The sequence below is a fragment of the Streptomyces sp. genome (assembly GCF_035645055.1).
Classification (GTDB): Bacteria; Actinomycetota; Actinomycetes; order Streptomycetales; family Streptomycetaceae; genus Streptomyces.
In genome coordinates, this window is sequence record NZ_DASQNH010000019.1 from 1 (window position 1) to 96043 (window position 96043).

Annotated in this window: 84 protein-coding genes, 3 tRNA genes and 3 pseudogenes; 53 read left to right on the plus strand and 37 right to left on the minus strand. The window is 71.7% G+C overall.

The annotated features are described in order from the left end of the window. The 11 genes from dnaA to VE614_RS05745 form a co-directional block, all read left to right on the plus strand. A partial coding sequence (gene dnaA / locus VE614_RS05695) for a chromosomal replication initiator protein DnaA (protein WP_324933020.1) occupies positions 1-1446 on the plus strand: 1446 nt, incomplete at its 5' end. A 1065-nt stretch (positions 1447-2511) separates the two neighbouring features. Next, on the plus strand, positions 2512-3642 hold the full coding sequence (gene dnaN / locus VE614_RS05700) for a DNA polymerase III subunit beta (RefSeq protein ID WP_324933022.1): 1131 nt from the start codon (positions 2512-2514) through the stop codon (positions 3640-3642). Between the two features lie 190 nt (positions 3643-3832). Next, complete coding sequence (gene gnd / locus VE614_RS05705) at positions 3833-4708, plus strand: phosphogluconate dehydrogenase (NAD(+)-dependent, decarboxylating) (RefSeq protein WP_324933025.1); 876 nt, start codon at positions 3833-3835, stop codon at positions 4706-4708. Positions 4709-4794: 86 nt separating this feature from the next. After that, positions 4795-5916 (plus strand): DNA replication/repair protein RecF, encoded by a 1122-nt coding sequence (gene recF / locus VE614_RS05710; RefSeq protein ID WP_324933027.1) that lies wholly within the window; start codon positions 4795-4797, stop codon positions 5914-5916. After that, complete coding sequence (locus tag VE614_RS05715; protein ID WP_324933031.1) at positions 5913-6443, plus strand: DUF721 domain-containing protein; 531 nt, start codon at positions 5913-5915, stop codon at positions 6441-6443. Before recF ends, VE614_RS05715 begins: the two co-directional genes overlap by 4 nt. A gap of 447 nt (positions 6444-6890) precedes the next feature. Beyond that, a complete protein-coding gene (gene gyrB, locus VE614_RS05720) occupies positions 6891-8963 on the plus strand; it encodes a DNA topoisomerase (ATP-hydrolyzing) subunit B (RefSeq protein ID WP_324933249.1) in 2073 nt (690 codons plus the stop codon). 42 nt (positions 8964-9005) lie between these two features. Next, positions 9006-11600 carry a DNA gyrase subunit A gene (gene gyrA, locus VE614_RS05725; RefSeq protein ID WP_324933034.1) on the plus strand — a complete coding sequence of 865 codons (2595 nt, stop codon included), beginning with the start codon at positions 9006-9008 and terminating at the stop codon, positions 11598-11600. Positions 11601-11618: 18 nt separating this feature from the next. Then, a complete protein-coding gene (locus tag VE614_RS05730) occupies positions 11619-12371 on the plus strand; it encodes a DUF3566 domain-containing protein (protein WP_324933037.1) in 753 nt (250 codons plus the stop codon). A gap of 100 nt (positions 12372-12471) precedes the next feature. Then, positions 12472-12548: transfer RNA gene (locus tag VE614_RS05735), tRNA-Ile, on the plus strand. A 488-nt stretch (positions 12549-13036) separates the two neighbouring features. Continuing rightward, the gene (locus VE614_RS05740) at positions 13037-13300 is read left to right on the plus strand and encodes a lactococcin 972 family bacteriocin (RefSeq protein WP_324933040.1); all 264 of its coding nucleotides are present in this window, start codon (positions 13037-13039) and stop codon (positions 13298-13300) included. Positions 13301-13329: 29 nt separating this feature from the next. Next, positions 13330-14088, plus strand: coding sequence for a DUF6518 family protein (locus VE614_RS05745; protein ID WP_324933042.1), 759 nt, complete (start codon positions 13330-13332; stop codon positions 14086-14088). A 141-nt stretch (positions 14089-14229) separates the two neighbouring features. Here VE614_RS05745 and VE614_RS05750 read toward each other — a convergent pair whose 3' ends face one another. Beyond that, positions 14230-14625 carry a DUF6344 domain-containing protein gene (locus VE614_RS05750; RefSeq protein WP_324933045.1) on the minus strand — a complete coding sequence of 132 codons (396 nt, stop codon included), beginning with the start codon at positions 14623-14625 and terminating at the stop codon, positions 14230-14232. A 339-nt stretch (positions 14626-14964) separates the two neighbouring features. Between VE614_RS05750 and VE614_RS05755 the strand changes: the two genes are divergently transcribed. Beyond that, positions 14965-15093: a DLW-39 family protein gene (locus tag VE614_RS05755; RefSeq protein WP_003999697.1), complete on the plus strand. Its 129-nt coding sequence runs from the start codon at positions 14965-14967 to the stop codon at positions 15091-15093. Positions 15094-15278: 185 nt separating this feature from the next. Further along, positions 15279-16601 (plus strand): hypothetical protein, encoded by a 1323-nt coding sequence (locus VE614_RS05760; protein ID WP_324933048.1) that lies wholly within the window; start codon positions 15279-15281, stop codon positions 16599-16601. Here VE614_RS05760 and VE614_RS05765 read toward each other — a convergent pair. Together VE614_RS05765 and VE614_RS05770 are read right to left on the minus strand one after the other, a co-directional pair. Beyond that, the gene (locus tag VE614_RS05765; protein ID WP_324933051.1) at positions 16598-18067 is read right to left on the minus strand and encodes a serine/threonine-protein kinase; all 1470 of its coding nucleotides are present in this window, start codon (positions 18065-18067) and stop codon (positions 16598-16600) included. The genes VE614_RS05760 and VE614_RS05765 overlap by 4 nt on opposite strands. Positions 18068-18220: 153 nt before the next feature. After that, positions 18221-18769, minus strand: a complete 549-nt coding sequence (locus tag VE614_RS05770) for a DNA-binding protein (RefSeq protein ID WP_324933054.1) — start codon at positions 18767-18769, stop codon at positions 18221-18223. Between the two features lie 183 nt (positions 18770-18952). Here VE614_RS05770 and VE614_RS05775 point away from each other — a divergent pair. Continuing rightward, positions 18953-19025, plus strand: a tRNA-Ala gene (locus tag VE614_RS05775). 598 nt (positions 19026-19623) lie between these two features. On the opposite strand, the gene VE614_RS05780 is transcribed toward VE614_RS05775, so the two are convergent. Further along, positions 19624-20328: a DUF5324 family protein gene (locus VE614_RS05780; RefSeq protein WP_324933057.1), complete on the minus strand. Its 705-nt coding sequence runs from the start codon at positions 20326-20328 to the stop codon at positions 19624-19626. A gap of 295 nt (positions 20329-20623) precedes the next feature. Here VE614_RS05780 and VE614_RS05785 point away from each other — a divergent pair, with 295 nt between their 5' ends. Both VE614_RS05785 and VE614_RS05790 read left to right on the plus strand, forming a co-directional pair. After that, positions 20624-21157, plus strand: a complete 534-nt coding sequence (locus tag VE614_RS05785; RefSeq protein ID WP_324933060.1) for a peptidylprolyl isomerase — start codon at positions 20624-20626, stop codon at positions 21155-21157. A gap of 93 nt (positions 21158-21250) precedes the next feature. Next, positions 21251-22144: a rhomboid family intramembrane serine protease gene (locus tag VE614_RS05790; RefSeq protein WP_324933063.1), complete on the plus strand. Its 894-nt coding sequence runs from the start codon at positions 21251-21253 to the stop codon at positions 22142-22144. 277 nt (positions 22145-22421) lie between these two features. On the opposite strand, the gene crgA is transcribed toward VE614_RS05790, so the two are convergent. Beyond that, positions 22422-22676, minus strand: coding sequence for a cell division protein CrgA (crgA, locus tag VE614_RS05795; RefSeq protein ID WP_324933066.1), 255 nt, complete (start codon positions 22674-22676; stop codon positions 22422-22424). 141 nt (positions 22677-22817) lie between these two features. Between crgA and VE614_RS05800 the strand changes: the two genes are divergently transcribed. The 5 genes from VE614_RS05800 (at position 22818) to VE614_RS05820 (ending at position 26315) form a co-directional block, all read left to right on the plus strand. After that, positions 22818-23597 (plus strand): DUF881 domain-containing protein, encoded by a 780-nt coding sequence (locus VE614_RS05800; RefSeq protein WP_324933069.1) that lies wholly within the window; start codon positions 22818-22820, stop codon positions 23595-23597. Between the two features lie 70 nt (positions 23598-23667). Continuing rightward, positions 23668-23865 carry a hypothetical protein gene (locus VE614_RS05805; RefSeq protein ID WP_324933270.1) on the plus strand — a complete coding sequence of 66 codons (198 nt, stop codon included), beginning with the start codon at positions 23668-23670 and terminating at the stop codon, positions 23863-23865. After that, positions 23862-24500 carry an aminodeoxychorismate/anthranilate synthase component II gene (locus tag VE614_RS05810; RefSeq protein WP_043502438.1) on the plus strand — a complete coding sequence of 213 codons (639 nt, stop codon included), beginning with the start codon at positions 23862-23864 and terminating at the stop codon, positions 24498-24500. The genes VE614_RS05805 and VE614_RS05810 overlap by 4 nt, the downstream gene beginning before the upstream one ends. Next, a complete protein-coding gene (locus tag VE614_RS05815; RefSeq protein ID WP_324933074.1) occupies positions 24497-25552 on the plus strand; it encodes a class E sortase in 1056 nt (351 codons plus the stop codon). Before VE614_RS05810 ends, VE614_RS05815 begins: the two co-directional genes overlap by 4 nt. A 13-nt stretch (positions 25553-25565) precedes the next feature. Continuing rightward, positions 25566-26315 carry a class E sortase gene (locus tag VE614_RS05820; RefSeq protein ID WP_324933077.1) on the plus strand — a complete coding sequence of 250 codons (750 nt, stop codon included), beginning with the start codon at positions 25566-25568 and terminating at the stop codon, positions 26313-26315. Between the two features lie 102 nt (positions 26316-26417). Here the strand turns inward: VE614_RS05820 and pknB are convergent, their stop codons facing one another. The 6 genes from pknB to VE614_RS05850 form a co-directional block, all read right to left on the minus strand. Continuing rightward, complete coding sequence (gene pknB / locus VE614_RS05825; RefSeq protein ID WP_324933080.1) at positions 26418-28424, minus strand: Stk1 family PASTA domain-containing Ser/Thr kinase; 2007 nt, start codon at positions 28422-28424, stop codon at positions 26418-26420. 168 nt (positions 28425-28592) lie between these two features. Continuing rightward, positions 28593-30065, minus strand: a complete 1473-nt coding sequence (locus VE614_RS05830) for a penicillin-binding protein 2 (protein WP_324933083.1) — start codon at positions 30063-30065, stop codon at positions 28593-28595. After that, entirely contained in the window at positions 30062-31501 is a 1440-nt protein-coding gene (locus VE614_RS05835; RefSeq protein ID WP_324933086.1) for an FtsW/RodA/SpoVE family cell cycle protein, read from the minus strand. Before VE614_RS05835 ends, VE614_RS05830 begins: the two co-directional genes overlap by 4 nt. A gap of 27 nt (positions 31502-31528) precedes the next feature. Beyond that, positions 31529-33058, minus strand: coding sequence for a Stp1/IreP family PP2C-type Ser/Thr phosphatase (locus VE614_RS05840; protein WP_414719530.1), 1530 nt, complete (start codon positions 33056-33058; stop codon positions 31529-31531). Between the two features lie 140 nt (positions 33059-33198). Further along, positions 33199-33711 (minus strand): FHA domain-containing protein FhaB/FipA, encoded by a 513-nt coding sequence (locus tag VE614_RS05845; RefSeq protein ID WP_324933091.1) that lies wholly within the window; start codon positions 33709-33711, stop codon positions 33199-33201. Positions 33712-33721: 10 nt separating this feature from the next. Further along, positions 33722-34573 carry a DUF3662 and FHA domain-containing protein gene (locus VE614_RS05850; RefSeq protein ID WP_324933094.1) on the minus strand — a complete coding sequence of 284 codons (852 nt, stop codon included), beginning with the start codon at positions 34571-34573 and terminating at the stop codon, positions 33722-33724. Positions 34574-35044: 471 nt separating this feature from the next. Here VE614_RS05850 and VE614_RS05855 point away from each other — a divergent pair. Beyond that, positions 35045-35128 (plus strand) — tRNA-Leu (locus VE614_RS05855). A gap of 196 nt (positions 35129-35324) precedes the next feature. On the opposite strand, the gene VE614_RS05860 is transcribed toward VE614_RS05855, so the two are convergent. Further along, positions 35325-37748, minus strand: a complete 2424-nt coding sequence (locus tag VE614_RS05860) for an ABC transporter permease (protein ID WP_324933097.1) — start codon at positions 37746-37748, stop codon at positions 35325-35327. After that, positions 37742-38521: an ABC transporter ATP-binding protein gene (locus tag VE614_RS05865; protein ID WP_324933100.1), complete on the minus strand. Its 780-nt coding sequence runs from the start codon at positions 38519-38521 to the stop codon at positions 37742-37744. The genes VE614_RS05860 and VE614_RS05865 overlap by 7 nt, the downstream gene beginning before the upstream one ends. A 342-nt stretch (positions 38522-38863) precedes the next feature. On the opposite strand from VE614_RS05865, the gene VE614_RS05870 reads away from it, so the two are divergent. The 5 genes from VE614_RS05870 to VE614_RS05890 all read left to right on the plus strand — a co-directional run bounded on the left by VE614_RS05870 (position 38864) and on the right by VE614_RS05890 (position 43808). Then, positions 38864-40150 carry a sensor histidine kinase gene (locus tag VE614_RS05870; protein WP_324933252.1) on the plus strand — a complete coding sequence of 429 codons (1287 nt, stop codon included), beginning with the start codon at positions 38864-38866 and terminating at the stop codon, positions 40148-40150. Then, positions 40150-40782, plus strand: coding sequence for a response regulator transcription factor (locus VE614_RS05875; RefSeq protein WP_324933255.1), 633 nt, complete (start codon positions 40150-40152; stop codon positions 40780-40782). Before VE614_RS05870 ends, VE614_RS05875 begins: the two co-directional genes overlap by 1 nt. A gap of 227 nt (positions 40783-41009) precedes the next feature. Further along, a complete protein-coding gene (locus VE614_RS05880) occupies positions 41010-42482 on the plus strand; it encodes a DUF2252 domain-containing protein (protein WP_414719526.1) in 1473 nt (490 codons plus the stop codon). A 99-nt stretch (positions 42483-42581) separates the two neighbouring features. Beyond that, the gene (locus tag VE614_RS05885) at positions 42582-43415 is read left to right on the plus strand and encodes a hypothetical protein (RefSeq protein ID WP_324933106.1); all 834 of its coding nucleotides are present in this window, start codon (positions 42582-42584) and stop codon (positions 43413-43415) included. A 63-nt stretch (positions 43416-43478) separates the two neighbouring features. Continuing rightward, the gene (locus VE614_RS05890; protein ID WP_324933258.1) at positions 43479-43808 is read left to right on the plus strand and encodes a rhodanese-like domain-containing protein; all 330 of its coding nucleotides are present in this window, start codon (positions 43479-43481) and stop codon (positions 43806-43808) included. Positions 43809-43976: 168 nt separating this feature from the next. Here VE614_RS05890 and VE614_RS05895 read toward each other — a convergent pair whose 3' ends face one another. From VE614_RS05895 to paaA, 5 genes are read right to left on the minus strand one after another with little or no spacing between them, the layout of a single operon-like run. After that, positions 43977-45041: a 2Fe-2S iron-sulfur cluster-binding protein gene (locus VE614_RS05895; protein WP_324933110.1), complete on the minus strand. Its 1065-nt coding sequence runs from the start codon at positions 45039-45041 to the stop codon at positions 43977-43979. Continuing rightward, the gene (paaD, locus tag VE614_RS05900) at positions 45041-45598 is read right to left on the minus strand and encodes a 1,2-phenylacetyl-CoA epoxidase subunit PaaD (RefSeq protein ID WP_324933112.1); all 558 of its coding nucleotides are present in this window, start codon (positions 45596-45598) and stop codon (positions 45041-45043) included. The genes VE614_RS05895 and paaD overlap by 1 nt, the downstream gene beginning before the upstream one ends. Further along, positions 45592-46353: a 1,2-phenylacetyl-CoA epoxidase subunit PaaC gene (paaC, locus tag VE614_RS05905; protein ID WP_414719527.1), complete on the minus strand. Its 762-nt coding sequence runs from the start codon at positions 46351-46353 to the stop codon at positions 45592-45594. The genes paaD and paaC overlap by 7 nt, the downstream gene beginning before the upstream one ends. Further along, complete coding sequence (gene paaB, locus VE614_RS05910) at positions 46350-46637, minus strand: 1,2-phenylacetyl-CoA epoxidase subunit PaaB (RefSeq protein ID WP_324933115.1); 288 nt, start codon at positions 46635-46637, stop codon at positions 46350-46352. The genes paaC and paaB overlap by 4 nt, the downstream gene beginning before the upstream one ends. Beyond that, positions 46634-47644 carry a 1,2-phenylacetyl-CoA epoxidase subunit PaaA gene (gene paaA / locus VE614_RS05915; protein ID WP_324933118.1) on the minus strand — a complete coding sequence of 337 codons (1011 nt, stop codon included), beginning with the start codon at positions 47642-47644 and terminating at the stop codon, positions 46634-46636. The genes paaB and paaA overlap by 4 nt, the downstream gene beginning before the upstream one ends. Before the next feature lie 959 nt (positions 47645-48603). Between paaA and VE614_RS33675 the strand changes: the two genes are divergently transcribed. The 3 genes from VE614_RS33675 to VE614_RS05930 are packed head-to-tail and all read left to right on the plus strand — an operon-like array spanning position 48604 to position 51258. Next, complete coding sequence (locus VE614_RS33675; protein WP_414719528.1) at positions 48604-49158, plus strand: DUF5819 family protein; 555 nt, start codon at positions 48604-48606, stop codon at positions 49156-49158. Continuing rightward, positions 49155-50459 (plus strand): HTTM domain-containing protein, encoded by a 1305-nt coding sequence (locus VE614_RS05925; RefSeq protein ID WP_324933121.1) that lies wholly within the window; start codon positions 49155-49157, stop codon positions 50457-50459. The genes VE614_RS33675 and VE614_RS05925 overlap by 4 nt, the downstream gene beginning before the upstream one ends. Before the next feature lie 10 nt (positions 50460-50469). Continuing rightward, positions 50470-51258 carry a TrmH family RNA methyltransferase gene (locus tag VE614_RS05930; protein WP_324933124.1) on the plus strand — a complete coding sequence of 263 codons (789 nt, stop codon included), beginning with the start codon at positions 50470-50472 and terminating at the stop codon, positions 51256-51258. Here the strand turns inward: VE614_RS05930 and paaN are convergent. Then, on the minus strand, positions 51255-52946 hold the full coding sequence (gene paaN / locus VE614_RS05935) for a phenylacetic acid degradation protein PaaN (RefSeq protein ID WP_324933128.1): 1692 nt from the start codon (positions 52944-52946) through the stop codon (positions 51255-51257). The genes VE614_RS05930 and paaN overlap by 4 nt on opposite strands. Before the next feature lie 158 nt (positions 52947-53104). On the opposite strand from paaN, the gene VE614_RS05940 reads away from it, so the two are divergent. The 3 genes from VE614_RS05940 (at position 53105) to VE614_RS05950 (ending at position 55595) form a co-directional block, all read left to right on the plus strand. Beyond that, entirely contained in the window at positions 53105-54622 is a 1518-nt protein-coding gene (locus tag VE614_RS05940) for a 3-hydroxyacyl-CoA dehydrogenase (RefSeq protein WP_324933131.1), read from the plus strand. Then, positions 54619-55209 carry a TetR/AcrR family transcriptional regulator gene (locus tag VE614_RS05945; RefSeq protein WP_324933137.1) on the plus strand — a complete coding sequence of 197 codons (591 nt, stop codon included), beginning with the start codon at positions 54619-54621 and terminating at the stop codon, positions 55207-55209. Before VE614_RS05940 ends, VE614_RS05945 begins: the two co-directional genes overlap by 4 nt. Positions 55210-55295: 86 nt before the next feature. Next, positions 55296-55595, plus strand: a complete 300-nt coding sequence (locus tag VE614_RS05950; RefSeq protein ID WP_324933139.1) for a hypothetical protein — start codon at positions 55296-55298, stop codon at positions 55593-55595. Between the two features lie 17 nt (positions 55596-55612). Here VE614_RS05950 and VE614_RS05955 read toward each other — a convergent pair whose 3' ends face one another. Continuing rightward, a complete protein-coding gene (locus VE614_RS05955) occupies positions 55613-56113 on the minus strand; it encodes an Lrp/AsnC family transcriptional regulator (protein WP_414719529.1) in 501 nt (166 codons plus the stop codon). A gap of 190 nt (positions 56114-56303) precedes the next feature. Here VE614_RS05955 and pdhA (VE614_RS05960) point away from each other — a divergent pair, with 190 nt between their 5' ends. The 5 genes from pdhA (VE614_RS05960) to VE614_RS05980 all read left to right on the plus strand — a co-directional run bounded on the left by pdhA (VE614_RS05960) (position 56304) and on the right by VE614_RS05980 (position 62481). Continuing rightward, positions 56304-57440, plus strand: coding sequence for a pyruvate dehydrogenase (acetyl-transferring) E1 component subunit alpha (gene pdhA, locus VE614_RS05960; protein WP_324933142.1), 1137 nt, complete (start codon positions 56304-56306; stop codon positions 57438-57440). After that, a complete protein-coding gene (locus VE614_RS05965) occupies positions 57437-58441 on the plus strand; it encodes an alpha-ketoacid dehydrogenase subunit beta (RefSeq protein WP_324933145.1) in 1005 nt (334 codons plus the stop codon). The genes pdhA (VE614_RS05960) and VE614_RS05965 overlap by 4 nt, the downstream gene beginning before the upstream one ends. After that, positions 58441-59979 (plus strand): dihydrolipoamide acetyltransferase family protein, encoded by a 1539-nt coding sequence (locus VE614_RS05970; RefSeq protein ID WP_324933148.1) that lies wholly within the window; start codon positions 58441-58443, stop codon positions 59977-59979. Before VE614_RS05965 ends, VE614_RS05970 begins: the two co-directional genes overlap by 1 nt. A gap of 82 nt (positions 59980-60061) precedes the next feature. After that, on the plus strand, positions 60062-61030 hold the full coding sequence (locus VE614_RS05975; protein ID WP_324933155.1) for an NTP transferase domain-containing protein: 969 nt from the start codon (positions 60062-60064) through the stop codon (positions 61028-61030). After that, positions 61027-62481, plus strand: a complete 1455-nt coding sequence (locus tag VE614_RS05980; RefSeq protein ID WP_324933158.1) for a molybdopterin-binding protein — start codon at positions 61027-61029, stop codon at positions 62479-62481. The genes VE614_RS05975 and VE614_RS05980 overlap by 4 nt, the downstream gene beginning before the upstream one ends. Before the next feature lie 57 nt (positions 62482-62538). On the opposite strand, the gene VE614_RS05985 is transcribed toward VE614_RS05980, so the two are convergent. Beyond that, entirely contained in the window at positions 62539-63615 is a 1077-nt protein-coding gene (locus VE614_RS05985) for a potassium channel family protein (protein WP_324933161.1), read from the minus strand. Between the two features lie 119 nt (positions 63616-63734). Between VE614_RS05985 and VE614_RS05990 the strand changes: the two are divergent. After that, positions 63735-64424, plus strand: a pseudogene (locus VE614_RS05990) (potassium channel family protein); the annotation flags it as partial. Positions 64425-64494: 70 nt separating this feature from the next. Here VE614_RS05990 and VE614_RS05995 read toward each other — a convergent pair. Both VE614_RS05995 and VE614_RS06000 read right to left on the minus strand, forming a co-directional pair. Then, positions 64495-65343 (minus strand): ABC transporter permease, encoded by an 849-nt coding sequence (locus tag VE614_RS05995; protein ID WP_324933164.1) that lies wholly within the window; start codon positions 65341-65343, stop codon positions 64495-64497. Then, positions 65340-66365, minus strand: a complete 1026-nt coding sequence (locus VE614_RS06000; protein WP_324933167.1) for an ATP-binding cassette domain-containing protein — start codon at positions 66363-66365, stop codon at positions 65340-65342. Before VE614_RS06000 ends, VE614_RS05995 begins: the two co-directional genes overlap by 4 nt. A 147-nt stretch (positions 66366-66512) precedes the next feature. On the opposite strand from VE614_RS06000, the gene VE614_RS06005 reads away from it, so the two are divergent. Further along, positions 66513-67493: an NAD(P)H-quinone oxidoreductase gene (locus VE614_RS06005; protein ID WP_324933170.1), complete on the plus strand. Its 981-nt coding sequence runs from the start codon at positions 66513-66515 to the stop codon at positions 67491-67493. 24 nt (positions 67494-67517) lie between these two features. Here the strand turns inward: VE614_RS06005 and VE614_RS06010 are convergent, their stop codons facing one another. Further along, positions 67518-68075, minus strand: coding sequence for a hypothetical protein (locus VE614_RS06010; protein ID WP_324933173.1), 558 nt, complete (start codon positions 68073-68075; stop codon positions 67518-67520). A gap of 107 nt (positions 68076-68182) precedes the next feature. Here VE614_RS06010 and VE614_RS06015 point away from each other — a divergent pair, with 107 nt between their 5' ends. Further along, complete coding sequence (locus VE614_RS06015) at positions 68183-68728, plus strand: bacterial proteasome activator family protein (protein ID WP_324933176.1); 546 nt, start codon at positions 68183-68185, stop codon at positions 68726-68728. Positions 68729-68814: 86 nt separating this feature from the next. On the opposite strand, the gene VE614_RS06020 is transcribed toward VE614_RS06015, so the two are convergent. Further along, positions 68815-70452, minus strand: coding sequence for a protein kinase domain-containing protein (locus VE614_RS06020; protein WP_324933179.1), 1638 nt, complete (start codon positions 70450-70452; stop codon positions 68815-68817). A gap of 374 nt (positions 70453-70826) precedes the next feature. Here VE614_RS06020 and VE614_RS06025 point away from each other — a divergent pair, with 374 nt between their 5' ends. Beyond that, positions 70827-72461 carry a protein kinase domain-containing protein gene (locus tag VE614_RS06025; protein ID WP_324933182.1) on the plus strand — a complete coding sequence of 545 codons (1635 nt, stop codon included), beginning with the start codon at positions 70827-70829 and terminating at the stop codon, positions 72459-72461. Between the two features lie 49 nt (positions 72462-72510). Here the strand turns inward: VE614_RS06025 and VE614_RS06030 are convergent, their stop codons facing one another. Both VE614_RS06030 and VE614_RS06035 read right to left on the minus strand, forming a co-directional pair. After that, positions 72511-73554 (minus strand): phosphotransferase, encoded by a 1044-nt coding sequence (locus VE614_RS06030; protein WP_324933189.1) that lies wholly within the window; start codon positions 73552-73554, stop codon positions 72511-72513. Between the two features lie 131 nt (positions 73555-73685). Then, positions 73686-74110 (minus strand): annotated as a pseudogene (locus tag VE614_RS06035) (response regulator transcription factor). A 321-nt stretch (positions 74111-74431) separates the two neighbouring features. On the opposite strand from VE614_RS06035, the gene pdhA (VE614_RS06040) reads away from it, so the two are divergent. Genes pdhA (VE614_RS06040) through VE614_RS06050 form a run of 3 tightly spaced genes read left to right on the plus strand, consistent with a single transcriptional unit; the run spans position 74432 to position 78066 of the window. Next, complete coding sequence (gene pdhA, locus VE614_RS06040; protein WP_324933191.1) at positions 74432-75622, plus strand: pyruvate dehydrogenase (acetyl-transferring) E1 component subunit alpha; 1191 nt, start codon at positions 74432-74434, stop codon at positions 75620-75622. Between the two features lies 1 nt (position 75623). Then, positions 75624-76601 (plus strand): alpha-ketoacid dehydrogenase subunit beta, encoded by a 978-nt coding sequence (locus tag VE614_RS06045; protein ID WP_324933193.1) that lies wholly within the window; start codon positions 75624-75626, stop codon positions 76599-76601. A 10-nt stretch (positions 76602-76611) separates the two neighbouring features. Further along, entirely contained in the window at positions 76612-78066 is a 1455-nt protein-coding gene (locus VE614_RS06050; protein ID WP_324933196.1) for a dihydrolipoamide acetyltransferase family protein, read from the plus strand. 78 nt (positions 78067-78144) lie between these two features. On the opposite strand, the gene VE614_RS06055 is transcribed toward VE614_RS06050, so the two are convergent. After that, positions 78145-79044, minus strand: coding sequence for a D-alanyl-D-alanine carboxypeptidase family protein (locus VE614_RS06055; RefSeq protein ID WP_324933199.1), 900 nt, complete (start codon positions 79042-79044; stop codon positions 78145-78147). 184 nt (positions 79045-79228) lie between these two features. Here VE614_RS06055 and VE614_RS06060 point away from each other — a divergent pair, with 184 nt between their 5' ends. Both VE614_RS06060 and VE614_RS06065 read left to right on the plus strand, forming a co-directional pair. Continuing rightward, the gene (locus VE614_RS06060; RefSeq protein WP_324933201.1) at positions 79229-79882 is read left to right on the plus strand and encodes a GntR family transcriptional regulator; all 654 of its coding nucleotides are present in this window, start codon (positions 79229-79231) and stop codon (positions 79880-79882) included. Beyond that, positions 79879-81180 (plus strand): MFS transporter, encoded by a 1302-nt coding sequence (locus VE614_RS06065; RefSeq protein WP_324933204.1) that lies wholly within the window; start codon positions 79879-79881, stop codon positions 81178-81180. The genes VE614_RS06060 and VE614_RS06065 overlap by 4 nt, the downstream gene beginning before the upstream one ends. A 48-nt stretch (positions 81181-81228) precedes the next feature. Here VE614_RS06065 and VE614_RS06070 read toward each other — a convergent pair whose 3' ends face one another. Both VE614_RS06070 and VE614_RS06075 read right to left on the minus strand, forming a co-directional pair. Then, entirely contained in the window at positions 81229-82065 is an 837-nt protein-coding gene (locus VE614_RS06070) for a methyltransferase (protein WP_324933207.1), read from the minus strand. A gap of 98 nt (positions 82066-82163) precedes the next feature. Beyond that, positions 82164-82988 (minus strand): maleylpyruvate isomerase family mycothiol-dependent enzyme, encoded by an 825-nt coding sequence (locus VE614_RS06075; RefSeq protein ID WP_324933210.1) that lies wholly within the window; start codon positions 82986-82988, stop codon positions 82164-82166. Positions 82989-83205: 217 nt separating this feature from the next. On the opposite strand from VE614_RS06075, the gene VE614_RS06080 reads away from it, so the two are divergent. After that, positions 83206-84003, plus strand: coding sequence for a carbon-nitrogen family hydrolase (locus VE614_RS06080; RefSeq protein WP_324933216.1), 798 nt, complete (start codon positions 83206-83208; stop codon positions 84001-84003). 25 nt (positions 84004-84028) lie between these two features. On the opposite strand, the gene VE614_RS06085 is transcribed toward VE614_RS06080, so the two are convergent. Beyond that, positions 84029-84523, minus strand: a complete 495-nt coding sequence (locus VE614_RS06085; protein ID WP_324933218.1) for an LURP-one-related/scramblase family protein — start codon at positions 84521-84523, stop codon at positions 84029-84031. Further along, positions 84520-85521: a GlxA family transcriptional regulator gene (locus VE614_RS06090; protein ID WP_324933220.1), complete on the minus strand. Its 1002-nt coding sequence runs from the start codon at positions 85519-85521 to the stop codon at positions 84520-84522. The genes VE614_RS06085 and VE614_RS06090 overlap by 4 nt, the downstream gene beginning before the upstream one ends. Before the next feature lie 52 nt (positions 85522-85573). On the opposite strand from VE614_RS06090, the gene VE614_RS06095 reads away from it, so the two are divergent. After that, the gene (locus tag VE614_RS06095) at positions 85574-85960 is read left to right on the plus strand and encodes a cupin domain-containing protein (RefSeq protein WP_324933223.1); all 387 of its coding nucleotides are present in this window, start codon (positions 85574-85576) and stop codon (positions 85958-85960) included. Positions 85961-85978: 18 nt separating this feature from the next. Here the strand turns inward: VE614_RS06095 and VE614_RS06100 are convergent, their stop codons facing one another. The 3 genes from VE614_RS06100 to VE614_RS06110 all read right to left on the minus strand — a co-directional run bounded on the left by VE614_RS06100 (position 85979) and on the right by VE614_RS06110 (position 89573). Beyond that, positions 85979-86236: a DUF6458 family protein gene (locus tag VE614_RS06100; protein ID WP_324933226.1), complete on the minus strand. Its 258-nt coding sequence runs from the start codon at positions 86234-86236 to the stop codon at positions 85979-85981. A 105-nt stretch (positions 86237-86341) separates the two neighbouring features. Then, positions 86342-87646, minus strand: a complete 1305-nt coding sequence (locus tag VE614_RS06105) for a M18 family aminopeptidase (protein ID WP_324933229.1) — start codon at positions 87644-87646, stop codon at positions 86342-86344. 100 nt (positions 87647-87746) lie between these two features. Then, positions 87747-89573: an acyl-CoA dehydrogenase gene (locus VE614_RS06110; protein WP_324933232.1), complete on the minus strand. Its 1827-nt coding sequence runs from the start codon at positions 89571-89573 to the stop codon at positions 87747-87749. A gap of 165 nt (positions 89574-89738) precedes the next feature. On the opposite strand from VE614_RS06110, the gene VE614_RS06115 reads away from it, so the two are divergent. Together VE614_RS06115 and VE614_RS33680 are read left to right on the plus strand one after the other, a co-directional pair. After that, complete coding sequence (locus VE614_RS06115) at positions 89739-90212, plus strand: SseB family protein (protein ID WP_043502588.1); 474 nt, start codon at positions 89739-89741, stop codon at positions 90210-90212. A gap of 42 nt (positions 90213-90254) precedes the next feature. Next, positions 90255-90351: pseudogene (locus VE614_RS33680) on the plus strand (DNA-binding protein); the annotation flags it as partial. 530 nt (positions 90352-90881) lie between these two features. Here VE614_RS33680 and VE614_RS06120 read toward each other — a convergent pair. After that, positions 90882-91859: a pirin family protein gene (locus VE614_RS06120; protein WP_324933237.1), complete on the minus strand. Its 978-nt coding sequence runs from the start codon at positions 91857-91859 to the stop codon at positions 90882-90884. 145 nt (positions 91860-92004) lie between these two features. Here VE614_RS06120 and VE614_RS06125 point away from each other — a divergent pair, with 145 nt between their 5' ends. Next, positions 92005-93054 carry an AI-2E family transporter gene (locus VE614_RS06125; protein WP_324933240.1) on the plus strand — a complete coding sequence of 350 codons (1050 nt, stop codon included), beginning with the start codon at positions 92005-92007 and terminating at the stop codon, positions 93052-93054. On the opposite strand, the gene VE614_RS06130 is transcribed toward VE614_RS06125, so the two are convergent. Then, on the minus strand, positions 93021-95150 hold the full coding sequence (locus tag VE614_RS06130; protein WP_324933243.1) for a SpoIIE family protein phosphatase: 2130 nt from the start codon (positions 95148-95150) through the stop codon (positions 93021-93023). The two genes, VE614_RS06125 and VE614_RS06130, sit on opposite strands and share 34 nt — an antisense overlap. A 150-nt stretch (positions 95151-95300) precedes the next feature. Between VE614_RS06130 and VE614_RS06135 the strand changes: the two genes are divergently transcribed. Next, a partial coding sequence (locus tag VE614_RS06135) for an amino acid--tRNA ligase-related protein (protein ID WP_324933246.1) occupies positions 95301-96043 on the plus strand: 743 nt, incomplete at its 3' end.

The window sequence follows — 96043 nt, forward strand, 5'->3', positions numbered from 1 at the left end:
CGCCGTCCGTGGTCGGTGGTCGAGGCGCAGCGCGCCGAGGAGGACCGGGAGACCCGCGACCGCACGGACGACGGGCGCAGCGCGTTCGGCGTGCGCGCCGACGTGCGGCCCGCCTGGGAGGACGACGACGCCGACGCACCCGACCCCCGGCCCGCCGAGCGGGACGTCGAGGAGTGGGCGCCCACCGACTGGAGCCCGCCGGCCCGGCGCCCGGCCGGCCGCGGCACCCGTGCGGCCGACCGCGACTGGGGCGGCACCGACCTCGACGAGGACGGCGTGGCCGTGCTCCCCTTCAACCTGAGCACCGGCGAGGCCCCCGAGCCGCCCGCGCCGCCGTCCCGCGGCCGCCGCGGCGGCTCCCGTGGCGGCGGGGACGCCGTCCCCCTGTTCGGCGACCGCCGCGCTCCGGCCGGCGCGCAGGACCCGGGGCTGAACCCCAAGTACGTCTTCGACAGCTTCGTCATCGGCAACAGCAACCGGTTCGCCCACGCGGCGGCCGTCGCCGTGGCCGAGGCGCCCGCCCGCGCCTACAACCCGCTGTTCATCTACGGCGACTCCGGACTGGGCAAGACCCACCTGCTGCACGCCATCGGCCACTACGCGGCGCGGATGTTCCCCAACGTGCGGGTCCGCTACGTGAGCACCGAGGAGTTCACCAACGAGTTCATCAACCTGGTGCACTCCGGCCGGGCCGAGGAGTTCCGCCGCCGCTTCCGGGACATCGACTTCCTGCTCATCGACGACATCCAGTTCCTGGAGCGTGCCGAGCGGACGCAGGAGGAGTTCTTCCACACCTTCAACACGCTGCACAACGCCAGCAAGCAGATCGTCATCACCTCCGACCGGGCGCCGAAGAAGCTGACGACGCTCGAGGACCGGCTGCGCACCCGCTTCGAGTGGGGGCTGATCACCGACGTCCAGGCGCCGGACCTGGAGACCCGCATCGCGATCCTGCGCAAGAAGGCCTACGGCGAGCGGCTGCAGGTGCCCGACCCGGTGCTGGAGTTCATCGCCAGCAAGGTGCAGACCAACATCCGCGAGCTCGAGGGCGCGCTGATCCGGGTCACCGCGTTCGCCAGCCTCAACAAGCAGCAGGTGGACCTGCCGCTGGCCGAGCTGGTGCTCAAGGACCTGATCAGCGACGAGCAGGGCCCGCAGATCACCGCGGCCATCATCATGGCGGCCACCGCGGAGTACTTCTCCGTGACGATGGAGGAGCTGCAGGGCGCCAACCGCAGCCGCACGCTGGTCAACGCCCGCCAGATCGCCATGTACCTCTGCCGGGAGCTGACCGACCTGTCCCTGCCCAAGATCGGCCAGCAGTTCGGGGGCCGTGACCACACCACGGTGATGCACGCCGACCGCAAGATCCGCAATCTGATGGCCGAGCGGCGCTCCATCTACAACCAGGTGACCGAGCTGACGAACCGCATCAAGAACGGCTGACGGCGCCACCCCAAGGCTCTGAGGGCGCTCCCGGGAAGATCCGGGGGCGCCCTTCGTCATGCGGCGCGGTGCTGGCGGGGCGGAGAAAGGATCGGCGGCGCGGAGACAGGATCGGCGGCGCGGTGCCGGCGGGCGGAGACAGGAGAGCGGCGTCGCGCGGCGGGGCGGGGCGGGGGCGGGGGCGACGGCGTCAGGGGACGCCCGTCCCGCCTCCCCGCAAGCCCAGCCCGCCGTCCCGGGGCCGCCCGGTCACGCCCCTCACCGCTCCCGTCGACCACCCCGCTGTTCGATTACCTGCCGGGTTACGGCCACTCTCCACAGATCCGGTGACTTTCTTCCGTCCACACACTGGGGACTGCGAAGTTGTCCAGATCGCGTCCACAGGCAGCCCGGTCGAAAGACCATCAGACCAGGTCAGGCCCTTGTGGATTCGTGGACGAACGATCTCCACAGACTGTGGACAACGCGATGGTCCACAAGCTGTGCACGGAGTTGTCCACCGGCAACCCACAGGCTGGGGGCGGTTGTCCCCAGCGATCCCCAGCTTCTCCACATGCCTGTCCACTGTTCGGCAACGCGGCGCGCCTTCTCACCGCGTCGAGTGAAAGCCGTCACACAAAGGTGCCGGGTTGGGCTGTGGGAAAGAGGGGTAAAACTGGGGACGGCGCTGGGGAGAACTCGCCCTCGCCTGTGCATGGGATGTGCAGAACTTTCTGTTCTCCACAGAGGCCCCCGGTTGTCCACCGGTTCCACCCACAGGGCCCGTGGACAAAATCTCCGCGCTGAGCTGGGCAAACGTGGTTATCCACGGTATCCACAGGCCCTACTACTACCAACGACTAGAGAGAGCCCGGAAACCGTTTCGAAGCGGGCCCTGTGCACAACTCGCCCTTCGCTGCCCGACTGCCCCTCGGCGCGACTTGACCCCGAGAGGCACCTACTGTCAGTGCGGTGCGTCAGACTGGTCCCCGGTGTCCTTCCCCTCCACGGGGCCGGCGACACCGAGACAGACGACGAAGGCGAAGCAGGGCGAGAAGCGCCGGCAACAGCAGGAGGCGGCTTACGGTGAAGATCCGGGTGGAACGCGACGTACTCGCGGAGGCAGTGGCCTGGGCGGCGCGCAGCCTCCCGGCCCGTCCGCCGGCGCCTGTCCTCGCCGGCCTGCTGCTGAAGGCCGAGGACGGCCAGCTGAGCCTGTCCGGCTTCGACTACGAGGTCTCCGCGCGGGTGAGCGTCGAGGCCGAGGTCGAGGAGGACGGCACGGTCCTGGTCTCCGGCCGCCTGCTCGCCGACATCTCCCGGGCGCTCCCCAACCGTCCGGTGGAGATTTCCACAGACGGTGTACGGGCGACCGTGGTCTGCGGCTCCTCCCGCTTCACCCTCCACACCCTGCCGGTGGAGGAGTACCCGGCGCTGCCGCAGATGCCGAACGCGACCGGCACGGTCCCGGGCGAGGTCTTCGCCTCCGCCGTGCAGCAGGTGGCCATCGCCGCGGGCCGTGACGACACGCTGCCCGTCCTGACCGGTGTGCGCATCGAGATCGAGGGCGACACGGTCACGCTGGCCTCCACCGACCGCTACCGCTTCGCGGTCCGCGAGTTCCTGTGGAAGCCGGAGAACCCGGACGCCTCCGCGGTCGCCCTGGTGCCCGCCAAGACGCTCCTGGACACCGCGAAGTCCCTGGGCGCCGGTGACAGCGTCACCCTGGCGCTCTCCGGTTCGGGCGCGGGCGAGGGTTTGATCGGTTTCGAGGGCGCGGGCCGCCGGACGACCACCCGGCTGCTGGAGGGTGACCTCCCGAAGTACCGCACGCTGTTCCCGACGGAGTTCAACAGCGTCGCCGTGATCGAGACCGCCCCCTTCGTGGAGGCCGTCAAGCGCGTGGCCCTGGTCGCCGAGCGCAACACCCCGGTGCGGCTCAGCTTCGAGCAGGGCGTGCTCATCCTGGAGGCCGGCTCCAGCGACGACGCACAGGCTGTGGAAAGGGTCGACGCCCAGCTGGAGGGCGACGACATCTCGATCGCCTTCAACCCGACCTTCCTGCTGGACGGTCTGAGCGCGATCGACTCCCCGGTGGCCCAGCTGTCGTTCACCACGTCCACCAAGCCCGCGCTGCTCAGCGGCAAGCCGGCGCTGGACACGGAGGCGGACGAGGCCTACAAGTACCTGATCATGCCGGTCCGGCTCAGCGGCTGACGTTCTCCACAGCTGGGGAAAACCGCAGGTCAGGGCAGGCGTGCGGATGAGCGCGCAGGCCCACAGGTGTGCACGGGAGTCCGGGTTTAGGCTCGGACCCAGGGACGTCGCCGCCGGTGCGGGAAACCGCCCGGCGCGCCGTACCGAGCCGTACCGGCACGCCACCTCGGACACCTAAGGAACACAACTGATGGAGCTCGGTCTCATCGGCCTCGGCAAGATGGGCGGCAACATGCGCGAGCGGATCCGCCGCGCTGGCCACACCGTCGTCGGCTACGACCGCAACCCGGACCTCGCCGATGTCCACAGCCTGGAAGAGCTTGTGGGCAAGCTCAAGGGCCCGCGTGTGGTCTGGGTCATGGTCCCGGCCGGGGAGGCCACCCAGTCGACCGTCGACCAGCTCGCCGAGCTGCTGGAGCCCGGCGACGTCGTCGTGGACGGCGGCAACTCGCGCTGGACGGACGACGAGAAGCACGCCGCGGAACTGGCCGCCAAGGGCATCGGATTCGTCGACTGCGGCGTCTCCGGCGGTGTCTGGGGCCTGGAGAACGGCTACGCGCTGATGTACGGCGGCGACAAGGAGCACGTCGCCAAGGTGCAGCCGATCTTCGACGCGCTGAAGCCGGAGGGCGACTTCGGCTCGGTGCACGCCGGCAAGGTCGGCGCGGGCCACTTCGCGAAGATGGTTCACAACGGCATCGAGTACGCCATGATGCAGGCCTACGCAGAGGGCTGGGAGCTGCTGGAGAAGGTCGACTCCGTAGAGAACGTCCGCGAGGTCTTCCGCTCCTGGCAGGAGGGCACGGTCATCCGTTCCTGGCTGCTGGACCTCGCGGTCAACGCCCTCGACGAGGACGAGCACCTGGACGAGCTGCGCGGTTATGCACAGGACTCGGGCGAGGGCCGCTGGACGGTGGAAGCCGCCATCGACAACGCCGTGCCGCTGCCCGCGATCACGGCCTCGCTGTTCGCGCGGTTCGCCTCGCGGCAGGACGACTCGCCGCAGATGAAGATGATCGCCGCGCTGCGCAACCAGTTCGGCGGCCACGCGGTCGAGAAGAAGTAATCCACACCCTGGGGAAACCCGGGGGGACTGAGGGAAACCCCGGAGGCGACTTCCCGGGGGCACGCCGGAGGAGGTCGGCGACCGCCATGCACGTCACGCATCTGTCGCTGGCCGACTTCCGCTCCTACGCCCGGGCCGAGGTCCCGCTCGACCCGGGCGTCACCGCGTTCGTCGGCCCCAACGGCCAGGGCAAGACGAACCTCGTCGAGGCCGTCGGCTATCTCGCCACTCTCGGCAGCCACCGCGTCTCCTCGGACGCCCCCCTGGTCCGGATGGGCGCCGAGCGGGCCGTCATCCGCGCCCAGGTCCGGCAGGGCGAGCGGCAGCAGCTGATCGAGCTGGAGCTGAACCCCGGCAAGGCCAACCGCGCCCGCGTCAACCGTTCCTCGCAGGTCAAACCCCGTGACGTGCTGGGCATCCTGCGCACCGTGCTGTTCGCGCCGGAGGACCTGGCGCTGGTCAAGGGCGACCCGGGCGAGCGGCGCCGCTTCCTCGACGAGCTGATCACGGCCCGCTCCCCGCGCATGGCGGGCGTGCGCTCGGACTACGACCGGGTCCTCAAGCAGCGCAACACCCTGCTGAAGACGGCCGCGCTCGCCCGTCGCCATGGCGGCCGCTCGATGGACCTGTCCACCTTGGACGTGTGGGACCAGCACCTCGCGCGCGCGGGCGCCGAACTGCTCGCCCAGCGCCTGGACCTGATCAACGCGATCCAGCCGCTCGCCGACAAGGCGTACGAGCAGCTGGCCCCTGGCGGCGGCCCGGTCGCCCTGGAGTACAAGCCGTCCGCGCCGGGCGAGGCGCAGACGCGCGAGGCGCTGTTCGAGCAGCTGACGGCCGCGCTCGCCGAGGTCCGCAAACAGGAGATCGAGCGGGGCGTCACCCTGGTGGGACCCCACCGGGACGATCTGCTGCTCAAGCTCGGCGAACTGCCCGCCAAGGGGTACGCCTCGCACGGCGAGTCCTGGTCCTACGCGCTGGCGCTGCGCCTGGCCTCCTACGACCTGTTGCGCGCCGAGGGCAACGAGCCGGTGCTGATCCTGGACGACGTCTTCGCCGAGCTGGACACCCGCCGCCGGGAGCGGCTGGCCGAGCTGGTCGCGCCGGGCGAGCAGGTGCTGGTGACGGCCGCGGTCGACGACGACGTGCCGCACGTACTGGCCGGGGCGCGGTTCGCGGTGACCGGCGGGACGGTGGAGCGGGTATGAGCGACCGGGAACCGAAGCGCGCGCCCGAGCCGTCCGGCGTCGACCTCGCGCGCGTGGCGCTGCGGGCGGCGAAGGAGGCGGCACGCGCGCGTGGGGACGCGGCGCAGCAGAAGAAGCAGGCGCGGCGGGGCGGCGGTCTGCGCTCCGGGGCGCGCGCAGACGGCCGGGATCCGATGGCGCTCGGCGCGGCGATCAACCGGCTGCTCACCGAGCGCGGCTGGGAGGCGCCGGCCGCGGTGGGCGGGGTGATGGGCCGCTGGCCGGAGATCGTCGGCGAGGACCTGGCCAAGCACTGTGTGCCGGAGCGGTACGACGAGGACGAGCGGGTGCTGGTGGTGCGCTGCGACTCCACGGCCTGGGCGACGAACCTGCGGCTGCTCGCCCCGCAGCTGGTGGCCCGCCTCAACGAGGACCTGGGCCATGGCGCGGTCCGGATGATCAAGGTCCTGGGTCCCGGCGGCCCGGTCCGCCGCTACGGCCCGCTGCGCGCCCCGGGCAGCACGGGGCCCGGCGACACCTACGGCTGAGCCCGGGCGGTGGTCCAGTGATCCACTGCTCCCCGGCGAGCCCCTCGGACTCCCTCATCAGACTCACGTGACCGAATTCACTTCGCTCCGTCCCATGGGTCCCTTTTTTCCACAGAAGTCACTGTCTTGTCGTACAACCGCTCACGCATGCGATTTCGGACGTGACCGAGGGGTAGCTGAGGGTTGACACCGCAAAGCGCTGGGCGCCTCTGTGAGCCTCTTGGAGCCCCCATCCGTATATCGGGACCCGATCCAGGACGGTTCAGGGCGGCACATGAGGACTCAGGTACCGGCAAACCCCCATCACTGTCAGTGCTACCGGTAGACTGGAAGACAATCCCGCCCCGAACGTGGGGACCGCCCGGGAAACGCTGAGCAACGCTGATCAAGGCTTACCAACGCAACATGCCGCAGCCGCTCCGGCAACCCGCCGACGAGCCCGGCTCCGTGCTGTGCCAGAAAGGGCGCTTCGTGGCCGATTCCGGCAACCCCAACGAGAACATCCCGTCCACCGAGGCCATGGCCACAGGCGCCGAGGCCTCCGTCACTGCGTCCTACGACGCCAGTGCCATCACCGTCCTCGAGGGTCTGGACGCGGTCCGCAAGCGACCCGGTATGTACATCGGCTCCACCGGCGAGCGCGGCCTGCACCACCTCGTGTACGAGGTGGTCGACAACTCCGTCGACGAGGCGCTGGCCGGGCACGCGGACACGATCGACGTGACGATCCTCGCCGACGGCGGCGTCCGCGTCGTCGACAACGGCCGTGGCATCCCGGTGGGCATCGTCCCGTCCGAGGGCAAGCCGGCCGTCGAGGTCGTGCTGACCGTGCTCCACGCGGGCGGCAAGTTCGGCGGCGGTGGCTACGCGGTCTCCGGTGGTCTGCACGGCGTCGGCGTCTCGGTCGTGAACGCCCTCTCCAGCAAGGTCTCCGTCGAGGTGAAGACCGACGGCCACCGCTGGACGCAGGACTACAAGATGGGTGTTCCGACGGCCCCGCTCGCCAAGCACGAGGCCACGGACGAGACCGGTACCTCGGTCACCTTCTGGGCCGACGGCGACATCTTCGAGACCACCGAGTACTCGTTCGAGACGCTCTCGCGGCGCTTCCAGGAGATGGCGTTCCTGAACAAGGGACTGACCATCAAGCTCACCGACGAGCGCGAGTCGGCGAAGGCCACGTCCGGCGCGGACGAGGCGGGGGCGGACGAGAAGGACGAGCCCAAGACCGTCACGTACCACTACGAGGGCGGCATCGTCGACTTCGTGAAGTACCTGAACTCCCGCAAGGGAGACGTGGTGCACCCCACCGTGATCGACCTGGAGGCGGAGGACAAGGAGAGGAGCCTCTCCCTCGAAGTCGCGATGCAGTGGAACAGCGGCTACACCGAGGGTGTCTACTCCTTCGCCAACATCATCCACACCCACGAGGGCGGCACCCACGAAGAGGGCTTCCGCGCGGCGCTGACGAACCTGATCAACAAGTACGCGCGCGACAAGAAGCTGCTGCGGGAGAAGGACGACAACCTCACGGGTGACGACATCCGCGAGGGCCTGACCGCGATCATCTCGGTCAAGCTCAGCGAGCCGCAGTTCGAGGGCCAGACCAAGACCAAGCTGGGCAACACGGAGGCGAAGACCTTCGTCCAGAAGGCGGTCTACGAGCACCTCAACGACTGGCTGGACCGCAACCCGAACGAGGCCGCGGACATCGTCCGCAAGGGCATCCAGGCGGCCACCGCGCGCGTGGCGGCCCGCAAGGCCCGGGACCTGACCCGCCGCAAGGGTCTGCTGGAGTCGGCGTCCCTGCCGGGCAAGCTCTCCGACTGCCAGTCGAACGACCCCACCAAGTGCGAGATCTTCATCGTCGAGGGTGACTCCGCCGGCGGTTCTGCCAAGTCCGGCCGCAACCCGGAGTACCAGGCGATCCTCCCGATCCGGGGCAAGATCCTCAACGTCGAGAAGGCGCGGATCGACAAGATCCTCCAGAACCAGGAGATCCAGGCGCTGATCTCGGCCTTCGGTACCGGGGTCCACGAGGACTTCGACATCGAGAAGCTGCGCTATCACAAGATCATCCTGATGGCGGACGCCGACGTCGACGGCCAGCACATCAACACGCTGCTGCTGACCTTCCTGTTCCGCTTCATGCGGCCGCTGGTCGAGGCGGGCCACGTGTACCTGTCCCGTCCCCCGCTCTACAAGATCAAGTGGGGCCGGGAGGACGTCGAGTACGCCTACTCCGACCGTGAGCGCGACGCGCTGATCGAGATGGGCCGCCAGCGCGGCAAGCGCATCCGCGAGGACTCCATCCAGCGCTTCAAGGGCCTCGGCGAGATGAACGCCGAGGAGCTGCGTGTGACGACCATGGACCAGGAGCACCGCGTCCTCGGCCAGGTCACCCTCGACGACGCCGCCCAGGCCGACGAACTGTTCTCGGTCCTCATGGGCGAGGACGTCGAGGCCCGCCGCGCCTTCATCCAGCGCAACGCCAAGGACGTCCGCTTCCTCGACATCTGAGTCGGTCTCAGCTGACCGCACCAGGAAGGATCCTCACCAGCAATGACCGACGAGAACACTCCCGTCACCCCTGAGCAGGGCGGCGAGATCGCCATGCGCGTCGAGCCCGTCGGGCTCGAGACGGAGATGCAGCGCTCGTACCTCGACTACGCGATGTCCGTCATCGTCTCGCGTGCGCTGCCGGACGTCCGGGACGGCCTCAAGCCCGTCCACCGCCGCGTGCTCTACGCGATGTACGACGGCGGCTACCGACCCGAGCGCGGCTTCTACAAGTGCGCCCGTGTCGTCGGCGACGTCATGGGCAATTACCACCCGCACGGCGACAGCTCCATCTACGACGCCCTGGTCCGCCTCGCCCAGCCCTGGGCGATGCGCATGCCGCTCGTCGACTCCAACGGCAACTTCGGCTCCCCGGGCAACGACCCGGCCGCGGCCATGCGGTACACCGAGTGCAAGATGGCGCCGCTGTCGATGGAGATGGTCCGCGACATCGACGAGGAGACCGTCGACTTCACGGACAACTACGACGGCCGCTCCCAGGAGCCGACCGTCCTGCCGGCCCGCTTCCCGAACCTGCTGATCAACGGCTCCGCCGGTATCGCGGTCGGTATGGCGACCAACATCCCGCCGCACAACCTGCGTGAGGTCGCCTCCGGTGCCCAGTGGTACCTGGAGAACCCCGAGGCCTCCCACGAGGAGCTGCTGGACGCGCTCATCGAGCGCATCAAGGGCCCCGACTTCCCGACCGGTGCCCTCGTCGTCGGCCGCAAGGGCATCGAGGAGGCGTACCGCACCGGGCGCGGCTCGATCACCATGCGCGCGGTGGTCCAGGTCGAGGAGATCCAGAACCGCCAGTGCCTGGTGGTCACGGAGCTGCCGTACCAGGTCAACCCGGACAACCTCGCGCAGAAGATCGCCGACCTGGTGAAGGACGGCAAGATCGGCGGCATCGCGGACGTCCGCGACGAGACGTCGTCCCGTACGGGCCAGCGCCTGGTGATCGTCCTCAAGCGGGACGCGGTCGCCAAGGTCGTCCTGAACAACCTGTACAAGCACACCGATCTGCAGACCAACTTCGGCGCCAACATGCTGGCGCTGGTCGACGGCGTGCCGCGCACGCTGTCCCTGGACGCGTTCATCCGCCACTGGGTGACGCACCAGATCGAGGTCATCGTCCGCCGTACGAAGTTCCGGCTGCGCAAGGCCGAGGAGCGGGCGCACATCCTGCGCGGCCTGCTCAAGGCCCTGGACGCCATCGACGAGGTCATCGCGCTGATCCGGCGCAGCGAGACCGTCGACGTCGCGCGCGGCGGCCTGATGGACCTGCTGGAGATCGACGAGATCCAGGCCAACGCGATCCTGGAGATGCAGCTCCGCCGGCTGGCGGCCCTGGAGCGGCAGAAGATCGTCCAGGAGCACGACGAGCTCCAGGCGAAGATCACCGAGTACAACGGGATCCTCGCCTCGCCGGTCCGCCAGCGCGGCATCGTCAGCGAGGAGCTGGCCGCGATCGTCGAGAAGTACGGCGACGACCGCAAGACCCAGCTGGTGCCCTACGACGGTGACATGTCCATCGAGGACCTGATCGCAGAGGAGGACATCGTCGTCACCGTCACGCGCGGCGGCTACGTCAAGCGCACCAAGACGGACGACTACCGCGCCCAGAAGCGCGGCGGCAAGGGCGTACGCGGCGCGAAGCTGAAGGAAGACGACATCGTCGACCACTTCTTCGTCTCGACCACGCACCACTGGCTGCTGTTCTTCACCAACAAGGGCCGGGTCTACCGCGCGAAGGCGTACGAGCTGCCGGACGCCGGCCGCGACGCGCGCGGTCAGCACGTCGCCAACCTGCTGGCCTTCCAGCCGGACGAGGCGATCGCCGAGATCCTGGCGATCCGCGACTACGAGGCGGCGCCCTACCTGGTCCTGGCCACCAAGGCCGGCCTGGTGAAGAAGACCCCGCTGAAGGACTACGACTCCCCGCGTTCGGGTGGTGTCATCGCCATCAACCTCCGCGAGCGCGAGGACGGTTCGGACGACGAGCTGATCGGGGCCGAGCTGGTCTCGTCCGACGACGACCTGCTGCTGATCAGCAGGAAGGCGCAGTCGATCCGATTCACGGCAACGGACGAGTCGCTGCGCCCGATGGGCCGTGCGACCTCGGGTGTCAAGGGCATGAGTTTCCGTGAGGGCGACGAACTGCTCTCGATGAATGTGGTGCGACCCGGTACGTTCGTGTTCACTGCCACCGACGGCGGGTACGCGAAGCGGACCGCTGTCGACGAGTACCGCGTCCAGGGGCGCGGCGGCCTCGGCATCAAGGCCGCCAAGATCGTCGAGGACCGCGGCTCGCTCGTCGGTGCGCTGGTGGTCGAGGAGACCGACGAGATCCTCGCCATCACGCTGTCCGGCGGTGTGATTCGTACGCGAGTCAACGAGATCAGGGAGACGGGCCGTGACACCATGGGCGTCCAACTGATCAATCTGGGCAAGCGCGATGCCGTCGTGGGCATCGCTCGTAACGCCGAGGCGGGACGCGAGGCGGAGGAGGTCGACGGCGATGTGGCCGTCGACGAGACCGCCGAGGGTGTCGTGACCACCGGCACGGACGAGGGCGAGGCGCCCTCGGCCGAGTAGCACGAGGAGTGAGTCAGCGTGAGCGGAGCCACGGGCGCCGGATCGGCCGGTACCTCGACGGGTCCTACGACCGGTCAGGAAACGGACGGCGGCGGCCGTGGCTCCGCCGCGCAGGTGACGGATCCGCAGACGACCAATCTGCAAGCGATCAAGTCGCCCAAGAAGACGGAGAACTCTCCCTCGCCTGACACGCGTGGATCCCAGGGGGGAACTGTGACGGACACCCGAGGCCCGCAGACCCAGCAGCCGGGGGCCTCGCCGCTGCCGGGAGAACGGCAGCCGCAGCAGCCCGCCGGGCCGTACCACCCGCCGCAGGCCTACCCCGCGCAGGGGCAGGAGGCGCAGAGCGCGGCGGGGAGCGCGGTACGCCGGCCGCGCACCGGCGCGCGCACCCTGCCGCGCGTGCGCAAGGCGCGGCTGCGGGTGGCGAAGGCCGACCCGTGGTCGGTCATGAAGGTGAGCTTCCTGCTGTCGATCGCGCTGGGCATCTGCACCATCGTGGCGGCGGCCGTGCTGTGGATGGTCATGGACGCGATGGGCGTCTTCTCGACCGTCGGCGGCACCATCTCGGAGGCGACCGGCTCCAACGAGTCGAACGGCTTCGACCTGCAGGCCTTCCTGTCCCTGCCGAACGTCCTGCTCTTCACGTCGATCATCGCGGTCATCGACGTCGTCCTCGCGACGGCCCTCGCCACCCTCGGCGCGTTCATCTACAACCTCTCCGCGGGCTTCGTGGGGGGCGTGGAGCTGACGCTCGCCGAGGACGAGTGAGCCGGGTCCCGACCGGCGGCGACTATCGATTTTGGGACTGGCCCGGTCGTGCGCTAATCTTCAGGAGTCAGCGCGCGGGACACACACCGCAGAGCGCGGCGGGGCTATAGCTCAGTTGGTTAGAGCGCATCCCTGATAAGGATGAGGCCACAGGTTCAAATCCTGTTAGCCCCACCAGCACGAAGACCCCCGGTCCGGATGGATCGGGGGTCTTCGGCGTTCACGGCCGGGGAGCTTCGAGGACGTCGGAGCTTCGTGGACGTCGATGCGGGGAGGGGCCGTCCTTCTGGACGTTAGCCCCAAAAGGCAGGGTTTGCCCGTTTGGGTGGTTTGAATTCCGCACGCAATTCCAGCCAAGATCATTTATAGTGGATCTTGATCGGTTCGAGATCACTTCAAGGGCTGCGTGCGATATCCGCACGGACCAGCAGCCTTTTTGTTGACGGGGAGAAATTTTAATAATGAAGAAGTCCGTGACGAAGATAGCCATCGCCGCGTCTGCGACGGCTTTCCTTGGGACGTTGACCGCTGCGGCGCCCGCGACTGCGGCCGCCCCGGCGCCCGCCGCGGCCACGGTTCAGGTCCGCACATTCACCGCGGACAGCGGGGTCAAGCCTCCGGAGCAGCTCATCGGGCCGAACGGTGAGAAGCCCAAGGAATGGGGCGTGGTGAGCTATCCCGCCGACGCCAAGGGTCTGAAGACCCCGCGGGTGAGCAAGGGCGGCGGCACCTGGAACTACGGCACCACCAGGGACGGTGCTTACAAGGGCTGCTACTCGAACTACATCCACCCGACGAAGAAGCACTCGGCCAGCGTCGCCATCGCCAATGGCACCGACAAGGACACTCAGGAGAAGGACATCTGGGCCAAGGCGTACGCCAGGGCCGGAGCAGCCCACACCTGCAACGCCTACTGGGGCGTCTACTAGGCGCGGCGCCTGACACGGCGCACTGATCCATGTCCTGGCCTGCTGCCGTTCCGGCGGCGGTGGCCAGGGCATGGCTTGTTTCCGTTCGCCGGCGACTTCAGGTCGTCCCACGCCTCCGGCGTACGATCCCGCCGTACCGCGTCAACGAAACCTCCCCCCACCGCAAGGTTGTGCTCGTGCGTGCCTCTTTCTCGAGATTGACTCTGGTTCTGTCATTTTCCGTGGCCGTAGGAGTTCTCGGCCCTCTGCTCGGCCCGGTGGGCGGGCAGGTGAGCCAGGTCGCCGCCGACACGTTGAGTGCCGGGTGGGCCTATGCCGCGGTGGCCTATGCGGCCGGAATGGCGGGCACAACGAAAAGAGGGGCGGCGGTTCTCGGTGTCGTCTCTCTCTGGGTGTGCGTGTCGGCTTACTACGTGACGAAGGCCGCACAGGGCGATTACACAAAGGCGGACCTCGGCGACCCCACCGGGAAGACCGAGTACTTCGCTTTCGGGGAGCTGATGTCCATGATCGGTCTGTGGGGTGTGGTCGCCTGCTTCCTGGGACCCGTCTGCGCGATTGCCGGTAAGACATCACTCAGTGGTCCCTACCGGCTGGTAGCTCAACTCTTGTTGCCTCTTGTGGTCGTGGCCGAGACCACCATGCGCCTGGGGCATCCGGCTCCGCTTCAGAACCAGCTGGTGGTGACCATGTGGCAGGTCACCCGGATCGTGGCGATAGCCGCTGTCGTCGCTCTCTGCGTCATGGCGCTGTGGAAGCGGCGGCCGTCGGTGAGCCACGCGGGGTGAAGAGGCGCCGTGGGGGGCACGAAGGCCCGGTCACCGAAGGGTGACCGGGCCGCTTCGTGAGGGCGGTACGCAACGCGCCGTTCTGACAGGGGTGGAGCGGAGAGATTCGGGTCCGGGCGGGGGAGGCGGCGGGAGTAGGGCTCAGCGCTGGATAGGCGGCGCGAGGGGCTCGTCCGGTTCGGCCGGGGCCGCGTCGACCGCGTCGGTGGTGTCGGTCCGTGGTGCGCAGTCGGTGGTCGCCGGGGCCGCGTCGGCGAGGGAGCGGTGCCGGCAGCTCGGGGAGGAACCGTGGGCCTCGGCCCGGATCCGTTGCTTCATCGTGGGGGGCAGGGACCTGGCGTGGGGCCAGGCCGCGGGGGATGTCGCCGGTGTCGTTACCGGGGCGGTCGTGCCGGTGCCGGTGCCGCTGTTGCGGGTGGAGTCGGTCTGCGGTACGGCCGCGGCGGCGGTCGTGGTGACGAGTCCGAGCGCCGTGCACAGCGCGAGGAAGGCGGTGACGAAGGCGGTCCACAGCTTCATGACCGTGGTGCGGGCCATGGCCCCTCACTTTCGGGTTGGGCGATTTGCGTACTTTCCTCATGATGTGTATGAGGCTCGCGAAGTGGTGGACCGACGCCCGTGGCGCGTCGATGTTCAGATGAACACCACTCGAATGGGTGCAGGAGAGGAGAAAGGAGCGGAAGAGGGGGCGAAACGTCTTCGACATCACGTCGGGTGAGGAGGCGATCACCCTCCGGCCAACACGGTTTCTTCGACTTCTACGGCGGTGCCCCAGACGGGAGTTGAGCTCGGGGCGCAGGTCACCGATCGATATCGGTCGGTGTGTATAGTCGGGCGCCAGAGGTCCCCTACGTCAAGGAAAGACGAGGTCGCGCGGTGAAGAAGCTTCTCCTGGTCGCACTGGCCGCCATCGGCGGGCTCCTCGTGTACCGCCAGATCCAGGCGGATCGCGCCGAGCAGGATCTGTGGACGGAGGCGACTGACTCCGTGCCCACGGGTTCGTGATCACCGACAAGCCCTTCCGGGCACTCGGCACAGCCTGAGCACCCGGAACAGTCTGAACAGACCCCGGCCGCCGAAGCGGTCGGGGTTTCGTGTGTGGACGGTGAGGACGCCTGGGTAAGGGGGCCCGCGTGAGGTGGTGTCGTTCATCGGCGGTACGCGCGCGCGTGGCCGTCACCGGGGTGGTAATGGGAGCGCTGACCGCGCTGACGACGGCCTCGGCGTCCGCGGACCCGTACGCGTACCCGTCCGCTGACACCCATACGGCCTCGGACACGGCCTCGGACACGGCCTCGAGCACGGACGCGCGCGCGTACGCCTTCGCGGAGGGCGCCCGGCCCGTGTCCGGCGCGGCGGGCACCACCGAAGCCGCTCTCCTGGAGCCCGGCGGCACCTACCGCAGCACCCTCCCGGCCGGCAACGCCGCCTACTACCGCCTCGACCTCGACGCCGAGTCGACCGCCTACGTCTCCGCCACCGCCGTCCCCGGCCGCGCCGCCACCGTCTCCGCCTCCGACGGCATCAAGGTGTCCGTCCAGGACACCGACAGCCGCTCCTGCTCCTACGACAGCGCCACCGTCGGCGCCTCCCGCAGCCCGCGGCCGGTCACCGCCTGGGGCGCGCGCGAGGCCGACAAGCCGCGGTGCGAGGGCTCCGGGACGTACTACGTCGTCGTCGAACGTACGGGCGCTACGGCGGGCTCGGCGGCGGAGCCCTGGGGGCTGGAGCTCACCGTCGTCACCGAACCGCGCCCGGCGGGGACCGGTGCCACCAGCGCGCCGAAGGCCTGGGACTCCGCCTCCCCCGCACCGCCCGGCGACGAGCCCGAGCGGCGGTCCGGCGGCGCCGGGTTCGCCACGGCGACGGCGGTCGGGCAGGGCGTCTGGACCGCCGGCGTCGAGCCGGGGCAGACACTGTTCTACGAGGTTCCGGTCGACTGGGGACAGCAGCTGTACGCCACCGTGGAACTGGGCAGCGCGAGCGGCACCGACGGCACCGGACGCACCGACCACGACTTCGCCGCCGCCGCGCTGAACCTCTCCCTCCACAACCCCGTGCGGGCCTTCGTCGAGGACGCGGGCACCGGATACGACGGCAGACAGCAGTCGGCCGCGCTCGATCCGCTGCCGCCGGTCGACTACGCCAACCGGTACGCCCCGACCGGCCGGGTGCGCGGGCTGCGCTTCGCCGGCTCGTACTACCTCGTCGTGCATCTCGCCGCCCACGTCGCCGACAAGGTCGGCCCCGGGCCGTACGGGTTCACGCTGCGCGTTCGGGTGAAGGGGGACGCACGGAACGGTCCGCTGTACGCCGGCCGGTCGGTGCCCGCGGGGCTCTTCGAGGTCACGGACGGGGAGCGGGAAGCCTCGGCGGGCGGCACCGGCACCGCGGGAGGCGAGGGCCTGATGACGGCGATCGCGGCGGGCGGTCTCGGCGCGGGGACGGCGATTCTGGCGGGGCTGGCGGTGTGGGTGGTGCGGGCGCGGCGTGCCGGGGCCCCTGGTGCCTAGAGCTGGGCCAAGGCCCAGAAGCCCACGGCGTAGCAGGCGAGTGCCAGCAGCAGGAGGGGGACCGCCACTTTGGCGGGCGGGCCGGGGCGGCGGGCGGCGGCGTGCGAGCGGCGCCGGGAAATTCTCTGCGCGGGGAGTGGAACCTGCGGGTCTTGAGCGGTGTACGAAGCAGTAGAGGCATCGGCGGGCTGCCGCGGCGGCAGCGGTGGCGGAGGCGCCGGGGCGGGAGCCGGGTAGGGAGCCCGGTGAGGCGGCTGCGGCGTGTGTGACTGGGGGGACGGGAAATGGGTGGGGTGAGTCGGTCCGGAGAGTGCCTGTGGGGGCGGCGGCAAGTGGAAGCCGCCGGTGTCCGACATGCCGGGGCCGGGGGGTTGGGGGGAAGCGAGCGGCTGCCGGGGCCCGGAGCGCGCGTCCTGAGGGGGCTTCGGGCGGGGATCCACCGGCTGCGGCGGGGCATTGGTCCAGCCCGGCACGGAGGACGTGCCGGGCCAGGGGGAACCGGGGAAGGACCGGGACATCGAGTCCTCGCCCGGCTGCGCGGCCGGTCTCGGAGCGACGAAGCCCGTGCGCAGCCCGGGCGCGGTCTTCAGCGGGCCGTCCGGCCCGAACCCGTCGGGCAGCGGGCCGAGTTGGTCGAAGATCTCGACCAGCTCGTCGTCGGGGCCGGGCTCCGGCAGGAGTTCCGCGGCGGCGGCGAGCGCCTTGCGTGCCCCGGTGGCCGTGCGGAAGCGGGCCTGCGGGTCCGGTTGCAGCAGCGTCGCCACGACCTGCCACAGCGGCTCGGGAATGCCCTTGGGCGCCCCGGGCGTCCCCTGTTCCACGAAGTACCGCACCAGTGCCTTGACGTCCGGCTTGGCGCCCTCCAGCAGATACAGCGCGACCAGCCCCACGGCGAACAGATCGGCGGGGAAATCCGGCTCGGCGCCCATCATCTGCTCCGGGGCGAGGTAACCGGGCGTTCCCACCACGAGGTCGGTCTCGGTCAGCCGCGGCTCGCCGAACCGCATCGCGATGCCGAAATCGGACAGCCGCAGCCTGGGCCGGCCGGTGCCGGTGGCCTCCAGCAGGACGTTGGCGGGCTTGATGTCCCGGTGCACCACGCCCTCGGCGTGCACCGCGGACAGCCCGGACAGCAGCTGGTCCAGCAGGGTGCAGACGAAGGCCGGCGGCAGTGGCCCGTAGTCGCCGACGAGGTGGACCAGGGAGCCGCCCGCGACCAGGTCCATGGTGAACAGCACTTTGTCGTCGTCGGCGGCCCAGCTGGCGGGGGCCAGCACATGGGGGTGATCGATGCGCAGCGCCTGTTCACGGACGAAGCGGAGCAGCGAGTGCGCGTCGCGCTGCTGGAGGACCTTGGCGGCGACATAGCGGCGGCGCCGGTGGTCCCAGGCGCGCCAGACGGCGCCGGTCCCGCCGCGCCCGATCGGATCGACCAGTTCGTACCGGCCGGCGAAGACCTCACCCATCGCTGTGCGCCGCTCCTCCCCCTGGACCCCTGCGTTCCCCCCTTGCATTCCCCCGTTGCTCGGTTTCCCCCCTGTTTCCCGCTCCGGGATTGCGCCCGGTCCCCTCAGGACGGCGGCCCGCTGCCGCACCCCTTCGGCGACCGGGCCGGTGGCTCAGCTCTGGTGGGACTGGTAGTGCGCGACCGCGTCGGAGGTGCGGCCCGCGCCGTAGACCCGGAGGAACTCCGCCAGTTCCGGGTGGGTCGGGGCGAGGGAGTCCGCGGCCTCGATGATGTCGCCCGCGGCGGCCACCGAGCGCAGCAGCGACTGGATCTCGCGGACCACGCGCTTGACCGTGGGCGCCCCCGAACCGGTGGTCGTCTGCGTGGTGTTGCTGAGCACCGAGCCCCCCTGCGACTTCTTGATCTCTTCCATGCGCTCGGTGGCCTCGGCCGCGCTCACGCTGCCGTCCGAGACCTGCCCGGCCAGCTCCTGCAGCAGCTGCACCCGCTGGACCACGGCGGGATTGCCGATCTTCGCCCGCTGGCCGCTCATCAGCTGCGACAGCATCGGCGCGGACAGTCCCAGTACCCCCGCGAGACGAGCCTGGTTGAGGCCAAGATCGTCGATGAGCTTACGGAAGAGCGCCCCCAGCGGCTCCCCGTACCAGTTCCGCTGCAGTTCCCGCGCTCTTGCGGTGGCTTCCTGCTGTGCGGCGTCCATTGCGTCTCCCCATCGCTTCCCCAGAAACCGCGGTTCGCTGTAGCGAACCACGCCGAGCATCTTACGGAGAGTGGTCGTTCACGGGGACCCCCCAATCTTTTTGCGAGATACCGGGGGCGACCCGCTACTCTGGTCTGCGGCGCCCGCCGGTATGCGGTTCCTCCGGCCGGACGTCTCCCTTCCGGGGCCTTAGCTCAGTTGGTAGAGCGCCGTCTTTGCATGGCGGATGTCAGGGGTTCGACTCCCCTAGGCTCCACTTCGGGAAAGCCCCTCCGGCTTGCGGTGACGCGAGACGGAGGGGCTTTTGCGTGGGCGGGACGAGCGGCGGGGGCGGCGGGGCGAGCGGCGACCCCCAGGCGTACTGGTATTCGATTCCGGTGATGCGGAGTGCCGCCGGGCAGGGGAGGGCGGCGGCCTCGGTTCCGGGGGGTGGGGGGAGCGTCAGGCGGCGCTATCCGCGTCCTCCTGCGGTTTCCGTACCTCACGCCGGGCCTCGCCGGGCCTCGCCGGGCCTCGCTGGGCCTCGTCGGGCCTCGCCGGGCCTCTCTTCGGGTCCTACCGGGGCAGCCGCACTCACCGTGAAGCGGGCGGGTCGTCGCCGCGCCGCTCGGCAGGTGCGCGGACCGTCGGCCGGGCTGGATTCCCTCCGTGATCCTCGGCTCGCAGATGCAACCGGGTTACGTTTGCCAGGTGGGACCAAGCGAGCCATGACGCAACCCGCCATGGGCCTGGACTTGGCTTTCGCGAACGTTCGTCGAGAGGGTGGCTACCGGTTCCACGTGAAACATCGCTGCGGGGCGGGAGAGCCACAACTCCCCTGCCCCGCACCGGTTTTCATGCCGCAGACGAAGTACTCAGCCACGTTCGTCCCGGTCGGCGGCCTCCTCCTCGGCTTCCTTGGCCTGGACCTCGGGGTCCACCAGCAGGGCCGGGTCACTGCCGTCCACCGACGTCAGCCGGCCGGTCTCGGGCACCTCGGTCGCGGCGGGGGGCTCGACCAGCCAGTCCGGGTTGGCCTGCTTGTCCCACCACTTCCAGGCGGCGAAGGCACCGCCTCCGATCAGGCCCAGTGCCGCCAGGACCTTGAACGCACGGCCGGCCTTCGCGCGCCGCTCGTGCTTGCGGATCAGCTTCTGGATCTCCTCGGGCGAAATCTGGCCGCGCAGCGCGGCCAGCGCCGCGACGCCCCGTGCCGTCGCCTCGCTCTTGACGGGCCCGGCCGCGGCGACCGCCTGTTCGATCCGGGGCCGGGAGTAGTCGGCGGCCTGCCGTGCGGCCTTGCGGGTCCGGTAGGCGGCCTCCTGGGCGGCGTGGTCGACCTTCGGCGGCACATGCGAGCGGGCCTGCTCCAGATACGGCGCGAGATGTGCCGCGTACTGGACGCGGGCCTGCCCGGCGGCCTGCGACACCTTGGGCGCGAGGCGCGCACGGGCCTCCTGCGCATAAAGCGCGGCTCGGTCCTTGGCCGTGTCGGCGTAGGGCGCCACCACTTCCGCGGCGTGCAGCACGCTGTCCTTCGCCGAGCCGGTCGCGGCGCGCACGCTGTCGATGCGGGTCACGGGTTCCTCCTCCTCGGTGGCGTACGGTATTTCGACTTTCCACCCTTTTACGGATCATGCCTGCCGAAGCGTGGAGCGGCATGCGCGGGCGGGCATCCGGGTCACTCCCTCCGTACGGGGAGTGACCCGGGGAGCGACAGGGGGATCGATAAGAGATGAATCCGGGGCAACGGGGGCTTGTCGTCGACAATGCCACGGATCGCCGCCGTGCGCTGGCGAACACGGGCGCCGGGCGACGCGGGACCCGGTCCGTGCGAGGATCGTGGGGTCACAGGAAGACAACGGAAGGCACATCGTGGCTCAGCAGCTTTACGCCACTCTGAAGACCAACCACGGCGACATCGAGGTCCGGCTCTTCCCGAACCACGCGCCGGAGACGGTCAAGAACTTCGTGGAGCTCGCCCAGGGCGAGCGGGAGTGGACCCATCCGGCCACGGGTGAGAAGTCCACGGCCAAGCTGTACGACGGCACGGTCTTTCACCGGGTCATCAGCGGCTTCATGATCCAGGGCGGCGACCCGCTGGGCAACGGCACGGGCGGCCCGGGGTACCAGTTCAAGGACGAGTTCCACCCGGACCTGCGGTTCGACAAGCCGTACCTGCTGGCCATGGCCAATGCCGGCCCGGGCACCAACGGCTCGCAGTTCTTCATCACGGTCGCCCCGACGGCCTGGCTGAACCGCAAGCACACCATCTTCGGTGAGGTGACCGACGCCGCCAGCCAGAAGGTCATCGACTCCATCGCGAGCGCCCAGACCAACCCGCGCACCGACCGTCCGCTCAACGACGTCGTCATCGAGACGGTCGTCGTGGAGTCCCGCGAGGGCTGACCGGCGACGGCCGCCCCGCGAGGGAACCAAACGCCCCCTCCGTCCGTAAGGATGGAAGGGGCGTTTCTCGCTCACGACGACGTAGGGGACCTCATGGACCAGGTGTCGGAAAGTCCGCAGGAGGCGCACAGCCTGCCCGGCTGCTACCGCCACCCGGACCGTGAGACCGGGGTGCGCTGCACCCGCTGTGAGCGGCCGATCTGCCCCGAGTGCATGGTCAGCGCCTCGGTCGGCTTCCAGTGCCCGGAGTGCGTCCGGGGCGGCTCCGGCACCGGGCACCGTCCCGACGCCGCTCAGCCCCGCAATCTCGCCGGAGCCCCCGTCGCCGTCACCGGCGATCCCCGGCTGATCACCAAGATCCTCCTTTTGATCAACCTCGCGGTGTTCATCGGCGTGCACGTCTCCTCGACGCTGCTCGGGAAGCTGGTGCTGATCGGTGAGTGGCCGCCGGCGCCCTGGCTCCCGACCGAGGGCGTCGCCGCGGGCGAGTGGTACCGCCTGGTCACGGCGGTGTTCACGCACGAGGAGGTCTGGCACATCGCCTTCAACATGCTGAGCCTGTGGTTTCTGGGGCCGCCGCTGGAGGAGGCGCTCGGCCGGGTCCGCTATCTCTCGCTCTATCTGATCTCCGGACTGGCGGGCAGCGGCCTCGCGTATCTGCTTCAGCCCGCGTCGACGGCCTCCCTCGGTGCCTCGGGCGCGATCTTCGGCCTGTTCGGCGCCACAGCCGTGCTGATGCGCCGCCGCAACTACGACATGCGCCCGGTGATCGCCCTGCTGGCGATCAATCTGCTCTTCACCTTCAACCCGGGTTTCAACATCTCCTGGCAGGCCCATGTCGGCGGCCTGGTCGGCGGAGTGGTGATCGGCTACGCCATGGTCAACGCCCCGCGGGAGCGGCGGGCGCTGGTGCAGTACGGCACCTGTGCGCTGATGCTGGCGGTGGTGGTCGGCATGGCCCTGCTGCGGACCGCCCAGCTCACCTGAGCACCTCTCTCACCCCCTGAGCGGGCGGTTGTCCACAGCGTGTGCCCGATCTTGTGCATACGGTGCGGGAACAGCTGTGCCCCCTGTCACCGACCCGTGTTTCCGCAGGTCAGGCAGGGGGCGAACAGGCATTCGGATACCGGTACTTCCGTCACACCGGCGTCAACCCTCGATGAGTTATCCACAGATGGTCGTTCTTTTTCCCCACTGTGGAAAACGGCTGTGGATAACTCAGTGGATAGCCATGGGCAGAGCTGTGCTCACCGCCCGGCAGGCTCTACTTCCACTGGGTCGAGACACCGAATCCGGCGGCGATGAACCCGAAGCCCACGACGATGTTCCAGTTGCCGAGCGCGTCGATCGGCAGCGAACCGTCGGTCACATAGAAGACGACGATCCAGGCCAGACCGATGAGGAACATCGCGAGCATGACGGGCGCGACCCAGGTGCGGCTGGTCAGCTTGATGCTGGTCGCCTGCTTCGCCGGCGGCGGCGTGTAGTCGGCCTTCTTGCGGATACGTGACTTCGGCACGAGGGTCTCTCCTGTCGATGCGCTGCGTGGCCGCGCAGGGAACTGGGTCGGGCTCGGGGCGGCGTACAAGGGGACTCTTAGCGCTCCCCCGGGCGTCCGTTAGCGTAGTGCTTCCGTGGCGCCGAAGGAGATAAGGGTACGTTGAGCAATTCTGCCGACTCCCCTCAGCCGGGATCCAGTGCTGCCCGTGGGGGATCTTTCCGTCCCGTCCGGCTCCTCACGGCGGCCGTCTTCGCTCTCGCCGGTCTCCTTTTCTTCACCAGTTTCCATACGGCCAAGGGCACCGATATCCGTACGGATGCGTCCTTGCTGAAGCTTTCCGACCTCATTCAGGAGCGCAGCCGCAAGAACGGCGAACTGGACGAGTCCAACGCCGCCCTGCGCGAGCAGGTCGAATCCCTCGCCGAACGCGACGACGGCAGCACCAAGGCCGAGGACGAGAAACTGGCCGCCCTGGAGAAGCGCGCCGGCACGCAGAAGGTCACGGGCGAGGCCATCACCGTCACCCTGGACGACGCGCCGCCGAACGCCACCGCCAAACTCCCCGGCTATCCGGAGCCGCAGCCGGACTACCTGGTCATCCACCAGCAGGACCTCCAGGCCGTGGTGAACGCCCTGTGGCAGGGCGGCGCCGAGGGCATCAAGGTCATGGACCAGCGGCTGATCTCCACCAGCGCGGTGCGCTGCGTCGGCAACACCCTGATCCTCCAGGGCCGCGTCTACTCGCCGCCGTACAAGATCCAGGCGGTCGGCGACCCGGAGAAGCTGCAGAAGGCGCTCTCCGGGAGCCCGGCCATCCAGAACTACATGGTGTACGTCAACGTCTACGGCCTGGGCTGGAAAGTCGAGGAGAACGGGACGGTGACCCTGCCGGGCTACTCGGGCACAGTGGACCTGCACTACGCGAAGCCCGTGGAGTAGGCCCGGGACGAGCGGGTCCTGGAGGCAGGCGAACACGGGGCCCCGCGCCGTTAGTCTGGTGCCGTACGGCGTGAGTCTGGTGCCGTGGTGCGACGGAAGGGACGGCATGTACGGCTGGATCTGGCGGCATCTGCCGGGCAACGTGTGGGTGAAGGCGCTGATCTCACTGGTCCTGATCCTGGCCGTGGTCTACGTCCTCTTCCAGTACGTCTTCCCGTGGGCGGAACCGCTTCTTCCCTTCAACGATGTGACGGTGGACAACCAGTGAGCGCGCGCATTCTCGTCGTCGACAACTACGACAGCTTCGTCTTCAACCTGGTCCAGTACCTGTACCAGCTGGGCGCCGAGTGCGAGGTGCTCCGCAACGACGAGGTGTCGACCACCCATGCCCAGGACGGCTTCGACGGCGTGCTGCTGTCGCCCGGCCCCGGGGCCCCCGAACAGGCCGGGGTGTGCATCGACATGGTCCGCCACTGCGCGGCGACCGGCGTCCCCGTCTTCGGGGTCTGCCTGGGCATGCAGTCGATGCAGGTGGCGTACGGCGGAGTGGTCGACCGGGCGCCCGAGCTGCTGCACGGCAAGACCTCGCTGGTCGAGCACGAGGGCAAGGGCGTCTTCGCGGGCCTGCCCTCGCCGTTCACCGCGACCCGCTACCACTCCCTGGCCGCCGAGCCGCCGACCGTCCCGGCCGAGCTGGAGGTCACCGCGCGGACGCGGGACGGCATCATCATGGGCCTGCGCCACCGCGAACTGCCCGTCGAGGGCGTCCAGTTCCACCCCGAGTCGGTGCTCACCGAGCACGGGCACCGCATGCTGGCCAACTGGCTGGCGGAGTGCGGCGACCAGGGCGCGCCGGCCCGGTCCGAGGGGCTGGCCCCGGTGGTGGGCAGGGCCACGGCGTGACCGCACTGCGCCCCGAGCGCGAGAGCACCTCGTACGGGCAGCAGCCGTACGAGGGCTCCGGCACGCTCGGGGACGCAGACGCGCAGACGCGGTCCCAGGCGTCGTACGACGACACCACCCCGTACGAACCGCGCGCCGACGACGAGACCGTGGCGCTGCGCCGCGCCGAGCCGCCCGATGACTCCACTCCGGCCGGGCGAGCGCCCGCCGGAGCCGGTGCCGCCCCCGGCGGGCGAGCGGCCCGCAGAAGGGCCGCCAAGGGGCGTCACGGGCGCCGCCGCAAGGGCGCGGCGCCGCAGCCCCCCGCGCACGGCGAGGGCAGCGAGCCGAAGGCCCCGCTCTCCCGGGTCGAGGCCCGCCGCCTGGCGAAGGCACGCAAGCCCAGCCCCGGAGTGATCGCCAGCCGGGTGATCGGCGAGGTGTTCATCACCACGGGCGTGCTCATGCTGCTGTTCGTCACCTACCAGCTGTGGTGGACCAACATCCGGGCGCACGCCCAGGCCGGCAACGAGGCGAGCCAGCTCCAGGACGACTGGGCGAGCGGCAAGCGCAACCCCGGCACCTTCGAGCCCGGCCAGGGCTTCGCCCTGCTGCACATCCCCGAGCTGGACGTCGTCGTCCCGATCGCCGAGGGCATCAGCAGCAAGAAGGTGCTGGACCGGGGCATGGTCGGCCACTACGCCGAGGGCGCCCTGAAGACGCCCATGCCCAGCGCGAAGACCGGCAACTTCGGGCTCGCGGGCCACCGCAACACGCACGGCGAGCCGTTCCGGTACATCAACAGGCTCCAGCCGGGCGACCCGATCATCGTCGAGACGCAGGACACGTACTACGTCTACAAGACGGCGTCGATGCTCCCGGTGACCCCGCCGAGCAATGTGAGCGTGCTCGATCCCGTCCCGAAGGACTCGGGATTCACCGCCCCCGGCCGGTACATCACCCTGACGACCTGCACACCGGAGTTCACCAGCAAGTACCGGCTGATCGTCTGGGGCAAGATGGTCGAGGAACGGCCGCGCAGCAAGGGCAAGCCGGATGCGCTCGTCAGTTAAGGGCAGATGATTCGTGGCAGCGACCACCGACGACACCGAAGAGCACACCGCGGCACCCGGGACCGCGCCCACGCCCCGGCGCCGCCCCGGCAGGATCGCGACGGCGGTCGGTGTCCTCGGCGAACTCCTCATCACGGCGGGCCTGGTCCTCGGCCTGTTCGTCGTCTACTCGCTGTGGTGGACGAACGTCCTCGCCGACCGCGAGGCGGACCGTGAGGGCGACAAGGTCCGCGACACCTGGGCCCACGACGGCAGCGGCGGGCCCGGCGCGCTGGACACCAAGGACGGCATCGGCTTCCTGCACGTGCCGGACATGAACAAGGACGAGATCCTGGTCAAGAAGGGCACCTCGACCAAGATCCTCAACCACGGCGTCGCCGGCTACTACACCGACCCGGTCAAGGCGACCCTGCCGACCAGCGGCAAGAACGGCAACTTCGCCGTCGCCGCCCACCGCGACGGGCACGGGGCCGAGTTCCACAACATCCACAAGCTGAAGAAGGGTGACCCGATCGTCTTCGAGACGAAGGACACCTGGTACGTCTACACGGTCTACGCCACCCTCCCCGAGACCTCGAAGTACAACGTCAAGGTCCTCGACGCCGTCCCCGAGGAGTCGGGCCGCAAGAAGGCCGGCAAGTACATCACCCTGACCACCTGCACCCCGATCTACACCAGCCGGTACCGGTACATCGTCTGGGGCGAGCTGGAGCGGGTGGAGAAGGTGGACGAGGAGCGGACCCCGCCGAAGGAACTGCGCTGACGCGGGGGTCACCTCGCGACACGGGAGTCACCTCGCCCCACACGGGAGAGTCCCGGCAGCCCGCGCGGGCTGCCGGGACTCTCCCGTGACAGGAGCGGGGCGTCAGTCGCCGTCGCCGCCTCCGAAGAGGCCGCCTCCGCCGTTGCCGTTGCCTCCGCCGTTGCCGTTGCCTCCGCCGAAGCCCACGGTCATCAGCGTGATCGTCGTCTGGCCCGGGTTGTCGACCTCGTTGCCGCCGTCCGGGTCCTGGTCGATCACCAGCGCGGTGTCGCTCTGGTCGCTGCCGCCCGCGAACTGGATGCTGGTGAACCCGGCCGCGGCCAGCTCCTGCTTCGCCTGTCCCACCGTCTTGTTGCGGACGTCCGGGACCTTGGTCTTCTGCTGCTGGAGCTTGCCGATCTTGATGGTCACCGTCGAGCCCGGGTCGACCGCGGTGCCGGCCGTCGGGGTGGTCTCGATGACCTTGCCCTCCTGGTTCGGGTCCGTGGTCGGGACGTCGGTGCAGTTGCCGACCAGTCCGTTGGCCTGCAACTGGGCCTTCGCCTCGTCACAGGAACCGGAGACCGGCGGGACCGTCGCCTGTTCCTTCTCCTTGGCGATGATCAGCGTGATCGTGGAGCCCTTCTCGACCTCCTGGCCGGAGACCGGGTCCTGGTCGAGGACGGTGCCGGGCTCCTCCGGGGACTCCTTGGTCTCCGTCTCGACCTTGAAGCCGTACTTGTCGTCCTCCAGCCGCGCCTTGGCGTCCTCCAGGCTGTCGCCGATCACGCTGGGCACGGCGACCTTGGGCGCGCCGGTGGAGATGACCAGGTTGACCGTGGAGTCCTTCTCGACCTCGGCGTCCTGCGGCAGGCTCTGCTCGCAGACGTTGCCCTTCGGCTGCTCCTCGCAGGGTTTCTCCTCGAAGGTCAGCCGAAGATCGGAGTTGACGGCCCGCTTCTCCGCGTCGGCCTTGCTCAGGCCGACGAACTGGGGCACCGCCACCTTGTCGTTGCCCACGCCCCCGCCGCTGAACGCGAACTTGCCGATGAGGATCGCGCCGACGAGGACCAGGACCGCCGCGACGACCAGCAGGACCGTCGAGGTGCTGGACTTCTTCTGGCGGCGCCGGTCGGGGCGGTCGTCGTAGCCGTAGCCGCCGTCGTCCGGGCTCATCGGGGGCAGCATCGAGGTGGCGCCGCCGTCGGTGGAGCGCAGGGCCGTCGTCGGCTGCTCGTCGGGGTAGCCGCCGTAGCCCACGGAGCCCATCGCGGCGGTGGCCGCGACGGGGGCGCCGTCGAGGCACGCCTCGATGTCGGCGCGCATCTCGTCGGCCGACTGGTAGCGGTAGTTCGGGTCCTTGACCAGGGCCTTCAGTACGATCGCGTCCATCTCGGGCGTGATCTCGGGATCGAAGACCGACGGCGGCTGGGCCTCCTCCCGCACGTGCTGATAGGCGACGGCGACGGGGGAGTCTCCGACGAACGGCGGGCGCACCGTCAGCAGCTCGTAGAGCAGGCAGCCGGTGGAGTACAGGTCCGACCGCGCGTCGACCTGCTCGCCCTTGGCCTGCTCCGGGGAGAGGTACTGGGCGGTGCCGATCACGGCCGCGGTCTGCGTCATGGTCATCCCGGCGTCGCCCATGGCGCGGGCGATGCCGAAGTCCATCACCTTGACCTGGCCGTTGCGGGTCAGCATGACGTTCGCCGGCTTGATGTCGCGGTGGACGATGCCGTTGCGGTGGGCGTACTCCAGGCCCTGGAGGATGCCGATGGTCATCTCCATGGCGCGCTCCGGCAGCAGCTTGCGGCCGGAGTGCAGCAGTTCCCGGAGCGTGGAGCCGTCGACGTACTCCATGACGATGTACGGGATCGAGACCCCGTCGATGTAGTCCTCGCCCGTGTCGTAGACCGCGACGATCGCGGGATGGTTGAGCGAGGCGGCCGACTGGGCCTCCCGGCGGAACCGGGCCTGGAAGGACGGGTCGCGCGCGAGGTCCGCGCGCAGCGTCTTCACCGCCACCTGGCGTCCGAGCCGGGTGTCATGCGCGTGGTAAACCTCCGCCATGCCACCACGGCCGAGCACCGGGCCCAGCTCGTACCGGCCGCCGAGGCGACGCGGCTCTTCCATAGCTTCCTACCAGCCCTCTCCGTCGGTCCCGACCGCGCACTCGTGCGGTCGGAGGTGCCGTCCGGGCCCTACCGTACCCGGCTCGCTTTGTGTGACCTGGCCAAGCCCGTCACCCGATACAGGACCGGTATCGCAACGTGCACCGATGTGAAGGGGACGTGAGCGGGGTCACTTCCGGTTGCCGATGACGGCCTCCATCACGCTCTTGGCGATGGGGGCCGCGAGACCGCCGCCGGAGATGTCACCGCGGTCGGCGTCCTCGTCCTCGACCACCACGGCGACGGCGACCGGGGAGCTGCCGTCGCTGAGCTTGGCGTAGGAGATGAACCAGGCGTACGGCTTCTCGCTGTTGTCCACGCCGTGCTGGGCGGTACCGGTCTTGCCGCCGACCTTGACGCCGTCGATCTTCGCGGTGCCGCCGGTGCCCTCCTCGACGACGGTCTCCATCATCGACTGGAGTTTCTGCGCGTTCTCCTCCGACAGCGGCCGGCTCAGCTCCTCCGGGTCCGTCTGCTCGATGGTGTCGAGGTTGGGCGCCTGGAGCTTGTCGACCATGTACGGCTTCATCAGGGAGCCGTCGTTGGCGACCGCCGAGGCGACCATGGCCATCTGCAGCGGGGTCGCGGCGGTGTTGAACTGGCCGATGGAGGACAGCGCGACCTCGGAGGGCGCCATGTCCTCGGAGAACACCGAGGCGTTGGCGCGCACCGGGGTGAACTGCTCGGAGGTGAAGCCGAAGTCCTTGGCCTTCTCCAGCATCTTGTCGTTGCCGATCTCGGAGCCGACCTTGCCGAAGACGGTGTTGCAGGACCACTGGAGCGCGACCCGCAGGGTGGCGTTCTTGCAGGGGTGGTTGCCGTCGTTCTTCAGCGGGGTGGTGGTGCCGGTCATGATCCACGGCAGCGGGGTGTCGGTCGGCTCGTCCGGGTCCGGGTACTTGCCGTACTCCAGCGCGGCGGCGGCGGTGACGACCTTGAACGTGGAACCCGGCGGGTAGGTCTCGCGCAGGGCCCGGTTCAGCATCGGGTCGTCGGGGTTGTTCTTCTTCTGGAGCTTGTTCCAGGCCTTCTGGTCGTCGTCGGAGTAGCCGGCGATCGTCGACGGGTCGTACGACGGGTACGAGGCCAGCGCCAGGATCTTCCCGGTGGACGGCTCGATCGCGGCGACGGCGCCCTTGCCGCGCTCCTTCAGCCCCTCGTACGCGGCCTTCTGGGCGGCGGCGTTGAGGGTGGTGACCACGTTGCCGCCCTCCCTCTTCTCACCCGTGAGCATGTCGAGGGTGTTGCGGAAGAAGAGCCGGTCGTCGTTGCCGGTGAGGATGCCGTCCTCCAGGTTCTCCAGCTGGTTGGTGCCGAAGGCCTGGGAGGCGTAGCCGGTGACGGGCGCCCACATGGGGCCGTCCTTGTAGGTGCGGACGTACTCGAAGTCGCCGCGCTCGGCCTTCTTGGAGCCGGTGATGGCCTTGCCGTCGACGATGATGTCGCCGCGCGGGGTGGCGTAGCGCTCGATGGCCACCCGGCGGTTGTCGGTGTCCGATGCCAGCTCGTCCGCGCGGACGTACTGGAGCCAGTTGTCACGGATCAGCAGGGTCAGCATGAGCAGCCCGCAGAAGATCGCGATCCGTCGCAGGGGCTTGTTCACGGGCGGACCACCTGGGTCATCTCGGCGTCGGGGTTGGGGGCGGGGGACGGGGCCGGGCGGCGCGCGGTGTCGCTGATCCGCAGCAGGATGCCGATCAGCGCCCAGTTGGCCAGCACGGACGAACCGCCGTACGCGAGGAACGGCATCGTCATACCGGTCAGCGGGATGAGGCCCATCACGCCGCCGGCCACCACGAAGACCTGGAGCGCGAAGGCGCCGGACAGGCCGATGGCGAGCAGCTTGCCGAACGGGTCGCGGGCGGCGAGGGCGGTGCGCACACCGCGCTCCACGATCAAGGCGTAGATCAGCAGGATCGCCATCACGCCGGCCAGGCCCAGCTCCTCGCCGAAGGTGGCGAGGATGAAGTCGGAGTTGGCGGCGAAGCGGATCAGCTCGGAGTGGCCCTGGCCCCAGCCGGTGCCGAGCGTGCCGCCGGAGCCGAACGCCCACAGGGCCTGCATGGCCTGCTCGGAGTGGCCGACGACACCCTGCCGGGAGAGCATGTACTCGCCCATCGGGTCCAGCCAGGCGTCCACCCGCTGCTGGATGTGCGGCTCGAAGCTCGCCACGCCGACGGCGCCGACCGCGGACATCAGCAGACCGAAGACGATCCAGCTGGTCCGCTCGGTGGCGACGTACAGCATGATGACGAACATTCCGAAGAACAGCAGCGAGGTGCCGAGGTCGGTCTCGAAGACCAGGATGAGGATCGAGATCGCCCAGACGACCACGATCGGCCCGAGGTCGCGGCCGCGCGGCAGGTACAGGCCCATGAAGCGGCGGCTGGCGAGCGCCAGGGCGTCCCGCTTCACCATCAGGTAGCCGGCGAAGAAGACGGCAAGGACGATCTTGGCGAACTCACCGGGCTGGAGGGTGCCCAGGCCGGGGATGCGGATCCAGATCTTCGCGCCGAAGACGTCGGTGCCCAGACCCGGCACCAGCGGCAGGACGAGCAGCACCAGCGCCACGAACATCGAGATGTACGTGTAGCGCTGGAGGACGCGGTGGTCCTTCAGGAAGATCAGCACCACGATGAACAGGGCGATGCCCAGCGCGGTGTACAGCAACTGCCGGGGCGCGGCCGTGACGAAGGTGGGCAGCGACTGCAGCAGCTTCGACTGGTCCAGCCGCCAGATCGCGACCAGTCCCAGCCCGTTGAGCAGGGTGGCCAGCGGCAGCAGCAGCGGATCCGCGTACGGCGCGAACTTCCGTACGACGAGATGGGCGATACCGGCCAGCAGGCCGAGGCCCAGGCCGTAGCTCAGCAGACCGGACGGCACCTGCTCGTTGATCGCGAGGCCCACATTGGCGTACGCGAAGACCGGGATGACCACCGCGAAGACCAGCAGGGCCAGCTCGGTGTTGCGGCGGCTCGGCGTACCGATGGAGCCGATCGTGGACGTGTGGTGCGTCGACGTGTTGGTAGTACTGCTCATCGTGTGACAGGGCCTCTCACGGCTTGCCTACTGCTTACCGCACAGCGAGACGACCTTCTGCTCTTCCTCCGAGAGGCTGGGGCCGGGGCTGGGAGTGGCGGTCGGGGTCGCGGACGCGGACGGGTTCGGGGACACCGAGGGGCTCGGCGATGCCTTGGACGTGACGGAGATGCGGGTGGTTCCCGTGGTGCCGCCGGCCTCGCCCTCGCCGGTGCGCGCGTTGTTCTCGCGCTCGGCGGCGCGCCGCTCCACCTGCTTGCGGCACGCGGAGGCCTGCACGGCCAGCTCGTCGATCTTCGCCCGGGCGTTCTTCAGGCTGCCCTCGGTGATCGTCCCCTCGACCAGCTTCCGCTGGTAGGGAGGCAGGTACTTGAGTTCGATCTCCGGGTGGTCCTTCTCCACCTCGGACAGCGACACCCAGGCCAGGTCCTGGCTGATGCCGCGGTACAGGGCGACGTGCTCTCCGTTGGCGCCCACGTAGTACTGGGTCTGGGTCCAGCGGTAGCCGCCGTAGAGGCCACCGCCGACCACGGCCAGCGCCAGGACGCCGTAGAAGGACCGCCTGAGCCACCTGCGGCCCTTGCGGGGTTTGACGAAGTCGTCCTCGTCGTAGGCGCCGAAGCCGTCGGCCGGGATGAAACCGGTGGTGTCACCGGAACCGGGCGGGCCGAACTCGCCGCCGCCGCCCTGGCCGGGCACCTGGCGGCCGAGGCCGGAGGCGCGGCCGGCGGGGGTCTGCATGATCCCGTTGTCGGACAGCTGGTGCTGGTTCTCGGCGACCGCGCCGACCACCACCGGGGTGTCGGACAGCTGCCCGGCGAGGGTGTCGCCGGTGTCCAGGTCGAGGACGTCCGCGACGATCACCGTGATGTTGTCGGGGCCGCCGCCGCGCAGCGCGAGCTGGATCAGCTCCTGCACGGTCTCCTGCGGTCCCTGGTAGCTGGCGAGGGTGTCCTCCATCGTCTGGTGGGAGACGACCCCGGACAGCCCGTCGGAGCAGATCAGATAGCGGTCGCCGGCCCGGACCTCGCGGATCGACAGGTCGGGCTCCACGTGGTCGCCGCTGCCCAGCGCGCGCATCAGCAGGGAGCGCTGCGGGTGGGTGGTGGCCTCTTCCTCGGTGATCCGGCCCTCGTCGACCAGCCGCTGCACCCAGGTGTGGTCCTGGGTGATCTGGGTGAGGACGCCGTCGCGCAGCAGGTAGGCGCGCGAGTCGCCGACGTGCACCAGGCCGAGCCGCTGGCCGGTCCACAGCAGGGCGGTGAGCGTGGTGCCCATGCCCTCCAGGGACGGGTCCTCCTCGACCATCTGCCGCAGCTGGTCGTTGGCCCGCTGCACGGCCGCGCCGAGCGAGGTGAGCACGTCGGAGCCGGGGATGTCGTCGTCGAGGGCGACGATGGTGGAGATCGCCTCGGAGGAGGCGACCTCGCCGGCGGCGGCGCCGCCCATGCCGTCGGCGATGGCGAGCAGCCGGGGGCCCGCGTAACCCGAGTCCTCGTTGCCCTCGCGGATCATGCCCTTGTGCGATCCGGCGGCGAAGCGCAGTGACAGACTCATGCGCACCTCGCCCGTCGGCTCCGGGTACAGCCGATCGTGTCGAGCCACACTGCCCACCCTCCGGTCGGGAGCGCGCCGGGGCCCCGGGTGTGGACCGCCGCTGCGTGCTCGCTCCGCTCGCGCTCATTCATGACGTAGCACTACTTCCGCAGCTCGATGACGGTCTTGCCGATGCGGATCGGCGCACCCAGCGGGATCGGCGTCGGAGTCGTGAGGCGGGACCGGTCCAGGTACGTGCCGTTGGTGGACCCGAGGTCCTCGACGATCCACTGGCCGTCCCGGTCCGGGTAGATCCTGGCGTGCCGGCTGGAGGCGTAGTCGTCGTCCAGCACGATGGTGCTGTCGTGCGCCCGGCCCAGCGTGATGGTCTGGCCCTGGAGCGCGACGGTGGTGCCCGTGAGGGTGCCCTCGGTCACGACCAGCTTGGTGGGAGCGTTGCGGCGGGCGCGGCCGCCCGCGGGCTGCTGGCGCTGCTGCGGCGGCGCCTGGCGTGCTGCGGTCTGCTGCGGCCGGCCGGCGTCCCGCCGGGATCCGCGCTGGGTGACGCGCGTACCGAACAGGTCGCTGCGGATGACCTGCACGGCCACGATCACGAACAGCCACAGTACGGCCAGGAAACCCAGCCGCATGACCGTGAGGGTCAGCTCTGACATTGCCCCCGGATCACCCTTCGGCTTGCCTATAGATAACGGTGGTGCTGCCCACGACGATCCGCGAGCCGTCGCGGAGCGTAGCGCGGGTGGTGTGCTGCCCGTCCACCACGATGCCGTTGGTGGACCCGAGATCCTGGATCGTCGAGGGCGTTCCGGTCCGGATCTCGCAGTGCCGGCGGCTCACGCCGGGGTCGTCGATCCGCACGTCGGCATCGGTGCTGCGGCCCAGCACCAGCGTCGCGCGGGAGATCTGATGGCGGCTGCCGTTGATCTCGATCCAGTAGCGGGTGCGTCCGCCGGCCGCCGGCGCGGCGGGAGGACGCGGGCCGGCCGCGGCCGGCGGATAGCCGTAGCCGCCGGGGCGGGCCCCGGGCGGCGGGGCGGCAGGCATGGGGGGCGCGCCCGCGGGGGCGGCCGGGGGGTAGCCGTAGCCGCCGGGGCGGCCGGCGGGCGGGGCGGCGGACGCGGGGGGCTGCTGCTGGCTGCTGGAGGAGGCGAGCGTGCGGCTGCGCACCCGGTACAGGCCCGTGTCGAGGTCGTCGGCCTTCTCCAGGTGGACCTTGATCGGGCCCATGAAGGTGTAGCGCTGCTGCTTGGCGTAGTCGCGGACCATGCCGGCCAGTTCGTCGCCGAGCTGCCCCGAGTAGGGGCTCAGCCGCTCGAAGTCGGGGGTGCTCAGCTCGACGATGAAGTCGTTGGGGACGACGGTGCGGTCGCGGTTCCAGATGGTGGCGTTGTTGTCGCACTCGCGCTGGAGCGCTCCCGCGATCTCCACGGGCTGCACCTCGGACTTGAAGACCTTGGCGAAGGTGCCGTTGACCAGACCTTCGAGACGCTGCTCGAAACGCTTCAGGACTCCCATGGGGCACCTCCTCCGTCGTTGCCGTCCTGCGTACTGCCGTGCGTGCTGTCGTGCCTGCTGTTCTGTCTACTGCCCTGTGTACGGCCGTGCGTGCTGCCGTGTGTACTGCTTACCCGGTACTGCTTACTGATCGTATCCACGCGCCCGTGAATCGGCTGGTTCCCCCTGTCAGCCCGGTCGACGGGTGTCGAACGCGTGCCGACGCCTGCGAGGTTCCCTGCCGGGCCCCTTCGAGCTCCTGCCAAGGATCGTAGAGGCGGCTGCAAACAAGTGTCCCGCACCGGGCTGTGGACTCGGTCCGGCTCCTGGGCAGACGGGCGGGACCGGTACGAGGTTGATACGTGACGGCAACGGCCCGGGGCCGGAGGGGGCGGGGAGAACGGATGTGAATCCACCCCGGACAGCGTGCTAATGTTCTGCGTGTCGGAAGGCGCCGCGCCGAAAGGAACGGAGCCGGAGGACACACCCAATGCGCGGGTGGCGGAATAGGCAGACGCGCTGGATTCAGGTTCCAGTGCCCGCAAGGGCGTGGGGGTTCAACTCCCCCCTCGCGCACAGCTGGAAGCCCCGCAGGTCTCGGACCTGCGGGACTTTCGCGTGTTCGGGACTGTGTCTCGGTGTGTGACTGATGTCTCAGTCCTGGGGGATGGGCAAGGGGCGGTGGCGCGGGGTCGGGTGGGTCCCCCTGATCCCGCCCAGGGACTGTGGGCCCCGCAGGTCTGGGCCTGCGGGCTTTCGTCTGTGGCTGGTTTCAGGCCCTTCGGCGCAGGGTCAGTGCGGCGGACGTCACGGAGGCGGTCACCGCGAGGGCCGCGCAGGCGGCGAGGATCGCGCCGAGGGCCGGCCAGGGGAGCCGGACGGGGGCCGGGACCTCCAGCAGCGCGAGGGCGCCGCGCATGCCGAGCAGATTCAGCAGGGCGACCAGCAGGCCCAGCAGCCCACCGACGGCCACCACCGCCAGGGCCTCGGCCGCGACCAGGCGCAGGGTCTGCGCGCGGGTCGCCCCGGCCAGCCGGAGCGCGGCCAGTTCGGGGGCGCGGTCGGAGGTGGCCATGATCACCGTGTTGACCAGGGCGAGGGTGGTGCAGAGCAGGGCGATGCCGAGGACCAGGTGGAGACCGTGGCGGGTGGTACGGCTGGACTCGGGGTGGGTGGCGCGGATCCACTCGTCCGTGGTGCGGACCTCGGCGGACGGACCCGCCGCCGCGCGCAGGGCGGTGGCCGCGGTGGTGGGGTCGGTGTCCGCGGTGAGGCGTACGTCGGCCCGGTCCGGGCGGGCGCCCGGGGCGTTGGCCGGGGTGACGTAGACGCCGTTGTCGCCGGTGCCGGTGCGCAGGACCGCGGCGACGCGCAGGAAGCGCCGGGTGCCGTCGCCGAGCCAGACGCCGACCCGGTCGCCCACGCGGTGCCGTTCCCACTCCTCGTTGACGATGATCGAGCCGTCGTCGAGGTCGGTGACGCGTCCGGCGGCCAGCGGCAGGCGGCTGGTCGCGGCGAGGGCGTCCGGGACGGCCGCGCGGGCCTCGGACCTGATCAGGGCCACGCCCTCCTCCAAGGCGTACACGGCGCTCGGCGAGGTCGCCGAGACGGTGGTGCCGGGGATCGTGCGGAGTCGGCGCAGGGTCGCCGGGTCGAGCGCGGTGTCCCCGCGCGGGGTGACGACGAAGTGGGCGGCGGTCTGCGCGCGCGTCTCCGCGGACTTCGCCGCCCGCACGGTCGCGGTCGCGCCGAGGAGAGAACCGGCGAGGCCGACGGTGACGAGGACGGGGGCCGCGACGGCGGCGGTACGGCGCACTCCCGCGGCGGCGTTCTCCCGCACCAGCAGCGCGGTCACCCCGGGCAGCCGGACCAGCAGCCGGAACAGCGGGGGAAGCAGGGCCGGAGCGAGCAGCGCGACCGCGGTGATCAGCAGCATGGGGCGGGTGACATAGGTCTTGCGGTGCAGCAGTTCCCCCGGGTCGCCGGCCAGGGCGAGGACCAGGGTGACGGCCGCGGTCAGCAGCAGGGCGGCGCCGCACAGCAGTCGGCCCGGGGTGCGCGTCCCGGCGTCCACGGACGCCTCGCGCAGCGCCCGCGTCGGAGCGGTGCGGCCCGCCCGCCAGGACGCGGCGGCCACCCCGAGCAGCGCGACCAGCGGACCGGTCCAGAAGGCCAGGTGGTACGGCCAGGTGCGGGTGCCGATCTCGAACCAGGCCGGGGCGAGACCGGCGTCGACCACCCAGGAGGCGAGGTGCGGGGCGCCCCGGCCGCCGAGCGCGCAGCCGGTGGCCGCGGCGAGCAGCCCGACGAGCAGCGCCTCCGAGGCCACCATGCGGCGCAGCTGACCGGGTGTCGCGCCCGCGGTGCGCAGCAGGCCGAACTCGCGGCGGCGCTGGGCCACCGTGAAGGCGAACGTCGACGCCACCACGAACACCGACACGAACGCGGTGACCCCGCCCGCCGTGCCGAACAGGGCGTTCATCGCGGTGCGGGCCTCGGCGTCGCGGTCCGGGTCCGGGTCGGCGACGCGGCGGGCGTCGCCGGTGAGGACCTGGACACCGGGGGCGTCCGCGACGGCCGCGCGGACCGCGGCCGGGGCGGCGTCCACGACGAACCGGGCGGGCGCGGCCGGGGCGAGGGCGGCGGCGCGGGCGTCGGTGACGAAGAGGGCCGCTTCGCGCAGGGCGGTGGCGGGTTCGGCGGTGCCGACGACGTGCAGGGTGCCGTGATCGGTGCGCAGGCGGTCGCCGGGGCGGGCGCGGGGGCTGGTGGCGACGACCTCGTGGGGCGCCTCGGGGGCGCGGCCCGCGGTCAGTCGGTACGGGGTGAACGCGGCGATCGACCAGGGGTGGCCGGTCAGCCGGGTCCCGTCCGCCGCCCGTACGGGGAAGGTGCGGTCCGCGACGACTCGGCCGAGGCCCCTCAGGCGGGCGACGGCCTCTTCGGGGACCGGGCGGGGGTGGGCGAGCTGGTGGACGCGGTCGCCGACGGGGGTGGGGACGCGCAAGGTGTCCTGGCCCTGGACGACGACCGGAGCCGCGGCGAACCGCTCCGGCGCGCGGCCTGGGGCTTCCAGGGAGGAGGCGAGGGCCAGGCCCGTCACGGTGAGCACGGCGACGCCCAGGGCGAGGGCGACGAAGCCGCCCGCGAAGGTGACCCAGCGGGCGCGGAGGGTGCGCAGGGCGGTGATCAGCACGGCTGGGTCTCCCGGGCGGCCGGGGCGTGCGGGGCGGTGACGGATTCCAGGGTGGTCAGGTGCGCGGCGACGGTGTCGGCGGTGGCGCCGGTCAGTTCGCCGTGGACGCGGCCGTCGACCAGGAAGACCACGCGGTCGGCGTGGGCGGCGGCCACCGGGTCGTGGGTGACCATGACGGTCGTCCGGCCGTCCCGGTCGACCATGTCGCGCAGCAGCCCCAGCACCTGACGGCCGGTCAGCGAGTCCAGGGCGCCGGTGGGTTCGTCCGCGAACAGCACGTCGGGGCGGGTGATCAGGGCGCGGGCGAGGGCGACGCGCTGCTGCTGGCCGCCGGAGAGCCGGTCGGGCCGGTGCCGGACGCGCTCGCCGAGCCCGACCCGGTCCAGCGCCTCGCGCACCCGCGCCCTGGGGACGCGCCGGCCGGCCAGGCGCAGCGGCAGCGCGACGTTCTGCTCGGCGGTGAGCGAGGGCAGCAGGTTGTAGGCCTGGAAGACGAAACCGATCCGCTCCCGGCGCAGCAGGGTCAGCCGCCGCTCGCTCAGGCTCGTCAGCTCCGTGCCGCCGAGCCTCACCGATCCGGAGGTGGGACGGTCCAGGCCCGCGGCGCACTGGAGCAGGGTCGACTTGCCGGAGCCGGAGGGGCCCATGACGGCGGTGAAGGTGCCCTCGGGGAAGGCGAGGGAGACGTCGTCGAGCGCGGTGACGGCGTGGTCGCCGGTGCCATGCCTTCTGGTGACGGCGTGCAGCCGGACGGCGGCGGCGGTCTGGGTCATGGGGTCCCCCGTGGTGTCGGTGTTCTGTGTTCCGGTGTTCCGGTGTTCCGGTGATTCGGTGTCCGGCGATCCGGTGATTCGGTGTTCCGGTGATTCGGCGATCCGGCGATTCGGTGATCCGGCACCGGTTGAACGGATGTCGGTTGACCGGGTGCCGGTGATCTCGTGAGGGCTCCACGAAATCGCGCGGGGGCCGCCGGGCGCAGTGCGGCAGGGACGAGAAAGGGGGTAGGGCCGGCCATACCCCCGGAAGACCTCTGGCCGTATGGAGACGGGGCGGACGCGGCTTCTACGGTGGCGGGCATGCGCCCTTCCCCCGACCCCCGCACTCTCTGGCAGGCCATGGCCCGGCCGGGCTTCCTGCTGTCGGCCTGGCCCTGGCGGGCGGCCGGATATCTGCTGACCGGGGCCGTGTCCGGGGCCGTCGTGCTGGTGGCACTGGTGAGTCTCGCCGTCGCCGGCGGGGTGCTGACCGTCGTCCTGGTCGGGTTGCCGCTGCTGGTGGGGCTGGCACTCGCCGGGATCCCGGTGGCGTGGGCGGAGCGGTGGCGGCTGCGGCTCGTCGACGCCGAGCCGGTGCCGCGGTGCCATCGCGAGCCGGCGGCGGCCGGGCTGTGGGCGTGGCTGACGACTCGGCTGCGGGAGCGGGCGACCTGGCAGGAGCTGGGCCACGCGCTGCTCTACGCGGGCCTGTTGTGGCCGCTGGACGCGCTGCTGGTCACCGCGGGGCTGCTGGTGCCGCTGGCGGTCACCGCGACTCCGCTGCTGATGGCCACCGCCGGGGACGGGCGGGAGGCCAAGGTGGTCAAGCTGTGGACGGTGACCGGCTGGCCGTCCGCCTGCGCGGTCGCCGTCCTCGGGCTGCTGCTGCTGGCCGTGGGCGGCTATGCGCTGGGGGGCGCGGCGGGCGCGCGGGCCGGGCTGGCGCGGCTGCTGCTCACCTCGCGGGAGGGGGAACTGGACGCTCGTGTGGTCGAACTGACCCGGTCCCGGGTGCGGTTGGTGGACGCTTTCGAGGCGGAACGCCGCCGGATCGAACGGGATCTGCACGACGGGGCCCAGCAGCGCCTGGTCGCCCTGACGATGACCCTGGGACTGGCCCGGCTCGACGCCCCGCCCGGGCCGCTCGCCGACCAGCTCGCCCGGGCGCACGAGGAGGCCGGGCGGGTCCTGGGCGAACTGCGGGAACTCATCCACGGCATCCACCCCCAGGTGCTCGCCGACTACGGGCTCGGCGCGGCGGTCGCCGACGCCGCCGACCGGTCCGCGGTCCCGGTGGACGTGGATCTGGAGCTGCCGGGGCGGGTACCGCAGGCGGTCGAGGCCGCCGGGTACTTCGTGGTGTGTGAGGCGCTGGCCAACGTGGCCCGGCACAGTGGGGCCGGGCGGGCCGAGGTGCGGGGCGGGCACGCCGGGGGACGGCTGTGGCTGGAGGTGTGGGACGACGGGCGCGGCGGCGCGGAGGCGGCGCGGGACGGCGCCGGGGGCGGCAGCGGACTGACGGGACTCGCGGACCGGGTCTCGGTGCTCGATGGCAGACTCGGGCTGTCCAGTCCGCCCGGTGGACCGACCCTGTTGCGTGTGGAGATCCCTTGCGAGCTGAGCGAGACGGCCGTCCCCTGCGCGTAGTGCTGGCCGAGGACAGCGTGCTGTTGCGGGAAGGGCTGGCCGGGCTGCTCGGCCGGTTCGGGCACGAAGTGGTCGCGGCCGTCGGGGACGCGGAGGCGCTGGTCGCCGCGGTCGGGCAGCACACGCCCGACATCGTCGTGACGGACGTCCGGATGCCGCCCGGCTTCCAGGACGAGGGCCTGCACGCCGCCGTACGGCTGCGCGCGACACGGCCGACGCTGCCGGTGCTGGTGCTCAGCCAGTACGTCCAGCGCGCCTACGCCGCCGAGCTGCTGGACTCCGGGGACGGCACCGGCGTCGGCTATCTGCTGAAGGACCGGGTCGGGCAGGTGGAGGAGTTCGTGGCCGCGCTGGGCGAGGTGGCGTCCGGCGGCACGGTCGTCGACCCCGAGGTGGTACGGCAGTTGCTGCGCCGGCGCCGCGATCCGCTGGAGCGGCTCAGCCCACGGGAGCGGGAGGTGCTGGCGCTGGTCGCGCAGGGCAGGTCCAACGGTGCCATCGCCCGGGAGCTGGTGGTGTCCGAGGCCGCGGTGGGCAAGCACATCGGGAGCATCCTGACCAAGCTCGACCTGCCTCCGGCGCAGGAGACGCACCGCAGGGTGCTGGCGGTGCTCGCCTTCCTGCGGGCCTGAGTCCCCCGCCTGCGCGGGCCGGCCGGAGCGGTCACCTGGCACCAACGGTCCGCGGCGGCGCGCGTGACACCGGTTGTCCACAGCTGAGCCCCCTGAGGAGTAACCCTTTGGAGTGCGCCTGTGGAGTTGTCCACAGGGCTGACGCGCTCCCGCCGGACGGCGGTACGGTCGTCGCCACGAGCTGATGTCGGACGGCACGGTGCCGTGCGGAGGGGGAGGCGGTCGCTGTGACCGAGGTGGATGCGAAGGCGCGCATCGGAACGCAGGCCGGAGCCGGGGGAACCGGGACGTCCGGGGCAGCCGGGGAACCGGGAGCGCGGCGGTTGCCCCAGGTGCCCGGGTTCGCCGAGTGGCCCGCGCAGGGCGCGTCCAAGGAGGAGGGCAAGGCGCTGCGGGAGCGGGTACCGCGGCGTGCGCACGCCCGGCTCGACCTCGACGCCTCCCGCCCGGACGCGGTGACCGCGGTCGAGGAGTCCAGCCGCGACCGCCTGCCCGAGCTGACGCCGCTGCGGATCGGCCGGATGGCGGCCACGCCGTTCGCTTTCCTGCGCGGCACCGCCGGACTCATGGCGTACGACCTCGCGCGCACCCCCGTCACCGGCATAGGCGCCCAGATCTGCGGCGACGCGCACGCGGCGAACTTCGGCCTGTACGGCGACGCGCGCGGCGGCCTGGTCATCGACCTGAACGACTTCGACGAGACGGTCCACGGCCCCTGGGAGTGGGACCTCAAGCGGCTCGCCACCTCCCTGGTGCTCGCGGGCCGGGAGGCGGGCGCCGACGAGGACACCTGCCGCGCGGCGGCCCATGACGCGGTGGGCGCCTACCGCCGCACCATGCGGCTGCTGGCCAGGCTGCCGGTGCTGGACGCGTGGAACGCCATCGCCGACGAGGAACTGGTCTCCCACACCGACGCCCACGATCTCCTCGGCACCCTGGAGCGGGTCTCGGAGAAGGCGCGGGGCAACACCAGCGGACGGTTCGTGGCGAAGTCGACGGAGCCCGCCCCGGACGGCGGACGCCGGTTCGTGGACGCGCCCCCGGTGCTGCGCCGGGTGCCGGACGCGGAGGCGGCGGCGGTCGCGGCGGCCCTGGAGGAGTACACGACCACGCTCCCCGAGGACCGCCTCCCCCTGCTGGCCCGGTACGCCGTGCACGACGTGGCGTTCCGTGTGGTCGGCACGGGCAGCGTGGGCACCCGCTCGTACGTCGTCCTTCTCCTCGACCACCGTGGCGAGTCCCTGGTCCTCCAGGTCAAGGAGGCCCGCCCGTCGGCCCTGCTGCCCCACCTGACGACCGCCGGTTTCCAGGCTCCGCCCGTGCTCCACGAGGGCCACCGGGTCGTGCTCGGCCAGAAGCGCATGCAGGTGGTCAGCGACGTACTCCTGGGCTGGACGACGGTCGACGGCCGCCCCTTCCAGGTCCGCCAGTTCCGCAACCGCAAGGGCAGCGTCGACCCCGCCGCCCTCGCCGCCGACCAGATCGACGACTACGCCCGCATGACCGGCGCCCTCCTGGCCCGCGCCCACTCCCACAGCGCCGACCCCCGCCTGATCGCCGGCTACTGCGGCAAGAACACCGAACTCGACGAGTCGCTGGCCGCTTTCGCCCTCACCTACGCCGACCGCACCGAAGCCGACCACGCGGAACTGGTCACGGCCATCCGCGCGGGGCGGGTGGAGGCGGAGATGGGGGTGTGAGGGGAGGGGAGGGGAGGCTGAGGGCAGAGGGGAGGGGAGCCGGAGGGAGGCCCCCGGGTGGCGGATCCAGCCCCGGAGGCCGTGGCCTACGCTGGTCGGGTGACCACCCCGGGAGCTGAGCAGCCGCAGTCCGTGTCGTCCGACGGTGCCGCGTCGCGGCCCGAGGAGCGGCTGGAGCGGGCCGTGCGGGCGGCCGAGCAGGCGCTGATCGAGTTCGAGATCGCGGTGGAGACGTTCCGCGTCGAGGTGGAGAACTTCTCCCGGCTGCACCATCAGCGGCTCGGCCCGATGTATGCCCGCCTGGAGGAGCTGGACGCGGAGATAGCCGAGGCCAAGGCGGCGCGCACCGGTGATCCCGAGGATCTGCGGGCCGCGCGGGAACTGCGCGCCCGGGTGATGCCGATGCCCTCCGTGGAGGAGCTGTTCCACGGGTGGATGGACGGTGCCGGCCTGTTCCCGGAGGCCTCCGCGATGCTCACGGACCAGCCGGTACGGCCCCCGCAGCGGGTGCGCCCCAGCGAGGAGGCCCGCCGGCTCTACCGCGAGCTGGCGCGCAAGGCTCACCCCGACCTGGCCCAGGAGGAGGGCGAGCGGGCGCGGCGCGAGGAGTTCATCACCCGCGTCAACGCCGCCTACGGCCGGGGCGACGAGGCGTTGCTGAAGGAGCTGGCCGAGGAGTGGGCCGCCGGGCCGGTGCCCGAAGAGCGGCGTCCGAGCCGCAGCGAGGAGCTGTACGCCCGGCTGGACTGGCTGGCCCGGCGCAAGGAGCTGCTCTCGGTGGTCGCGAAGGAGCTGGAGGAGAGCGCGATCGGCGGCATGCTGCGGCTGGCGCCGGACGACCCGGACCGTCTCCTCGACGAGATCGCCGAGCAGCTGCTGGCCGAGGTCGCCCAGCGCGAGTCGGAGCTGGCGGCGCTACGGGCCCAGGGCTGAGCCCGGGGCTGAGCGGAGGCCGTCCGTTCCGGTAGCGTCGGGAGTATGAATTTCGGAGCTGGGGTGCCCACCGTGCAGGTCACGGACCTGAAGGACGACGACTTCCTGCTGGACGTCCGCGAGGACGACGAGTGGCAGGCCGGTCACGCCGAGGGGGCGCTGCACATCCCGATCAGCGAGTTCGTGGCGCGCTACGGTGAGCTGACCGAGGCGGCCCCGCAGGACGGCCGCGTCAACGTCATCTGCCGCTCCGGCGGGCGTTCGGCCCAGGTCACCATGTACCTCGCCCAGCAGGGCGTCGACGCCGTGAACGTCGACGGCGGCATGCAGGCGTGGGAGGCGGCGGGCCGTCCTGTCGTGACCGACCAGGGGCAGCCGGGCTACGTGCTGTAGCTGTAGCTGGGGCCGTAGCCGGCCGCTTTCGGCTCAGCGGGTGTGCCGCGAGGAGGCGGCCGTACGCCTGTACGGCCGCCGCGGCGGCGTTCTCCAGCAGCGGGGCCCGGGCCGGCCCTTTCGCCGATTCGCCGCGCAGAGCCAGGCGGAGCGCTCGGCGGGAGCGGCTCAGCGGTCGAAGTCCAGCTCCACCCGCTCAGTCACCGGATGCGACTGGCACGCCAGCACGTATCCGGCCTCCGTCTCCTCCGTCTCCAGCGCGTAGTTGCGGTCCATGCGCACCTCGCCGGAGACCAGGAAGGCCCGGCAGGTCCCGCACACCCCGCCCTTGCAGGCGTACGGCGCGTCGGGCCGGTTGCGCAGCACCGTCTCCAGCAGCGACTCCCCGTCCCGCACCGGCCAGGTGCCGCCGCGGCCGTCGAGCCGGGCCGTCACCGTGCTGTGCGCGGGCGCGGGTCTCGCCGGTCCCCCGGTGGGGCCGGCGTCCACGTGGAAGATCTCCTCGTGGATCCGGGCACGCGGCACCGCCAGGTCGCCCAGTGCCCGCTCGGCGCCCTGGACCAGCCCGAACGGCCCGCACAGGAACCATCCGGCGACCTCCGCCACCGTCAGCAGCGACGGCAGCAGCCCGGTCAGCCGCTCCCGGTCGAGCCGCCCGGACGGCAGTCCCGCCTGCTGCTCCTCCCGGGAGAGCACGGTGACCAGCTGGAGCCGCTCGGGGTAGCGGTCCTTGAGGTCGGCGACCTCCTCCAGGAACATCGTCGAGGCGGTCGTACGGTCGCTGCGGATCAGACAGAACCGGGCCCCGGGCTCGCGCGCCAGCAGCGTCGAGACGATCGACAGCACCGGGGTGATACCGCTGCCGCCGACGATCGCCGCGTACCGGCCGGGCGCCGGATCGACGGTGAAGCGGCCGGCCGGAGTCATCACCTCCAGCTCGTCCCCGACGCCGATCTCCTTCAGCGCGTACGTCGAGAACGCGCCGCCCTCCACCAGCCGGACCCCGACCCGCAGGGTGCGCGGGCCCTCGTCGCCGGGGGCGGGCGCGGGGGAACAGATCGAGTAGGTGCGCCGGATCTCCGTACCGTCCGCCCGGCGGCGCAGGGCGAGATGCTGGCCGGGCGCGTGCCGGTATTCGTCGCGCAGCTCCGGCGGCACGGCGAGGGTCAGGGCGACGGAGTCGTCGGTGAGCCGGTCGACGGCGGCCACCCGGAGTGTGTGGAAGCGGGCCATCACAACTCCTTGAAGTGGTCGAACGGTTCACGGCAGGCGAGACAGCGGCGCAGCGCCTTGCACGCGGTCGAGGAGAAACGGCTGAGCAGTTCGGTGTCGGCGGATCCGCAGTGCGGGCAGCGGACGGGGTCCAGGTCCGGGTCCGCCTCCGGGGTTCGGCCCGGGCCGGCGACCGAGGTGCGGGTGGGTCCCAGGGTGACGGGGACCGGCCCGTGCTCCCGGCGCGTCCGCGGCGGGGCGATGCCGAACTCGCGCAGTTTGCGGCGGCCCTCGTCGCTGATGTCGTCCGTGGACCAGGCGGGCGAGAGCACCGTGCGGACGGTGACCTCGCGTATCCCGTGCTCGTGCAGCACCCGCTCTATGTCCAGGGACATCGCCTCCACGGCCGGGCAGCCGGTGTACGTCGGCGTCAGCTCGACCTCGGCCGCGTCGGCGCCGCGCAGCCGCACCGCGCGCAGCACGCCCAGCTCCCGCAGGGTGAGCACGGGCAGCTCGGGGTCGGGGACCGACCCGGCCAGCTCGAGCAGTTCCGCCTCCAGCGGGGTGACCGTCACCATGACGCCCCCGGGTGGCTGCGGTGCAGATGCTGCATCTCGGCGAGCATCCGGCCGAACGGTTCGGTGTGCAGGCCCTGCCGGCCCGCGCCCGCCGACCAGGCGCCGGTGCGCGGTCCCTCGGGCACGCTCAGGGTGGCCCGGCGCAGCACCTCGCCGACGGACTCCAGCCAGGCCGCCTCCATCCCCGTCCAGTCCGCGTCCACGCCGTCCACCGGCTGGAACATCTCGCCGGTGAACCGCCACAGCGCCTCGCAGGCCCGCCGCATCCGCTCACGGCTCTCCTCGGTGCCGTCGCCGAGCCGCAGCGTCCACTGCTCGGCGTGGTCGCGGTGGTAGGCGACCTCCTTGACGGCCTTCGCGGCGAGGCCCGCGAACGGGCCGTCCCCGGCGGCCAGCCGGCCGTACAGCAGATGCTGGTAGGTGGAGAAGTACAGCTGGCGGGCGATGGTGTGGGCGAAGTCGCCGTTGGGCTGCTCCACCAGCTGGAGGTTGCGGAAGGCGCGTTCCTCGCGCAGGTACGCCAGCTCGTCCTCGTCGCCGGCCATCGACAGCAGCACGCGGGCCTGGCCGAGCAGGTCCAGGGCGATGTTGGCGAGGGCGACCTCCTCCTCCAGGACGGGGGCGTGGCCGGCCCATTCGCCGAGCCGGTGGGAGAGCACCAGGGCGTCGTCGCCGAGGGCGAGGGCCGCCGCGGCGGGCACGGCCGTCGTGTCCGTGGGCGTCGTGTCCGGGGTCGTCGTCTTCGGCGTCGTCACAGGTGCTGCACCCCCTCCGGGATCTCGTAGAACGTCGGGTGCCGGTACGGCTTGTCGGCGGCCGGTTCGAAGAACGGGTCCTTCTCGTCGGGCGAGGACGCGGTGATCGCCGCGGACGGCACGACCCAGAGGGAGACACCCTCACCGCGCCGGGTGTACAGGTCGCGGGCGTTGCGCAGGGCGAACTCCGCGTCCGGGGCGTGCAGGCTGCCGGCGTGGGTGTGGGAGAGTCCGCGCCGGGAGCGGACGAACACCTCCCACAGGGGCCAGTCGTTGGTGGTCATGCTCGCGCCTCTCCGTTTCCGCCGGCGTGCTTGTCCGCGTAGGCCGCGGCCGCCTCACGCACCCACGCGCCCTCCTCGTGGGCCCGCCTGCGCTGCTCGATCCGCTGTTCGTTGCACGGCCCGTTGCCCTTGAGGACCTCCCAGAACTCCGTCCAGTCGATCGGGCCGAAGTCGTAGTGCCCCCGTTCCTCGTTCCAGCGCAGCTCCGGGTCGGGGAGGGTGAGGCCCAGGGACTCGGCCTGCGGGACGCAGATGTCGACGAAGCGCTGGCGCAGCTCGTCGTTCGAGTGCCGCTTGATCTTCCAGGCCATGGACTGCGCCGAGTGCTGCGACTCGTCGTCGGGCGGGCCGAACATCATCAGGGACGGCCACCACCAGCGGTCCACCGCGTCCTGCGCCATCGCGTGCTGTTCCGGGGTGCCCCGGCTGAGCGCCAGCAGCAGTTCGTATCCCTGGCGCTGGTGGAAGGACTCCTCCTTGCAGATGCGGACCATCGCACGGGCGTACGGGCCGTAGGAGCAGCGGCACAGGGGGACCTGGTTGGTGATCGCGGCGCCGTCCACCAGCCAGCCGATGGCGCCGACGTCGGCCCAGGTCAGCGTGGGGTAGTTGAAGATCGACGAGTACTTCTGCCGCCCCGCGTGGAGCTTGTCCAGCAGCTCGTCGCGGCTGGTGCCGAGGGTTTCGGCCGCGCTGTAGAGATACAGGCCGTGCCCGGCCTCGTCCTGGACCTTGGCCATCAGGATGGCCTTGCGGCGCAGCGAGGGGGCGCGGGTGATCCAGTTCGCCTCCGGCTGCATGCCGATGATCTCGGAGTGGGCGTGCTGGGCGATCTGCCGGACGAGCGTCGCGCGGTAGGCGTCGGGCATCCAGTCACGCGGTTCGATGCGCTCGTCGGCGGCCACGGCGGCGTCGAAGACGCGCTGGTACGCGGCGGTGTCACCGGCGTCGTCCTGGGCGCCGTGCGCCTGACCGCGGGCAGTGGGCTGCGCGGCTGCTGTCGCCATCTGGTCCCCCTCGACCTGGGCTCCGCGAGGAGCAAGCTCCCGACCGATCGTTCGGTTCGTGCGATTCCATGGTGGGACGGGCGCCGTAAGGTGTCAACCGCTGTGGATAACCTCCCGGCGGTGGCTGTGGACAAGTGCCGGGTCGACCGATGGGGCTGTGCCCGGCGGGCCGTGCTGAGTAGCGTTCCGCTGCGGGCACCGCGGAGCGGTGTGCGCGGGGGCGACGACGGCTCCGCGACGGCCCGGCCGCCGGTGCCACGGCACGGAAGAGCTGGGCGGGCGGGCGGGCGGAGAACACGGACCGGAATTGGAAACGGGGCGGAATGGACGCGCACGGCGCAAAGGACGCGTACGAGCCAGACGCGGCTGCTCCAGCGACTCCGGACGCCCCGACTGCTCCGGTCTCCCCGGTTGCTCCTCCGGCCCCGGTCGCCCCTCAGGGCCCGGTTGCCCCTCTCGGCCCGACCGACCGTCCAGCCCCGGCGGGCCCACTGTCCCCTCCAGCCCCGGCGGACCCGGTGGCCCGGGCGGCTCCGACGGACGCGGCGGACCCGATTGCCCCGGCTTCGGATGGCCCGGCGGTCCCGGATGGCCCGGCGGTCCCGGATGCCCCGGCTCCGGATGCCCCGGCGGCTCCGGATGCCCCGGCCGCTCCGACCGGTGCGGTCGGTCCTGCGGGCTCGGCTGCTTCAGCCGCCCCCGCCCTCGGCGCGGCCGCCCCCAACGCGGCCTCCCCCGCTCCTGATGCCGCCGCCCCCGTCGCCCCCGCCCCTGCTCCCGTCGCCCCCGCCCCTGCCCCCGTCGCCCCCGCCCCTGCTCCCGGTGCTGCCGCCCCCGCCCCCGGTGCTGCTGACCCCCCTTCCTCCCGTACCGGCGTCGCCGCCCTCTCCCCCGGCTATCAGATAGGTGTCGCGCTGGCGCTCGCGATCGTCGCGGTGGCGGTCTGTGTGCACATCGGCATGGTCTTTCTGCACGTCGCGCCGTCGAACACGCTGACCAAGGAGCACGGCAAGGCGATCGACGAATGGATCTACCCGGAGTTCGAGCAGAACTGGAAGCTGTTCGCGCCGAACCCGCTCCAGCAGAACATCGCCGTCCAGGTGCGCGCCCAGATCCGCACGGCGGACGGCGACTTCCGCACCACCGGCTGGTACGACCTGTCCGCCGAGGACGGCCGGGCGATCGACGGCAACCTGCTGCCCAGCCACACCCACCAGAACGAGCTGCGCCGCGCCTGGGACTTCTACACCGCCACCCACAGCGGGGAGAACCGGACCGCCGCCTCGCGCGGTCTGCTCGCCGAGACGTATCTGCGCCGCATCGTCGTCCTGCGCCTGCACCGCGCGGAGGCGGCCGGAGCGGGCGGTGCCCTCGAACGCGTCCAGGTCCGCTCCCGCACCACCCCGGTGCGCCCGCCCGAATGGAGCGAGGAGCGGATCTCGCTGAAACCGGTGGACCGGGTGCTGCCCTGGTGGACGGTGCCCGCGGACGAGTCCTGGGGAGGTGCCGGGTGAACCGCTTCGCCCTGGCGCTGTCCGGCGCCATCGCCCGGGTCACCGAGTCCGCCCTCGGCCCGTACCAGACCGCCGTGGTCCGCATCGGCTTCGCCCTGACCTGGCTGCTGTTCCTGCTGCGCGAGTTCCCGCACCGCGCGGAGCTGTACGGCCCGGACGGCCCGTGGAGCTGGACCCTCGCCGACGAGCTGATCCGGCAGAACGGCGCGTTCACCGCGCTGATGTGGTCCGACGGCCGGGTCTGGTTCGAGTTCGTCTACGGACTCGCCGCCGTCTCCAGTCTGCTGCTGATGCTGGGCTGGCGGACCCGCACCATGTCCGTGCTGTTCATGGTCGGCGTGCTGTCGCTGCAGAACCGCAGCGTGTTCATGGGCGACGGCGGCGACAACGTCCTGCACCTGATGTCCGTCTACCTGGTCCTGACCCGCTGTGGCCAGGTCTGGTCGCTGGACGCGCGGCGCGCCCGCCGCGCCCGGGAGGCACGCGCGCGTGGGGAGCGGTCCGGGGACCGGACGGGGCTCGCGTTGTGGGCCGTGCTGGGCCTGGCGCTGGCGGCGGCCACCGCGGCGGGCCGGTTCGACGGCGATCCGCTGGTGCCGTCGCTGTTGTGGGGCGTCCTGCTGGCGCAGGCCCTGTGGTGGCTGGTCGGTCGCCACGCGCGGACCGCGCAGCCACGGATCCTGCTCGACGTGATCGCCAACGTCCTGCACAACGGCGCCCTGCTGGTGATCATGGCCGAGGCCTGCCTGATCTACGCCACGGCCGGCTGGTACAAGATCCAGGGCTCCCGCTGGCAGGACGGCACCGCCGTCTACTACCCGCTGCACCTGGACTACTTCTCGCCCTGGCCGGCGCTCGCCGACGCGCTGTCCGCCAGCGGGACCATGGTGATGCTGGTGACGTACGGGACGGTCCTGGTGCAGGTCGCCTTCCCGTTCACACTGCTCCACCGGCGGCTCAAGAACGTGCTGCTCGCCGCCATGATCACCGAGCATCTGGTGATCGCCGTGGTCCTCGGACTGCCGTTCTTCTCGCTGGCGATGATCGCGGCGGACGCGGTCTTCCTGCCGACGTCGTTCCTGCGCCGCCTGGGCGGCTGGGCGGCACGCGCGCGTGGCCGGCTGTCCTCCCGCGCGGACCGCACCCCGGCACCCGGGCCACCCGCCCCGCAGCAGGCCGTTCCCGATCAGGCCGTTCCCGATCAGTCCGTTCCCGATCAGTCCGTCCCCGGACAAGCCGTCCCCGGGCAAGCCGTCCCCGGCCAGGCCGCCCCCGGTCACGCGGGCTTCCCCGCCCCGTAGGCTGCACGGCATGAACGACCCCGCGAGCCACGCCGCGGCCGGCTCCGCCGACCCCGTGACCGCCTGGCACCGGCTGGCCGGCACCTGTGTGCTGCTGGACGGCTTCCACGCCCTCAAGCACGCCGTGCGGTTCGGCGCCGAGGTCCCGGTGGCGGTCGCCGCCGACCGGCGCGCCGCGCTCGCCCTCGCCGAAGAGCTGGCCCCGGACGTCCGGCAGGCGCTGGACGCGCTGCTCACCGAGGTGCCGGAGGCGACGTACGCCGCGCTCGTGCCGCGCCCGCATCCCACCGCCGTGGCCGCCCTCGCCGTACGGCCGTCCCGCGCGGCGAACCTGGAGCGGCTGGCGCGCACCCCACGCACCGCCCCCGTGGTGGTGCTCGACAATCCGCGCAACCTCGGCAACGCGGGCGCCGTGATCCGCCTGGCCGCCGGCTTCGGAGCTACCGGCGTGGTCACCACCGGCACCCTCGACCCGTGGCATCCCACGGTGGTGCGCGGCGGTGCGGGCCTGCACTTCGCGACCGCCGTGGAGCGGCTGGAGGTCGCCGAGCTGCCGCCGGGTCCGGTGTTCGCACTGGACCCGGAGGGCGACGACATCCGGGGCCTGAAGCTCCCGGACGACGCCGTCCTCGCCTTCGGCTCCGAGCGCAGCGGGCTCTCCGCCGAGCTGCGCGGGCGGGCCGACCATCTGCTGTCCCTGCCGATGCGCCCCCAGGTCTCCAGCTACAACCTCGCGACCAGCGTGGCCATGACGCTGTACCACTGGAGCCTGGGGGGCCGGGGTCCAGGGGCTCCCTAGGCCTCGCGCCGTACCTCGACCACCCGGAACCGGTTGGCGACGAACGCGCCGTCGGTGAGGGCCGCGTTGGCCGCCGGGTTGCCGCCCGAGCCGTGGAAGTCGGAGAAGGCGGCGGTCTGGTTGACGTACACCCCGCCGGTGAGGTTGAGGGAGAGCTGGGCGGCCTCCTCCAGGCAGACCTCCTCGACGGCCCGCTCGACCTCGGCGTCGGTCGTGTACGCGCCGACCGTCATGGCGCCCTTCTCGCGGACCGTGCGCCGCAGCAGCTCCAGCGCGTCGGCGGCCGAGTCGACGGCGACCGCGAAGGAGACCGGGCCGAAGCACTCGCTCATGTAGGCGGCCTCGTCGTCCGGCTTGGCGCCGTCCAGCTTCACGATCACCGGGGTGCGCACCACCGCGTCCGGGAAATCGGGATTGGCGACCTCGCGGGAGGCCAGCGCGACCTCGCCGAGGCCAGCGGCGGCCTCCAGACGGGCCTTGACGTCCGGGTTGACGATGGCGCCGAGCAGGGCGTTCGCGCGGGCGTCGTCGCCGAGCAGTCCGTCCACCGCGCGGGCGAGGTCGGCGACCACCTCGTCGTAGCTCTTGGGGCCCTGGTCGGTGCTGATGCCGGTGCGCGGGATGAGCAGGTTCTGCGGGGTGGTGCACATCTGGCCGCTGTACAGCGACAGCGAGAACGCCAGGTTGGACAGCATCCCCTTGTAGTCGCCGGTCGACTCGACGAGGACGGTGTTGACGCCGGCCTTCTCGGTGTAGACCTGCGCCTGACGGGCGTGGGCCTCCAGCCAGTCGCCGAACGTGGTGGAGCCGGTGTAGTCGATGATCCGGATCTCGGGGCGGGTGGCGAGCGTCTTGGCGACGCCCTCGCCGGGCCGTTCGGCGGCCAGCGCGACCAGGTTCGGGTCGAAGCCCGCCTCCGCGAGCACGTCCCGGGCGACCCGCACGGTCAGCGCGAGCGGCAGCACCGCGCGGGGGTGCGGCTTGACGAGGACCGCGTTGCCGGTGGCGAGGGAGGCGAACAGGCCCGGGTAGCCGTTCCAGGTCGGGAAGGTGTTGCAGCCGATGACCAGGCCGATGCCGCGCGGGACGGGGGTGAAGGACTTGGTCAGCGCCAGGGGGTCGCGCTTGCCCTGCGGCTTGCTCCACTCCGCGGTGCCGGGGGTGCGGACCTGCTCCGCGTACGCGTACGCCACCGCCTCCAGGCCGCGGTCCTGGGCGTGCGGGCCGCCCGCCTGGAACGCCATCATGAACGCCTGGCCGGAGGTGTGCATGACCGCGTGCGCGAACTCGTGCGTCCGGTCGCTGATCCGCTTCAGGATCTCCAGGCACACCACCGCGCGCAGTTCCGCGCCCGCGTCCCGCCACGCGCGCTGTCCTGCCTTCATGGCGGGCAGCAGCACGTCGACGTCCGCATGCGGATACTCCACGCCCAGCTCGATGCCGTACGGCGACACCTCGCCGCCCACCCAGCCGTCGGTGCCGGGCTGGCCGAGGTCGAGGCGGGTGCCCAGGAGGGCGTCGAAGGCGGCCTTGCCCGCCGCCGCGTCCAGACTGCCGTGCTCCCCGTACGCCTTCGGGTGCTCAGGGTGCGGCGACCAGTACGCGCGGGTGCGGATCGCCTCCAGCGCCTGGTCGAGCGTGGGCCGGTGCTGGGCGATCAGCCGGTGCGCGGTGAGTTCGGCGGCCATGGGGGACCAACTCCTCGTCTCAAGAGCTCGTCGTCGAGCTCATGACCTGGCAAGCCAGGGGCAGGAACGGGCAGACAGAGTTAGAGTAACCGAACGATCGGTCGGGACAAGGGGGTCCGCCGCATCTGTGGATAACCCCGTGGGGGAGGATCGCGCTCATGACAGCACTCGACCTCAGCAGCCCCGTGGCCGTCGTCGGCACCGGCACCATGGGTCAGGGCATCGCCCAGGTGGCGCTCGTCGCGGGCCACCCCGTACGGCTCTACGACGCCGTTCCCGGCCGCGCGCGGGAGGCCGCCGCCGCGATCGGCGCCCGCCTCGACCGGCTCGTCGAGAAGGACCGGCTGAGCGCGGCCGGCCGGGACGCCGCGCGGGCCCGGCTGTCGCCCGCCGACGGCCTCGCCGACCTCGCCGGTTGCGCCCTGGTCGTGGAGGCCGTCGTGGAGCGGCTGGACGTCAAGCAGGCCCTGTTCCGCGAGCTGGAGGACATCGTCGCCGACGACTGTCTGCTCGCCACCAACACCTCCTCCCTGTCGGTGACGGCCATCGGCGGCGCCCTGCGCAACCCGGGGCGCTTCGTCGGCCTGCACTTCTTCAACCCCGCGCCGCTGCTGCCGCTCGTCGAGGTCGTCTCCGGGTTCGCCACCGACGTCACCTCGGCCACGCGCGCGTACGAGACGGCCCGCGCCTGGGGCAAGACGCCGGTGGCCTGTGCCGACACCCCCGGTTTCATCGTCAACCGCATCGCCCGGCCGTTCTACGCCGAGGCCTTCGCGGTGTACGAGGCGCAGGGCGCCGACCCGGCCACCATCGACGCGGTGCTGCGCGAGTCGGGCGGCTTCAGGATGGGCGCGTTCGAACTTACCGACCTGATCGGGCAGGACGTCAACGAGTCCGTCACGCACTCGGTCTGGCAGTCCTTCTTCCAGGACGTGCGCTTCACCCCGTCCCTCGCCCAGCGCCGCCTCGTCGAGTCCGGCCGGCTCGGCCGCAAGAGCGGGCAGGGCTGGTACGACTACCGGGACGGCGCCGAGCGTCCCGAGCCGCACACCGCGGAGGCCGCCGAGGCACCCGCGTACGTCGTCGCCGAGGGCGATCTGGGCCCCGCGGGCGAACTGCCGGCGATGCTCCGCGAGGCGGGCGTCCAGGTCCGCGAGGAGGCCGAGGACAACGGCACCCGCCTGGTGCTGCCGAGCGGCGGCCAGCTCGTCCTCGCCGACGGCCAGACCTCGGTGGAGTTCCGCGACGTCGTCTACTTCGACCTCGCTCTCGACTACCGCGCGGCGACCCGGATCGCGCTGTCCGCCTCGCAGGACACCTCCCCGCAGACCCTCGCCGAGGCCACCGGTCTCTTCCAGGCGCTCGGCAAGAAGGTCAGCGTCATCGGTGACGTCCCCGGCATGATCGTGGCCCGCGCGGTGGCCCGGATCATCGACCTCGCGCACGACGCCGTGGCCAAGGGCGTGGCCACCGAGGAGGACATCGACACCGCGATGCGCCTCGGCGTGAACTACCCGCTCGGCCCCTTCGAGTGGAGCCGCCGGCTCGGCCGCGGCTGGGCCTACGCCCTCCTCGACGACCTGCACCTGCGCGACCCCTCCGGCCGCTACGCGCCGTCCCTCGCGCTCTACCGTCACGCGTACGCCACCGACAAGCGGGAGGGCAGCACGTCATGACCACCGCCAAGCGCGACACGTACACCCCGGAGACCCTGCTGTCGGTCGCCGTGCGGGTCTTCAACGAGCGCGGCTACGACGGCACCTCCATGGAGCACCTGTCCAAGGCGGCGGGCATCTCCAAGTCGTCGATCTACCACCATGTCGCAGGCAAGGAGGAGTTGCTGCGGCGGGCCGTCAGCCGGGCCCTGGACGGGCTGTTCGGGATCCTCGACGAGGAGCACGCGCGCGTGGGGCGCGCCGCCGACCGCCTGGAGTACGTGGTGCGGCGCATGGTCGAGGTGCTGATGGCCGAGCTGCCGTACGTCACCCTGCTGCTGCGGGTGCGCGGCAACACCGACACCGAGCGCTGGGCCCTGGAGCGCCGCCGCGACTTCGACCACCGGGTCGCCGAGCTGCTGAGGGCGGCGGCGGCCGACGGGGACGTACGCGGCGACGTGGAGTTCCGGCTGGCGACCCGGCTGGTCTTCGGCATGATCAACTCCATCGTGGAGTGGTACCGGCCGGACGGGCGCGGCATGGGCGAGCGCGAGGTCGGCGACGCGGTGGCCCGGCTGGTCTTCGAGGGGCTGCGCCGCGCGGGCTGACGGCGGCCCGCATGAGTACGCGCGCCCGGGCGGCCTGAGTACGCGTCCCCATGCCGGCCCGGGCCCCCGGTGATGGCATGGGGCGCATGTCCGACAATGACGCGCCGTCCTCTTCCGCGCCCCACCGGACGTGGTGGCGGGCGCCCCTGGTGGCCTCGGCGGTCGGGGTGCCGCTCGTGGTGCTGGAGTACGCCTGGATCGGCCCCGGGCCCTTCGTGGGCGCCCTCTACTGTGCCGTCGGACTGCTGGCGCTCGCCTGGCTGCTGCCGCGGCGCCGGTCCCTGCGGGGGCTGCGGATCGCGGCGGCCGTGACCGCGGTCGGCTCCGCGTTGCTGCCGCTGGTGTTCCTCCTGCTGCTGGGCCTGGTCTGGGAGGCCTCGGCCTGACGCTCCGGCGGCACGGCTCAGCCCTGCGGCTCCAGGTCCTCCTCCTCGAACACCAGCAGGGTGCGGGTGCTCAGCACCTCGGGGATGGCCTGGAGGCGGGTGAGCACCAGTTCGCGCAGCGCCCGGTTGTCCGGGGTGTGCACCAGCAGCAGGACGTCGAAGTCGCCGCCCACCAGGGCGATGTGCGAGGCGCCGGGCAGCTGCCGCAGCTGTTCGCGGACCGTGCGCCAGGAGTTCTGCACGATCTTGAGCGTGATGTACGCGGACGTGCCATGCCCGGCGCGTTCGTGGTCGACGCGCGCCCCGAAGCCGCGGATCACCCCGTCCTCGACGAGCCGGTTGATGCGCGCGTAGGCGTTGGCGCGTGAGACGTGCACCCGCTCGGCGACCGACCGTATCGAGGCGCGGCCGTCCGCCTGGAGCATCCGCAGGATGTCCTGGTCGATGGCGTCGAGGGGGCGGGGCGGGGGCAGACGGGCGCCGGTGTCGGCGGCCTGGGCCATTTGTTCAGGTGCCATGTCCCCCCGCCTCCCTACCATGGACGTACTGCGTCCATCTCAGGCTGTGCAGAACCGTTTGTCCACAGCCTTGACCCGCCTGTAGCCAAAATGTGCCGTCGACCGAACAATCGGTAGGTGAGGCGCGTCACAGACGCCGCGCCTCTCACAGCGCTCCCACGAGGAGCCGCTCCGACGAGGAGGTGCCGTCATGACGGTCATGGAGCAGCGGGGCGCGTACCGGCCCACACCGCCGCCCGCCTGGCAGCCCCGAACCGACCCCGCGCCGCTGCTGCCCGACGCGGAGCCGTACCGCGTCCTCGGCACCGAGGCAGCCGCGAAGGCGGACCCCGAGCTGCTGCGCACGCTCTACGCCCAGCTGGTCCGCGGCCGCCGCTACAACGCGCAGGCCACCGCCCTCACCAAGCAGGGCCGGCTCGCCGTCTACCCGTCCAGCACCGGCCAGGAGGCCTGCGAGGTCGCCGCCGCGCTTGCCCTCGAAGAGCGCGACTGGCTCTTCCCCAGCTACCGCGACACCCTCGCCGCCGTCGCCCGCGGCGTGGACCCCGTCGAGGCGCTGACCCTGCTGCGCGGCGACTGGCACACCGGCTACGACCCGTACGCCCATCACGTGGCCCCCCTGTGCACCCCCCTCGCCACCCAGCTCCCGCACGCCGTCGGCCTCGCCCACGCCGCCCGCCTCAAGGGCGACGACGTGGTCGCGCTCGCCATGGTCGGCGACGGCGGCACCAGCGAGGGCGACTTCCACGAGGCCCTGAACTTCGCCGCCGTCTGGCAGGCCCCGGTCGTCTTCCTGGTGCAGAACAACGGCTTCGCGATCTCCGTGCCGCTCGCCAAGCAGACCGCCGCCCCCACCCTGGCCCACAAGGCCGTCGGGTACGGGATGCCGGGCCGCCTGGTCGACGGCAACGACGCCGCGGCCGTGCACGAGGTGCTGACCGACGCCGTACGGCACGCGCGCGCGGGCGGCGGCCCCACCCTCGTGGAGGCCGTGACGTACCGCGTCGACGCCCACACCAACGCCGACGACGCCACCCGCTACCGCACCGACGACGAGGTCGAGACCTGGCGCGCGCACGACCCGATCCAGCTGCTGGAGCGGGAGCTGACCGGCCGCGGCCTGCTCGACGAGGCCGCGATCCGGGCCGCGCGGGACGACGCCGAGACCATGGCCGCCGACCTGCGCGCCCGTATGAACGCGGACCCCGCGCTCGACCCCATGGACCTGTTCGCCCACGTCTACGCCGAACCCACCCCGCAGCTGCGCGAGCAGAGGGCCCAGCTGCAGGCGGAGCTGGCGGCCGGCCAGGAAGGGGCCCACCGATGACCACCGTCGCCGTCAAGCCGGCCACCATGGCGCAGGCCCTCACGCGCGCGATGCGCGACGCCATGGCCGCCGACCCGGCCGTGCACGTCCTCGGCGAGGACGTCGGCACGCTCGGCGGCGTCTTCCGGGTCACCGACGGACTCGCCAAAGAGTTCGGTGAGGACCGCTGCACCGACACACCGCTCGCCGAGGCCGGCATCCTCGGCACCGCCGTCGGCATGGCCATGTACGGGCTGCGGCCGGTCGTCGAGATGCAGTTCGACGCCTTCGCCTACCCGGCGTTCGAGCAGCTCCTGTCGCACGTCGCGAAGATGCGCAACCGCACCCGCGGGAAGATGCCCCTCCCGATCACCGTCCGCGTCCCCTACGGCGGCGGCATCGGCGGCGTCGAGCACCACAGCGACTCCTCCGAGGCGTACTACATGGCGACTCCGGGGCTCCACGTCGTCACGCCCGCCACCGTCGCCGACGCCTACGGCCTGCTGCGCGCCGCCATCGCCTCCGACGACCCGGTCGTCTTCCTGGAGCCCAAGCGGCTGTACTGGTCGAAGGACTCCTGGAACCCGGAGCAGCCGCAGCACGTTGAACCCATCGGCCGCGCGGTCGTGCGGCGCTCCGGCCGGAGCGCCACGCTGATCACGTACGGCCCGTCGGTGCCCGTCTGCCTCGAAGCCGCCGAGGCCGCGCGGGCCGAGGGGTGGGACCTCGAAGTCGTCGACCTGCGCTCCCTGGTGCCGTTCGACGACGAGACGGTCTGCGCCTCGGTGCGGCGGACCGGGCGGGCGGTCGTCGTCCATGAGTCCAGCGGGTTCGGCGGGCCGGGCGGGGAGATCGCCTCCCGGGTCACCGAGCGCTGCTTCCACCACCTGGAGGCGCCGGTGCTGCGTGTGGCCGGATTCGACACCCCCTATCCGCCGCCCATGCTGGAGCGGCATCATCTGCCCGGCGTCGACCGGATCCTGGACGCCGTGGCGCGTCTGCAATGGGAGGCCGAGAGCTGATGGCACAGGTGCTGGAGTTCAAGCTCCCCGACCTCGGCGAAGGGCTCACCGAGGCGGAGATCGTGCGCTGGCTGGTCCAGGTCGGCGACGTCGTCGCCGTCGACCAGCCGGTCGTGGAGGTCGAGACGGCCAAGGCGATGGTCGAGGTCCCCTGCCCCTACGGCGGCGTGGTCACCGCCCGCTTCGGTGAGGAGGGCACCGAGCTGCCCGTCGGGGCACCTCTGATCACGGTCGCGGTCGGCGCCGCGGCCGCCGGCCCGGACACCGCCGCCCCGGCCGGCCCCCAGCCCCCCGGGCGCCCGGCCGGAAACGCGGCCGGGGCACCGGAGGCGAGCGAGGGCTCCGGCAACGTCCTCGTGGGCTACGGCACGGGAGCGCCCCCGGCGCGCCGCCCGCGGGTCCGTCCCCAGCCGCCGGGCACCGCCACGCCCCCGCCGGCCGCCACGCCCTCGCCGGCCCCCGGTGCCGCACCGGCCGCCCCCGCGCAGGAGACCTCCGTGGCCGCCCCCGCCGGGGGTACCCGGGTCAACGGCGACGACCCGGTCAACGGAGAGGGCCCGGTCAACGGAAAGAGCCCGGTCGGTGGCGACAGCCCGGTCGATGGAGACGGCCCGGTTCCCGTGATCTCCCCGCTCGTCCGCCGCCTCGCCCGCGAGAACGGGCTGGACCTGCGGGAACTGACCGGCTCCGGCCCGGACGGACTGATCCTGCGCGCGGACGTCGAGTACGCGCTGCGCGCCGCCGCCGCCCAGGGCGGCCGGACGACCGGCGCGCAGCCCGAACCGCAGGCACGGGTGGCCGCCCAGCCCTCCGCACCGGCCAAGGCGCCCGCCTCCTCCGCCCTCGGCGGTGGCACCCGCGTCCCGCTCAAGGGCGTGCGCGGCGCGGTCGCCGACAAGCTCTCCCGCAGCCGGCGCGAGATCCCGGACGCCACCTGCTGGGTGGACGCCGACGCCACCGAGCTGATGCGGGCCAGGGCCGCGATGAACGCGGCCGGCGGACCGAAGATCTCCCTGCTCGCCCTGCTGGCCCGGATCTGCACCGCCGCGCTCGCCCGCCACCCCGAGCTGAACTCCACCGTCGACCTCGCCGCCCGGGAGGTCGTCCGGCTCGACCACGTCCACCTCGGCTTCGCCGCGCAGACCGAGCGGGGCCTCGTCGTCCCCGTCGTCCGGGACGCGCACGCCCGCGACGCCGAGGGCCTGACCGCGGAGTTCGCCCGGCTCACCGAGGCGGCACGGGCCGGGACCCTGACACCCGGGGAACTGACCGGCGGCACCTTCACGCTGAACAACTACGGCGTGTTCGGCGTCGACGGCTCCACCCCGATCATCAACCACCCCGAGGCCGCCATGCTCGGCGTCGGCCGGATCGTCCCCAAGCCATGGGTGCACGAGGGCGAGCTGGCCGTCCGCCAGGTCGTCCAGCTCTCGCTCACCTTCGACCACCGCGTCTGCGACGGCGGCACGGCCGGCGGCTTCCTGCGCTACGTCGCCGACTGCGTCGAACAGCCGGCGGTGCTGCTGCGCACCCTGTGACGCGCTCACCCCTCGCGGCCACCCCTGTCCACATGCTGTGCACAGGGGTGGCAACGATCTTCCCGGCGCTCATACTCGGGGCATGACCTCGCACGCGCCCCCGCCCGCCCCCGGCGCCCCGTACGGCGACATCCCGTACGACGCCGTGGTGCTCGCGGGCGGGGCCGCCCGGCGGCTCGGCGGCGCCGACAAGCCCGCCGTCCGCGTGGGCGGCCGGGCCCTGCTCGACCGGGTCCTCACCGCCTGCGCCGGGGCCTCCACCACCGTTGTCGTCGCCGCCCCGCGGCCCGCCGCGCGCCCGGTCACCTGGGCTCGCGAGGACCCGCCCGGCGGGGGCCCGCTCGCCGCCCTCGACGCCGGACTGCGGCACACCACCGCCGAGCACGTCGTGGTGCTCTCCGCGGATCTGCCGTTCCTCGACGACGGCACGGTACGGCGGCTGCGGGCCGCCCTGGACGGCGCGGGCCACGCCGACGGCGCGCTGCTCGCCGACGCCGACGGCCGCGACCAGCCACTGGTCGCCGCCTACCGCGCCGCCGCGCTGCGCCGCGAGCTGGCCGCGCTCACCGCCGCGCACGGCGCGCTCACCGGACTGCCGCTGCGCCGGCTGACCGGCACGCTCGACCTCGTCCGCGTCCCGGATCCCGTCGCCTCCTTCGACTGCGACACCTGGGACGACATCGCCACCGCAAGGGCACGCATCAGGGAGCATGGGCACGTGTTGGATGAATGGATCTCCGCGGTCAAGGACGAGCTGGGCATCGACCTCGACGTCGACACCGGTGTCCTGCTCGACCTGGCCCGCGACGCCGCCCACGGCGTGGCGCGCCCCGCGGCCCCGCTGACCACCTTCCTCGTCGGCTACGCCGCGGCCCGCGCCGAGGGGGGCCCGCAGGCCGTCGCCGAAGCCGCCCGCAAGGCCGCCGCGCTGGCCCGGCGCTGGGCGGACGAGACGGACGAAGAAGCCGCCCCCGGATCCGCCACGCGCCCGGACGCCGGGTCCGCCACGCGCCCGGCCCCCGGATCCGCCACGCGCCCGGACGCCGGATGAGCGCCCCCGGCATCCGGGCCGGCGAGGACGCCCACGACCTCGACGTCGAGGAGGCCCTGGCCCTCGTGAAACGCCCCCACGGCCGCCCCCACGGCCGCAGCCCCGGCGACCAGGTCCCCGCCCCCGCGCCGAAGGACGCGCGGACCGCCGCCCAGGGCACCGCCCCGACGGCCCCCCGGCCGGACGCCCACCACCGCGCCACCCCCTGGCCGGAGGCCCGCGCGACCGCGGAACGGGCCGGCCGTACCGCCCGCGCGACCGCCGAGCGGGCCGACCACGCGGGCCGTACGGCCGACGCCACCACCGCCACGCGCCGTCCCTCCGCCCCCGTGCCCCTCGACGCCGCCCTGGGACTGATCCTCGCCGCCCCCCTGGCCGCGCTCACCGACCTGCCCTCCTTCGACACCTCCGCGATGGACGGCTGGGCCGTCGCCGGCCCCGGACCCTGGGCGCTGCGGGACGAGGGCGTGCTCGCCGGGGGCAGGGACCCCGCACGGCTCGCCGACGGAGAAGCCGTCCGCATCGCCACCGGCGCCCGGATCCCGCCGGACACCACGGCGGTGCTGCGCAGCGAGCACGGCCGCACGGACGACAACGGCCGCCTCCACCCCACCGGGGACGTCGGCCACGGCCAGGACATCCGCCCGCGCGCCCAGGAGTGCCGCACCGGCGACCAGCTCCTGCCGGCCGGCACACTCGTCACGCCCGCCGTGCTCGGGCTCGCCGCGGCGGCCGGCTACGACACCCTCACGGTGGTCCCCCGCCCGCGCGTCGACGTGCTGATCCTCGGCGACGAACTCCTCACCGGGGGACTGCCGCACGACGGTCTGATCCGGGACGCCCTCGGCCCGATGCTGCCGCCCTGGCTCCGGGCGCTCGGCGCCGAGGTCCTGTCGGTCCGGCGGCTCGGTGACGAAGCCGAGGCACTGCACCGGGCCATCACCGGCAGCGAGGCCGACCTCGTCGTCACCACCGGCGGCACCGCGGCGGGCCCGGTCGACCACGTCCACCCCACGCTGCGCCGCATCGGCGCGAAGCTGCTGATCGACGGGGTCAAAGTGCGGCCGGGCCACCCGATGCTGCTGGCCCGCACCCGGGAGGACCAGTATCTCGTCGGCCTGCCCGGCAACCCGCTCGCGGCCGTCTCCGGGCTGCTGACCCTCGCCGAGCCGCTGCTGCGGGCCCTCGGCGGGCGCCCGGCAGGGGAGCGGTACGCGCTGCCGCTCAAGGACGGGGCGCACGGACATCCGTACGACACCCGTCTCATCCCCGTCACCCTGCGCGGCGACCGGGCGGTGCCGCTGCACTACAACGGCCCGGCCATGCTGCGGGGCGTCGCGGCGGCGGACGCCCTGGCCGTCGTCCCGCCGGGCGGTGCCGAGCCGGGGCAGGCGACGGAGATCCTGGACCTGCCGTGGGCGACGGCCGGCACCGGCGGGTGTTTCACGTGAAACACGCGCGAGCCCTGGAGCCCCCGGGCGCCCGGGGCACCCGCGCCTCGGCCGGGCTTACTCCGCCGCCTCGGTCACCGGCCGGCTCACCGTGATCACCCGGTCCCCGGCCCGCAGCTCGGTGCGCCAGCTGACCGCGTAGTCCAGCCGCTTGCGGTCGCGGATGACGGCCAGCACCAGGTCGTCGCACTCGCGCGGGGTGACGCCGACCTCCTGGGAGGCCACGGGCCGCTCGATGAGGTCCAGACCGCTGCCGAGGGTCATCAGATCCTCCAGAGTCCGGGCCGCGGGCGGGCTCGCCATGAACGTGCCGAGCAGCCGGCCGGCCGAGCTGGAGCTGGTGACCACCGTGTCCGCGCCGCTCTGCTTGAGCAGTGGCACGTTCTCGTCCTCCCGGACGGCCACCACGATCGTGGCGCGCCGGTTCAGCTGGCGGGCGGTCAGGGTGATCAGCGTGGCCGTCTCGTCCCGCTGCGGGGCGACGATCACCTGGGAGGCGCGTTGCAGCTCCGCCTTGAGCAGGGTCTCGGAAAGCGTCGCGTCCCCGGCGATCGCCACCAGTCCGTCGTCGCCGGCCGCGGTCACCGCCTTGTGCTGGGTGTCCACGACCACGATCCGTTCCTTGTCGATGCCCTGCCCGACCAGGGTCCGCACGGCGTGCTGCCCCTTGGTGCCGTAGCCGATGAGCACGATGTGGTCCCGGGTCCGGGAACGCCAGCGGTGGATACGGACCTGCTGGCGGGTGCGTTCGGTGAGCACTTCCAGGGTGGTGCCGACCAGGATGATCAGGAACAGCACGCGCAGCGGGGTGACGACGAAGATGTTGGTGAGCCGCGCGGCGTCGCTGACCGGGATGATGTCGCCGTATCCGGTGGTGGAGAGGGTGACGGTGGCGTAGTACGCCGAGTCGACGAGGTCGACGGAGCCGTCCGAGTTGTCGTTGTACCCCTCGCGGTCGAAGTACACGATGACCACGGTGACGATCAGCACCACCATCGCCATGACCAGGCGCTTGATCACCTGCTGAAGGGGCGGTACGACGCTCTGCGTGGGCATCGTGATGGAGCGGCCCGCCTCGGCGTCGTCCCGTGCCTCCTTGCGCGAGCGGTACCAGAGGGACCGCAGGAGAGGCATTCCCCTCTGCTGGAAATGCGGACGTTGGTCGCCCTTCATCGTGTGCCCCCTATGGCGCTGAACCGGACAGTCGGCACCATGGTTCCTGACGCGCACGCGTCCGTCACAACGCACACGCCTGGAGGCATGTCTTGCGGGACCACACCGTCGTCGTCGGCTTCGGCACGAAGGGCCGGTCGGCGATCCGCGCCGTCTGCGCCACCGGGCTGAACAAGGAGCGGGTCGTCGTGGTCGACCCCAGCAGCAAGGCGATCGACGCGGCGACGGCCGAGGGCTACGCGGCCGTGCTCGGTGACGCGACCCGCAGCGAGGTGCTCAAGCGCGCCGAGGTCCAGCGAGCGGGCCAGATCATCATCGCCACGCAGCGCGACGACACGGCCGTGCTGGTGACGCTGACGGCCCGGCAGCTGAACGCGGGGGCGAAGATCGTGGCCGCGGTGCGCGAGGAGGAGAACGGGCCGCTGCTGAAGCAGTCCGGCGCGGACGAGGTGATCACCAGCGCGGGAGCGGCCGGGCGGCTGCTGGGTCTGTCCGTGCTCAGCCCGGCGGCGGGCCTGGTGATGGAGGACCTGATCCGGCAGGGCAGCGGTCTCGACATCGTGGAGCGGCCGGTCACCCGGGCCGAGGTGGGCCTGAGGCCGCGGGAGACGCCCGACCTGGTGGTGAGCGTCCTCCGCGGGCACCGGGTGCTCGGCTACGACGATCCGGCCGTGGGACGGCTGGAGCTGACGGACCGGGTGATCACCATCGTCCCGGCGGCCGAACCGGAGGAGGAGCGGAACGGCCTGCCCCCCACCATGGGGCACTGAAGGGGCTCCGCCCCGGGGCACTGAGGAGCCTGCGCCCTGGCGCACGAGACGTGCCGCCGCACCCGGTCGGCTACTTGCGGTTGTACAGCCGCATCGTGACCGGCCCGAAGACCAGCAGGAGCAGCGCCGCCCACCCCAGCGTCCAGGCGATCTCGCCGGCCGGCCAGTCGCCCGCCATCAGGCCCCGCACGGCCGAGGCCAGATGGGTGACCGGGCTGTTGTTGACGAATACCTGGAGCCAGCCCGGCATGGTCCTCGGGTCGACGAAGACGTTGGACAGGAAGGTCAGCGGGAAGATCACCATCATGCTGACGCCCATCACCGATTTCTCGGTGCGCAGCATCAGCCCGAACATCGTCCAGATCCACGAGAACGCGAACGAGAAGACGATCAGCAGCGCGATCCCCGCGATCACCCCGGCCGCCCCGCCGTCCGGGCGGTAGCCGAGGACGATGCCGACGGTGAGCATCACGACGGAGGCGATGGTGTAACGCAGGGCGTCACCGAGGAGATAGCCGACCATCGTCGAGGGCCGCCAGATGGGCAGCGACCGGAACCGGTCGAAGACGCCCTTCTCGATGTCCGTGTTGACCGAGACCCCGGTGTACATGGTGATCATCACGACCGACATCACCAGGATCCCCGGCAGCAGGAACTGGATGTACTCCTTCGGCGACCCGGCCAGCGCACCGCCGAACAGGTACGTGTACATCAGCACCATCATGATCGGGAACGCGGTGACGTCGAACAGCTGCTCCGGCACGTGCTTGATCTTCAGCACGGCCCGCCAGCCGAAGGTCAGCGAGGCCGACCACGCGCTGGGCCGCGGTGGCCGTTCCTCGGCCACCAGCAGCGCGGCCAGCGACTCGGCGCTGACGGGGGCGAGTTCCCTGGTCTCCGTGCTCGTCGCGGTGCTCATGCCGCCACCTCGTCCTTCGTAGCCGTCGTAGCCGTCGCGGCCTGCGAGGCCTGGGTGTCGTGTCCGGTCAGGGCGAGGAACACCTCGTCCAGGCTGGGCTGGCCCAGCGAGAAGTTGTCGACGGTGATGCCGGAGCGGGCCAGCTCGCCGAGCGCCCGCGCGGCCTGCCCGGCCGCGGTGTCGTCGCTCGCCGCCGTACCGAGCCGGGCGGTCAGTGCCACCGGGTCGGGCTCCAGCTGCACCCGCGCGTCCAGCGTCCGGCGCAGCACCTCCGCCGCGTCCGGCCGCTGTTCGGCGTCGCGCAGCCGCAGATGGACGGAGCCGGCGCCGACGGACGCCTTCAGCTCGCCCTTGGTGCCCTCCGCGATGACCTTGCCCCGGTCGATGACCGCGATCCGGGACGCCAGCTGGTCCGCCTCGTCCAGGTACTGCGTGGTCAGCAGCACCGTCGTGCCCTGGGCGACGACCGCGCGGACGATGTCCCACACCTGGTTGCGGCTGCGCGGGTCGAGGCCGGTGGTCGGTTCGTCGAGGAACAGCAGGTCGGGCGTGTTCAGGATGGACGCGGCGATGTCGATCCGCCGCCGCATCCCGCCCGAGTAGTTCTTGATCTGCTTGCCGGCCGCCTCGGTCAGCCCGAACGCCTCCAGCAGCTGCGCGGCCCGCTCCCGGGCGGCCTTCTTGTGGTGCCCGAGCAGCCGGCCCAGCAGGACCAGGTTCTCGGTGCCGGTCAGATCCTCGTCCACCGACGCGTACTGCCCGGTCAGGCTGACCCGGCCGCGCACGTCGTCGGCCTCGCGGACCACGTCGTGGCCGAAGACCCGGGCCTCGCCGCCGTCCGGCCGCAGCAGGGTGGCGAGCATCTTCACGGTGGTCGTCTTCCCGGCGCCGTTGGGACCGAGGACGCCGTAGACCATGCCGGTGGGGACGGCGAGGTCGACGCCGTCCACGGCCCTGGTCTCGCCGAACGTCTTGACCAGGCCCGCGGTCTCGATGGCCAGGCCGGCGGTGTGCTGGCTCATGTGGGGTGTCCTTCCGCGTACTCGGATTACGCAGGGGAAGACCTCCACCGTCGGACAAACTCATCGCTCGCGCATACGAATGTGCGCCGGCTTCCGTCCGAAGTCCCCCTCCCCTCCGACCCGAGACCGAGGAGTAGCGTCCCTTCCATGCATGCGATCACGATTCCCGAACCCGGCGGTCCCGAGGCACTGACCTGGGCAGAGGTCCCGGATCCGGTGCCCGGCGAGGGCGAGGTCCTGGTCGAGGTGGTGGCGAGCGCAGTCAACCGCGCCGACATCCTCCAGCGGCAGGGGCACTACGCGCCGCCGCCCGGCGCCTCCCCCTATCCCGGTCTGGAATGTTCCGGGCGGATCGCCGCCCTCGGGCCGGGCGTCGGCGTCTGGTCCGTCGGCGACGAGGTGTGCGCCCTGCTCGCGGGCGGTGGTTACGCCGAGAAGGTGGTCGTCCCGGCCGGGCAGCTGCTGCCGGTGCCGAAGGGGGTGGGCCTGCACGAGGCCGCCGCGCTGCCCGAGGTGACCTGCACGGTCTGGTCCAACGTGTTCATGGTCGCCCAGCTGCGGCCGGGCGAGACGCTGCTGGTGCACGGCGGCTCCAGCGGTATCGGCACCATGGCGATCCAGCTCGCCAAGGCCGTCGGCGCCAAGGTGGCGGTCACCGCGGGCACCCGCGAGAAGCTGGACCGGTGTGCCGAGCTGGGCGCGGACATCCTGATCAACTACCGGGAGCAGGACTTCGTCGCCGAGATCAAGGAGGCCACCGGCGGCGTGGGCGCCGACGTCATCCTCGACAACATGGGCGCGAAGTACCTCGACCGCAACGTCAAGGCGCTCGCCGTCAACGGCCGGCTCGCGATCATCGGCATGCAGGGCGGCGTCAAGGGCGAGCTGAACATCGGTGCCCTGCTCGCCAAGCGCGCCGCGATCACCGCGACCTCGCTGCGGGCCCGCCCGCTCACCGAGAAGGCGGCCATCGTGGCGGCCGTGCGGGAGCATGTCTGGCCGCTGTTCGACGGTGGTCACGTCCGGCCGGTCGTCGACCGCGAGGTGCCGATGAGCGAGGCGGCGACGGGGCACAGGCTGGTGGAGGAGAGCGGCCACATCGGGAAGGTCCTGCTGGTCACGGAGTGACCCGGCCGGCGGGATCCGCCCGGGTCAGAGCTGCCCGCGCCGCACCCGCAGCCCGAGGAAGGCGAGCCCGCACCCCAGCCCGATGAGCACCATCCCGGAGCCGAGCGGCAGGATCCGCAGCACGGGCTCGCCGGACCGCTCCCGTTCCGCCACGACGGCCTCCGGAGGCTCGGCCGCTGTCTCCGGCGGCGCGGCGGGCACCCGGGCCGGGGGCCGGGCCGTCGACGGCTCCACCCGCGGCACCTCCTTCCGCCCCGGCCGCTCCCGCCCCTCACCCGCCGGATTCCCGGCCCGGCTGCGCTCGGGCGCGGGCACGGCCGCGGGCGATTCGGCGAAGGGCGCGCGCGGGTCGTACGCCGATACGGTGCCGTACGACGACACGGGGGCGTACGTCGATACGCTCCCGTACGACGGAACGCTCCCGTACGACGGAACGCCCGCGTACGTCGATACGAGCCCGTACGACGAAACGCCGTCGTACGTCGGAGCGCTCTCCTCCGCGCCCCAGGACACGCCACCCCCCGGCAGGACCAGCGCACCGCCCAGTCCCGCCACGCACAGTGCCCGTAGCCATGGAGTCACGGAGTCAGCGTCACATCTCCGGCAGACCCCGGCATTCCGGATGCCGCCAGGCGGCTGGTCGTGCGGGGGCGTCTCAGCGGGGATCCCGGGTGGGAGAGAATGGCCGCATGGAGATGCCGAGGAACGAAAGGTCGCCGGAGAACCCCCAGCGGATCCTGGTCGTGGGCCAGGACGGCATGGCGCTCAGCGGCGGCGGTGGAGACGAGGACTCCCACGAGACCCCGGTGACGGACCAGGTCGAGCAGCCGGCGAAGGTCATGCGCATCGGCAGCATGATCAAGCAGCTGCTGGAGGAGGTGCGGGCGGCGCCTCTGGACGAGGCCAGCCGGGTGCGGCTCAAGGAGATCCACGCCAGCTCGGTGAAGGAGCTGGAGGACGGTCTGGCGCCGGAGCTGGTCGAGGAGCTGGAGCGGCTCTCCCTGCCGTTCACGCACGACGCGACCCCGTCCGACGCGGAGCTGCGCATCGCGCAGGCGCAGTTGGTGGGCTGGCTGGAAGGTCTCTTCCACGGGATCCAGACGACCCTGTTCGCCCAGCAGATGGCCGCGCGGGCCCAGCTGGAGCAGATGCGCCGCGCGCTGCCGCCGGGTGTGGGGCACGAGGGTCCTGACGACCCCCGCGCGGGGGGACGTCAGGGCGGACCGTACCTGTAGCGCCGTACCCCAGAGCCGTCCCACGGAGAATGGCCCGGCATCCGCCGGGCCTTTCCCATGCGCCCTCGTGGCCGCTCATCGGCGGCTCAGGACGCCGGGTTGCCCGTGGAGACGTTCAGCTGGATGACGATCTTCTCGGTGGGGTCGACGTCCGTGCCCGCGGCCGGGAACTGTCCCATGACGGTGCCGTCGCCGTAGGTGTTCTCGTCCTGGTACTTGATTTCCTTCTGCCAGCCCGCGGACTGGAGGCATTCCTGGACCGACTTGATGTTCTTGAACTGGAAGTCCGGGATCTTGATCTTGTCCGGGTCGTTGAGCGACTCTTCGGGCTCGCTGCACTCGGTCGGGTCGATCGTCCGGGAGGTGTCCGGCCCCCGGTACCCCGGCTTCTTCGTGTCCGTGGCCGTCGGCGTGGCGCCGCCCTTGCCCTGGTCCTCCTTCTCACCGCCGCCCAGTGTCAGCGCGGCGACCAGACCGCCGGCGGCCAGCACCGCGACGACGGCCGAGCCCAGGACGACCGCCTTGTTGCTCTTGCCGCCGCCCGAGCCCGAGGAGGGCGTGGGGGTCTGCGGCGTGAGGGTGTACGGCGGCGGCGTGGACGGCGTCTGCTGGGGCGCGTACGGGGACGGCGTCGGGTAGCCGCCCTGCTGCGGATAGCCGTACGACGGCTGGGGCTGCGGCGTGGGCGTGCCGTACGGGTTCGGGGCCGGCGTCGGCTGGTACGGCGTCTGGACGCCGCTCACGGGCGCCGAGGTGCTCTGGTCGACCGGCGGGAAGACGGCGGAGCCGACGCCCGCGCCGCTCTGCGCCGGGGTGCCCGCCACGATGCTCGGCGGGGCGGGCTGGAAGGAGGCGGCGACCCGCAGGCACTCGTCGCGCATGGCGACGGCGGTCGGGAAGCGCTCGTTCGGGTTCTTCTTCAGGGCACGGGCGACGAGCGCGTCCACGGCCGGCGGCAGCGCGCGGTTGATCGCCGAGGGAGCCACCGGCTCCTCCTGCACGTGCGCGTAGGCGATCGCCAGCGGCGAGTCCGCGTCGAACGGCAGCCGCCCGGTGACGAGCTGGAACAGCATGATGCCGACCGAGTACAGGTCGGAACGGGCGTCCACGCCGCGGCCGAGGGCCTGCTCCGGGGAGAGGTACTGCGGGGTGCCGACGACCATGCCGGTCTGGGTCATCGAGGTCACGCCGGACTGCATGGCCCGCGCGATGCCGAAGTCCATCACCTTGATGACGCCGCGCTTCGTCACCATCACGTTGCCCGGCTTGATGTCCCGGTGGACCAGCCCCATCTCGTGGCTGATCTCCAGGGCCGCCAGCACGTCCGCGGTGACCTTGAGGGCCTTGTCGGCGGGCATCGCGCCGAACTGGCGGATGTCCTCCTCCAGCACCGAGCCCAGCGGGCGGCCCTCGACGTACTCCATGACGATGTACGGCATCGTCATGCCGTCCACGTCGTCCTCGCCGGTGTCGAAGACGGAGACGATGTTGGTGTGCGTGAGCTTGGCCACGGCCTGCGCCTCGCGGCGGAACCGCTCGCGGAAGGCCTGCTCGCGGCCCAGCTCGGTGTGCAGGGTCTTGATCGCGACCTGCCGGTCGAGCACGCTGTCGTACGCGAGGTGGACGGAGGCCATGCCGCCCTGACCCAGCAGATCACGCAGCTGATAGCGGCCGCCGGCGAGCGATCTCCCCGCGTACCGGTCCTGTGCGCCGTCCTGGCTCATCTCTCTGCGTCCCCCATAGGCACCGGCGACAGCGGCAACTGTTGTCGTGAAGTGCTGGTGTGCTTCGGTCGATCGAATGCTGTTGATCGAAAGTGCTATTCCCGGCCAAGTCTGCCCCAGGGCACTGACACGTCAAGCTCGGTGCCCGTTCCGTGACCGTACGCGAAAGAAGCGTCGCGGAAGCGTTACAGCGGCCGTACGACCGGTACACAGGATTTGCACGACCGCGCGGGGGCACGGTTTGATGACCGGTCCGTCTCATGCCGGTCGCGGCGCCCGTCCCGGACCGGCGGCTTGCGCGGAGGCTGTAGCGTGGCCGACGGAGACCGTAACAACACCGCGCGCACCGCGGGCAGAAACGACGGCGAGGACTGATGGCACAGCAGCAGCGCGCTCAGGGCCCGTCCGACCCCGAGGCGACTGGCGGCGGGATGTCAGATGCGCCGGAATTGTGGGGTAACGGCGGGCTGGTAGGGGACGGCCGGTACCGGCTGACCCACCGGCTCGGCCGGGGCGGCATGGCCGAGGTGTTCGCGGCCGAGGACGTACGGCTCGGACGCACCGTGGCGGTCAAGCTGCTGCGCGCCGATCTCGCCGAGGACCCGGTCTCCAAGGCCCGCTTCACGCGCGAGGCCCAGTCCGTGGCCGGCCTCAACCACCACGCGATCGTCGCCGTGTACGACTCCGGCGAGGACTTCGTGGGCGGCCAGTCGGTGCCGTACATCGTGATGGAACTGGTCGAGGGCCGCACCATCCGCGATCTGCTGCACAACGCCGAGGCGCCCGGCCCGGAACAGGCGCTGATCATCGTCTCCGGCGTCCTGGAGGCGCTGGCCTACTCGCACCAGCACGGCATCGTGCACCGCGACATCAAGCCCGCCAACGTCATCATCACGCACAACGGCGCCGTGAAGGTGATGGACTTCGGCATCGCCCGCGCCCTGCACGGCGCGTCCACGACGATGACGCAGACCGGCATGGTCATGGGCACCCCGCAGTACCTCTCCCCGGAGCAGGCGCTCGGCAAGGCCGTCGACCACCGCTCCGACCTGTACGCGACCGGCTGTCTGCTCTACGAACTGCTCGCGCTGCGCCCGCCGTTCGTCGGCGAGACCCCGCTGTCGGTGGTCTACCAGCACGTCCAGGACATCCCGACGCCGCCGTCCGAGGCCTCCGACGGCGCCCCGCCGGAGCTGGACGGCCTCGTCATGCGCTCCCTCGCCAAGGAGCCCGACGACCGCTTCCAGACCGCGGAGGAGATGCGCGGCCTGGTCCAGTACGCCCTGCAGATGCTCTACGAGCAGGGCAGCCACACGGGCACCTGGAACACCGGCCCGGTGGACGCGCACGACGGCCGGCACACCGCCGCGGCGGGCATGGCCGGTACGGCCGTGCTGCCGCACCCCGTGGACGCCTCCGGCACCTCCCAGATCCCGCAGCAGATCCTGCCGCACCACGGCGGCCGGGACGACGGCGGCTTCGAGGGACACGGCAACCGGGGCGGTGGCCGCGGCAAGCTGTGGATCCTCGCCGTCCTCGCGGTGATCGCCATCGCGGCGGGCGTCGCGCTCGCCGTCAACAACGGCAAGACGAAGGAGCCGGGCACCGACCCCAGCCCGACCCCGACGATCAGCAAGAGCACCGGCGGCGAGACGGCCGAGAAGACGCCGAGCGACGACGCGACGCAGGAGTCCCCGGACACCTCCACGGGTGACGGCTCGGGCGGTGGAGGCGGCTGGGGCGGCTGGGACCCGACGCCGGCCCCGTCGTACAGCCCGTCGCCGTCCTGGTCCGAGGACCCGACGGACCCGCCGACGGACACCCCGCCGACCGGCACGGGCGGCACGGACACGGGCGGCACGGACACCGGCGGCACGGACACGGGCGGCACGGAGAACGGCGGCACGGAGAACGGCGGCACCGAGAACGGCGGCACCGAGAACGGCGGCACGGACACCGGCGGTGCCGACGCGGGCGTCATCAGCGGCGCCGACGGGGGCGGCGTCTGAGCCTCCGCAGACCCCGCCGAAGGCACCGCTCCCAGCGCTCGCGGGGCGTTCAGTCCACGAACGCCCCGCACACCGCGTCGTACTCCCGGGTCCACCACACGGCCAGCGCCGAGGCGGCCGGGAACTGGGGGTCCGCGCGGGTGTCGCCGCGCTCGTAGTGCCAGCGCAGCATCCAGAAGTCGTTGAGGCGTTCCCACCACACCCGGTGCACGGCCGCCGCCAGCTCGGACGGCGCGGCCTGGGCGGCCCGCCGGTACGCGCGCGCGTACGCCCGCACCTTGGGCAGGTCCAGCGCGCCCGCGGGCTCCACGAAGAAGATCGCGGCGGCGCGTACCGCCTCCTCCGCGCGGGGCTGGACGCCGAGCCGGTCCCAGTCGACGATCGCGGCCGGCGCATCCCCCTGGTAGAGCACGTTGAACGGGTGGAAGTCGCCGTGCACCCAGCCCACCGAGCCGCCGCGCGGGGGCCGTCGGTCCGCGTGCCGCTCCAGCAGCGCCCGCCGCTCCAGGAGCCGGTGCCGGGCCAGCTCGTCGAAGGAGTCGGCGGGCCGGTGCCGGCGCACGCGCGCGAGGAGGTCGTCGATGAGGTCGAAGGTGTCGGCGGGGTCGGCGCTCTCCACGGGGTGGGGATGCCTGGCCGGGGCCGTTCGCCCCTTCGGGGGCATCACCCGCTCCAGGCTCGCGTGCACGGCGCCCAGCAGCGCCCCGAGCCGGCCGCACTGGCCGGGGGTGAGCTGGCCGCCGTGGCGGTGCCGGCCGTCGATCCACGGGTGCAGGGCGTACGCGTGCCCGCCGACCACCGCGACCGTGCGCCCGTCGCGTCCGGCCAGCGGCGGGGCGACGGGCACGCCCAGGTCGGCCAGGCGCTGGGTGGCGCGGTGCCGGCGCTCGATGGCCGCGGGGTCGGCGGTGTCGGGGTCGAAGTGGTGCTTGAGGAAGTACCGGCCGCGTGTGGTGCGGAGCCGGTAGCCGCGGTTCAGCAGCCCCTGGTCGACCGGGACGCAGGTGAGGGCGGAGCCCGCGCCGTACTGGCGGAGGAGGGCGCTCAGCGGGGGCGCGAGGGGCCCGGGGGGTGGTACACAGGGGCGCGGCACGCGCCAGATGCTAGGGCACCGGACGGGCCTCGTGAGCTGGGCGTTGTCACAGGAAGTCGCCGACGATCGCTTTCGGTCACATGGCGCCTTTTTCTCAATGAGCCCGTCGGCCCGTCGGGTGAACCGCGCGGTCAGTATTTCTCCGCCCGCATTCGCGCCACTTGTGCGGCCGCCTGCGAGCGCCGCCGCGTACCGGGTTTCGCGAGCAGTTTCGCGAGCGGACCGGAGGCGCAATTCTTGATCGTCTTCTCCGCGGGACTCAGCCGCTCACCGATCCGCCGGTCCGGCTCGATGCCCCGGATGTCCTTCAGCACATAACCCGGGCGCGCCCGCCGTGATCGCGTCGAACAGGGCCTCGTCGCCGGCGAAGGACGTCAGCGTCACCCAGCATCGCCACATCCGGGCGGGTGGCCGGAATCCGCACCAGCGCGTCGGCGGCACCCGCCTCGCCGGCCACCTCGATGCCATCCTCACCGGACAGCGGTTCGTACACACCGCTGCGGGCGATCTCGTGACCGTCGAGGAGGAATACTCCGATTTTTCCATCTTCGCGCACGCGATCAGTCTCACACAGAACTCTTCCTATGACCTGGGTGGCCGGGATAACGTGCCGGTGTTCCGGCCCCCTGCAACGCTGTGACCAGGGTTCCTTCCCGGCTTTTCGATTTACTTGGATTTCCAAGCAAAATCGCAGGTCAGGAGGGGTTTCACAGAAATGTGGAGCACTGGGTAACGTGATGGATGCAGGGCGCTCGCCGGGGCACCTGTCACGCCTGTTCCCGGCCGAGTGGCACCCACCCCGTGCCCGGTGGTCGAAACAGGTGAGCCGCACTGGCCTACCGGCAACCCCGGGGGCCGGACCGACGGAGGAGCACACGTGACCGTGGAGAGCACTGCCGCGCGCACACCGCGACGCAGCGCCAGTACGAAGAGCACGGCCGGCAAGCGCACGACCGCCAAGAAGGGCACCGGCGCCGACCAGGGCACCGACCCCCGGCTCGTGCAGCTGCTGACGCCCGAGGGCAAGCGCGTCAAGAACGCCGAGTACGACAGGTACGTCGCCGCCATCACCCCCGAGGAGCTGCGCGGTCTGTACCGCGACATGGTGCTCACCCGCCGCTTCGACGCCGAGGCCACCGCCCTCCAGCGCCAGGGCGAGCTGGGCCTGTGGGCCTCGCTGCTCGGCCAGGAGGCCGCCCAGATCGGCTCCGGCCGGGCCCTGCGCGACGACGACTACGTCTTCCCGACCTACCGCGAGCACGGCGTCGCCTGGTGCCGCGGCGTCGACCCGACCAACCTGCTCGGCATGTTCCGCGGCGTGAACAACGGCGGCTGGGACCCCAACGGCAACAACTTCCACCTGTACACGATCGTCATCGGCTCCCAGACGCTGCACGCCACCGGCTACGCGATGGGCATCGCCAAGGACGGCGCGGACAGCGCGGTCATCGCCTACTTCGGCGACGGCGCCTCCAGCCAGGGCGACGTGGCCGAGTCCTTCACGTTCTCCGCGGTCTACAACGCCCCCGTGGTGTTCTTCTGCCAGAACAACCAGTGGGCGATCTCCGAGCCCACCGAGAAGCAGACCCGCGTCCCGCTCTACCAGCGCGCACAGGGCTTCGGCTTCCCCGGCGTCCGGGTCGACGGCAACGACGTGCTGGCCTGCCTCGCCGTGACCAAGTGGGCCCTGGAGCGCGCCCGCGGCGGCGAGGGCCCCACCCTCGTCGAGGCGTACACCTACCGCATGGGCGCCCACACCACCTCCGACGACCCCACCCGCTACCGCCACGACGACGAGCGGGCCGCCTGGGAGGCCAAGGACCCGATCCTGCGCCTGCGCCGGTACCTGGAGGCGTCGAACCACGCGGACGAGGGATTCTTCGCGGAACTGGAGACCGAGAGCGAGACGTTGGGCAAGCGAGTGCGCGAGGCGGTCCGCGCCATGCCGGACCCGGACCACCTCGCCATCTTCGAGAACGTGTACGCGGACGGGCACGCGCTCGTCGACGAGGAACGCGCGCAGTTCGCCGCGTACCAGGCGTCGTTCGCCGACGAGGGGGGCAACTGACATGGCCGAGAAGATGGCCCTGGCCAAGGCGATCAACGAGTCGCTGCGCCGCGCCCTGGAGTCCGACCCCAAGGTGCTCGTCATGGGCGAGGACGTCGGCAAGCTCGGCGGCGTCTTCCGGGTGACCGACGGCCTGCAGAAGGACTTCGGCGAGAGCCGCGTCATCGACACCCCCCTCGCCGAGTCCGGCATCGTCGGCACCGCGATCGGCCTCGCCCTGCGCGGGTACCGGCCGGTGGTGGAGATCCAGTTCGACGGCTTCGTCTTCCCGGCGTACGACCAGATCGTCACGCAGCTCGCGAAGATGCACGCCCGCTCCCTGGGCAAGGTCAAGATGCCCGTCGTCGTGCGCATCCCCTACGGCGGCGGCATCGGCGCGGTCGAGCACCACTCCGAGTCCCCCGAGGCCCTGTTCGCCCATGTGGCCGGCCTCAAGATCGTCAGCCCCTCCAACGCCTCCGACGCGTACTGGATGATGCAGCAGGCCATCCAGAGCGACGACCCGGTGATCTTCTTCGAGCCCAAGCGGCGCTACTGGGACAAGGGCGAGGTCAACACCGAGGCCATCCCCGGCCCGCTGCACGGCGCGCGGGTGGTCCGCGAGGGCGGCGACCTCACCCTGGCCGCCTACGGCCCGATGGTGAAGACCTGCCTGGAGGTCGCCGCCGCGGCCGCCGAGGAGGGCAGGAACCTGGAGGTCCTGGACCTGCGCTCGGTCTCCCCGCTCGACTTCGACGCCATCCAGGCGTCGGTGGAGAAGACCCGCCGGCTCGTCGTGGTCCACGAGGCGCCGGTGTTCTTCGGCTCGGGCGCGGAGATCGCCGCGCGGATCACCGAGCGTTGCTTCTACCACCTGGAGGCCCCGGTGCTCCGGGTCGGCGGCTACCACGCGCCGTACCCGCCGGCGCGCCTGGAGGAGGAGTACCTGCCGGGCCTGGACCGGGTGCTCGACGCCGTCGACCGTGCCCTGGCGTACTGAGGAGAGGGTCGTGACGACGATGACGGATGCGTCCGTACGCGAGTTCAAAATGCCGGACGTGGGCGAGGGGCTCACCGAGGCGGAGATCCTCAAGTGGTACGTCCAGCCCGGTGACACCGTCACCGACGGTCAGATCGTGTGCGAGGTGGAGACGGCCAAGGCCGCCGTCGAGCTGCCCATCCCGTACGACGGTGTGGTCCGCGCGCTGCACTTCCCCGAGGGCACCACGGTCGACGTGGGCACGTCGATCATCGCGGTCGAGGTGGGGGGCGGCGCCCCCGCCGCCGAGCCGCAGGCCCCTCAGACCGCTCAGGTCTCTCAGGTGTCCGTGGAGGAGGAGCCCGAGCCGCAGGGCCGCCAGCCGGTGCTGGTCGGCTACGGCGTGGCCGCCACCTCCACCAAGCGCCGCCCCCGCAAGGGCACCGAGGCCCCGGCCCAGCCGGCCGCGACGGCGATCCAGGCGGAGCTGAACGGCCATGCCGCGCAGGCCCCCGCGCAGGCCCTCGCGCCCGCCTCCGCACCCGCCGCCCCCGCGCCCGCCGCCGCCCAGCGGCGCCCCCTGGCCAAGCCGCCGGTGCGCAAGCTGGCCAAGGACCTGGGCGTCGACCTGGCCACGGTCACGCCGACCGGCCCGGACGGCGTCATCACCCGCGAGGACGTGCACGCGGCGGCGGCCCCGCCGCAGGCGCCCGAGCGGGCCCCGGCCGCCGCCCAGGCTCCGGCTCCCGCCGCCGCCCCGGCCGCGGCCGTCGGTTACGACGCGGCGCGCGAGACCCGGATCCCGGTGAAGGGCGTCCGCAAGGCCACGGCCGCGGCGATGGTCGGCTCGGCGTTCACCGCGCCGCACGTCACGGAGTTCGTGACGGTCGACGTCACGCGCACCATGAAGCTGGTCGAGGAGCTGAAGCAGGACAAGGAGTTCAGCGGCCTGCGGGTGAACCCGCTGCTGCTGATCGCCAAGGCCCTGCTGGTCGCCGTCAAGCGCCACCCGGACATCAACGCGTCCTGGGACGAGGCGGCCCAGGAGATCGTGGTCAAGCACTACGTCAACCTGGGCATCGCGGCGGCCACCCCGCGCGGCCTGATCGTGCCGAACATCAAGGACGCCCACGCCAAGACCCTGCCCCAGCTGGCCGAGTCGCTGGGCGAACTGGTCAGCACGGCGCGCGAGGGCAGGACGTCCCCGGCGGCCATGCAGGGCGGCACGATCACCATCACCAACGTCGGCGTCTTCGGCGTCGACACCGGTACGCCGATCCTCAACCCCGGCGAGTCCGCGATCCTCGCGGTGGGCGCGATCAAGCTCCAGCCGTGGGTCCACAAGGGCAAGGTGAAGCCCCGTCAGGTCACCACCCTGGCGCTCTCCTTCGACCACCGCCTGGTCGACGGCGAACTGGGCTCCAAGGTCCTGGCCGACGTGGCGGCCGTCCTGGAGCAGCCCAAGCGGCTGATCACCTGGGCGTGAGCCGGTAGCAGCGCACGGAAGGGGCCCGTCGCCGGGGAGGCGACGGGCCCCTGTGTCGTGCCGTGGTGCGCCGGCGCGTCAGCTGATGCGCGCGTAGCCGTAGTTGATGAGCTTCTTCACGTCGCTGGTGCGGTAGGCCTCCGAGGAGGAGGACAGGACGGTGCCCATCACCTGCTCGCCGTTGAGCGTGGCGGCGAAGACCAGGCAGTACTTGGCCTCGGGGCCGGAGCCGGTCTTGATGCCGAGCGTGCCGTTCCAGCCGAGCAGCGTGTTGGTGTTGTACCAGGTCGCCATCGTCCGGACGGAGCCGGACGCGGTGATCGTCTTGGCCGTGTACGACTTGGTCTTCACGACGGCCCGGAACGTGCTGCTCTTCATCGTGCTGCGCGCGAGCTTCGTCAGGTCGCGCGGCGTCGAGTAGTTGGAGCCGTTGCTGAGGCCGTCGAACGAGTCGAAGTGCGTGTTGGTCATGCCCAGGCTCTTGGCCATGGTGTTCATCTTGCCGATGAAGTTGGCGGTGCGGGCCTTGACCGTGGTGCCGGTGCCGAACTTGTCGGCGAGGGCCATCGCGGCGTCGCAGCCGGACGGCAGCATCATCCCGTAGAGCAGTTGGCGGACCGTCACCTTGTCGCCGACGATCAGGCGGGCCGTCGAGGGGTAGCCCTCGGCGACCATGTAGTCGCTGACCTCCCTCCTGATCGTCACCTTGGTGTCCAGGTTCAGGTTCGGTTGTGAGAGCACGACCTTGGCGGTCATGATCTTCGTGGTGGAGGCCGTGAGCCTCTTGGTGTCGCCGGACTTCGTGTACAGCGTCGCACCGGTCGCGCCGTTCATCACGAACGCGCCCTTGGCGGTGACGGTGGGCACCGTGAGGGCCTGCGCGGGTGCGGCGACGACGGCGCCCGTGGCGATCATCGCGCCGGTGGCGAGCCCGACCGTGATGGCTCTGCGGACCCGAACGCCCGAAATGCTACTCATCAAGAGAAATACCCCGAACTAATCGTTAAGTCCCTTTGTTGTGGCCGAGTTGAGAGGGGCGCAACAGGGCCGCACAGGTGAGACACCTGGGGGCCGTGAATGGTTGTACCGGGAATTCCGGGGCGCCCGGTCCGCATCCTGGACCGGCGATCCTATGCGTACGTGATGTATCTATCCTGTCGGCATGACCTTGGCCGCCGTGAAGCAACCGCCCGCCGCCGACCGCGTCTACACCCACGTCAAACAAGGCGTCCTGGACCGCCGCTACGAGGGCGGGACGCTCCTCACCGAGGGCGAGCTGGCCGAGGCCGTAGGGGTTTCGCGCACCCCCGTGCGCGAGGCGTTGCTGCGGCTGGAGGCCGAGGGGCTGATCAAGCTCTACCCGAAGAAGGGCGCCCTGGTGCTGCCGGTCTCCGCGCAGGAGATCGCCGACGTCGTCGAGACCCGCCTGCTGGTCGAGGAGCACGCCGCCCGCAAGGCCGTCCCCGCCCCGCCGGCGCTGATCGCGCGGCTGGAACAGCTGCTCGCCCAGCAGAAGGAGCAGGCCGCCGCCGGGGACCTGGCCGCCGTCGCGGTCACCGACCGCTGCTTCCACGCCGAGATCGTCCGCAGCGGCGGCAACGCGATCCTCTCCCGCCTCTACGACCAGCTCCGCGACCGCCAGCTGCGGATGGGCGTCGCCGTGATGCACTCCCACCCCGACCGCATCGCGAAGAACCTCGACGAGCACGAGGAGATCCTGGACGCGCTGCGCTCCGGCGACGCCGAGGCCGCCGTCGCCGTCGTCCACCGGCACGTCGGCTGGTTCTCGCACCTGGCGCGAGGTGAGGTCCGGTGAGGGCGCCCTCGGTCTCCCTGCCCGGCGATCCGCCCGGCGGCCGGCGCGCGGTCGCCGTCTGGTCGATCGGCGTCGCCGTCTACTTCGTCGCCGTCATCTTCCGTACGTCGCTGGGGGTGGCCGGCCTCGACGCCGCCGACCGCTTCCACGTGAACGCCTCCGCGCTGGCCACGTTCTCCATCCTCCAGCTGCTGGTCTACGCCGGGATGCAGATCCCCGTCGGCCTGCTGGTCGACCGGCTCGGCACCAAGAAGGTGCTGGCCATCGGTGTCGTCCTGTTCACGGCCGGCCAGCTGGGCTTCGCCTTCTCCCCGTCGTACGGCACGGCGCTGGCCTCGCGCGCGCTGCTGGGCTGCGGCGACGCGATGACGTTCATCAGCGTGCTGCGGCTCGGCAGCCGCTGGTTCCCGGCCCGGCGCGGACCGCTGATCGCGCAGCTCGCCGGGCTCGCCGGCATGGCGGGCAACCTGGTCTCCACGCTGCTCCTGGCCCGGTTGCTGCACGGCATCGGCTGGACGCACGCGTTCGCCGGCAGCGCCCTCGCCGGAGTCGTCGTGTTCGTCCTGCTGCTGCTCTTCCTCAAGGACCACCCCGAGGGCCACGAGCCGGAGCCGGTCTCGCACCAGGGGGCTGCCTACGTCCGGCGGCAGATCGCCGAGTCCTGGCGGGAGCCCGGCACCCGGCTCGGCCTGTGGGTGCACTTCACCACGCAGTTCCCGGCCATGGTGTTCCTGCTGCTGTGGGGCATGCCGTTCCTGGTCGAGGACCAGGGCCTGTCCCGGGCCACGGCCGGTGAACTGCTGACCCTGGTCGTGCTGTCGAACATGGCGATCGGCCTGGTCTACGGCCAGATCGTGGCCCGGCACCACGGGGCGCGGCTGCCGCTCGCGCTCGGCACGATCGCGACGACGGCGCTGCTGTGGGCGACGACCCTGGCCTGGCCGGGCGACCGGGCGCCGATGTGGCTGCTGGTCGTGCTGTGCGCGGTGCTCGGCGCCTGCGGGCCCGCCTCCATGATCGGCTTCGACTTCGCGCGCCCGGCGAATCCGCCGGAGCGTCAGGGCACGGCGTCCGGCATCACCAACATGGGCGGGTTCGTCGCCTCGATGACGACCCTGTTCGCGGTCGGGGTGCTGCTGGACGCCACCGGGGACGACTACACCGTCGCCTTCTCCTCCGTCTTCGTGCTCCAGGCCCTCGGCGTCGGCCAGATCCTGCGGCTGCGCGGACGGGCGGCCCGCCGGGAGCGGGAGCGGCTGGTGACGAGCCGGGTGGAGACGGTGCACGTGCCGGCGTGAGCCGGTCCGTCAGCGCACCACCTCAGCGCACCACCTCAGCGCACGACCTCAGCGCACGACCGGAACGAGCGTGAGATAGGCCAGGCCCAGCACACCCCGGTAGTGCATCCACTGGGAGCGATGGCGGTCGGCCCGCGCGCGGGTCTCGTCCGCCAGCGGATGCCCGGGGTTGCGGGCCAGCCACACCTCCACGTCCGCCTGGTACGCCGACTCGAACTCCTCCCACTCCTCCAGGGTCGCCGTCTCCGTCCACTCGGGACGGAACCCCGCCTCGACGGCCAGATCGAGCAGGGTCGCCAGGTCGGTGTGGTCGCCGGCGGAGGCCTCCGGCCACATCCCCGACAGCTCGGCGGGCGTCGGGGTCCGCTGCCAGAAGCCCTCGCCGAGCAGCACCCGCCCCTCGTCGGTGACCAGCTCCCGCAGGGCGCGCAAGGCCTGTGGCAGGTGCTCGGGCGGTTCCACGGTGGTCAGCGCCTGGCTGGAGCCGACGCACAGCACCAGGTCGGCGGGCCCGCGCCGGGTGCCCACGGCGGACTCCTCCGCGAACGTCACCCGCTCGGCGAGCCCCCGGTCGCGCGCGGCCCGGCGGGCCCGGCCGAGGTCGTCGCCGTTGAGGTCGACACCGGTGCCGGTGGCCTGCGGGGCGGCGGCGAGGAGGCGCAGCAGCAGTTCGGCCCAGCCGCAGCCGAGGTCCAGGACGGTCGCCGGGTGGTTCGCGGCCAGCCGCCGTACGAGCGCGTCCGCCCGCCGCTCGGAGAGGGGCCCGTGGAAGGCCAGCCGGGTGAGCCGCGGCGGACCGGCCGCCGGGGACGGTGTCGCGGGGGCCGCGGTGGCTGCGGAGGACGTGGGGGAGGGCGCCGCGCTGGGCGAAGGGGTACCGGGCATGGCCCGGACGCTACGGCCCGGGAGGCGGGGCCCGGTACCGAATATCCGCTCCGCGGCGGCACGGCACATCCGCCCCGCGGCGGCACCGCCTCTCCGCCCTACGGTGTCACCGCGAAGTGGCGCAGGATCGCCGCCGTCAGATCCGGGTCGCCCTCCAGCTTCACCCGGTCCCCGACCGCCTCCGGGCTCACCCGGCCGCAGGCCAGCCGGACATACGTCTCCCAGTCCAGGGTGAGCGTGGCGGCGGGACCCAGCGCGGGGGCCGTCTCCAGGGTGCCGCGGCCCTGGATGTCGACACGGATGGTGCGCAGGAACTCCACCGGCCCGTGCACGTCGAAGACGATCGCCGAGCTGCGCGGCGCCTCCGCCTTCACCGCGACCACGTCCGGGAGCGCGGCGAGCAGTACGTCACGGGCGACGTGCGCGCCCGGCGAGTCCAGGTTGCCGGGGCGTCCGAGGGCGGTGCGCAGATCCTGCTCGTGCACCCACACGTCGAACGCGTGCCGGCGCATCGACTCCTCCAGCGTCAGCTCCGCGCCGAGCGGACCGCGCACCTTCGTCCCCGGGTCGCGGGACTCGTTGCGCAGCTGCCGGTTGCGGCGGATGACCGTGTACTCCAGCTCGGAGGTCATCTCCGGCGCCGTGTGATGGCGGCGGACGTCGACCTGCATCTCCATGTACCGCTGGTGGTCGTTGGTGACGTGGAACAGGTCGCGCGGCAGGGTGTGGATGGGGCGAGGGTCGCCCAGCATCTCGCAGTCCAGTCCGATGACGTGGGACACGACGTCGCGCACCGACCAGGCCGGGCAGGGCGTGCGCCGGTTCCAGTCGGCCTCCACCAGGTGCTCCACCAGCTCGGATATCGCCTCGATGGAGTGGGTCCAGGCGTCGGCGTAGGGCTGGAGAGTGGGATGCAGACTCACGGAACGGGACCCCTCGGCGGTCGGTACACGGGCAGGTGGTGGCGGCGTTGCCAGTGGGAGGTGGCGGCTGTCGGCGGGTGTCTTGAACGCTAAGTTACGCTGCTGTGAGGCACCCCGGCAGGCCTTTCGTGTGACGATCGTAGGCCTGAGTGGACGCCGGTGTGGAAGCCGACGTGGACGCCCTTGTGGACGGCTCGATTGCCAGGACGGTGGTACTGTGCGCGCTTCTCTGATCCAGATCGCCGTAGACGAGGGCGAATCGGTCGAAACGCGTCGACGGCGAGTCGCCTCCCTGGTGCGTGAGCAGGCGGGCGCCGACCTGGTCGTCCTGCCGGAGCTGTGGACCACCGGGGCGTTCGCCTACGAGGAGTTCGGCCGCGAGGCCGAGCCGCTGGACGGCCCGACGCACGAGGCGATGGCCAAGGCGGCGAGCGACGCCGGCGTCTGGCTGCACGCCGGCTCGATCCCCGAACGCGACCCCGAGGGCCCCCTCTACAACACCTCTCTCGTCTTCTCCCCCTCCGGCGAGCTGGCCGCCGCCTACCGCAAGATCCACCGGTTCGGTTTCGACAAGGGCGAGGCCGTGCTGATGGGCGCGGGACGCGATCTGGTGACGGTCCGTCTCCCCGGGACGACACTGGGCGTGGCCACCTGCTACGACCTCCGTTTCCCCGAACTCTTCCGCGGTCTCGTGGACGCCGGCGCCGAGACCCTGGTGGTCCCGGCGGGCTGGCCGGAACGCCGCCGCTCGCACTGGACACTGCTCGCCCGGGCCCGGGCGGTGGAGAACCAGGCCTTCGTCCTCGCCTGCGGAACGGCCGGGACGCACGCCGGAGTTCCCCAGGCCGGTCACTCGATCGTGGTCGATCCGTGGGGTGAGGTGCTGGCCGAGGCGGGCCCCGGCGAGCAGGTGCTCACGGTGGAATTCGACCCCGGCCGGGTCGCGGTGACCCGGGATCAGTTCCCGGCGCTGAAGGACCGGGTGCTGGGCCTGGAGGAGCCACCGCGCCGCTGACCGGCCGTCACCCGGCACGGCGCCGTCAGTCCTCCTCCCCCTCCCGCTCCGCCAGGTGGATCACGCACACCGCCACCGCGATCAGCAGCGCCGGATCCGCGTCCTCGCGGACCACGTCGACGCCGTAGGTGTCCCGCAGGTGCAGCCACCGGCGGGAGATGACGGCGAGGAGTTCACCGTCGTACTCGATGGCGAACTCGCGGTCGAGGATCTTGCCGCTGACGTCCAGCTCCGTGCCGTCGACCAGCGTCACCCGGTAGTGGTTGCGCAGCAGGGACAGCCGTTTGCGGCGGATGCTCGCCAGGGCTTCGCCGTCCCGCTCGATGAGCAGGGTGTCGCGCAGGGCGAGCATCTTCTCCCGGATGTCGATCAGCACCCGCCCCTCGGAATCCTTCAGCTCGAAGGTGTCCCGCAGCCGCATGGCCTTGCCGTCGACGAGGTACGCCTTGTCGCCGTGCTCGTTCTCGATCCAGTAGTCGTCGCCGAAGCCCAGGAGCCGGTCGCGTACGAGGTATCTCATGACACCAGCGCTTCCCCGGCGGCCGTCCCGAAACGCCGCCGGTAGGCCGACGGGCTGAGCCCGGTCTCCCGGCGCAGCCGCGCCCGCAGGTTCGCCGCGGTGCCCAGACCGCTCCGCGCGGCCACCACGTCCAGCCGCTCCTCCCCCCGCTCGATCAGCCGGCAGGCCAGTGCCACCCGCTCCCCCGTCAGCCACGCCAGCGGAGTGGTGCCCAGCTGGGCGCGGAAGCGGCGGTGCAGGGTCGCCGGGGACACCGCCGCGCGGGCGGCGAGATCGGCCACCGTCAGCGGCTCCGCCAGCCGCTCCTGCGCCCACGCCAGCAGCGGGGCCAGCGACTCGTCCCGGACCTCCGGCACCGGCCGTTCCACGAACTGCCGCTGCCCGCCGTCCCGGTGGGCGGCGAACACCAGCCGCCGGGACACATGGTTGGCGATCTCCGCGCCGTGGTCCCGCCGTACGACGTGCAGCCCCAGGTCCAGCGCCGACGCGCTGCCCGAGGCGGTGAGGATGTCGCCGTCGTCCACGAAGAGCACGTCCGGCTCCAGCCGTACGCGCGGGAAGCGGGTCCGGAACGACTCCGCCCACATCCAGTGGCAGGCGGCGGGCCGGCCGTCCAGCAGTCCGGCCTCCGCGAGCGTGAACGCGCCCGAACAGAACCCGATCAGCCGCACCCCGCGCGCGTGGGCCCGGCGGATCGCGTCCAGGACGACCCGGGCGCGCGGGACGTCGGTGTCCGGCCGGTTCGGCACGATCAGCGTGTCGCCCTCCGCCAGCGTGTCCACCGCGTCCAGCCCGGCGACCCCGGTGAGCGTGAAGAACCCGTCCCGCATCCGGGTGTGCGGTTCGGCCGCGCACAGCCGGAAGCCGTACAGGTCACGGCCCAGCTCGGGACGGCGCAGCCCGAAGATCTCGATGGCGCAGCTCATCTCGAACGGGTTGGAGTTCTCGTCGACGACGAGCACCACGCGCGGGAGCGGCTGAGAGGATCCTTGCGGCATATGCGATTCCTAGCACTCGTGGCGCGGGCCTGTCACCCCGCACGATGGCCGCATGGAACCCGTCTCGCTGAATGCCGCGCTCGCCTCCTTCACCGACCACTGGAGCCCGCGGATCGTCACCGCCGTCAACGACTACGACGTCCGCGTCGCCAAGGTCGAGGGGGAACACGTCTGGCATGTCCACGACCACACCGACGAGTTCTTCCTGGTGCTGGCCGGCGAACTCCACATCGGCCTGCGCGAACCGTCCGGCGAGCGCACGGTCGTCCTGCCGAAGGGCTCCCTCTTCACCGTCCCGCGCGGCACCGAGCACAAGCCGTACGCCCCGGTGCCCACCGAGATCCTGCTCTTCGAACCGACCGGCACCCTCACGGTCGGAGATCGCCACGACCCGGTTCCGGACCACGTGGACGCGACGACGGGTCACACGCTGGCCTAGAACCGGGCCGGGAAGCGGCTATACGCCGTAGCCGTCGCTGTAACCGTCGCGCCGCTGATGGATGTGCGGAGCCTGCTCGTCGACGACCGGAGTGGTCGGCGGCACCACCACCCGCCGGCGGCGGGCGATGCTGCTGAACGTCGACACGCCGATCAGCCCGACGATCATCAGGATGATCCCGACCAGGTCGAGGTTGACCCCCTGCATGTCCCAGTCGGTCGCGAAGGTGAGGATGGCTCCCACGGCGATGAGGATGATGCACCCGCCGAGGCCCATGAGTTGTCGCCTCCTGTCCGGTCCGGTGTCTCCGGTGGTTCCGGTGGGTGACGGGTACCCAAAGGCCTGGCACACACGCCCATTTGTCGTCGCGGGCCGCCGGAGTCAGCCCTCCAGGAACGCCACCAGCGCGTTCGCCAGCAGATACGGGTCCTTGGCGCCGCACAGTTCGCGCGCGCTGTGCATGGACAGGATCGCCACGCCGATGTCGACCGTGCGGATGCCGTGCCGGGCCGCGGTGATCGGGCCGATGGTGGTGCCGCAGGGCATGGAGTTGTTGGAGACGAACGACTGGAAGGGCACGCCCGCCTTCTCGCAGGCGGCGGCGAACACCGCCCGGCCCGAACCGTCCGTGGCGTAGCGGTTGTTGACGTTGACCTTGAGGATCGGGCCGCCGTCCACGCGCGGGTGGTGGGTCGGGTCGTGCCGTTCCGCGTAGTTGGGGTGGACGGCGTGGCCGGTGTCGGAGGAGACGCAGACCGTGCCGGCGAAGGCGCGCGCCCGGTCCTCGTACGACCCGCCGCGCGCGAACACCGAGCGCTCCAGCACGTTGCCGAGCAGCGGCCCGTCGGCGCCGGTGTCCGACTGGGAGCCGTTCTCCTCGTGGTCGAAGGCGGCCAGCACGGGGATGTACGGCAGCCCGGCGGCGTCCGGGCCGGTCGCCACCGCGGCGAGCGCCACCGCGCCCGCGTGCACCGACAGCAGGTTGTCCATCCGCGGCCCGGCCACCAGCTCCTGGTCGCGGCCCAGGTACGCGGGAGCCTCCACCGAGTGGGTCATCAGGTCCCAGCCGGTCACCTCGCCCGCGGACAGCCCCGCGGCCTCCTCCAGGAAGGCGATGAGATCGCCGTCGCGGATGTCGTCGCCGAGTCCCCAGACCGGCTGCATGTGCCGCTGCTTGTCGAGCTTGAGGCCCTCCGCGGAGACCGAGCGGTCCAGGTGGATGGCGAGCTGGGGGACGCGCAGCAGGGGGCGGTCGACGTTGACCAGGCGGGTGGAGCCGTCCCGCAGGGTGAGCCGGCCGGCCAGTCCCAGGTCGCGGTCGAGCCAGGAGTTCATCAGCGGGCCGCCGTAGATCTCCACCGCGACCTGGCGCCAGCCGTGCGCGCCGGTGTCGGGGAGCGGCTTGACGCGCAGGTTGGGGGAGTCGGTGTGCGCGCCGACGATCCGGAACGGCGTGTGCGGCTCGGCGCCCTCGGGGACGTACCAGGCCACGATCGCGCCGCCGCGCAGCACGTACCTGCCGCCCTTCGTCCCGTCCCAGGCGTCCGTCTCCGCGACCTGCCGGAAACCCGCTTTCTCCAGCCGCTCGGCGGTGTTCGCCACCGCGTGGTACGGCGACGGGCCGGCCGCCAGGAAGGACATCAGGTCGTCGGTGTGGCCGCGGTGGAAGCGTGAGGGTTCGCTCATGAGGTTCACCTTAACGACGGACGAAAGCCCGCTCCCGGTGAAGGGAGCGGGCTGACGTGAGGACGGTGTGGAGTTCCGTGCAGCTTTGGCGGGCGGTGTCCTAGAACGCGGACTCGTCCAGCTCCATCAGGTCCAGGTCCACGTTCTCCGAGACCTTGCGGGCCAGGGTGACGCCGGGCAGGACGTTGGCCGCGAAGAACTTCGCCGCCGCGATCTTGCCGGTGTAGAACGCCCTGTCCTTGGCGGAGGCCGTCTCCAGCTTCTCGGCGGCGATCGCGGCGCCCTTGAGCAGCAGGTAGCCGACGATCACGTCACCGGAGGCCATCAGCAGGCGGGTGGTGTTGAGCCCGACCTTGTAGATGTTCTTGACGTCCTGCTCGGTGGCCGCGAGGTCGGTCAGCATCACACCGACGATCGCCTCCAGCTCGACGGCGGCCTTCGCCAGGTGCTCACGGGCGCCGGCCAGCTCCTCGCCGCCGGTGCCGAGGGCGAGGAACTTCTTGATGTCCTCGGCGAGGGAGTTCAGCGCGGCGCCCTGGTTGCGGACGATCTTCCGGAAGAAGAAGTCCTGGCCCTGGATGGCCGTGGTGCCCTCGTACAGCGTGTCGATCTTGGAGTCCCGGATGTACTGCTCGATCGGGTACTCCTGGAGGAAGCCGGAGCCGCCGAAGGTCTGCAGCGACTGGGCGAGCTGCTCGTAGCCCTTCTCGGAGCCGTAACCCTTGACGATCGGCAGGAGCAGGTCGTTCAGCGCGTGCTCGGCGGAGGCGTCCTCGCCGGCGGCCTCCTTGAGCTGGATGGCGTCCTGGATCGAGGCGGTGTAGAGGACGAGGGCGCGCATGCCCTCCGCGTACGCCTTCTGCGTGATCAGCGAGCGGCGCACGTCCGGGTGGTGCGTGATGGTGACCTTGGGCGCGGTCTTGTCCATGAAGTTGGCCAGGTCCGGACCCTGGACGCGCTCCTTGGCGTACTCCAGCGCGTTCAGGTAGCCGGTGGACAGCGTGGAGATCGCCTTCGTGCCGACCATCATGCGGGCGAACTCGATGATGCGGAACATCTGGCGGATGCCGTCGTGCTTGTCGCCGATCAGCCAGCCCTTGGCGGGGTGCTTGTCGCCGAAGGTCATCTCGCACGTGTTGGACGCCTTCAGGCCCATCTTGTGCTCGACGTTGGTGGCGTAGACGCCGTTGCGCTCGCCCAGCTCGCCGGTCTCGAAGTCGAAGAGGTACTTCGGGACGAGGAAGAGGGAAAGGCCCTTGGTGCCGGGGCCGGCGCCCTCGGGGCGGGCCAGCACGTAGTGGAGGATGTTCTCCGACATGTCGTGCTCACCGGACGTGATGAACCGCTTCACGCCCTCGATGTGCCAGGAGCCGTCCTCCTGCTGCACGGCCTTGGTGCGGCCGGCGCCCACGTCCGAGCCGGCGTCCGGCTCGGTGAGGACCATGGTGGAGCCCCACTGCTTCTCGGTGGCGATCTTGGCGATGTGCTTCTGGACCTCGTTGCCCTCCTCGAAGAGGATGCCGGCGAACGCCGGGCCCGAGGAGTACATCCACACGGCCGGGTTGGCGCCCAGGATCAGCTCGGCGTAGGCCCAGATGAGGGAGCGCGGCGAGGTGGTGCCGCCGATCTCCTCGGGCAGGCCGAGCCGCCAGTACTCGGAGTCCATGAAGGCCTGGTAGCTCTTCTTGAAGGACTCCGGGACCGGAGCGGTGTTCGTCTCCGGGTCGAAGACCGGCGGGTTGCGGTCCGCGTCGGCGAAGGACTCGGCCAGCTCGTTCTCGGAGAGGCGGGTCAGCTCCTCCAGGACGCTCTTGGCGGTCTCGAGGTCCATCTCCTCGAACGGGCCGGTGCCGTACACCTTGTCGCGGCCGAGTACTTCGAAGAGGTTGAACTCGATGTCGCGGAGATTCGACTTGTAGTGCCCCATGGCGACGGCTCCCGGCTCCCTAGAGAGATCGGCGAGGCACTGGATCCTCGCGCTAGTTCACGTACCAACAAGTAGCTCCAATATGCTACCCGTCAGTAATAAAGCGCAACCCCGATCCGGCCATCTGTGACCCACCCCTCTACGGCGGTCGATACCCTTGCCTGCATGTACGGCTACGACCAGAGCGCCGGAGCGCAGCAGCAGTACGCCCCGCCGCAGCAGCAGATGCCCGGCGCCGGCGGATACGGTCAGCAGCCGCCGCTGTACCCGGAGCCGTCCCCGCCCTCCCTCGCCGACGCGGTGCGCTCCTTCACCACCGGGCAGCTGACCGCCGAGGACTTCCAGCAGATCTTCGCCACGTCCAAGGTCTACTGCCCCCGCGGCGACACCCCCGGCTTCCTGGCCCTGCACAACACCCAGCAGCCGGTGATCCCCATGTTCACCTCGCTGAAGGAACTGCGCCGCTACGCGGGCAAGGAATCCAAGTACTTCGTCATCACCGGCGCGGAGGTCATCGACCTCCTCCCCACCGGCTACGGCTTCGTCCTCGACATGGAGGGCGAACACCGCATCGTCTTCGACGCGAAGGCCGTGGAGGAGATGGTGGACTTCGCGATGCGGCGGATGTACGGGGGCTGACGCGGGGCACGACAGCAGGACGCGATCGAGATCAGCGACTTCGTGTACGCGGCCACAGGTGCGCGAGTGCGGAGGCTGACCACGCCGGACGGCACCCACTGGTTCCCGGCGGTCGACGTGTGCAGGCGTCTGGGATACGCGCACGTGGGATCCGCTCTCCGGAACGTCGCCGACGAGGCGAACTGCGGATCTGCCGAGCAACATCCGGGCCGACGAGGCGCTGCTGGCGGCCCAGGCGCAGCAGAACCATCTGCTGAGGGAGATCACGCACGGCCTGCGCGACATCGCCCAGGCGCTCCGACCCCCGCCGACCGCTCCCGGCGCTCCCCGGCGCCGGAGCTGGCCACACAGCAGCTCCTCGCCAAGTGGAAGGCGGACAACCTCGCCGTCACCGAGGACGTGCACGCGGTGGCGGCTCGCCCCGGCGCTGCTGCAGGGCGGTGCCGTGTACCGGGTGGAGGAGATCGCCGCCCGGACTGGACTGCCGGACGAGCGTGTCCGCGGCTGCCCGGACCTGCTCTTCGAGCAGGGGTGTGTGCGGCAGGCGGGCTGCGCACCGGACGGGGCGCCGGTGCGCGTGCTGCCCCAGGGGAGTAGTCCTCTGACCGAAAAGGCCCGAAGCCGCAAGACAAGGTTGCGGCTTCGGGCCTTCTCGTACCCTGCCGGCTTTCAGGCCCCCGGGCCCTCTTCGGTCATTCCGTGGACTGCCGGGACCGTGCCCAGGCGGCCCTTCTGGAAGTCCTCGAACGCCTGCATCAGCTCGTCCTTGGTGTTCATGACGAACGGGCCGTAGTGGGCCATGGGCTCGCGGATGGGGCGGCCGCCGAGCAGGACGATCTCCAGGTCGGGGGTGTGGGAGTCCTGCTTCTCGTCCGCGCGGACGGTGAGGGAGGAGCCGGTGCCGAAGACCGCCGTCTGGCCGGAGTGGACCGGGCGGCGCTCGGCGCCCACCGCGCCCTTGCCGGCGAGGACGTAGGCGAGGCCGTTGAACTCCTCCCGCCAGGGGAGGGTGATCTCCGCGCCGGGGGCGAGTGTCGCGTGGATCATGGTGATGGGGGTGTGGGTGATGCCGGGACCCTCGTGGCCGTCCAGCTCGCCCGCGATGACGCGGAGCAGCGCGCCGCCGTCGGGGGAGGTGAGCAGCTGGACGCTGCCCGCGCGGATGTCCTGGTAGCGGGGGGCCATCATCTTGTCCCTGGCGGGGAGGTTCACCCACAGCTGGAGGCCGTGGAAGAGGCCGCCGGAGACGACGAGGTGCTCGGGCGGGGCCTCGATGTGGAGGAGCCCGGAGCCGGCGGTCATCCACTGGGTGTCGCCGTTGGTGATGGTGCCGCCGCCGCCGTGGGAGTCCTGGTGGTCGAAGACGCCGTCGATGATGTAGGTGACGGTCTCGAAGCCGCGGTGAGGGTGCCACGGGGTGCCCTTGGGCTCTCCCGGCGCGTACTCCACCTCGCCCATCTGGTCCATCATGATGAACGGGTCGAGGTGGCGGTAGCTGATCCCGGCGAACGCCCTGCGTACCGGGAAACCCTCCCCCTCGAAGCCGCTCGGTGCGGTGGTGACGGCGAGCACGGGACGGGCCACGGCGTCTGCGGGTGCGGTGACGCGGGGCAGCGTCAACGGGTTCTCGACGGTCACTGCGGGCATGGTCGGTACCTCCTCGGGCGACGTGCGTCTCAGTTTAGTTGAGCGTTGAACTTTCTGCCACCTGCAACAGGGGGGGACCCCGGGGCATTCCCCCGGCCGGCCGCGCGCGCGGGACAGCCCGCCCCGCGCGTGATCCGCTGGAGACGTGCAGCTGCTTCCCCTTCCCGTGCGCCGGCTCGCCGCCTGGTGTGCCGTCGTGCTGCTCGTCGCGGGGGTCGTCTACGTGGGCATCCGGCTGTGCGTGGAGTTCCGCGCGGCCGTCGTGCCGGTGCTGCTCGCGCTGCTGGGCACGGCGCTCCTCGGCCCCTTCCACCGGCGGCTGGTGAAGGCGGGCGTCAACCGGTCCGTGGCCGCCGGGCTCACCTGCGTCGCCGTGGTCTGCGTGGTCGGCGGCGCCGTCTACATCGTCGTCGCCGCGCTCATCGACAGCGGGGACCAGATCATCACCTCGCTCCGGCAGGCGGCACGGGACCTCGCCCGGCACTTCGGAGCCGCCGGGACCTCGCTGGACGATCTGGCCGCCAACTGGCGGGAGCTGCTCGGCAAGTTCGGCGGGACGGCCGCCTCCGGGGTGATCAGCGGCGTGAGCGTGGTCGGCGAGACCATCGCCATGGCCGTGCTCGCGCTGCTGCTCGTCTTCTTCTTCCTGCGCGACTCCCACCGGGCCACCGGCGCCCTGCGCTCGCTCGCCCCGCCCGGCGCCGCCGACTCCCTGGAGGCCATGGCCCACCGTGCCTACCAGGCGGTGGAGGGGTTCATGCGCGGGACCACCTTCATCGCCCTCATCGACGCGCTCTGCATCACCGTGGGCCTGCTCGTCCTGGACGTGCCCGGCGCCGTCGGGCTGGGCGCGCTGGTCTTCGTCGGCGCCTACATCCCCTATCTCGGCGCCTTCATCTCCGGCGCGGTGGCGGTGCTGGTGGCGCTTGCCGACCGGGGGTTCGTGATCGCCCTGTGGGCGCTGGGCGTGGTCCTGGCCGTGCAGGTGCTGGAGGGGCATGTGCTCCAGCCGGTGATCCAGAGCCGTACGGTGCAGATGCACCCGGCGGTGGTGATGGTCACGATCACCGCGGGCGCGTCCGTCGCCGGGATCCTCGGGATGCTGCTCGCCGTACCGCTGACCGCCGCCGCGTTCGGTGTCGTCCACGAGCTGCGGGACCGCTACGCCGCCTCCGCCCCGTCGTCGGACTCGTAGAACTCGAACCAGATGCTCTTGCCCTCGCCGCGCGGGTCGACGCCCCAGGCGTGGGCCAGCAGCTCGATCAGCATCAGACCGCGCCCGGAGGACGCCAGCTCCCCGGGCCGCCGCTTGTGCGGCAGGTCGTCGCTGGCGTCGGTGACCTCGACCCGCATCCGCCGGTCGTCGCCCTCCCCGGTGACCTCGGCGACCAGCAGCGCGTCGGTGTCGGTGTGCACCAGGACGTTCGTCAGCGTCTCGGACAGCAGCAGCACCGCCGAGTCGACCTGGTCGGCACAGGCCCAGTCGTGGAGGAGTTCGCGCAGCAGCCGGCGGGCGACGGCGATCCGCTCGGGTTCGGTTTGGGCGACCGTCAGCATGGTGCGCCGCACGGTGGGCCGCGCGGTGACCGGGCCGCCGCAGCCGCAGTCCTGGCTCTGCCGGCACAGCAGCAGGACGGCGATGTCGTCCTCCCGGCGGTCGGCGAGCGGGCCGGGGCTGTGGTGGGAGGAGGGGCCGTGCACCGCCTGGACCAGGGCGTCGGCGAGTTCCTCCAGATCACCGGTGTGCTGCTCCAGGATGGCGCGGATGCGCTTCCAGCCGGTCTCCAGATCGTGGCCACCGGTCTCGATCAGTCCGTCGGTGCAGATCAGCATGGTCTCGCCGGGTTCCAGGAGGAGCCGAGTGGTGGGGTAGTCGGCGTCCGGGTCGATGCCGAGCGGCAGTCCGCCGGCCGTGGGCCGGGTGAGCACCGTGCCGTCGGACATCCGGATCGCCGGGTCGGGGTGGCCGGCGCGGGCGATCTCCAGCACCCCGGACAGCGGGTCCGCCTCGACGTAGAGGCAGGTCGCGAAGCGCAGCTCGCCGGGGTCCTCGGTGCCCGAGCACATGCCGTGCAGGAAGCGGGAGGCGCGGGAGAGGACCGCGTCGGGGCGGTGGCCCTCGGAGGCGTAGGCGCGCAGGGCTATCCGCAGCTGGCCCATCAGGCCGGCCGCGCGCACGTCGTGCCCCTGGACGTCGCCGATGGTCAGCGCGAACCGGCCGGACGGCAGCGGGATCATGTCGTACCAGTCGCCGCCGACCTGGAGTCCGCCGCCGGTCGGCACATAGCGGGCGGCCACGCTCATGCCGGGGATCTGGGGGCCCAGCATGGGCAGCATCGAGCGCTGGAGACCGTCGGTGAGTTCCCGCTGGGTCTCGGCGGCTCCGGCCCGGGACAGGGCCTGGGCGAGCATCCGGGCCACGGTGGTCAGTACCGACCGCTCGTCGGGCGTGAACCGCACCGGGTAGGCGAAGCCCGCCATCCAGGCGCCCATGGTGCGCCCGGCGACGGTCAGCGGCAGGAACGCCCACGACCGGCGGCCGAACTGCTCGGCGAGCGGCCAGGTGAGCGGGTAGCGCTCCTTGTACTGCTGGGGGGAGGACAGGTACACCGCCCGGCCGGTGCGCACCACTTCAGCCGCCGGATAGTCGGTGTCCAGCGACATGTGCGAGAAGGGGCTCTCGTCGCCGGGCTGGTGCCCGTGGTGGCCGATGATCGTCAGCCGGTCGCCCTGCACGCCGAAGACGGCCAGCCCGTCCGGCGAGAACCCGGGCATCGCCAGTCCGGCCGCGACCCGCAGCACCTCCTCGGTGGAGCGGGCCTCGGCCAGCGCCCGGCCCGCGTCCAGCAGGAACGCCTCCCGGGAGCGCCGCCAGTCACCGGTGACCGCGTTGCGTCCGGCGGGGGTGCCCGGCGAGGGCTCGGTGACCTCCTGGAGGGTGCCGATCAGCTCGTAGGCCCGGCGTACGGGGTCGAAGGAGGGTCTCATCCGGCTGCGGGTCGTCCGGATGACCCGGCCGCGCTCGTCCATGATCCGTACCCGCACCTCGGCGAGGGTGCCCTCGGCGGTGGCCAGGCCGACGACGCTGACGATCTCGTTCCAGTCGACCGGGTGCAGCCGGGAGCGCACCTGGGCCTCGGTGAGGGTGGCCGGTTCCGGGGGCAGCCCGAGCAGTCGAGCGGCCTCGGCGTCCACCGTGACCTGGCTTGTGTCCGTGTCCCACTGCCACAGGCCGGTCGCGAGGGCGGCGAGGACCTGCCCCACGGCGGGCAGGGGCTCACCAGTGCGCATTGCCCCACTTTAGGAAAAGGTGTTCGGGACGTGCCACTGATGGGCGACGCCGACAATCGGGCCGGGCGATCCCGGCATGGCCGGTACCCTGGGAAAGTCCGGGCACCGGGCCCCGGAGATTCCCGATCCGCGAAGACTGGATGAACGACGATGCATCGGTACAGGTCCCACACCTGCGGCGAGCTCCGCGCCTCTGACGTCGGCACCGACGTCCGGCTGAGTGGCTGGCTGCACAATCGGCGCGACCTGGGCGGCATCCTCTTCATCGATCTGCGCGACCACTACGGCATCACGCAGCTGGTCGCCCGTCCCGGCACGCCCGCCTACGAGGCGCTGGACAAGGTCTCCAAGGAGTCCACGGTCCGCGTCGACGGCAAGGTCGTTTCACGTGGAACCGAGAACGTGAACCCGGACCTGCCCACCGGTGAGATCGAGGTCGAGGTCGGCGAGGTCGAGCTGCTCGGCGCCGCCGCCCCGCTGCCCTTCACCATCAACACCGAGGACGGCGTCAACGAGGAGCGCCGCCTGGAGTACCGCTTCCTCGACCTGCGCCGCGAGCGCATGCACCGCAACATCATGCTGCGCACGGCGGTCATCTCCGCCATCCGGCACAAGATGACGGCGCTGGGCTTCAACGAGATGGCGACGCCGATCCTGTCCGCGACCTCCCCCGAGGGCGCCCGCGACTTCGTCGTCCCCTCCCGTCTGCACCCGGGCAGGTTCTACGCCCTCCCGCAGGCCCCGCAGCAGTTCAAGCAGCTGCTGATGATCTCCGGCTTCGACCGCTACTTCCAGATCGCGCCCTGCTTCCGCGACGAGGACGCCCGCGCCGACCGCTCGCCGGGCGAGTTCTACCAGCTCGACGTCGAGATGAGCTTCGTCGAGCAGGAGGA

What these genes read in the sequence shown, in the direction of transcription:
- VE614_RS05930 (WP_324933124.1), top strand. Translation starts at nt 50,470, where the DNA reads ATGAACGACCCCGCGAGCCACGCCGCGGCCGGCTCCGCCGACCCCGTG.
- VE614_RS05950 (WP_324933139.1), top strand. Translation starts at nt 55,296, where the DNA reads ATGTCCGACAATGACGCGCCGTCCTCTTCCGCGCCCCACCGGACGTGG.
- paaB (WP_324933115.1), bottom strand. Translation starts at nt 46,637, where the DNA reads ATGACCACCAACGACTGGCCCCTGTGGGAGGTGTTCGTCCGCTCCCGG.
- VE614_RS05965 (WP_324933145.1), top strand. Translation starts at nt 57,437, where the DNA reads ATGACCACCGTCGCCGTCAAGCCGGCCACCATGGCGCAGGCCCTCACG.
- VE614_RS06085 (WP_324933218.1), bottom strand. Translation starts at nt 84,523, where the DNA reads ATGAGATACCTCGTACGCGACCGGCTCCTGGGCTTCGGCGACGACTAC.
- VE614_RS06045 (WP_324933193.1), top strand. Translation starts at nt 75,624, where the DNA reads ATGGCCGAGAAGATGGCCCTGGCCAAGGCGATCAACGAGTCGCTGCGC.
- VE614_RS06060 (WP_324933201.1), top strand. Translation starts at nt 79,229, where the DNA reads ATGACCTTGGCCGCCGTGAAGCAACCGCCCGCCGCCGACCGCGTCTAC.
- VE614_RS06025 (WP_324933182.1), top strand. Translation starts at nt 70,827, where the DNA reads ATGGCACAGCAGCAGCGCGCTCAGGGCCCGTCCGACCCCGAGGCGACT.
- VE614_RS05955 (WP_414719529.1), bottom strand. Translation starts at nt 56,113, where the DNA reads ATGGCACCTGAACAAATGGCCCAGGCCGCCGACACCGGCGCCCGTCTG.
- VE614_RS05790 (WP_324933063.1), top strand. Translation starts at nt 21,251, where the DNA reads ATGGACCAGGTGTCGGAAAGTCCGCAGGAGGCGCACAGCCTGCCCGGC.
- VE614_RS05765 (WP_324933051.1), bottom strand. Translation starts at nt 18,067, where the DNA reads ATGGGTGAGGTCTTCGCCGGCCGGTACGAACTGGTCGATCCGATCGGG.
- VE614_RS05870 (WP_324933252.1), top strand. Translation starts at nt 38,864, where the DNA reads ATGGCCCGGCCGGGCTTCCTGCTGTCGGCCTGGCCCTGGCGGGCGGCC.
- VE614_RS06110 (WP_324933232.1), bottom strand. Translation starts at nt 89,573, where the DNA reads ATGGGGCACTACAAGTCGAATCTCCGCGACATCGAGTTCAACCTCTTC.
- VE614_RS33675 (WP_414719528.1), top strand. Translation starts at nt 48,604, where the DNA reads ATGGTCTTTCTGCACGTCGCGCCGTCGAACACGCTGACCAAGGAGCAC.
- VE614_RS05970 (WP_324933148.1), top strand. Translation starts at nt 58,441, where the DNA reads ATGGCACAGGTGCTGGAGTTCAAGCTCCCCGACCTCGGCGAAGGGCTC.
- VE614_RS05840 (WP_414719530.1), bottom strand. Translation starts at nt 33,058, where the DNA reads ATGAGTCTGTCACTGCGCTTCGCCGCCGGATCGCACAAGGGCATGATC.
- VE614_RS06005 (WP_324933170.1), top strand. Translation starts at nt 66,513, where the DNA reads ATGCATGCGATCACGATTCCCGAACCCGGCGGTCCCGAGGCACTGACC.
- gyrA (WP_324933034.1), top strand. Translation starts at nt 9,006, where the DNA reads ATGACCGACGAGAACACTCCCGTCACCCCTGAGCAGGGCGGCGAGATC.
- VE614_RS06130 (WP_324933243.1), bottom strand. Translation starts at nt 95,150, where the DNA reads ATGCGCACTGGTGAGCCCCTGCCCGCCGTGGGGCAGGTCCTCGCCGCC.
- paaN (WP_324933128.1), bottom strand. Translation starts at nt 52,946, where the DNA reads ATGGCCGCCGAACTCACCGCGCACCGGCTGATCGCCCAGCACCGGCCC.
- VE614_RS06095 (WP_324933223.1), top strand. Translation starts at nt 85,574, where the DNA reads ATGGAACCCGTCTCGCTGAATGCCGCGCTCGCCTCCTTCACCGACCAC.
- VE614_RS05760 (WP_324933048.1), top strand. Translation starts at nt 15,279, where the DNA reads ATGGGAGCGCTGACCGCGCTGACGACGGCCTCGGCGTCCGCGGACCCG.
- VE614_RS06120 (WP_324933237.1), bottom strand. Translation starts at nt 91,859, where the DNA reads ATGCCCGCAGTGACCGTCGAGAACCCGTTGACGCTGCCCCGCGTCACC.
- VE614_RS06115 (WP_043502588.1), top strand. Translation starts at nt 89,739, where the DNA reads ATGTACGGCTACGACCAGAGCGCCGGAGCGCAGCAGCAGTACGCCCCG.
- pknB (WP_324933080.1), bottom strand. Translation starts at nt 28,424, where the DNA reads ATGGAAGAGCCGCGTCGCCTCGGCGGCCGGTACGAGCTGGGCCCGGTG.
- VE614_RS05975 (WP_324933155.1), top strand. Translation starts at nt 60,062, where the DNA reads ATGACCTCGCACGCGCCCCCGCCCGCCCCCGGCGCCCCGTACGGCGAC.
- VE614_RS06090 (WP_324933220.1), bottom strand. Translation starts at nt 85,521, where the DNA reads ATGCCGCAAGGATCCTCTCAGCCGCTCCCGCGCGTGGTGCTCGTCGTC.
- VE614_RS06015 (WP_324933176.1), top strand. Translation starts at nt 68,183, where the DNA reads ATGGAGATGCCGAGGAACGAAAGGTCGCCGGAGAACCCCCAGCGGATC.
- VE614_RS06055 (WP_324933199.1), bottom strand. Translation starts at nt 79,044, where the DNA reads ATGAGTAGCATTTCGGGCGTTCGGGTCCGCAGAGCCATCACGGTCGGG.
- VE614_RS05980 (WP_324933158.1), top strand. Translation starts at nt 61,027, where the DNA reads ATGAGCGCCCCCGGCATCCGGGCCGGCGAGGACGCCCACGACCTCGAC.
- gnd (WP_324933025.1), top strand. Translation starts at nt 3,833, where the DNA reads ATGGAGCTCGGTCTCATCGGCCTCGGCAAGATGGGCGGCAACATGCGC.
- VE614_RS05985 (WP_324933161.1), bottom strand. Translation starts at nt 63,615, where the DNA reads ATGCCTCTCCTGCGGTCCCTCTGGTACCGCTCGCGCAAGGAGGCACGG.
- paaA (WP_324933118.1), bottom strand. Translation starts at nt 47,644, where the DNA reads ATGGCGACAGCAGCCGCGCAGCCCACTGCCCGCGGTCAGGCGCACGGC.
- VE614_RS05945 (WP_324933137.1), top strand. Translation starts at nt 54,619, where the DNA reads ATGACCACCGCCAAGCGCGACACGTACACCCCGGAGACCCTGCTGTCG.
- VE614_RS06000 (WP_324933167.1), bottom strand. Translation starts at nt 66,365, where the DNA reads ATGAGCCAGCACACCGCCGGCCTGGCCATCGAGACCGCGGGCCTGGTC.
- VE614_RS05835 (WP_324933086.1), bottom strand. Translation starts at nt 31,501, where the DNA reads ATGAGCAGTACTACCAACACGTCGACGCACCACACGTCCACGATCGGC.
- VE614_RS05850 (WP_324933094.1), bottom strand. Translation starts at nt 34,573, where the DNA reads ATGGGAGTCCTGAAGCGTTTCGAGCAGCGTCTCGAAGGTCTGGTCAAC.
- VE614_RS06020 (WP_324933179.1), bottom strand. Translation starts at nt 70,452, where the DNA reads ATGAGCCAGGACGGCGCACAGGACCGGTACGCGGGGAGATCGCTCGCC.
- VE614_RS06100 (WP_324933226.1), bottom strand. Translation starts at nt 86,236, where the DNA reads ATGGGCCTCGGCGGGTGCATCATCCTCATCGCCGTGGGAGCCATCCTC.
- VE614_RS05715 (WP_324933031.1), top strand. Translation starts at nt 5,913, where the DNA reads ATGAGCGACCGGGAACCGAAGCGCGCGCCCGAGCCGTCCGGCGTCGAC.
- VE614_RS05770 (WP_324933054.1), bottom strand. Translation starts at nt 18,769, where the DNA reads ATGGACGCCGCACAGCAGGAAGCCACCGCAAGAGCGCGGGAACTGCAG.
- VE614_RS05750 (WP_324933045.1), bottom strand. Translation starts at nt 14,625, where the DNA reads ATGGCCCGCACCACGGTCATGAAGCTGTGGACCGCCTTCGTCACCGCC.
- recF (WP_324933027.1), top strand. Translation starts at nt 4,795, where the DNA reads ATGCACGTCACGCATCTGTCGCTGGCCGACTTCCGCTCCTACGCCCGG.
- VE614_RS05995 (WP_324933164.1), bottom strand. Translation starts at nt 65,343, where the DNA reads ATGAGCACCGCGACGAGCACGGAGACCAGGGAACTCGCCCCCGTCAGC.
- VE614_RS06070 (WP_324933207.1), bottom strand. Translation starts at nt 82,065, where the DNA reads ATGCCCGGTACCCCTTCGCCCAGCGCGGCGCCCTCCCCCACGTCCTCC.
- VE614_RS06105 (WP_324933229.1), bottom strand. Translation starts at nt 87,646, where the DNA reads ATGAGCGAACCCTCACGCTTCCACCGCGGCCACACCGACGACCTGATG.
- VE614_RS05895 (WP_324933110.1), bottom strand. Translation starts at nt 45,041, where the DNA reads ATGGCCCGCTTCCACACACTCCGGGTGGCCGCCGTCGACCGGCTCACC.
- VE614_RS05845 (WP_324933091.1), bottom strand. Translation starts at nt 33,711, where the DNA reads ATGTCAGAGCTGACCCTCACGGTCATGCGGCTGGGTTTCCTGGCCGTA.
- VE614_RS05745 (WP_324933042.1), top strand. Translation starts at nt 13,330, where the DNA reads ATGTCCTGGCCTGCTGCCGTTCCGGCGGCGGTGGCCAGGGCATGGCTT.
- pdhA (WP_324933142.1), top strand. Translation starts at nt 56,304, where the DNA reads ATGACGGTCATGGAGCAGCGGGGCGCGTACCGGCCCACACCGCCGCCC.
- VE614_RS05940 (WP_324933131.1), top strand. Translation starts at nt 53,105, where the DNA reads ATGACAGCACTCGACCTCAGCAGCCCCGTGGCCGTCGTCGGCACCGGC.
- paaD (WP_324933112.1), bottom strand. Translation starts at nt 45,598, where the DNA reads ATGGTGACGGTCACCCCGCTGGAGGCGGAACTGCTCGAGCTGGCCGGG.
- VE614_RS05865 (WP_324933100.1), bottom strand. Translation starts at nt 38,521, where the DNA reads ATGACCCAGACCGCCGCCGCCGTCCGGCTGCACGCCGTCACCAGAAGG.